At 54.5% G+C, this 114,494-nt stretch carries 107 protein-coding genes, 2 tRNA genes and 3 rRNA genes (1 of these 112 only partly in view); 48 read left to right on the forward strand and 64 right to left on the reverse strand.

Going from position 1 to position 114,494, the window contains the following annotated elements; translation table 11 throughout:
• The 13 genes from atpA to ravA form a co-directional block, all read right to left on the reverse strand.
• A protein-coding gene (gene atpA / locus K6R05_RS00255; RefSeq protein WP_003849532.1) for a F0F1 ATP synthase subunit alpha crosses the window boundary here: on the reverse strand, positions 1-831 show its 5' portion. The gene continues 711 nt to the left of window position 1, outside the view; only the first 831 of its 1,542 coding nucleotides appear in the window; its start codon is at positions 829-831; its stop codon lies beyond the left edge, outside the window.
• A gap of 14 nt (positions 832-845) precedes the next feature.
• Positions 846-1,379: a F0F1 ATP synthase subunit delta gene (atpH, locus tag K6R05_RS00260; RefSeq protein WP_003849530.1), complete on the reverse strand. Its 534-nt coding sequence runs from the start codon at positions 1,377-1,379 to the stop codon at positions 846-848.
• 14 nt (positions 1,380-1,393) lie between these two features.
• Complete coding sequence (gene atpF, locus K6R05_RS00265) at positions 1,394-1,864, reverse strand: F0F1 ATP synthase subunit B (protein WP_003849528.1); 471 nt, start codon at positions 1,862-1,864, stop codon at positions 1,394-1,396.
• Positions 1,865-1,971: 107 nt separating this feature from the next.
• On the reverse strand, positions 1,972-2,211 hold the full coding sequence (gene atpE / locus K6R05_RS00270; RefSeq protein ID WP_003849523.1) for a F0F1 ATP synthase subunit C: 240 nt from the start codon (positions 2,209-2,211) through the stop codon (positions 1,972-1,974).
• Between the two features lie 105 nt (positions 2,212-2,316).
• Entirely contained in the window at positions 2,317-3,135 is an 819-nt protein-coding gene (atpB, locus tag K6R05_RS00275; RefSeq protein ID WP_161733302.1) for a F0F1 ATP synthase subunit A, read from the reverse strand.
• An 8-nt stretch (positions 3,136-3,143) separates the two neighbouring features.
• A complete protein-coding gene (gene atpI, locus K6R05_RS00280) occupies positions 3,144-3,524 on the reverse strand; it encodes a F0F1 ATP synthase subunit I (RefSeq protein ID WP_013359561.1) in 381 nt (126 codons plus the stop codon).
• Between the two features lie 711 nt (positions 3,525-4,235).
• Complete coding sequence (rsmG, locus tag K6R05_RS00285; RefSeq protein ID WP_222924812.1) at positions 4,236-4,853, reverse strand: 16S rRNA (guanine(527)-N(7))-methyltransferase RsmG; 618 nt, start codon at positions 4,851-4,853, stop codon at positions 4,236-4,238.
• A gap of 47 nt (positions 4,854-4,900) precedes the next feature.
• Complete coding sequence (mnmG, locus tag K6R05_RS00290; RefSeq protein WP_161733306.1) at positions 4,901-6,790, reverse strand: tRNA uridine-5-carboxymethylaminomethyl(34) synthesis enzyme MnmG; 1,890 nt, start codon at positions 6,788-6,790, stop codon at positions 4,901-4,903.
• A gap of 432 nt (positions 6,791-7,222) precedes the next feature.
• On the reverse strand, positions 7,223-7,663 hold the full coding sequence (mioC, locus tag K6R05_RS00295) for an FMN-binding protein MioC (protein WP_161733308.1): 441 nt from the start codon (positions 7,661-7,663) through the stop codon (positions 7,223-7,225).
• Between the two features lie 155 nt (positions 7,664-7,818).
• The gene (gene asnC, locus K6R05_RS00300) at positions 7,819-8,280 is read right to left on the reverse strand and encodes a transcriptional regulator AsnC (protein WP_003849496.1); all 462 of its coding nucleotides are present in this window, start codon (positions 8,278-8,280) and stop codon (positions 7,819-7,821) included.
• 104 nt (positions 8,281-8,384) lie between these two features.
• Positions 8,385-10,523: a 5-histidylcysteine sulfoxide synthase gene (gene ovoA / locus K6R05_RS00305; protein WP_222924813.1), complete on the reverse strand. Its 2,139-nt coding sequence runs from the start codon at positions 10,521-10,523 to the stop codon at positions 8,385-8,387.
• Positions 10,524-10,594: 71 nt separating this feature from the next.
• The gene (gene viaA, locus K6R05_RS00310) at positions 10,595-12,055 is read right to left on the reverse strand and encodes an ATPase RavA stimulator ViaA (RefSeq protein ID WP_161733312.1); all 1,461 of its coding nucleotides are present in this window, start codon (positions 12,053-12,055) and stop codon (positions 10,595-10,597) included.
• The gene (gene ravA / locus K6R05_RS00315; RefSeq protein ID WP_161733314.1) at positions 12,052-13,548 is read right to left on the reverse strand and encodes an ATPase RavA; all 1,497 of its coding nucleotides are present in this window, start codon (positions 13,546-13,548) and stop codon (positions 12,052-12,054) included. The genes viaA and ravA overlap by 4 nt, the downstream gene beginning before the upstream one ends.
• A 292-nt stretch (positions 13,549-13,840) precedes the next feature.
• On the opposite strand from ravA, the gene kup reads away from it, so the two are divergent.
• Positions 13,841-15,709, forward strand: a complete 1,869-nt coding sequence (kup, locus tag K6R05_RS00320) for a low affinity potassium transporter Kup (protein ID WP_013359553.1) — start codon at positions 13,841-13,843, stop codon at positions 15,707-15,709.
• Positions 15,710-15,724: 15 nt separating this feature from the next.
• On the opposite strand, the gene qseC is transcribed toward kup, so the two are convergent.
• Positions 15,725-17,080 carry a quorum sensing histidine kinase QseC gene (gene qseC / locus K6R05_RS00325; protein ID WP_222924814.1) on the reverse strand — a complete coding sequence of 452 codons (1,356 nt, stop codon included), beginning with the start codon at positions 17,078-17,080 and terminating at the stop codon, positions 15,725-15,727.
• Entirely contained in the window at positions 17,068-17,739 is a 672-nt protein-coding gene (qseB, locus tag K6R05_RS00330; protein ID WP_222924815.1) for a quorum sensing response regulator transcription factor QseB, read from the reverse strand. The genes qseC and qseB overlap by 13 nt, the downstream gene beginning before the upstream one ends.
• Before the next feature lie 162 nt (positions 17,740-17,901).
• Between qseB and K6R05_RS00335 the strand changes: the two genes are divergently transcribed.
• The 7 genes from K6R05_RS00335 to rbsR all read left to right on the forward strand — a co-directional run bounded on the left by K6R05_RS00335 (position 17,902) and on the right by rbsR (position 24,285).
• Complete coding sequence (locus tag K6R05_RS00335; protein WP_161733330.1) at positions 17,902-18,309, forward strand: YgiW/YdeI family stress tolerance OB fold protein; 408 nt, start codon at positions 17,902-17,904, stop codon at positions 18,307-18,309.
• A gap of 182 nt (positions 18,310-18,491) precedes the next feature.
• The gene (gene rbsD, locus K6R05_RS00340; protein WP_161733332.1) at positions 18,492-18,911 is read left to right on the forward strand and encodes a D-ribose pyranase; all 420 of its coding nucleotides are present in this window, start codon (positions 18,492-18,494) and stop codon (positions 18,909-18,911) included.
• A gap of 7 nt (positions 18,912-18,918) precedes the next feature.
• Positions 18,919-20,427, forward strand: a complete 1,509-nt coding sequence (gene rbsA / locus K6R05_RS00345; protein ID WP_161733334.1) for a ribose ABC transporter ATP-binding protein RbsA — start codon at positions 18,919-18,921, stop codon at positions 20,425-20,427.
• On the forward strand, positions 20,424-21,395 hold the full coding sequence (rbsC, locus tag K6R05_RS00350; protein WP_161733336.1) for a ribose ABC transporter permease: 972 nt from the start codon (positions 20,424-20,426) through the stop codon (positions 21,393-21,395). Before rbsA ends, rbsC begins: the two co-directional genes overlap by 4 nt.
• Before the next feature lie 25 nt (positions 21,396-21,420).
• On the forward strand, positions 21,421-22,296 hold the full coding sequence (gene rbsB / locus K6R05_RS00355) for a ribose ABC transporter substrate-binding protein RbsB (protein WP_098051971.1): 876 nt from the start codon (positions 21,421-21,423) through the stop codon (positions 22,294-22,296).
• Positions 22,297-22,358: 62 nt separating this feature from the next.
• Positions 22,359-23,288 (forward strand): ribokinase, encoded by a 930-nt coding sequence (rbsK, locus tag K6R05_RS00360; protein ID WP_222924816.1) that lies wholly within the window; start codon positions 22,359-22,361, stop codon positions 23,286-23,288.
• A gap of 4 nt (positions 23,289-23,292) precedes the next feature.
• Positions 23,293-24,285, forward strand: a complete 993-nt coding sequence (gene rbsR / locus K6R05_RS00365) for a ribose operon transcriptional repressor RbsR (RefSeq protein ID WP_508618510.1) — start codon at positions 23,293-23,295, stop codon at positions 24,283-24,285.
• On the opposite strand, the gene mdtD is transcribed toward rbsR, so the two are convergent.
• Positions 24,282-25,682, reverse strand: a complete 1,401-nt coding sequence (gene mdtD / locus K6R05_RS00370) for a multidrug transporter subunit MdtD (protein WP_161733343.1) — start codon at positions 25,680-25,682, stop codon at positions 24,282-24,284. The two genes, rbsR and mdtD, sit on opposite strands and share 4 nt — an antisense overlap.
• Before the next feature lie 535 nt (positions 25,683-26,217).
• Between mdtD and K6R05_RS00375 the strand changes: the two genes are divergently transcribed.
• From K6R05_RS00375 to rrf, 5 genes are all read left to right on the forward strand, one after another.
• Positions 26,218-27,759, forward strand: a 16S ribosomal RNA gene (locus tag K6R05_RS00375).
• A gap of 73 nt (positions 27,760-27,832) precedes the next feature.
• A tRNA-Ile gene (locus K6R05_RS00380) sits at positions 27,833-27,909 on the forward strand.
• Positions 27,910-28,051: 142 nt separating this feature from the next.
• A tRNA-Ala gene (locus K6R05_RS00385) sits at positions 28,052-28,127 on the forward strand.
• 207 nt (positions 28,128-28,334) lie between these two features.
• Positions 28,335-31,242 (forward strand): 23S ribosomal RNA (locus K6R05_RS00390).
• A 197-nt stretch (positions 31,243-31,439) separates the two neighbouring features.
• Positions 31,440-31,555, forward strand: a 5S ribosomal RNA gene (gene rrf, locus K6R05_RS00395).
• Together the 16S, 23S and 5S rRNA genes with 2 tRNA genes alongside form the textbook arrangement of a ribosomal RNA operon.
• Before the next feature lie 84 nt (positions 31,556-31,639).
• Here the strand turns inward: rrf and mobB are convergent.
• Both mobB and mobA read right to left on the reverse strand, forming a co-directional pair.
• Complete coding sequence (gene mobB, locus K6R05_RS00400; protein ID WP_161732893.1) at positions 31,640-32,146, reverse strand: molybdopterin-guanine dinucleotide biosynthesis protein MobB; 507 nt, start codon at positions 32,144-32,146, stop codon at positions 31,640-31,642.
• 10 nt (positions 32,147-32,156) lie between these two features.
• Entirely contained in the window at positions 32,157-32,714 is a 558-nt protein-coding gene (gene mobA, locus K6R05_RS00405) for a molybdenum cofactor guanylyltransferase MobA (RefSeq protein WP_161732895.1), read from the reverse strand.
• Between the two features lie 47 nt (positions 32,715-32,761).
• On the opposite strand from mobA, the gene K6R05_RS00410 reads away from it, so the two are divergent.
• The 5 genes from K6R05_RS00410 to spfP all read left to right on the forward strand — a co-directional run bounded on the left by K6R05_RS00410 (position 32,762) and on the right by spfP (position 38,221).
• The gene (locus K6R05_RS00410) at positions 32,762-33,037 is read left to right on the forward strand and encodes a YihD family protein (protein WP_033734564.1); all 276 of its coding nucleotides are present in this window, start codon (positions 32,762-32,764) and stop codon (positions 33,035-33,037) included.
• Between the two features lie 45 nt (positions 33,038-33,082).
• A complete protein-coding gene (locus K6R05_RS00415) occupies positions 33,083-34,069 on the forward strand; it encodes a serine/threonine protein kinase (protein ID WP_161733042.1) in 987 nt (328 codons plus the stop codon).
• Between the two features lie 26 nt (positions 34,070-34,095).
• Positions 34,096-34,725: a thiol:disulfide interchange protein DsbA gene (dsbA, locus tag K6R05_RS00420; RefSeq protein WP_161732898.1), complete on the forward strand. Its 630-nt coding sequence runs from the start codon at positions 34,096-34,098 to the stop codon at positions 34,723-34,725.
• A 377-nt stretch (positions 34,726-35,102) separates the two neighbouring features.
• On the forward strand, positions 35,103-37,889 hold the full coding sequence (gene polA / locus K6R05_RS00425) for a DNA polymerase I (protein ID WP_222924817.1): 2,787 nt from the start codon (positions 35,103-35,105) through the stop codon (positions 37,887-37,889).
• Positions 37,890-38,173: 284 nt separating this feature from the next.
• Complete coding sequence (gene spfP, locus K6R05_RS22455; protein ID WP_071892919.1) at positions 38,174-38,221, forward strand: small protein SpfP; 48 nt, start codon at positions 38,174-38,176, stop codon at positions 38,219-38,221.
• 85 nt (positions 38,222-38,306) lie between these two features.
• Here the strand turns inward: spfP and yihA are convergent, their stop codons facing one another.
• On the reverse strand, positions 38,307-38,942 hold the full coding sequence (gene yihA, locus K6R05_RS00430; protein ID WP_161732902.1) for a ribosome biogenesis GTP-binding protein YihA/YsxC: 636 nt from the start codon (positions 38,940-38,942) through the stop codon (positions 38,307-38,309).
• A gap of 549 nt (positions 38,943-39,491) precedes the next feature.
• Between yihA and yihI the strand changes: the two genes are divergently transcribed.
• Complete coding sequence (gene yihI, locus K6R05_RS00435) at positions 39,492-40,016, forward strand: Der GTPase-activating protein YihI (protein WP_161732904.1); 525 nt, start codon at positions 39,492-39,494, stop codon at positions 40,014-40,016.
• Positions 40,017-40,249: 233 nt separating this feature from the next.
• Positions 40,250-41,623: an oxygen-independent coproporphyrinogen III oxidase gene (gene hemN / locus K6R05_RS00440; RefSeq protein WP_222924818.1), complete on the forward strand. Its 1,374-nt coding sequence runs from the start codon at positions 40,250-40,252 to the stop codon at positions 41,621-41,623.
• A 40-nt stretch (positions 41,624-41,663) separates the two neighbouring features.
• Here hemN and glnG read toward each other — a convergent pair whose 3' ends face one another.
• The 3 genes from glnG to glnA all read right to left on the reverse strand — a co-directional run bounded on the left by glnG (position 41,664) and on the right by glnA (position 45,678).
• A complete protein-coding gene (gene glnG, locus K6R05_RS00445) occupies positions 41,664-43,073 on the reverse strand; it encodes a nitrogen regulation protein NR(I) (protein ID WP_010258440.1) in 1,410 nt (469 codons plus the stop codon).
• Positions 43,074-43,080: 7 nt separating this feature from the next.
• Positions 43,081-44,130, reverse strand: a complete 1,050-nt coding sequence (gene glnL, locus K6R05_RS00450; RefSeq protein ID WP_013359534.1) for a nitrogen regulation protein NR(II) — start codon at positions 44,128-44,130, stop codon at positions 43,081-43,083.
• Between the two features lie 138 nt (positions 44,131-44,268).
• On the reverse strand, positions 44,269-45,678 hold the full coding sequence (glnA, locus tag K6R05_RS00455) for a glutamate--ammonia ligase (RefSeq protein WP_013359533.1): 1,410 nt from the start codon (positions 45,676-45,678) through the stop codon (positions 44,269-44,271).
• A 437-nt stretch (positions 45,679-46,115) separates the two neighbouring features.
• Between glnA and typA the strand changes: the two genes are divergently transcribed.
• From typA to fabY, 5 genes are all read left to right on the forward strand, one after another.
• Positions 46,116-47,939: a ribosome-dependent GTPase TypA gene (gene typA, locus K6R05_RS00460; protein WP_033734551.1), complete on the forward strand. Its 1,824-nt coding sequence runs from the start codon at positions 46,116-46,118 to the stop codon at positions 47,937-47,939.
• A gap of 198 nt (positions 47,940-48,137) precedes the next feature.
• Entirely contained in the window at positions 48,138-48,734 is a 597-nt protein-coding gene (gene yihX, locus K6R05_RS00465) for a glucose-1-phosphatase (RefSeq protein ID WP_161732907.1), read from the forward strand.
• 3 nt (positions 48,735-48,737) lie between these two features.
• Entirely contained in the window at positions 48,738-49,607 is an 870-nt protein-coding gene (locus tag K6R05_RS00470; RefSeq protein WP_161732909.1) for a virulence factor BrkB family protein, read from the forward strand.
• Positions 49,604-50,041 (forward strand): D-aminoacyl-tRNA deacylase, encoded by a 438-nt coding sequence (gene dtd, locus K6R05_RS00475; protein WP_222924819.1) that lies wholly within the window; start codon positions 49,604-49,606, stop codon positions 50,039-50,041. Before K6R05_RS00470 ends, dtd begins: the two co-directional genes overlap by 4 nt.
• 56 nt (positions 50,042-50,097) lie before the next feature.
• Complete coding sequence (gene fabY / locus K6R05_RS00480) at positions 50,098-51,045, forward strand: fatty acid biosynthesis protein FabY (protein ID WP_013359528.1); 948 nt, start codon at positions 50,098-50,100, stop codon at positions 51,043-51,045.
• A 32-nt stretch (positions 51,046-51,077) separates the two neighbouring features.
• Here the strand turns inward: fabY and K6R05_RS00485 are convergent, their stop codons facing one another.
• The 7 genes from K6R05_RS00485 to gmk form a co-directional block, all read right to left on the reverse strand.
• On the reverse strand, positions 51,078-52,757 hold the full coding sequence (locus K6R05_RS00485; RefSeq protein WP_222924820.1) for an AsmA family protein: 1,680 nt from the start codon (positions 52,755-52,757) through the stop codon (positions 51,078-51,080).
• Between the two features lie 118 nt (positions 52,758-52,875).
• Entirely contained in the window at positions 52,876-54,249 is a 1,374-nt protein-coding gene (locus tag K6R05_RS00490; RefSeq protein ID WP_161732915.1) for a nucleobase:cation symporter-2 family protein, read from the reverse strand.
• Between the two features lie 106 nt (positions 54,250-54,355).
• Entirely contained in the window at positions 54,356-56,434 is a 2,079-nt protein-coding gene (gene recG / locus K6R05_RS00495; RefSeq protein ID WP_161732917.1) for an ATP-dependent DNA helicase RecG, read from the reverse strand.
• Positions 56,431-57,129 (reverse strand): tRNA (guanosine(18)-2'-O)-methyltransferase TrmH, encoded by a 699-nt coding sequence (gene trmH, locus K6R05_RS00500; protein ID WP_222924821.1) that lies wholly within the window; start codon positions 57,127-57,129, stop codon positions 56,431-56,433. Before trmH ends, recG begins: the two co-directional genes overlap by 4 nt.
• 2 nt (positions 57,130-57,131) lie before the next feature.
• Positions 57,132-59,240 (reverse strand): bifunctional GTP diphosphokinase/guanosine-3',5'-bis pyrophosphate 3'-pyrophosphohydrolase, encoded by a 2,109-nt coding sequence (gene spoT / locus K6R05_RS00505; RefSeq protein ID WP_161732921.1) that lies wholly within the window; start codon positions 59,238-59,240, stop codon positions 57,132-57,134.
• Between the two features lie 20 nt (positions 59,241-59,260).
• Positions 59,261-59,536 (reverse strand): DNA-directed RNA polymerase subunit omega, encoded by a 276-nt coding sequence (rpoZ, locus tag K6R05_RS00510; RefSeq protein WP_003851346.1) that lies wholly within the window; start codon positions 59,534-59,536, stop codon positions 59,261-59,263.
• 54 nt (positions 59,537-59,590) lie between these two features.
• Positions 59,591-60,214: a guanylate kinase gene (gene gmk, locus K6R05_RS00515; protein ID WP_161732923.1), complete on the reverse strand. Its 624-nt coding sequence runs from the start codon at positions 60,212-60,214 to the stop codon at positions 59,591-59,593.
• A 239-nt stretch (positions 60,215-60,453) separates the two neighbouring features.
• Here gmk and ligB point away from each other — a divergent pair, with 239 nt between their 5' ends.
• Complete coding sequence (gene ligB, locus K6R05_RS00520) at positions 60,454-62,205, forward strand: NAD-dependent DNA ligase LigB (RefSeq protein WP_222924822.1); 1,752 nt, start codon at positions 60,454-60,456, stop codon at positions 62,203-62,205.
• Here the strand turns inward: ligB and K6R05_RS00525 are convergent.
• The 7 genes from K6R05_RS00525 to K6R05_RS00555 all read right to left on the reverse strand — a co-directional run bounded on the left by K6R05_RS00525 (position 62,143) and on the right by K6R05_RS00555 (position 68,728).
• Complete coding sequence (locus K6R05_RS00525) at positions 62,143-62,760, reverse strand: trimeric intracellular cation channel family protein (RefSeq protein WP_161732927.1); 618 nt, start codon at positions 62,758-62,760, stop codon at positions 62,143-62,145. The two genes, ligB and K6R05_RS00525, sit on opposite strands and share 63 nt — an antisense overlap.
• 435 nt (positions 62,761-63,195) lie before the next feature.
• Positions 63,196-63,840 (reverse strand): oligosaccharide flippase family protein, encoded by a 645-nt coding sequence (locus K6R05_RS00530; protein ID WP_222924823.1) that lies wholly within the window; start codon positions 63,838-63,840, stop codon positions 63,196-63,198.
• An 82-nt stretch (positions 63,841-63,922) separates the two neighbouring features.
• A complete protein-coding gene (locus tag K6R05_RS00535; RefSeq protein ID WP_222924824.1) occupies positions 63,923-64,189 on the reverse strand; it encodes a hypothetical protein in 267 nt (88 codons plus the stop codon).
• Between the two features lie 432 nt (positions 64,190-64,621).
• Entirely contained in the window at positions 64,622-65,017 is a 396-nt protein-coding gene (locus tag K6R05_RS00540; RefSeq protein WP_222924825.1) for a polyketide cyclase, read from the reverse strand.
• Positions 65,018-65,153: 136 nt separating this feature from the next.
• On the reverse strand, positions 65,154-66,296 hold the full coding sequence (locus tag K6R05_RS00545; protein WP_222924826.1) for an alanine racemase: 1,143 nt from the start codon (positions 66,294-66,296) through the stop codon (positions 65,154-65,156).
• Between the two features lie 220 nt (positions 66,297-66,516).
• Positions 66,517-67,440, reverse strand: a complete 924-nt coding sequence (lpxP, locus tag K6R05_RS00550) for a kdo(2)-lipid IV(A) palmitoleoyltransferase (protein WP_033734527.1) — start codon at positions 67,438-67,440, stop codon at positions 66,517-66,519.
• A 424-nt stretch (positions 67,441-67,864) separates the two neighbouring features.
• On the reverse strand, positions 67,865-68,728 hold the full coding sequence (locus tag K6R05_RS00555) for a YicC/YloC family endoribonuclease (protein WP_161732937.1): 864 nt from the start codon (positions 68,726-68,728) through the stop codon (positions 67,865-67,867).
• Between the two features lie 155 nt (positions 68,729-68,883).
• Between K6R05_RS00555 and K6R05_RS00560 the strand changes: the two genes are divergently transcribed.
• A complete protein-coding gene (locus K6R05_RS00560; protein WP_161732939.1) occupies positions 68,884-69,309 on the forward strand; it encodes a DUF3574 domain-containing protein in 426 nt (141 codons plus the stop codon).
• A 38-nt stretch (positions 69,310-69,347) separates the two neighbouring features.
• On the opposite strand, the gene K6R05_RS00565 is transcribed toward K6R05_RS00560, so the two are convergent.
• Entirely contained in the window at positions 69,348-70,532 is a 1,185-nt protein-coding gene (locus tag K6R05_RS00565; protein ID WP_150013916.1) for a NupC/NupG family nucleoside CNT transporter, read from the reverse strand.
• 151 nt (positions 70,533-70,683) lie between these two features.
• Between K6R05_RS00565 and rph the strand changes: the two genes are divergently transcribed.
• Positions 70,684-71,400: a ribonuclease PH gene (rph, locus tag K6R05_RS00570; protein WP_003851334.1), complete on the forward strand. Its 717-nt coding sequence runs from the start codon at positions 70,684-70,686 to the stop codon at positions 71,398-71,400.
• Positions 71,401-71,449: 49 nt separating this feature from the next.
• Positions 71,450-72,091: an orotate phosphoribosyltransferase gene (gene pyrE, locus K6R05_RS00575; RefSeq protein ID WP_003851333.1), complete on the forward strand. Its 642-nt coding sequence runs from the start codon at positions 71,450-71,452 to the stop codon at positions 72,089-72,091.
• Positions 72,092-72,126: 35 nt separating this feature from the next.
• Here the strand turns inward: pyrE and slmA are convergent, their stop codons facing one another.
• The 3 genes from slmA to coaBC all read right to left on the reverse strand — a co-directional run bounded on the left by slmA (position 72,127) and on the right by coaBC (position 74,498).
• Complete coding sequence (gene slmA, locus K6R05_RS00580) at positions 72,127-72,723, reverse strand: nucleoid occlusion factor SlmA (RefSeq protein WP_222924827.1); 597 nt, start codon at positions 72,721-72,723, stop codon at positions 72,127-72,129.
• A gap of 118 nt (positions 72,724-72,841) precedes the next feature.
• On the reverse strand, positions 72,842-73,300 hold the full coding sequence (dut, locus tag K6R05_RS00585; protein WP_161732941.1) for a dUTP diphosphatase: 459 nt from the start codon (positions 73,298-73,300) through the stop codon (positions 72,842-72,844).
• Positions 73,278-74,498, reverse strand: coding sequence for a bifunctional phosphopantothenoylcysteine decarboxylase/phosphopantothenate--cysteine ligase CoaBC (gene coaBC / locus K6R05_RS00590; RefSeq protein ID WP_222924828.1), 1,221 nt, complete (start codon positions 74,496-74,498; stop codon positions 73,278-73,280). The genes dut and coaBC overlap by 23 nt, the downstream gene beginning before the upstream one ends.
• Before the next feature lie 180 nt (positions 74,499-74,678).
• Between coaBC and radC the strand changes: the two genes are divergently transcribed.
• The 4 genes from radC to mutM all read left to right on the forward strand — a co-directional run bounded on the left by radC (position 74,679) and on the right by mutM (position 76,879).
• Positions 74,679-75,335, forward strand: coding sequence for a RadC family protein (radC, locus tag K6R05_RS00595; protein WP_161732945.1), 657 nt, complete (start codon positions 74,679-74,681; stop codon positions 75,333-75,335).
• 241 nt (positions 75,336-75,576) lie between these two features.
• Positions 75,577-75,813 (forward strand): 50S ribosomal protein L28, encoded by a 237-nt coding sequence (rpmB, locus tag K6R05_RS00600; RefSeq protein ID WP_013359508.1) that lies wholly within the window; start codon positions 75,577-75,579, stop codon positions 75,811-75,813.
• A 19-nt stretch (positions 75,814-75,832) separates the two neighbouring features.
• A complete protein-coding gene (rpmG, locus tag K6R05_RS00605) occupies positions 75,833-76,000 on the forward strand; it encodes a 50S ribosomal protein L33 (RefSeq protein WP_001051798.1) in 168 nt (55 codons plus the stop codon).
• Positions 76,001-76,069: 69 nt separating this feature from the next.
• Positions 76,070-76,879, forward strand: a complete 810-nt coding sequence (gene mutM, locus K6R05_RS00610; RefSeq protein ID WP_161732947.1) for a bifunctional DNA-formamidopyrimidine glycosylase/DNA-(apurinic or apyrimidinic site) lyase — start codon at positions 76,070-76,072, stop codon at positions 76,877-76,879.
• Here the strand turns inward: mutM and coaD are convergent.
• From coaD to rfaD, 11 genes are all read right to left on the reverse strand, one after another.
• The gene (coaD, locus tag K6R05_RS00615; RefSeq protein WP_161732949.1) at positions 76,876-77,355 is read right to left on the reverse strand and encodes a pantetheine-phosphate adenylyltransferase; all 480 of its coding nucleotides are present in this window, start codon (positions 77,353-77,355) and stop codon (positions 76,876-76,878) included. The genes mutM and coaD overlap by 4 nt on opposite strands.
• Positions 77,352-78,128, reverse strand: coding sequence for a glycosyltransferase family 2 protein (locus K6R05_RS00620; protein WP_222924829.1), 777 nt, complete (start codon positions 78,126-78,128; stop codon positions 77,352-77,354). The genes coaD and K6R05_RS00620 overlap by 4 nt, the downstream gene beginning before the upstream one ends.
• A complete protein-coding gene (gene waaA, locus K6R05_RS00625) occupies positions 78,128-79,402 on the reverse strand; it encodes a lipid IV(A) 3-deoxy-D-manno-octulosonic acid transferase (RefSeq protein ID WP_013359504.1) in 1,275 nt (424 codons plus the stop codon). Before waaA ends, K6R05_RS00620 begins: the two co-directional genes overlap by 1 nt.
• 92 nt (positions 79,403-79,494) lie before the next feature.
• Positions 79,495-80,628: a glycosyltransferase family 4 protein gene (locus K6R05_RS00630; RefSeq protein ID WP_222924830.1), complete on the reverse strand. Its 1,134-nt coding sequence runs from the start codon at positions 80,626-80,628 to the stop codon at positions 79,495-79,497.
• A complete protein-coding gene (rfaQ, locus tag K6R05_RS00635; RefSeq protein WP_161732955.1) occupies positions 80,621-81,697 on the reverse strand; it encodes a putative lipopolysaccharide heptosyltransferase III in 1,077 nt (358 codons plus the stop codon). The genes K6R05_RS00630 and rfaQ overlap by 8 nt, the downstream gene beginning before the upstream one ends.
• A gap of 73 nt (positions 81,698-81,770) precedes the next feature.
• Complete coding sequence (locus K6R05_RS00640) at positions 81,771-82,817, reverse strand: glycosyltransferase (protein WP_309568526.1); 1,047 nt, start codon at positions 82,815-82,817, stop codon at positions 81,771-81,773.
• Between the two features lie 267 nt (positions 82,818-83,084).
• Entirely contained in the window at positions 83,085-84,089 is a 1,005-nt protein-coding gene (locus K6R05_RS00645; protein WP_161732959.1) for a glycosyltransferase family 8 protein, read from the reverse strand.
• Between the two features lie 9 nt (positions 84,090-84,098).
• A complete protein-coding gene (locus K6R05_RS00650; RefSeq protein ID WP_222924831.1) occupies positions 84,099-85,175 on the reverse strand; it encodes a glycosyltransferase family 9 protein in 1,077 nt (358 codons plus the stop codon).
• Complete coding sequence (rfaC, locus tag K6R05_RS00655; RefSeq protein WP_161732963.1) at positions 85,172-86,149, reverse strand: lipopolysaccharide heptosyltransferase RfaC; 978 nt, start codon at positions 86,147-86,149, stop codon at positions 85,172-85,174. Before rfaC ends, K6R05_RS00650 begins: the two co-directional genes overlap by 4 nt.
• On the reverse strand, positions 86,137-87,192 hold the full coding sequence (gene rfaF / locus K6R05_RS00660; protein ID WP_222924832.1) for an ADP-heptose--LPS heptosyltransferase RfaF: 1,056 nt from the start codon (positions 87,190-87,192) through the stop codon (positions 86,137-86,139). Before rfaF ends, rfaC begins: the two co-directional genes overlap by 13 nt.
• Positions 87,193-87,209: 17 nt before the next feature.
• Complete coding sequence (gene rfaD, locus K6R05_RS00665; RefSeq protein WP_222924833.1) at positions 87,210-88,142, reverse strand: ADP-glyceromanno-heptose 6-epimerase; 933 nt, start codon at positions 88,140-88,142, stop codon at positions 87,210-87,212.
• Positions 88,143-88,372: 230 nt separating this feature from the next.
• Here rfaD and K6R05_RS00670 point away from each other — a divergent pair, with 230 nt between their 5' ends.
• Positions 88,373-89,569 carry a glycine C-acetyltransferase gene (locus K6R05_RS00670; RefSeq protein ID WP_161733044.1) on the forward strand — a complete coding sequence of 399 codons (1,197 nt, stop codon included), beginning with the start codon at positions 88,373-88,375 and terminating at the stop codon, positions 89,567-89,569.
• 10 nt (positions 89,570-89,579) lie between these two features.
• Entirely contained in the window at positions 89,580-90,608 is a 1,029-nt protein-coding gene (gene tdh, locus K6R05_RS00675; protein ID WP_161732969.1) for an L-threonine 3-dehydrogenase, read from the forward strand.
• 31 nt (positions 90,609-90,639) lie between these two features.
• Here the strand turns inward: tdh and K6R05_RS00680 are convergent, their stop codons facing one another.
• The 4 genes from K6R05_RS00680 to envC form a co-directional block, all read right to left on the reverse strand.
• Positions 90,640-91,551 carry a hypothetical protein gene (locus tag K6R05_RS00680; RefSeq protein WP_161732971.1) on the reverse strand — a complete coding sequence of 304 codons (912 nt, stop codon included), beginning with the start codon at positions 91,549-91,551 and terminating at the stop codon, positions 90,640-90,642.
• Complete coding sequence (locus tag K6R05_RS00685) at positions 91,544-92,773, reverse strand: glycosyltransferase (RefSeq protein WP_161732973.1); 1,230 nt, start codon at positions 92,771-92,773, stop codon at positions 91,544-91,546. Before K6R05_RS00685 ends, K6R05_RS00680 begins: the two co-directional genes overlap by 8 nt.
• A 103-nt stretch (positions 92,774-92,876) precedes the next feature.
• A complete protein-coding gene (locus tag K6R05_RS00690; RefSeq protein ID WP_161732975.1) occupies positions 92,877-93,779 on the reverse strand; it encodes a divergent polysaccharide deacetylase family protein in 903 nt (300 codons plus the stop codon).
• Between the two features lie 3 nt (positions 93,780-93,782).
• The gene (gene envC, locus K6R05_RS00695; protein WP_161732976.1) at positions 93,783-95,084 is read right to left on the reverse strand and encodes a murein hydrolase activator EnvC; all 1,302 of its coding nucleotides are present in this window, start codon (positions 95,082-95,084) and stop codon (positions 93,783-93,785) included.
• 252 nt (positions 95,085-95,336) lie between these two features.
• On the opposite strand from envC, the gene K6R05_RS00700 reads away from it, so the two are divergent.
• The 5 genes from K6R05_RS00700 (at position 95,337) to cysE (ending at position 98,457) form a co-directional block, all read left to right on the forward strand.
• Complete coding sequence (locus tag K6R05_RS00700) at positions 95,337-95,768, forward strand: rhodanese-like domain-containing protein (RefSeq protein ID WP_161732978.1); 432 nt, start codon at positions 95,337-95,339, stop codon at positions 95,766-95,768.
• Between the two features lie 19 nt (positions 95,769-95,787).
• Positions 95,788-96,042, forward strand: coding sequence for a glutaredoxin 3 (gene grxC, locus K6R05_RS00705; protein WP_008926942.1), 255 nt, complete (start codon positions 95,788-95,790; stop codon positions 96,040-96,042).
• A 38-nt stretch (positions 96,043-96,080) separates the two neighbouring features.
• Positions 96,081-96,551: a protein-export chaperone SecB gene (gene secB / locus K6R05_RS00710; protein ID WP_161732980.1), complete on the forward strand. Its 471-nt coding sequence runs from the start codon at positions 96,081-96,083 to the stop codon at positions 96,549-96,551.
• A complete protein-coding gene (gene gpsA / locus K6R05_RS00715) occupies positions 96,551-97,567 on the forward strand; it encodes an NAD(P)H-dependent glycerol-3-phosphate dehydrogenase (RefSeq protein WP_197061506.1) in 1,017 nt (338 codons plus the stop codon). The genes secB and gpsA overlap by 1 nt, the downstream gene beginning before the upstream one ends.
• Before the next feature lie 68 nt (positions 97,568-97,635).
• On the forward strand, positions 97,636-98,457 hold the full coding sequence (cysE, locus tag K6R05_RS00720) for a serine O-acetyltransferase (protein WP_090967199.1): 822 nt from the start codon (positions 97,636-97,638) through the stop codon (positions 98,455-98,457).
• On the opposite strand, the gene trmL is transcribed toward cysE, so the two are convergent.
• The 3 genes from trmL to cpxR are packed head-to-tail and all read right to left on the reverse strand — an operon-like array spanning position 98,454 to position 101,037.
• A complete protein-coding gene (gene trmL, locus K6R05_RS00725; protein WP_161732982.1) occupies positions 98,454-98,927 on the reverse strand; it encodes a tRNA (uridine(34)/cytosine(34)/5-carboxymethylaminomethyluridine(34)-2'-O)-methyltransferase TrmL in 474 nt (157 codons plus the stop codon). The two genes, cysE and trmL, sit on opposite strands and share 4 nt — an antisense overlap.
• A gap of 35 nt (positions 98,928-98,962) precedes the next feature.
• Positions 98,963-100,342, reverse strand: a complete 1,380-nt coding sequence (gene cpxA, locus K6R05_RS00730) for an envelope stress sensor histidine kinase CpxA (RefSeq protein WP_013359484.1) — start codon at positions 100,340-100,342, stop codon at positions 98,963-98,965.
• A complete protein-coding gene (gene cpxR / locus K6R05_RS00735; protein WP_009088062.1) occupies positions 100,339-101,037 on the reverse strand; it encodes an envelope stress response regulator transcription factor CpxR in 699 nt (232 codons plus the stop codon). Before cpxR ends, cpxA begins: the two co-directional genes overlap by 4 nt.
• A 148-nt stretch (positions 101,038-101,185) precedes the next feature.
• On the opposite strand from cpxR, the gene cpxP reads away from it, so the two are divergent.
• The 6 genes from cpxP to K6R05_RS00765 all read left to right on the forward strand — a co-directional run bounded on the left by cpxP (position 101,186) and on the right by K6R05_RS00765 (position 106,682).
• On the forward strand, positions 101,186-101,695 hold the full coding sequence (gene cpxP / locus K6R05_RS00740; RefSeq protein ID WP_161732983.1) for a cell-envelope stress modulator CpxP: 510 nt from the start codon (positions 101,186-101,188) through the stop codon (positions 101,693-101,695).
• Between the two features lie 455 nt (positions 101,696-102,150).
• Positions 102,151-102,306: a con-10 family general stress protein gene (locus K6R05_RS00745; protein WP_010258211.1), complete on the forward strand. Its 156-nt coding sequence runs from the start codon at positions 102,151-102,153 to the stop codon at positions 102,304-102,306.
• A gap of 237 nt (positions 102,307-102,543) precedes the next feature.
• Complete coding sequence (gene fieF, locus K6R05_RS00750; RefSeq protein WP_161732985.1) at positions 102,544-103,446, forward strand: CDF family cation-efflux transporter FieF; 903 nt, start codon at positions 102,544-102,546, stop codon at positions 103,444-103,446.
• 207 nt (positions 103,447-103,653) lie between these two features.
• Positions 103,654-104,616 (forward strand): 6-phosphofructokinase, encoded by a 963-nt coding sequence (pfkA, locus tag K6R05_RS00755; RefSeq protein ID WP_003851263.1) that lies wholly within the window; start codon positions 103,654-103,656, stop codon positions 104,614-104,616.
• A 142-nt stretch (positions 104,617-104,758) separates the two neighbouring features.
• Positions 104,759-105,748, forward strand: coding sequence for a sulfate ABC transporter substrate-binding protein (locus tag K6R05_RS00760; protein ID WP_222924834.1), 990 nt, complete (start codon positions 104,759-104,761; stop codon positions 105,746-105,748).
• Between the two features lie 160 nt (positions 105,749-105,908).
• The gene (locus K6R05_RS00765; protein WP_222924835.1) at positions 105,909-106,682 is read left to right on the forward strand and encodes a CDP-diacylglycerol diphosphatase; all 774 of its coding nucleotides are present in this window, start codon (positions 105,909-105,911) and stop codon (positions 106,680-106,682) included.
• 28 nt (positions 106,683-106,710) lie between these two features.
• Here the strand turns inward: K6R05_RS00765 and tpiA are convergent, their stop codons facing one another.
• Complete coding sequence (gene tpiA, locus K6R05_RS00770) at positions 106,711-107,478, reverse strand: triose-phosphate isomerase (RefSeq protein WP_222924836.1); 768 nt, start codon at positions 107,476-107,478, stop codon at positions 106,711-106,713.
• Positions 107,479-107,598: 120 nt separating this feature from the next.
• Positions 107,599-108,189 (reverse strand): DUF1454 family protein, encoded by a 591-nt coding sequence (locus K6R05_RS00775; RefSeq protein ID WP_161732993.1) that lies wholly within the window; start codon positions 108,187-108,189, stop codon positions 107,599-107,601.
• 98 nt (positions 108,190-108,287) lie between these two features.
• Between K6R05_RS00775 and K6R05_RS00780 the strand changes: the two genes are divergently transcribed.
• Complete coding sequence (locus K6R05_RS00780) at positions 108,288-108,722, forward strand: DUF805 domain-containing protein (RefSeq protein ID WP_222924837.1); 435 nt, start codon at positions 108,288-108,290, stop codon at positions 108,720-108,722.
• Here K6R05_RS00780 and fpr read toward each other — a convergent pair.
• Complete coding sequence (gene fpr / locus K6R05_RS00785) at positions 108,713-109,459, reverse strand: ferredoxin--NADP(+) reductase (RefSeq protein WP_222924838.1); 747 nt, start codon at positions 109,457-109,459, stop codon at positions 108,713-108,715. The two genes, K6R05_RS00780 and fpr, sit on opposite strands and share 10 nt — an antisense overlap.
• Positions 109,460-109,732: 273 nt before the next feature.
• On the opposite strand from fpr, the gene emrD reads away from it, so the two are divergent.
• Positions 109,733-110,926, forward strand: a complete 1,194-nt coding sequence (emrD, locus tag K6R05_RS00790; protein ID WP_013359474.1) for a multidrug efflux MFS transporter EmrD — start codon at positions 109,733-109,735, stop codon at positions 110,924-110,926.
• On the opposite strand, the gene glpX is transcribed toward emrD, so the two are convergent.
• The 3 genes from glpX to K6R05_RS00805 all read right to left on the reverse strand — a co-directional run bounded on the left by glpX (position 110,916) and on the right by K6R05_RS00805 (position 114,419).
• Positions 110,916-111,926 carry a class II fructose-bisphosphatase gene (gene glpX / locus K6R05_RS00795; RefSeq protein WP_222924839.1) on the reverse strand — a complete coding sequence of 337 codons (1,011 nt, stop codon included), beginning with the start codon at positions 111,924-111,926 and terminating at the stop codon, positions 110,916-110,918. The two genes, emrD and glpX, sit on opposite strands and share 11 nt — an antisense overlap.
• A 96-nt stretch (positions 111,927-112,022) precedes the next feature.
• Complete coding sequence (glpK, locus tag K6R05_RS00800) at positions 112,023-113,534, reverse strand: glycerol kinase GlpK (protein ID WP_033734465.1); 1,512 nt, start codon at positions 113,532-113,534, stop codon at positions 112,023-112,025.
• Positions 113,535-113,564: 30 nt separating this feature from the next.
• Positions 113,565-114,419, reverse strand: coding sequence for an MIP/aquaporin family protein (locus K6R05_RS00805; protein ID WP_010258182.1), 855 nt, complete (start codon positions 114,417-114,419; stop codon positions 113,565-113,567).
• Between the last annotated feature and the right edge of the window lie 75 nt (positions 114,420-114,494).

A 114,494-nucleotide genomic window follows, 5' to 3' on the forward strand; every position in this document is an offset into this window, starting at 1 on the left:
CAGCAGCAGAGAGATTTGACGGTAAGCGATAGCCTGTTTGGAGAGGTCATCGTATACGATCAGCGCATCTTCACCACGGTCACGGAAGTATTCGCCCATCGCACAACCTGCGTACGGAGAGAGATACTGCAGTGCAGCTGATTCAGAAGCAGACGCCACAACAACGATGGTGTTCTGCAGTGCGCCATGCTCTTCCAGCTTACGAACCACGTTAGAGATGGTTGAGGCTTTCTGACCAATCGCAACGTAGACACACTTGATGCCTGAATCGCGCTGGTTGATGATCGCATCGATCGCCATCGCGGTTTTACCGGTCTGACGGTCACCGATGATCAGCTCACGCTGGCCACGGCCGATTGGAATCATCGCATCGACCGACTTATAACCGGTCTGAACCGGCTGGTCGACTGACTGACGATCGATAACGCCAGGTGCAATCACTTCGACTGGTGAGAAACCGTCGTTGTCGATTGCGCCTTTACCGTCGATTGGCGCACCCAGGGTGTTCACAACGCGGCCCAGCAGGCCGCGGCCTACCGGTACTTCAAGAATGCGGCCAGTACACTTAACCTTCATGCCTTCGGCGAGGTCAGCGTAAGGACCCATCACCACTGCACCAACCGAGTCACGCTCGAGGTTCAGGGCGATAGCGTAACGGTTACCCGGCAGGGCAATCATCTCACCCTGCATGACATCGGCCAGGCCGTGTACGCGGATGATACCGTCACTTACAGAAACAATCGTACCTTCGTTGTGAGCTTCACTCACGACATTGAACTGAGCAATGCGCTGCTTGATCAGTTCGCTGATTTCGGTGGAATTCAGTTGCATATGCTCCAGTCCCCTTAAGACTGCAAGACGTCAGCCAGACGGTCAAGACGGCCGCGTACGCTGCCATCAATAACCAGATCACCCGAACGGATGATCACGCCTGCCATCACAGACTTATCAATTTTGCAATTCAGCTTAACTTTGCGTGACAGACGTTTTTCCATCGCGGCGCTGATTTTATTCAGCTGGTCGTCACTCAGCGTACTGGCGGAGATAACATCAACTTCAGCGGTGGCTTCATGAGCGTCACGCAGTTCGATGTATTGGGCCAGTACAGCCGGAAGCGCTGTCAAACGTCCGTTTTCCGCCATCACCTTAATCAGGTTCTGCGCGGGTTCATCCAGTTGATCACCACAGACTGCGTTAAACGACGCTGCCAGCGCTTCAGGTGCTAATGCACCGGAGAGAAGATCAGCCATCTGTTCATTGCGAGCCACTTCTGCGGCAAACGCCAGCATCTGTTGCCAGCGTTCTATACTTTGATGCTCAACAGCAAAGTCAAAAGCTGCTTTGGCGTAGGGGCGAGCTACAGTAATCAGATCAGACATCAGCCCCTCCCTCCTTACAGTTCAGCGACCAGTTTATCAACGATGTCGCTGTTAGCAGCTTCATCCACGGAGCGTTCGATGATCTTCTCGGCGCCAGCCATAGCCAGCAACGCAACCTGCTTACGCAGTTCTTCACGCGCACGTTTGCGTTCGGCGTCAATTTCAGCCTGCGCTTGTGTCACGATGCGATTACGTTCGTTTTCAGCTTCGGTTTTCGCTTCGTCCAGAATCTGCGCGCGACGCTTGTTCGCTTGCTCGATAATGACCTGAGCGTCTTCTTTGGCTTTTTTCAGCTGGTCGGTCGCATTAGCCTGCGCGAGATCCAAATCTTTCTTTGCACGTTCAGCAGAAGCAAGGCCTTCAGCAATTTCTTTCTGGCGCTTTTCGATAGCAGCCATGAGCGGCGGCCATACGTACTTCATGCAGAACGCGACAAACAGGATGAACGCGATAGCCTGGCCGAGGATTGTTGCATTAATGTTCACAGCACAATGCCTCTAGATTGAGTATTTAACTTTTCTGCCGTTATCGTTGTGATAAGCGGCAGAATCCGTTCACCCCTGCACATTGTGCGCTGAGTGAACACAGGGCTTTAGGCGACAGCAAACATCACGTACAGACCCAGACCAACAGCGATCATCGGGATTGCATCCACCAGACCCATTACAACAAAGAACTGCGTACGCAGCAGAGGAATCAGGTCAGGCTGTCGAGCAGCGCCTTCCAGGAATTTTCCTCCGAGGATGCCGATACCGATCGCAGCACCGATTGCCGCCAGGCCCATCATCACAGCGGCAGCCATGTACAGCAGATCCATATTCAGGTTTTCCATGACAGTCTCCAGTTTGTTTCAGTTAAATGCTCCCTTCATCTTCCAGGCTTCAGCGGAGTACGCTGCAACCCGGAATCAATAGGGAAAGTAGTGTTGAGAAAAAAATCAATGCTCTTCAGATGCCATCGACAGATAGACAATCGTGAGGACCATGAAAATGAAAGCCTGTAGCGAAATGATCAGGATGTGGAAAATGGCCCACGGCACATTCAGCACCCACTGCGACCACCACGGCAACAGACCGGCAATAAGGATAAAGATCAGTTCACCCGCATACATGTTACCGAACAGTCGTAAACCCAGTGACACAGGCTTAGACAGAAGGCTTACACCTTCCAGAATCAGGTTGATCGGGATGAAGATCGGGTGGTTAAAAGGCTGCAGCGTCAGCTCTTTCGTGAAGCCGCCAATGCCTTTCATTTTGATGCTGTAGAACAGAATCAAAATAAATACGCCCAACGCCATAGATAGCGTGATGTTCACGTCTGCAGATGGTACGACGCGCAGCGCCGGTAACCCCAATACGTGCTCACCAATATATGGCAGCAGGTCGATTGGCAGCAGATCCATGAAGTTCATCAGGAAGACCCAGACAAAAATTGTCAGAGCCAGCGGGGCGATAAGTTTGCTCTTACCGTGATACATGTCGCGCACGTTACTATCAACGAAACCGACAACCAGTTCGATAGCCGCCTGCATTTTCCCTGGTACACCGCTGGTAGCAGACTTCGCCACGCTACGGAACAACACCAGGAAGATGATTCCCAGCACCATAGAGAAAAACATGGAATCGATATTTAATACCCAGAACGTCGCGGGAACGTCGTGCGGATTCACTAACTCGAAGGTACGCAGGTCCAACTGAAGATGAGTCAGGTGGTGACCAATGTACTCTTGCGGAGTAGAGATTTCTCCTGCAGCCATGATGCCTCTTACCCTTTGTTGTTAATTACCGCCGGTGCCAGCATTTGAACCACCAGCACCGATAACCAGGTTATTCCGACCGGCCAGAAGACCGCCCCGAACAGACCCAACGCCACAATGAGCAAAATGATGGTCGCAAACACTTTAGCAATTTCACCTAAAGCGAAGCTCCACGCGACTCGTCCCGAAGCGGGGGGTTGCCCCTGCAGGCGCCAGGCTAAAAACAAAAACAATACGTTTGGCAGCCAGGCTGCCGCTCCGCCAGCAAGAGCAGAGACACCCCAGGTGACATCTTTAACAGCAAAGAGTCCGCCGATGATGACTATCGTCACCAGCTGAATCATCAGCACCGTTCGGGCGAATTTTACACTGTAAAGAGACACTGACATGACGCTGATACTCTCCTGCCCCGTTAGGGGGATGTCGCGTGTCGTATAAGACTGCCTTTGCGCAGTTGAGTCAAGCAGCAAAAGCCGTGCAAATTATACGGGCCGCACCTGCGATTTCAATCGGTAAGTAGCGAAAAGGTGAACAATTATTTAAATTTCTTTCCGAAGGGCTATTTTTCCAAAGATTACCCTGCAGAGATTCACCCGAATCTGACTGAAAATTCACTCGCATCTTGCTTTTAAAGCGTGCTTTAGATCACATAATAAGCACTCACACGACATTGAGTTTTATCTGTGGCCTATTTAAGAACAATCTGCAAAACAAATTAAACCTTTAAAATCATAAAATTAAAATTACAAAAATGGGCAGGCAGGACTATTTTCACAGAAAACACGCTATTGACATCGAACTGTGCATGAGAATCGTGAAATTGATATTACGTACGCAAAGTTATTACCACGATATATTTTCCGGCGTGACTACTTTTATTCCACGACCCGCCTATACAAGTGATATTTCTGATAACCGAATGTGAATTAAACGTTAAATGTAACAGAGCTTTTCGGATAATTTCCGTCTCCGTTTTTAACCTTCGCTCAGCCTGGGCTTAATCAAAATCTTTTATTGATAACGCATCATCTGCACTTTTTTCATCTACACCCTGATTAAAACCCTGGCAGAGAAACGTTAAATCCCTGCAAACCAGAGGGCTACTGATGACGAATAATGACCAGATGACGGTCACCTTCCAGCTGAGGCACCTGCAGCTTTATCACTGCATCGGAGACATAGCCGGCCGGTAACTCAGCTATTTCATCGTCCGGGCGGACACCTTTGAGCGCATAAAAGCGCCCTTCCCCGCCAGGCAGATGGTGACACCAGTTCACCATGTCGGTCAGCGAGGCAAATGCACGGCTGACGACACCATCAAACGGCGGCTCAGCCGGAAACGCCTCAACCCGGCTCTGGACCGGAGCAATGTTAGTGAGCCCTAACTCATGCTGAACCTGACGCAGGAAACGTACCCGCTTGCCCAGGCTGTCGAGCAGCGTAAAGTGCGCGTCGGGCATCACGATAGCCAGCGGAATGCCAGGCAGTCCTGGCCCGGTTCCCACATCAATGAAACGCGAGCCTTTCAGATGCGGCGCCACCACGATGCTGTCGAGGATATGGCGAACCAGCATCTGCTGCGGATCGCGCACGGATGTCAGATTGTAGGCTTTGTTCCACTTATCCAGCAGGCCGACATAGGCAACCAGCTGCTGTTTTTGTTGATCGGAGAGGGAAATACCGGCTGCCTTTAGCAGCGACGTGAGTGAGTTAATCACAGCATAAGTCCATTCAGCGGGGGCAAGTCACCTCGCCCCATTTCAGATCAGGCGCTTTTACGCAGCAGACCCTGTTTTTTCAGATAGATAAGCAGAATTGAGATGGCCGCCGGGGTGATGCCGGAGATACGCGTCGCCTGACCAATCGAACTCGGTTTGTGATCGTTCAGCTTGGCGATCACCTCATTTGAGAGGCCGTTCACCTGGCGATAATCAAGCTCCACCGGTAACAGAGTGTTCTCGTTACGCAGCTGGCGATCGATCTCTTCCTGCTGACGCGCGATATAACCTTCATATTTAACCTGAATCTCAACCTGCTCAGCGGCCTGCTCATCAGCCAGTGCCGGACCAAAGGCATCCAGCGTCATCAGCTTCAGATAGGTCAGCTCAGGACGGCGCAGCAAATCTTCGCCGCTCGCTTCTTTCGTCAGCGGTGCGCTGAGTACCGTGTTCACTTCCGTCACATGCTCTGACTTCGGATGAACCCAGATATCGCGCAGGCGCTGACGCTCCTGTTCAATCGCTTCCAGCTTCTGATTGAAACGCGCCCAGCGCGCATCATCCACCAGACCCAGTTCACGACCGGTTTCGGTCAGACGCAGGTCGGCATTGTCTTCGCGCAGCATCAGGCGGTATTCAGCACGGGAGGTAAACATCCGGTACGGCTCTTTGGTACCGAGTGTGCAGAGATCATCCACCAGCACGCCCAGATAAGCCTGGTCACGACGCGGTGCCCAGCCCTCTTTATCGGCAGACTGACGGGCGGCGTTCAGCCCTGCCAGCATCCCCTGCGCAGCCGCTTCTTCGTAGCCGGTTGTGCCGTTGATCTGGCCGGCAAAGAACAGGCCGTGAATAAATTTGCTCTCCAGCGTCGGTTTGAGATCGCGTGGATCGAAGAAATCATACTCGATGGCATAGCCCGGACGCACGATCTTCGCATTCTCCATGCCCTGCATGGAACGGACGATCTGAATCTGTACGTCAAATGGCAGACTGGTCGAGATACCGTTCGGGTAGATCTCATTACTGGTCAGCCCTTCCGGCTCCAGGAAGATCTGATGCGAGTTACGATCGGCAAAGCGCATCACTTTGTCTTCGATCGACGGGCAGTAGCGTGGACCGATCCCCTCGATGATCCCGGCATACATCGGGCTGCGATCCAGGTTATTACGGATCACCTCATGGGTTTTCTCGTTGGTATGCGTGATCCAGCACGGTACCTGCTGCGGATGCTGGGACGCATTACCCATAAACGAGAAAACCGGCATCGGGTGATCACCGTGCTGCGGGCTAAGCACTGAAAAATCGATGGTGCGCGCATCGATACGCGGTGGCGTACCGGTCTTGAGGCGGTTTACCCGCAGCGGCAGCGCACGCAGTCGTTTTGCCAGCGGAATGGACGGGGGATCGCCAGCGCGACCGCCACTGTAATTATCCAGACCGATATGAATTTTGCCGTCAAGGAAAGTGCCGACGGTAAGCACGACGGTTTTCGCGCGGAACTTCAGTCCCATCTGGGTGACGGCACCCACCACACGATCGTTTTCCACGATAAGATCGTCGACCGCCTGCTGGAAGATCATCAGATTAGGCTGATTCTCCAGTGCCGTACGCACCGCCTGCCGATAAAGCACGCGATCTGCCTGAGCACGGGTGGCCCGTACTGCCGGACCTTTGCTGGCGTTTAGTATCCTGAACTGGATACCCGCCTGGTCAATCGCACTGGCCATCAGACCACCCAGGGCATCCACTTCCTTCACCAAATGTCCTTTGCCAATCCCACCAATCGCCGGGTTACAGGACATTTGTCCAAGCGTATCAATGTTATGGGTGAGTAACAGGGTTTGCTGACCCATTCGGGCTGCCGCCATTGCGGCTTCGGTGCCCGCATGACCACCACCAATTACGATGACGTCAAAAGGATCCTGATAAAACATGAAGTGGTACCTCAGTTGATGAACTTGCAGGATCGTCGTCCTGGGGCGTGGATTCTACTCAAATTCCGTCTGGGGTGAAAGTCGCGGGATCGTCCGGTTTTAAAAGAAAGGATCTTAGATCTGTATATGATCTTTCTGTTAGATCTCTTATTAGGATCCCGCCTGCCTGTGGATATGTGCCAGAAGCAGAACAGAAACAACAGGATGACGAGGATCACTAGCTGTGAGTGATCGGTGATCCTGATCCGTATAAGCTGGGATCAAAATGGCACGTTATCCACAGCTCAAAAATCGTTCTACGGTTATTCTTTGGATAACTACCGGTTATACGCAGTAAAAGAGGGTAGTTATCCACAAAATAAACGAGCGGAAAAGGATAAAATCAGCATCTTCCACTGGGGATCATCACTATTTCGCGATCCCCAGCCCCCTTCAGATCGCCTTTTTCCAGCTTTCCAGCCAGGCTTCCGCCGGATCTTCAGGGATCTCATGCTCCAGCACGTCAATCTCCAGACGATCGCCGATCTGCTGGGCTCCCAGAGCAATCAGCTGTGCTTCAATCTGGCGGATCGCACCACAAAAGAGATCATATTCATGATTGCCGAGGCCTATTGCCCCAAAACGAACCTGAGAGAGATCGGGCTGGCTGTCACGGATGGCTTCGAACAGCGGCAGCAGGTTATCGGGAATATCGCCTGCACCATGAGTTGAACAGACCACCAGCCAGATACCCTCATGTGGCACTTCATCCAGCTCCGGGCCATGCAGCATCTGCGTTGAGAAACCCGCTTCCTGTAATTTTTCTTCCAGATGTTCAGCCACATACTCTGCGCTACCCAGAGTACTGCCACTGATTAAGGTGATATCGGCCATCTTGCTCTCCCGGACATTAAGGCGAGCATTGTACGCTGTGATCAAGCGGTGATCCACCTGTGGACAACAGGGTTAATAGATTAAGAGAAGCGAACGCAGCCGTTGCCAGCCGCCACATTCGTCAGGGATAAGATTATGCACAAGGCGGAGAAGGATCAGGGCTTGATAGTGCGCATGATGGGGTTTTGCAACGAGATCAGCGTTTCCGTCGACTGAATTTCATCGATGGTCTGGATCTTGTTGATCAGCACCTGTTGCAGGGCATCAATGGATCGGCACATCACCTTAATAAAGATGCTGTAGTGGCCGGTGGTGTACCAGGCTTCAACCACTTCATCCAGCGCATCCAGTTTGCTCAGCGCAGCCGGATAGTCACGCGCGCTTTTAAGGATAATGCCGATAAAACAGCAGACATCAAACCCCAGCTGGCGCGGATCGATATCAACCCGGGTGCCCAGGATAATGCCCGCCTGCTTCATCTTCTCCACGCGGACATGAATGGTGCCGGGGCTGACGTTAAACTGTTTTGCCAGCTCGGCGTAAGCAGTGCGCGCATTGTCGAGCAGGGCATTCAGAATGCCGCGATCCAGGTTATCGAGCTGCAGATGTTCGGCCATGGCCATCCTCGTTATTGGTCTGCTTTAAGTAAACAAGGGTGAATGTGCAGCAAAATAACGGTTCAGGCAACTACCGGCAGCGACGGACGCCGCTGCCGGTTCACTTAGCGTTTACGCCAGACGGTAACCTGCGCCAGTGTGTGCTGGAACTTGCGGGCCGTTTCGCGGATCACAAAGGGTTTATCCTGTGGATCATCGACCAGCTCGAAGTCGGCTGCCAGCAGACGTTGCAGTGCCTGCAGCGTCGTCAGTGCCTCACCATTCTCACGCACGCCGCCCAGCCAGTTCTCCTTCGGCGTGAAATCTTCAAGCCAGGTATAAGGCGATGAGAGCAGTAGGATGCCGCCCTGACGCAGCATCGGCGTGACATCCCGCAGGAAGCGCGCGGGCTGACGCAGGCGATCAATCAGGTTGGAGGCGAGCACCAGATCGTATCGGCCAGGCTGTGGCTTCAGGTTACAGGCGTCGCCCTGAACAAACTGAATCCGCTGCGCCAGTTCGCTCTCCAGCGCGAAATCTTTCAGGCGAACCTGGCGATACTCCACCAGATCGCCTTCCTGTGGCAGGAGATAACGGAAGTCTTCGCCGCTGGCCAGCTGAAGCGCTACATCAATGAAGCGCGCCGAGTAGTCCATGCCGGTGACACGTTCAAAGTGGCGAGCCAGTTCAAAACTGGCGCGTCCGGTGGCACAGCCAATATCCAGTGCCTCGCCGCGTGCCGTGGTGTAGTTCAGCGCGAGGTTTACCAGGCTTTCGGCATAGTTATCCACGCCGAAATAGCGCGGGCCATACTGGAAGTCGAGGTATTGCGACACCATGGCGTCAGATTCATACGGGTTCAGCGCCATGGTTTCCTGATGGCTGGAAACCACGTAGCGGAAACCGGCATGCTGGAAGAAGTGGCGGCGGAACGCATAGCGTGCCGATTTCAGCGCTTCGTTGCCGGTCGATATCCAGCTACCGCCTTTGATCAGCGAATGTTTGCCATCAAAGGTCGGGGTAGAGAAATCATCGTAAAGCGGGTGGACTTTAAAACCTTCAAAGCCGTTGGTCGGCGTGGTCGTCCACTGCCAGACGTTACCGACGATATCGAAGAAGTCGCCCTGGGCGAAGAGATCGACCGGTGAAGAGGACGCCCAGTACGCCAGGTTAATGTTGCCCGGTGCCCGCTCCCAGTCCGGCTGATCGCCCGCAACCTGCTCGCGCAGCTGAGCCCACTCCGCTTCACACGGGAGCTGAACGCTCATGCCGGTCTGTTCCGCTTTCCAGCGGCAGAAGGCCGCCGCTTCAAGCTGATTGACCTCGGCAGGCCAGTCCCAGGGCATCGCCACTTCTTCACACATCAGACGCAGTTTAAGCTGATCGGGCATCGCTGGCGTGCCGACCCAGAAGGTGGGCATCTCCGCTTTGGCAAACTGACACCAGCCCCAGCCTTCATCATCCCACCAGCGGGCATCCTGATAACCGCCCGCCTCAACGAACGCCAGAAATTCTGCGTTGCTGACCAGCATTTTGCTCGCCTTGAACGGCTGCAGCGCGATCTGCTGACGGCCATATTCATTATCCCAGCCGTAGGTATCGTCGGTTTTACCCAGCGTGACGGTGCCGCCTGGCATCGGCAGCAGGGCATTGGCCGGAACAGCTTCGCGCTGGTGGCGCGCCATCGGACAGACCGGCCATGCGGCCTGCGGTCTGACCCATTCAACCGGTAACTGGCGGATGAGCACGCTGGACGTTTCCAGATGAATACGCTCATGCTCAATGCCCATCAGGATCACCCAGGCCGGACTCTCCCAGGTGATCGGCAGAGTCAGCGGCAGGGTCTGGATCAGATCGCTGACCAGCGCTTTAACGCGCCCGCGGTATTCGCGGACTTCTTCAATAGTGGGCCAGTCATAGTGGCTGTCGTTGAGATCGTCCCAGCTCATCTCATCCACACCAATCGCCATCATCGCTTCGATACGATCGTCCAGACGCGCGTCGATAAGGCGTCCGGCCATCAGCTTATTGATGTAGAAGGTAGCGGTGTGGCCAAAATAGAAGATTAAAGGATGGCGCAGCGGAATGGCTTTGGTAAACCAGGCCTGGGGATCGGCCAGACAGGTAAACAGACTTTCATACTGTTCCCAGGTCTGCTGAAAATAGGCCAGCAATTCGGCACGTTTTTGTTCAATGTTATGGCCGGAGAGCAGTAGCGTTCGCGTCGGCGCAGGCAGATCGCGATGAGGTTGAGCAAGCGTCACAGGGAGCTCCAGATTGCTGAGTAAGTGAAACGGTAATTCACTATAGCAAATGTGCATTTCTGCCCGATGACTTAACGCCGCCAGTGACGCAGCAGACGGCTTTTCATGCCGGTATCGAAACGCCAGATATGGTCGAAGATGCGCAGAATGCCTGGTTTCCCGTGGGCCGACATCGCCACGGCGTGAAAACGTTGCTGATTATTTCGCTGACGCGTTTTGATGGTCCCGATCACCTCTTCCGGCAGACGCTGGGCAATAAAATCGGAAACGATCACCGCATCGGCTTCCTCCCACAGTGCGCCTTCCATTCGGGTCACAACGGAAGAGAGGCAGGCGGCCAGATCGGTGCCGCCACGGAAACGCTGGCTCAGAAAGCGAATCGCCTGTTCCAGTCCGTCGTCACCGGTCAGCTCATAGCCAATCACCTCATGCGCAAACAGCATGATGTAGCAGCGACGGCGATCGGCCAGTGCAACTTTCAGCAGTGCCAGACAGAATGCTTTGGCGCAGCGCTCGTTGAAGCCCCCCATCGAACCGGAGGTATCGACGCAGACGATAAACGGCCCGCGCGGCTGCTCTTCATGCTGCTGGTGGCTGGCCGGACGCATAGTGACCTTTTCATGCCAGGCATCGCCCTGCAGCTTGTAGGTCAGCAGCCGTTTCTCTACCAGCCGCCGGTAAAACTCCAGCTCCAGTTCACTGATACTCAGCGCAGCTAACTCCGGTGGCAGCAGACGCAGCACGTCATCGCTCTGATGAATGCCGCTGACCTCCTCCGGCACGGAGGCAGGCTCCTGCACCAGATGATGAAAAGCTTCCATAGGGGCATCCTTTGACGGCACCGATTTTGCTTCGCGACTGCGACCCAGTTGCTGGGCCAGCTTCAGTAGCTCCGGTTGCTGCGCCAGAAAGTCGCCATATTGCAGCATCAGCTGATAGTCACCAGGCTGCAGTGACGCTTTGCTCATGTCCCACAGCCGGCCCGCGGCGGCTTCATCATCGTCACCGAGGATGGGTGCCAACTGACCGCTCAGCGCCATGCGCTGCTGCAGTTCCGCCAGCAGGCGTTCGCGCTGCTGCTCCAGCAAATCCTGATTCAGCGTCAGCGTCTGTAAGGTCAGGCTGAGCCGCCAGCGTTGTAGAAAAAGCTGGTGCTGCGCGCTGCTGAGATGGCTGGTATCGGTGTGCAGCAGCAGCCGGTTGGCTTCATCCAGAAAAGGGGAAGGCAGGCTTTCAAGCGCCTGAAGCGTGGCATTCAGCTGGTGGCTGAATTCACGATCGCTGAGAAGTTGCACCCGCTGGAACAGCTGAAACTCTTCGGCCAGCGTGGCCGGAACCGGTGTGGTTTTGAGCTCAGCGTTGATCTCCGCTCGCCAGCGTGGCACCTCGCGCAACAGCGCTTTTTTCAGCCCGGGAAACTTTTCAAAAAACAGCGCCAGCTGTGGAGACGCCAGCAGGGCAATAATCAGCTCTTCAATCAGTTCGGTTTCACCCACGGAGAGCAGTGTGCTGAGCGTCTCCAGTGGGATCATTTACGCGCCTGTTTCAGCTGTTCCGCCACATCCTGCAGGCTGATTTCAATGCGCGCCAGCCAGTCATCACTGATAAACAGGCAACGCTGGTGCTGGCTGAACAGATGACGCTGTGACCGCAGTTCACTCTCCAGTGCATCCAGCGCATCGGTGATCTCACCGGGCAACGGCTCGCTGTTGCTGACGCCAGGCAGGGTCAGACGCGACGATTGCAGGCTGACATCACGGATAGCCAGGCAGTGCTGCGCATCCACCTGTAAATCCAGGCTTTGCGCAAAGCCAATCCCATTAAGCTTGCCGCGAACCTCGCCGCCTTTCTGTAGCCACTGATTCAGGGCATCACGCGCAATCACCAGGTGGGTCACCTGCATGTCGTGCAGCATCAGCGGCTTTTGCAGCATCAGCGTCAGTTGCTCATCGGTAAAGCTTTCCGGCAGATCGTAATGGGGTTTGCGGCTGAACATGCCGCTGTGTTTTTCCAGGGTGATCGCCTGCGCGATGCTCTGCTGTTGCTGCAGAGCCAGGCGACGCGCTTTGATCTGCTGCAGCTTCAGCAGCATCGGCTGCTGCTGCCAGGCATGCTGCGTCATCAGCTGATCGATTTCTCGCTCCAGCAGCTGCATGGACGCGACGTCGTGCCAGAGGCAATCTTTCAGCAGGATCAGATCTATCGGGGCAATGGTATTGCGACCGCTGTAGAAAGCGCTGGCCTGCAGCAGATGAATGGCTTTTTTCCAGCGACGATCGGAAATATAAGGTGCGGCAGGCTGGCTCTCCAGTTGCTGACGCAGCTGATAAATCAGCTCAAAGACGGCATCGGGCAGGCTGACCTGGCTGATGCCGAGCTGCCACTGCGCATACTCTTCATCACTGATGCGCAGGGATTCCGCGACGGGATTGGTATGTTCATCCTGCTGGTGGGTCAGCATGCTGCGAAAATTCTGCTTCTCATGCACGTTATCCAGCCACAGGCGGATCAGCATTCGATCATAAAGCGCTTCAAGGCCGCTATCCGCTTCCGGCAGTTCGTTGGAAGCGGTAACCAGCAGCCGCATCGGGATGGTCTCTTCGCTGTCACCATTGCGGAAACGGCGTTCATTGATAGCGGTCAGCAGGGTATTCAGAATCGCCGGACCGGCTTTCCAGATCTCATCCAGAAAAACAATCTCGGCGTCGGGCAGATACCCTTTAGTGAGGCGCTGGTAGCGTCCTTCATCTTTCAGTGCCTGAATGGAGAGCGGGCCAAACACCTCTTCCGGCGTGGAGAAACGGGTCATCAGATATTCAAAGGCGCGGGCGTGCTGAAAGGCATATTTAAGGCGGCGGGCAATCAGGCTCTTGGCGATGCCCGGCGGTCCCAGCAGGAACACGCTTTCACCGCTCAGCGCCGCCAGCAGGCAAAGGCGAATGGCATGGTGCCGTTCATATAATCCTTTTTCTAACGTATTGCTAAGGCGAGAAATTCTTTCTGCCAAAAGATGGGGTTGAGCCATAATCACATCAATGTCCTTACGATCGTCGGGCCGCCGCGCTTAAGCAAGCGCCTTACTCTATAGATCATCATGCGTGAAAGCGTTGATAGCTGTCAGCTTTTTTGTTTCAGAAGGTTTGCCTGTTTTAAAAGTGGTGCTGGATGACAATTTATCGTCTTGAAATGACCCCGTTACCCTGACCGCGAGGCGAAGCGGGTATAGGAATTTTCGTTAAACCGTGCATACTGTGCGCTTTTTGATGGCCTGAGCGAGGGGTTTTTGCACCTCTTAGACTCCAACAAAAGATAACTCTATGAGCTCGGATAATAAGCAGTCACTTCGCGGATTAACGCTGGCCGCTATTGGTGTTGTTTACGGGGATATCGGCACCAGTCCGCTGTATACCTTGCGTGAATGTCTCTCCGGACAGTTTGGTTTCGGCGTTGAGCGGGAAGCGGTATTTGGCTTTCTGTCGCTGATTTTCTGGCTGCTGGTGCTGGTGGTCTCACTGAAGTACATCAGTTATGTGATGCGCGCCGACAACGCCGGGGAAGGCGGAATACTGACCCTGATGTCGCTGGCTGGCCGCCATACCGGTGCACGCGCCACGGCGGTGCTGGTGATCATGGGCCTGATTGGCGGCAGCTTCTTCTATGGAGAGGTGGTGATCACGCCAGCCATTTCGGTGATGTCCGCCATTGAGGGCCTTGAGATTGCTGCGCCGTCGCTGGATCCCTTTATTGTGCCGATGTCGATTGCCGTACTGACGCTGCTGTTTGCCATTCAGAAGCATGGCACCGGTATGGTGGGTAAACTCTTCGCGCCGGTAATGCTGGTCTGGTTTCTGGTGCTGGCGATCCTGGGGGTTATGGGCATCATGCGAAACCCGGACGTGCTGCATGCGCTGAATCCTGCCTATGCGGTTGAATTCTTCCTGCACTATAAGTCTGTTTCGTTCTTCGCCCTCGGTGCAGTCGTGCTGGCGATTACCGGGGTTGAGGCGCTCTATGCCGATATGGGTCACTTTGGTAAAGTGCCGATTCGACTGGCCTGGTTCTCAGTGGTGCTGCCGTCGCTGGTGCTGAACTACTTTGGCCAGGGCGCGCTGTTACTCAGCGATCCTAAAGCAATTAAAAACCCCTTCTTCCTGCTGGCCCCGGACTGGGCGCTGATCCCGATGCTGATTCTGGCAACGCTGGCCACAGTTATCGCTTCACAGGCGGTCATCTCTGGCGTCTTCTCGCTGACGCGTCAGGCGGTGCGACTGGGCTATCTGCCGGGGATGCGTATCATCCACACTTCTGAGCGCGAATCGGGCCAGATCTATATTCCGGTGATCAACTGGGTGCTCTATTTCGCCGTGCTGATTGTGATTATCAGCTTTGAGCATTCAAGCAATCTGGCTGCGGCTTACGGTATTGCGGTGACCGGCACTATGGTGCTGACGGCGATGCTCTCCTGCACCGTGGCGGTTAAAAACTGGCACTGGAATAAGCTGGCGGTCGCCGTCATCCTGGTGCTGATGCTTTGCATTGACGTGCCGTTGTTTACCGCCAATTTGGTGAAAATTTTCTCTGGTGGCTGGCTGCCGCTCTGTCTCGGCCTGGTGATGTTTATCATTATGACGACGTGGAAAAGCGAACGTTTCCGTCTGCTGCGCCGCATGCACGAACATGGTAACTCCCTGGAGGCAATGATCGCGTCGCTGGAGAAATCGCCGCCGGTTCGCGTACCGGGCACAGCGGTCTATATGTCGCGTGCCCTGAATGTGATTCCGTTTGCCATGCTGCACAACCTTAAGCATAACAAAGTGTTGCATGAGCGGGTCGTGCTGTTGACGTTGCGCACTGAAGATGCGCCTTACGTGCACAACGTGCGTCGTGTCACTATTGAGCAGCTGTCGCCGACCTTCTGGCGGGTGGTGGCAAGCTACGGCTGGCGTGAAACGCCAAACGTTGAGGAGATCTTCCATCGTTGCGGGCTGGAAGGACTCAACTGTCGCATGATGGAGACCTCGTTCTTTATGTCGCATGAGTCGCTGATCATCGGCAAGCGGCCGTGGTATCTGCGCCTGCGCGGCAAACTCTTCCTGGCGCTGCAGCGCAATGCGCTCCGTGCGCCAGACCAGTTTGAGATCCCGCCAAACCGGGTTATTGAGTTGGGCACTCAGGTCGAGATTTGATCGGCAGCGCCCGCCTTACGGGGCGGGCGCTGCCCAGCGTAGCGTGACGCACAAGCCGCCACCGGGTCGCTGGCTGAACGTAATCTGCATCCCGTGCAGTTGGGCAATATTACGCACTATCGATAATCCCAGCCCGCTCCCACTCTTCTCCTGACCCGGCGGTCGCCAGAAACGCTCACCGAGCCGTTGCAGGTCGGCAGCACTCAGACCCTCGCCGTTATCCTCCACCGACAGGCTGTTTGCCTGTAGTCGCACATCGACTTCGCTGCCCGCAGGCGTATAGCGAATGGCGTTATCCAGCAGATTCCGCACCAGCAGCGACAGCAACAGCGGATGGCCCTGAATTTGTGGATCGGCCTCAGCGTGCAGCCGCAACGTGACACCGGTTTTATCCGCCAGCGGCAATTGTGCGGCGAGTGTCTCCTGCACCGTGCGTTTCAGCGCCACCGGTTCGAAGGCGCTGCGTGCATCATCAGCTTCAACCCGCGAGAGCGTCAGCAGTTGATCCACCAGCCGCGTGGCGCGGACAATGCCGGCATCCAGTTGTTGCAGCGCATGGGTTCGCATCACTTCGTCATCCGCAGTCAGCTGGATCACTTCGCTTTGCACCTGCAGCGCGGCCAGCGGACTGCGCAGCTCATGCGCGGCATCGGAGGTAAAGCGCCGTTCACGCTGCATCATGGCGCTGATACGGCTGAAAAGGCCATTAAGCGCAATCATCAGCGGCTGTACCTCTTTCGGCACGCGGTCTGCCTGCAGCGGCGTATCGTCATCGGGCGCGCGCTGCGCCAGCTGCTGTGCCAGCGTTTTCAATGGCCGCAGTTCAGACCAGACCAGGCCGATGAGCAACAGCAGCATAAACGGCAGTGCGATCAGCCAGGGCAGCATACTGGCTTTCATCAGATCCTGCGTCATGTCGTCGCGGTATTCCGACTCCTGACCGACGACTACCCGGAATTTCTGATCCGGCGTGGTCAGCCAGACAAACCGCCAGCGATCGTCATCATTGGTGAGCTGACCCTCATGAAATCCCTGATAGTCCGCCTCAAACGGCAGATAGCGGCCATTATCGCCATCATTCATCACCTGCCTGCCGTCACGGGTAAAAACAGCAAAGGCCAGGGCATCGTCATCCTGCTCCCCACGATGGTGGCGCAGCATCGCTTTGGTTCGGGGCAGCGTGGTGTTATCCAGCGAAGAGAAATCAAGCGTCAGCAGGCGCTTGGCCAGCAGCATCTGCTGGGTATCAAACAGCTCATCAAGGGTTTCACGGGTCTGATGCCAGGCACTCAGGCTGGCGCTGGCCCAGCAGAGCCCGAGCAGCAGCACAAAACCGATACCCAGCCGCAGAAACAGGCTCATTGATCGCATTCAGCGGCTCCCAGGGTATAGCCGACGCCGTGCAGCGTGCGGATAAACGCGCTGCCCAGTTTTTTACGCAGATGATGAATGTGGACCTCTACCGCATTGCTGGAGACATCGGCGTCCCAGTTGTAGAGCTTCTCTTCCAGCTGGCTGCGCGTCAGCACCCGTCCTGGGTTGCGCATAAAGAGTTCCAGCAGCGCCAGTTCACGGCTTTTTAACTCGATCGCTTCGCCATCGCGCATGACGCTATGGCTGCCGGGGATCAGCACCACGTTACCGTGACGGAGTTCGGGCTGCAGTTGACCATGACGGCGGCGAATCAGCGCCTGTAAGCGCGCGGCCACTTCGGTTAAGGCAAAGGGTTTACACAGATAATCATCGGCTCCCATCTGCAGGCCTTCAACCCGCTGATCGAGCGCATCGCGGGCAGTCAGTATCAGTACCGGTACATCTTTGCCCAGCTGCCGCCACTGCCGCAGGATATCGAGCCCATCCCGCTCAGGCAGAGAAAGGTCCAGAATCACCGCATCCCAGGGCGCGGCCTCCAGCGCGTTAAAGCCCGACTCACCAGAGGTAAACCAGTCAACGCTGAAGCCCAGTTTACTCAGTCCCGCTTTGATACCGTCGCCAATTAAGCGATCGTCTTCAATCAGTAAAATACGCATTACGTCTCCCTGTTCTGATAGCGCTTTATACGAAGCAACTTCCTCCCTGTACAGCTGATTTCGGCGAAAATGGCTTATTTTTCACGCTTAAGAAGCTGTTAAGAACTCTGTGGTCAACTGGGCGTATTCAAACCGAAAACACCACTGAGAAAGGGGTACACCATGAAAAAGCACGCTGCAATTCTGGCCGTCGTTATGCTGGCTTCCGCCCCGGTTTTCGCTGCACAGCAGGGCGGATTTGTTGATCCCAGTGCGCCGGCCGCACAGACGCCGTCAGCATCCGGTCAGGGCGGCTTCAGTGCCGATAACACCAGTGTGGTGACCGTGAAGCAGGCTGAAGAGATGAAAGATGACAGCTGGATCACCGTGCGCGGCAAGCTGGAAAAACAGATCGGCAAGGAAGATTATCTGTTCCGCGACCAGACCGGCACCATGAAGGTCGAAATTGACCACAAGCACTGGAACGGCCAGACGATCACGCCCAAAGATAACGTTGAGCTGACGGGTGAACTGGACAAAGATTTCAACAGCATTGAGATGGACGTTAAGCAGGTTAAGAAACTGCCTTAATCGTTTACTTCAGGGCCGCATTCGCGGCCCTTTTTTCGTCCCATTCCCCGCCTTAATGCAAATTTCTCCCCGCGTGAGCGAAACGTTTCGATAGCGATCACAGATTTCTTCTTTGCCGGTTGAGTTGATGGGGGCTTTTCATACACTTCAGACAGCGAAACGTTTCGCTATGGAGTGAAAAGATGAAAAAAGGTCGCCTTTTAAACGCAGAACTCTCTCATGTGATTGCCCGCCTGGGACACACGGATACGCTGACGATTGCCGATGCTGGCTTGCCCATTCCGGCCGGACCGCGACGCATCGACTTAGCGCTTACGCCGGGTACGCCCGATTTTATGCAGGTGGTGAATGCTGTCGCACTGGAGATGCAGGTAGAGAGTGCCCTGATCGCGGAGGAGATTAAGCAGCATAATCCGCACCTTCATAGCGCGCTCGTCGCCGTGCTCGAAGCCTTGCAACAGCACCAGGGGAATAGCATCACCATCAGCTACACCAGTCATGAAAAATTCAAACAACAAACGCAGCGTAGTCAGGCGGTCATTCGCAGCGGAGAGTGCTCTCCATTTGCGAATGTCATCCTCAGCGCCGGTGTGACCTTCTGAGGCCGCTATGCAACCTTTACTGCAACTCGACGGCATTGAAAAATCCTTTCCGGGCGTGAAAGCCCTGAAGGGTGCGTCGCTGAATGTCCGTGCAGGACGCGTGATGGCGCTGGTGGGCGAGAACGGCGCAGGCAAGTCCACCATGATGAAAGTGCTGACCGGGATCTATCAATATGATGCCGGTACGCTGCGCTGGCTCGGTAAAGAGACCCGTTTCAGTGGACCGAAAGCGTCTCAGGAAGCGGGTATTGGCATCATCCATCAGGAGCTGAACCTGATCCCTCAGTTAACCGTGGCGGAAAATATTTTTCTCGGTCGCGAATATGTGGGTCGTTTTGGCCGTATCCAGTGGCCGCGTATGTATGCCGAAGCCGATGCGCTGCTTAAAAGGCTCAATCTGCGCTTCAACAGCCACAAGCTGGTTGGCGATTTGTCGATTGGCGATCAGCAGATGGTCGAAATCGCCAAAGTGCTGAGCTTTGAGTCGCAGGTCATCATCATGGATGAGCCGACCGATGCGCTGACGGATACCGAAACGCTGTCGCTGTTCCGGGTGATCAACGAACTGAAAGCGCAGGGCTGCGGCATCGTCTATATCTCGCATCGCATGAAAGAGATCTTTGAGATCTGCGATGACGTCACCGTATTCCGCGACGGTCAGTTTATTGCTGAACGTCCGGTCAGCGAGCTGACCGAAGAGAGCCTGATCGAGATGATGGTCGGACGCAAGCTGGAAGATCAATATCCACATCTTAATCAGGCGCCCGGCGACGTGCGGCTCAAAGTGGAAAACGTCAGCGGGCCGGGCGTGGAGAACGTCAGCTTCAGTCTGCGCAAAGGTGAAATCCTTGGCATTTCGGGCCTGATGGGCGCGGGCCGTACTGAACTGATGAAGGTACTCTACGGCGCCCTGCCGCGTCGTGAAGGCGCAATGTGGCTCAATGGCCGGGAAGTGGTGACGCGTTCGCCACAGGATGGACTGGCTAACGGTATCGTCTATATCTCGGAAGATCGTAAGCGTGATGGTCTGGTGCTGGGCATGTCAGTGAAAGAGAACATGTCGCTGACGGCGTTAGGCTATTTCAGTCACGGCAGCGGCACGCTGAAACATGCAGCAGAGCAGCTGGCGGTAGGCGATTTTATCCGCCTGTTCAACGTGAAAACCCCTTCGATGGAGCAGCCGATTGGCCTGCTTTCAGGCGGCAACCAGCAGAAAGTGGCGATTGCCCGCGGTCTGATGACCCGCCCTAACGTGCTGATTCTGGACGAACCGACCCGCGGTGTGGATGTCGGTGCGAAGAAAGAGATCTACCAACTGATTAACCAGTTTAAAGCCGAAGGGCTGAGCATCATCCTGGTCTCCTCGGAAATGCCGGAAGTGCTGGGTATGAGCGACAGGATTCTGGTGATGCATGAAGGCCGTATCAGCGGCGAATTTACCCGAGAAGACGCCACTCAGGAGAGCCTGATGGCAGCCGCCGTAGGCAAGCAACACAGCGAGGATTTAGTGGTATGACGACCCAAACTTTACCGGCCAGCCGTCGCTGGTTTAGCAAAAGCTGGCTACTGGAACAGAAGTCGCTGATTGCGCTGGTGGTGCTGATTGCCGTAGTGGCCAGCCAGAGCCCGAACTTCTTTACCGTGGCGAACCTGTTCAACATTCTGCAGCAGACCTCGGTCAACGCCATTATGGCGGTCGGGATGACGCTGGTGATCCTGACTTCCGGTATTGACCTCTCTGTGGGATCGCTGCTGGCCCTGACCGGTGCGGTCGGTGCATCGCTGGTGGGCATGGAAGTCAATGCACTGGTCGCGGTAGCGGCTTCGCTGGCGCTGGGTGCGGCAATCGGTGCCCTGACCGGCACCATTGTGGCGCGCGGTAAGGTTCAGGCCTTTATCGCCACGCTAGTCATGATGCTGCTGCTGCGCGGTGTCACCATGGTCTACACCGACGGCAGCCCGATTAACACCGGCTTCAGTGCCAATGCCGATCTGCTGGGCTGGTTTGGTATTGGTCGCCCGCTGGGTATCCCTGCGCCGGTCTGGCTGATGGCGCTGGTCTTTGTCGCCGCTTGGTACATGCTGCAGCACACGCGTCTGGGTCGCTATATCTATGCGCTTGGCGGTAACGAAGCGGCAACGCGTCTCTCAGGCATCAATGTGAATCGCGTCAAAATCATCGTCTATTCACTGAGCGGCATGCTGGCGGCGCTGGCGGGCACCATTGAAGTGGCGCGTCTCTCATCAGCACAGCCGACGGCGGGTACCGGCTATGAGCTGGATGCGATTGCTGCGGTCGTGTTAGGCGGAACCAGTCTGGCTGGCGGTAAAGGCCGTATTTTCGGCACCCTGATTGGCGCGCTGATCCTCGGCTTCCTGAACAACGGCCTGAACCTGATGGGCGTCTCTTCGTACTACCAGATGATCGTTAAAGCGGTAGTCATCCTGCTGGCGGTGCTGGTGGATAATAAAAGCAGTAAATAACTCTGACCTTACACAGGATAATAAGATGAAAAAGTTAACCGCACTGGCCATGATCCTCGGCGCAACGCTCAGTACCAGCGCTATGGCAAAAGATACCATCGCGCTGGTGGTTTCAACCCTGAACAACCCGTTCTTTGTTTCTCTGAAAGAGGGTGCTCAGAAAGAAGCGGACAAACTGGGTTATAACCTGGTGGTGCTGGATTCACAGAACAACCCGGCTAAAGAGCTGGCGAACGTGCAGGATCTGACCGTTCGCGGTACTAAGCTACTGCTGATCAACCCGACTGACTCTGATGCCGTAGGTAACGCAGTCAAGATGGCTAACCAGGCGAACATTCCTGTCATCACGCTGGATCGTGTTGCGGCACAGGGCACCGTGGTCAGCCACGTCGCTTCCGATAACCGTTTCGGCGGTAAAATGGCCGGTGATTTTATCGCCAAAAAAGTCGGCGAAAATGCCAAAATTATTGAGCTGCAGGGCATTGCCGGCACCTCTGCTGCCCGCGAACGTGGCGAGGGCTTCAAACAGGCCGCTGATGCGCATAAATTCCAGATCCTCGCCAGCCAGCCTGCTGACTTTGACCGAACCAAAGGTCTGAACGTCATGCAGAACCTGCTGCAGGCGCATCCGGATGTTCAGGCAGTATTCGCTCAGAACGACGAAATGGCGCTGGGTGCACTGCGTGCGCTGCAGACCGCCGGAAAAACGGGTGTGATCGTGGTTGGTTTTGACGGCACTGCTGATGGCGTGAAAGCCGTAGAAGCTGGCAAACTGTCTGCGACCGTGGCACAGATGCCAGACAAAATTGGCATGATCGGCGTGGACACCGCTGATAAAGTGCTGAAGGGTGAAAAAGTGAAGGCGATCAATCCGGTCGACCTGAAGCTGGTCACTCAATAACTCAAAGAAAAGCAGGGCACCGCGCCACCCTCCCGGTGGCGCACTTATTCCGGACTCCCCTAATGAGCAAAAACGCAAAACTGGCCGTTCTTGGCAGCATTAACGCTGACCACATCCTTAATCTGGCGCACTTCCCTCGTCCCGGTGAAACGGTGATCGGGCAGAATTATCAGGTTGCGTTTGGCGGTAAAGGCGCGAATCAGGCGGTCGCCGCGGGTCGTGCGGGTGCCGATATCGCCTTTATAGGCTGTGTGGGCGCTGACGACATTGGCGAACGTATTCGTGAGCAGCTCACACAGGACAATATTGATACCACGCCTGTAGAAGTGGTTGAAGGCGAGTCGACCGGTGTGGCGATGATTTTCGTCAACGGTGACGGTGAGAACACTATCGGCATCTACTCCGGTGCAAACGCGGCGCTAACGCCTGATTGCGTGGCGCGTCATCAGCCGGTCATTGCCGGTGCCGATGCACTTTTAATGCAGCTGGAATCACCGCTGGAGAGCGTGCTGGCCGCCGCGACATTTGCCCGACAGCATCAGACGCAGGTTATTCTCAATCCGGCACCTGCCACCCCTCTCTCCGATGAGTTGCTGGCGCTGATCGATATTATTACTCCGAATGAAACGGAAGCGGAGAGTCTGACCGGCATTGCGGTTAACAATGATGAAGATGCGGCCCGCGCGGCGGCAGCACTGCATGCGAAAGGCATCGGCACGGTACTGATTACGCTGGGTCGCCGCGGTGTCTGGTTGAGCGAGCAGGGAGACGGTCAGCGTATTACAGGCTTCAGCGTTAAAGCTATTGATACCATTGCGGCAGGCGACACCTTTAACGGTGCCTTTATTACCGCAAGACTGGAACAGAAGCCGATGTATGACGCGGTGCGATTTGCCCATGCCGCCGCCGCGATTGCCGTTACGCGTTCAGGTGCACAGCCCTCCGTGCCGTGGCGCGCGGAGATCGATGAATTTTTGCAGCAGCAGGGTTAAGCGCTTGAGTACCATGAAAGATGTCGCTCGGCTCGCGGGCGTCTCTACCTCCACTGTCTCGCACGTCATTAATAACAATCGCTTTGTCAGTGAAGGCGTGCGGGAAAAAGTTGAGCAGGCTATACGTCATCTTAACTATGCTCCTTCTGCACTGGCACGCAGTCTGAAAATTAATCAGACGCACACTATCGGTATGCTGCTGACTACCAGCAGTAACCCTTTTTATGCCGAAGTGGTGCGGGGCGTGGAGGAGAGCTGCTATCAGCGTGGCTACAGCCTGATTCTCTGTAATACGGCGGGAGATGAGGAGCGGATGAATCGCAGCCTGGAAACGCTGATGCAGAAGCGTGTCGATGGTTTGCTGATCATGTGTACTGAAAGTCATCTGCCGTCGGCAGACATCCTGAATCGTTATCCCTCTATACCTGCGGTGATGATGGACTGGGCACCATTTGAGGGGCGCGGTGACATCATTCAGGATAATGCGCTGCTGGGCGGCGAGCTGGCCACTCAGCATCTTATCGACAGCGGTTATACCCGTATCGCCTGTATAGCCGGTCCTCAGGATAAAACCCCGGCCCGTATGCGGCTCGAAGGTTATCGCAACGCCATGACTAAGAGTGGGCTGGAGATTTTGCCTGGCTATATCGTGAATGGTGACTTTGAATTTCAGGGTGGCTACAACGGGATGATCGAGTTGCTGGCGCTGGAAACGCTGCCGGAAGCGGTATTCACCAGTAACGATGCGATGGCTGTCGGCGTTTATCATGCCCTCTATCAGGCTGGCATGCAGGTTCCGCAGCAAATGGCGGTCATGGGGTATGACGATATTGAACTGGCGCGCTATCTCACTCCGCCACTGAGTACTATTCATCAGCCCAAAGATGCACTGGGCGAACTGGCGATAGATACATTAATTCATCGTCTCAGCGATCCCGACGCCAGCCAGCAAACGCTGGTGCTGACGCCGGAACTGGTGGTGCGAGGTTCGGTTTAGCGCTTTTTCTTCTTGTCGCGATTACTGATCAGATTACGTCCATCGCCGTTTTTCAGCAGCATAAAAGTCAGTGCCGAAAGCACGGTAACAACACCCATGGTCAGAAACGTGGCATGGAACTGTGAAATGGTGCTGGTTTCAAACTCCTGATAGAAGCGCAGCACCGCCGCGCTGACGGCCACACCAAAACTGATCGCTAACTGCTGCGTCACTGCCAGCACGCTATTACCCCCGCTGGCGTTATCATCATCCAGATCGGCCAGAGTAATGGTGTTCATGGCGGTGAACTGCGTAGACATCGCCATACCGAGAACAAACAGTGGAAGCAAGAGTACAAAGATGCTTTCAGCGGGTGACTGCAGAGAGAAGCTGGCGATCAGGATGCCGATAATGGCGGTAATGCCGACCAGCAGACGGCGATAGCCCAGCCAGCGCAGCAGTTGTGTCACCGTTGACTTCGCCAGTATTGAACCAATGGCGGTTGGCGCCATCATGCAGCCTGCGATAATCGCAGAAAAGCCAAACCCGACCTGCAACATGAGCGGCATCAAAAAGGGCACACAGCCGGTGCCGAGACGAGAGGCAATATTGCCGACGATGCCGACTGAGAATGTCCGGGTTTTAAACATCGGCAGATTGATCAACGGTGAAGGGTGATTCCGGGCATGTACTATATAGAGGAGCAAAAGCACGATCCCGCTGAGTAATATCCCGCCCGCCAGCCAGGCAGAAACAATCCGCTCACCGAACAGCTCAATCCCAATTGAAATCATCACCAGTCCAGTCCCGAATAATATGAAGCCGAAAAAGTCGAAGCGGCGCTTGGGTGTAGTGAAGTCCGGCATATATTTGCGTGCGTAGATAATGCCGAGAATGCCTATCGGGATATTAATCAGGAAGATCCAGTGCCACGTCGCGTAGGTTACCAGCACACCGCCCAGCATGGGGCCCAGTATTGGGCCAACTAATCCTGGCATGGTGACGAAATTGAGTACTGGCAGCAATTCACTGCGCGGATAGGCGCGTAGCAGCGCAAGGCGTGCGACCGGCATCATCATTGCGCCACCCACGCCCTGTACGATTCGCGATATGACCAGCACCGAAAGCGTCGGTGAGAGCGCACAAGCCAGCGAGCCGAGGGTGAACAGCGAAACCGCAATGATAAATACCTTGCGCGTGCCGAAGCGATCGGCGAGCCAGCCGCTGACCGGAATCAGCATAGCGACAGTGAGGGTGTAACTGATGACGGCGGATTGCATGGCCAGGGGAGAACGGTCAAGGCTGGTGGCGATAGCGGGCAGGGCGGTATTCAGTATAGTGGCGTCGAGTGACTGCATGAAAAAGGCCATAGCCGCTATCCATGGCAAACCGGCCATGCTGCGCGAGGATTTTATCATTGAGTGTCCTTCCTGGGGTTATCCTGCGAGAAGAAGCAAAATAATAGCACCCGTAATCTGCAACGGCAGGTCTCTTTACAACGTTTGATCGCTGTTTTTGTGCGTTATTCGGCCATGAAACGTCTCTTTTTAAGCCGTTCGTTTAAAAAAGATGCGCTCAGTAAATTAATTCGAAGAAACACTTGTCAGCCTGCGGAAACTCCCTATAATGCGCCTCCATCGACACGGAACACCGGCAACGGGATGACGGGTTGAGAGGCACAGGAGAATGCGCCGCCGGAGAAAAACTTCTGAAATAGAGGTTGACTCTGCAGGAGGAAAGCGTAATATACGCCACCTCGCGACAGGACGCTAACGCACTGTTCGCACTGCTCTTTAACAATTTATCAGACAATCTGTGTGGGCACTCGCAGGATTGATATCAGCGTCTTTGGACGCACAAAAATATCAAAGCCTCACGAGTGAACACATAATGAAATTCATTATGACGTTTTACAGATGAGCACCGCTTAACTTGTTTAAGCAAATCAAACTTAAATTGAAGAGTTTGATCATGGCTCAGATTGAACGCTGGCGGCAGGCCTAACACATGCAAGTCGGACGGTAGCACAGAGGAGCTTGCTCCTTGGGTGACGAGTGGCGGACGGGTGAGTAATGTCTGGGGATCTGCCCGATAGAGGGGGATAACCACTGGAAACGGTGGCTAATACCGCATAACGTCGCAAGACCAAAGAGGGGGACCTTCGGGCCTCTCACTATCGGATGAACCCAGATGGGATTAGCTAGTAGGCGGGGTAATGGCCCACCTAGGCGACGATCCCTAGCTGGTCTGAGAGGATGACCAGCCACACTGGAACTGAGACACGGTCCAGACTCCTACGGGAGGCAGCAGTGGGGAATATTGCACAATGGGCGCAAGCCTGATGCAGCCATGCCGCGTGTATGAAGAAGGCCTTCGGGTTGTAAAGTACTTTCAGCGGGGAGGAAGGCGGTGCGGTTAATAACCGCGCCGATTGACGTTACCCGCAGAAGAAGCACCGGCTAACTCCGTGCCAGCAGCCGCGGTAATACGGAGGGTGCAAGCGTTAATCGGAATTACTGGGCGTAAAGCGCACGCAGGCGGTCTGTTAAGTCAGATGTGAAATCCCCGGGCTTAACCTGGGAACTGCATTTGAAACTGGCAGGCTTGAGTCTTGTAGAGGGGGGTAGAATTCCAGGTGTAGCGGTGAAATGCGTAGAGATCTGGAGGAATACCGGTGGCGAAGGCGGCCCCCTGGACAAAGACTGACGCTCAGGTGCGAAAGCGTGGGGAGCAAACAGGATTAGATACCCTGGTAGTCCACGCCGTAAACGATGTCGACTTGGAGGTTGTTCCCTTGAGGAGTGGCTTCCGGAGCTAACGCGTTAAGTCGACCGCCTGGGGAGTACGGCCGCAAGGTTAAAACTCAAATGAATTGACGGGGGCCCGCACAAGCGGTGGAGCATGTGGTTTAATTCGATGCAACGCGAAGAACCTTACCTACTCTTGACATCCACGGAATCTGGCAGAGATGCCTCAGTGCCTTCGGGAACCGTGAGACAGGTGCTGCATGGCTGTCGTCAGCTCGTGTTGTGAAATGTTGGGTTAAGTCCCGCAACGAGCGCAACCCTTATCCTTTGTTGCCAGCGATTCGGTCGGGAACTCAAAGGAGACTGCCGGTGATAAACCGGAGGAAGGTGGGGATGACGTCAAGTCATCATGGCCCTTACGAGTAGGGCTACACACGTGCTACAATGGCGCATACAAAGAGAAGCGACCTCGCGAGAGCAAGCGGACCTCACAAAGTGCGTCGTAGTCCGGATCGGAGTCTGCAACTCGACTCCGTGAAGTCGGAATCGCTAGTAATCGTGGATCAGAATGCCACGGTGAATACGTTCCCGGGCCTTGTACACACCGCCCGTCACACCATGGGAGTGGGTTGCAAAAGAAGTAGGTAGCTTAACCTTCGGGAGGGCGCTTACCACTTTGTGATTCATGACTGGGGTGAAGTCGTAACAAGGTAACCGTAGGGGAACCTGCGGTTGGATCACCTCCTTACCTGAAGATACCTTCCCGCGCAGTGCTCACACAGATTGTCTGATAAAAAGTAACGAGCAGAAAAAACCTCTACAGGCTTGTAGCTCAGGTGGTTAGAGCGCACCCCTGATAAGGGTGAGGTCGGTGGTTCAAGTCCACTCAGGCCTACCAAATTCGCACTCACGCTGCGTTATGTTCCCGGCTCGCATAGTTCACTATGCTGCGCGGAAACATGCCCTGCCTGAGCACGAATTGCATTTCTTACGAAGTGTACTCGGTTGAGTGGTAGTAGCGGTCTCTGCAGTAACTGTATGGGGCTATAGCTCAGCTGGGAGAGCGCCTGCCTTGCACGCAGGAGGTCAGCGGTTCGATCCCGCTTAGCTCCACCATACCGTTTATCTGTTTTTTCTGAATACTTCAGAGCGTACCGGCAACGGTGTGCTGCGAAGTATTATGCTCTTTAACAATCCGGAACAAGCTGAAAATTGAAACGACGTGTCGCTTTCATTCTCCGTAATAAGAATGAAAAATGCGGCACGTTCGAGTCTCTCAAATGCTTGCAGTCTGCAGCGTTGCAAAACGCCTGTGGGTTGTGAGGTTAAGCGACTAAGCGTACACGGTGGATGCCCAGGCAGTCAGAGGCGATGAAGGACGTGCTAATCTGCGTAAAGCGACGGTAAGGTGATATGAACCGCTACAGCCGTCGATGTCCGAATGGGGAAACCCGGTGCACTCTGTGCATCATTGCAGCATGAATACATAGTGCTGCAAGGCGAACCGGGGGAACTGAAACATCTAAGTACCCCGAGGAAAAGAAATCAACCGAGATTCCCCCAGTAGCGGCGAGCGAACGGGGAGCAGCCCAGAGCCTGAATCAGCATGTGTGTTAGTGGAAGCGTCTGGAAAGTCGCAGGGTACAGGGTGATACTCCCGTACACAAAAGCACACGCGCTGTGAGCTCGATGAGTAAGGCGGGACACGTGGTATCCTGTCTGAATATGGGGGGACCATCCTCCAAGGCTAAATACTCCTGACTGACCGATAGTGAACCAGTACCGTGAGGGAAAGGCGAAAAGAACCCCGGCGAGGGGAGTGAAACAGAACCTGAAACCGTGTACGTACAAGCAGTGGGAGCCCTCTTTACGGGGGTGACTGCGTACCTTTTGTATAATGGGTCAGCGACTTATATTCTGTAGCAAGGTTAACCGTATAGGGGAGCCGCAGGGAAACCGAGTCTTAACTGGGCGTTAAGTTGCAGGGTATAGACCCGAAACCCGGTGATCTAGCCATGGGCAGGTTGAAGGTTGGGTAACACTAACTGGAGGACCGAACCGACTAATGTTGAAAAATTAGCGGATGACCTGTGGCTGGGGGTGAAAGGCCAATCAAACCGGGAGATAGCTGGTTCTCCCCGAAAGCTATTTAGGTAGCGCCTCGTGAACTCATCTCCGGGGGTAGAGCACTGTTTCGGCTAGGGGGCCATCCCGGCTTACCAACCCGATGCAAACTGCGAATACCGGAGAATGTTATCACGGGAGACACACGGCGGGTGCTAACGTCCGTCGTGAAGAGGGAAACAACCCAGACCGCCAGCTAAGGTCCCAAAGTCATGGTTAAGTGGGAAACGATGTGGGAAGGCACAGACAGCCAGGATGTTGGCTTAGAAGCAGCCATCATTTAAAGAAAGCGTAATAGCTCACTGGTCGAGTCGGCCTGCGCGGAAGATGTAACGGGGCTAAACCATGCACCGAAGCTGCGGCAGCGACACTATGTGTTGTTGGGTAGGGGAGCGTTCTGTAAGCCGTCGAAGGTGTGCTGTGAGGCATGCTGGAGGTATCAGAAGTGCGAATGCTGACATAAGTAACGATAAAGCGGGTGAAAAGCCCGCTCGCCGGAAGACCAAGGGTTCCTGTTCAACGTTAATCGGAGCAGGGTGAGTCGACCCCTAAGGCGAGGCCGAAAGGCGTAGTCGATGGGAAACAGGTTAATATTCCTGTACTCGGTGTTACTGCGAAGGGGGGACGGAGAAGGCTATATCAGCCGGGCGACGGTTGTCCCGGTTTAAGCGTGTAGGCGGAGGGTCCAGGTAAATCCGGTCCCTTATTAACGCTGAGGCGTGACGACGAGGCACTACGGTGCTGAAGTGATAAATGCCCAGCTTCCAGGAAAAGCCTCTAAGCATCAGGTAACACAGAATCGTACCCCAAACCGACACAGGTGGTCAGGTAGAGAATACCAAGGCGCTTGAGAGAACTCGGGTGAAGGAACTAGGCAAAATGGTGCCGTAACTTCGGGAGAAGGCACGCTGGCGCGTAGGTGGAGGGATTTACTCCCCGAGCCGAAGCCAGTCGAAGATACCAGCTGGCTGCAACTGTTTATTAAAAACACAGCACTGTGCAAACACGAAAGTGGACGTATACGGTGTGACGCCTGCCCGGTGCCGGAAGGTTAATTGATGGGGTTATCCGCAAGGAGAAGCTCTTGATCGAAGCCCCGGTAAACGGCGGCCGTAACTATAACGGTCCTAAGGTAGCGAAATTCCTTGTCGGGTAAGTTCCGACCTGCACGAATGGCGTAATGATGGCCAGGCTGTCTCCACCCGAGACTCAGTGAAATTGAACTCGCTGTGAAGATGCAGTGTACCCGCGGCAAGACGGAAAGACCCCGTGAACCTTTACTACAGCTTGACACTGAACATTGAGCCTTGATGTGTAGGATAGGTGGGAGGCTTTGAAGCGCGGACGCCAGTCTGCGTGGAGCCAACCTTGAAATACCACCCTTTAATGTTTGATGTTCTAACGTAGGCCCGTTATCCGGGCTGCGGACAGTGTCTGGTGGGTAGTTTGACTGGGGCGGTCTCCTCCTAAAGAGTAACGGAGGAGCACGAAGGTCAGCTAATCACGGTCGGACATCGTGAGGTTAGTGCAATGGCATAAGCTGGCTTGACTGCGAGAGTGACGGCTCGAGCAGGTGCGAAAGCAGGTCATAGTGATCCGGTGGTTCTGAATGGAAGGGCCATCGCTCAACGGATAAAAGGTACTCCGGGGATAACAGGCTGATACCGCCCAAGAGTTCATATCGACGGCGGTGTTTGGCACCTCGATGTCGGCTCATCACATCCTGGGGCTGAAGTAGGTCCCAAGGGTACGGCTGTTCGCCGTTTAAAGTGGTACGCGAGCTGGGTTTAGAACGTCGTGAGACAGTTCGGTCCCTATCTGCCGTGGGCGCTGGAGAATTGAGGGGGGTTGCTCCTAGTACGAGAGGACCGGAGTGAACGCACCACTGGTGTTCGGGTTGTCATGCCAATGGCACTGCCCGGTAGCTAAGTGCGGAAAAGATAAGTGCTGAAAGCATCTAAGCACGAAACTTGCCCCGAGATGAGTTCTCCCTGACCCCTTGAGGGTCCTGAAGGGACGTTGAAGACTACGACGTTGATAGGCCGGGTGTGTAAGCGCAGCGATGCGTTGAGCTAACCGGTACTAATGACCCGTGAGGCTTAACCTTACAACGCCAGAGGCGTTTTTGAGAGACACGATTTTCAGCTTATTCCGGATAAAATTAGCGGAAACGAAAGATTTTGCGGCGTGACAAGGCGCAGAGCGAAGACATCAGCGGGAGCATACTGAGGTATGTGACCGGTGTGGCTGAGCGATGGCAACGCGGTCATGGCGTAAAAGATTCGTTTCGTGCACCAAGATTTGCCTGGCGGCTTTAGCGCGGTGGTCCCACCTGACCCCATGCCGAACTCAGAAGTGAAACGCCGTAGCGCCGATGGTAGTGTGGGGTCTCCCCATGCGAGAGTAGGGAACTGCCAGGCATTATATAAGTGAAGAAGCCCCGCACGCGAGTGCGGGGCTTTTTTACGTCTGCAGATCGTGAAAAACACGAAAACCTCTCTGCTTCAGCGCTTTTGCAGCCAGTCAGCAATAAAATCTGCAACGTTGTCCGGACTATTTATATCCAGAACCGGCACATTTAGCGCTAATTTCTGGTCGCTGGCGACAGCGATCACTTGCCCATCAAGCAGTTCCTCGATCTCACCCTTGATCCCGGCACGCCAGACAACAATTTTAGGCACCGATTCCTCTTTAAAGCCCTCAACCAGCACTATCTCCAGCACAGAGTGATCCATGCGGCTGAGCAGATAAGGCAGATCAATCGACGGCTTTTCCGGTGTCTCACACATCAATGCCCATCGCTCTCTGTTAGCTACAATCACCTGACTGGCTCCTGCTTTTCTGAGCAGATAGCTATCTTTGCCTGGTGTATCTACGTCCATCTCATGATGCGTGTGCTTAATCAGCCCGGCGCGAATCTCTTTATTAAGAAGAATCGGTATCACCTGCTGTAATAGTGTCGTTTTGCCGGTTCCACTCCAGCCGACAATCGCGAGTAAAGGTAATGACATATCAACCGCTCTACTTCAGGTCATCAGGTGTATTGATATTGCGGAAAGCAGATTCATCATCATCCAGCTGAACAGCATGGCCGCCGTGGTCGCGCAGGAAGTGCATCAGACGTCGTTCACCGGCGTGAAGATAGTCATGAAGAGGTGCTGCCATCTCCCGATGAATCAGCGCCAGCGTCGGGTGGTCGCGTGATTGTGAGCGAACCCAGACTGCAGGGGCGTTTCCCCGTTGTTCAGCCAGTTTTTCAACGAAGTTAAGAGGAACGGCAGGCGTATCACAGGAGCAAAACGCAGCCCATTCACCGTCGATGGTTATTAATGCACTGTAGATACCAGCCAGCGGACCCGGATAGCCATCAAAAACATCCTGCACAACCCGACACCCGCTTAACTGATAGCGATCAATATTACGATTGGCATTAATCATGACAATGTCGACTTGTGGCCTGAGCCGTTCAAGGACATGCTGATAAAGCGGCCTGCCATCCAGTTGCACTAATCCTTTGTCCTGACCACCCATACGGCGGCCCTGACCTCCGGCCAGAATGATGCCGGTCAATCTTGTCATGACTGTGCCCTCGCTGATGACGCACTGTGAATAACGGAGAAACCTCAATGAAATGCCATCGTTTAAACGAGTTGATCGAACTGCTGCAACCCGCCTGGCAAAAAGAGCCTGACCTGAATCTGGTCACATTTTTGCAGAAACTGGCGCAGGAATCTGGTTTCCGTGGCCCGTTAAGTGAATTAACTGACGATGTATTAATTTACCATCTCAAAATGCGTGACTCCGCCAGCGATGATGCGATCCCAGGCCTGAAAAAAGACTATGAAGTTGATTTCAAAACTGCACTGCTCCGCGCACGGGGTGTCATTAAACAGGACGAGTAATGTTATCCTTGGCAGCTAAATGTTAGGGCAACTACAGGTAATATGATGAGCGACGCTGCTTTCAACTTCCAGACATTAAATCCCGACGTATTGCTTGATGCGCTCTGGGATACAGGAATTCGCGTCGAATCAGGTCTGACAGCCCTGAACAGCTATGAGAACCGGGTTTACCAATTCAGCGATGATGAAAAACGTCGCTATGTTGCGAAGTTTTATCGCCCACAGCGCTGGCGTGCTGAACAGATTGATGAAGAGCATCAGTATGCGCTCGATCTGCTGGCTGACGAGGTGCCCATCGCAGCACCACTGCGGTTAAAGGGTGAGACCCTGCACAGTCACGCTGGCTTCTTCTTTGCCGTATTCCCCAGCCTGGGCGGACGACAATATGAGACAGACAACGAAGATCAGATGGAGTGGGTAGGCCGCTTCCTGGGCCGCATTCATCAGACCGGGCGTAAAGCGCTGTTCAGGCATCGGCCTGCCATCGGTCTGGATGAATATCTGCATGAACCCCGGCAGGTGCTGGAGCACTCTCTGTTAGTGCCTGCATCGCTTAAAGTCGCACTGCTACAGGCTATCGATAAGCTGGGAAACACGTTGCAACAACAGTGGCACACCACGTGGCAGCCGCTACGATTACATGGCGACTGCCATCCGGGTAATATCCTGTGGCGCGATGGACCGCTGTTTGTGGATCTGGATGATGCCCGTAATGGCCCGGCCGTGCAGGATCTCTGGATGCTGATCAGCGGCGATCGTCAGGAACAGCGTATTCAATGGGATATACTGCTGGAGGCGTACAGTGAGTTCAGTGATTTTGATATTAATGAATTGTCACTGATTGAACCTTTACGCGCCATGCGCATGGTTTATTATCTGGCCTGGGTTGTCCGACGCTGGCAGGATCCCGCTTTTCCGCGCGCTTTCCCCTGGATGACAGATGAAGATTTCTGGCGCAGGCAAATTTCACTCTTTACCGAGCAGGAGAAGCTGTTGCAGGAACCTCCTCTGCAGCTGACACCGCAATATTAACGACGTAGTCAGGAGAAGTTTTCACGATGAAAAAAATTTGGTTTGCACTGATGGGTTTAGTGCTGGCATTCAGCGCGTCTGCTGCCCAGTTCACTGAAGGTAAACAATATGTGAGTCTGCCAAAACCTGTGGCCAGTGAACCTCAGGTGTTGGAGTTCTTTTCCTTCTTCTGCCCGCACTGCTATCAGTTTGAGCGTATTTATCACGTCAATGACGCGGTGAAAAACAACCTGCCTGCTGACACCAAAATGGTGAAATACCACGTCGATTTCCTCGGTGGTGATATGGGGCCGGTTGTGACCCAGGCCTGGGCTGTTGCAATGGCGCTGGGTGTTGAAGATAAGGTGACAGCCCCGATCTTCGATGGCATTCAGAAAACGCAGACAATCACCGATCCTGCCAGTCTGAAAGAAACTTTTGTCAAAGCAGCCGGTATCTCCGCTGCTGAATACGATGCTGCGTGGAACAGCTTCGCCGTAAAAGCGCTGGTTGCGCAGCAGCAGAAAGCGGCTGCGGATGTTGACCTGCGTGGCGTGCCAGCGATGTTCGTGAATGGCAAATATATGGTGAACAACGGCGGTCTGGATCTCAGCTCTATGGATAATATGGTCGCAGACTATGCGAACGTCGTGAAATTCCTTTTAAGCCAGAAGTAATCTGCTTTACCACCCCATCTGACGCCAGCTCTGCTGGCGTTTTTTTATGCCATTGAACAGCGGCGCAAATTTTGTCCATCTCCAGGGCATAAATTTAATATCCACACAAGGGATCGCGTAATTAAAAATGGCGATCGGGTCACGGAAATTAAATAAGTCAATGAAAATTATAGATTTTATTAAAGGCTAAATCCTTTAAGATCCTGAATAACAGCGCGTTATAATTTTTACGCACAAAGTTATCCACAGAACGATCGTTGCGATCTTCCCTCCAGAACCGTCAAAAACGTGACATATCCTACGCCTTAGTTCACCATTTCCGCCAGCTTGTGGCATCCTTATAGACCAACCCATAGCAACGAAGACAACACAGACTTATGGCGCAAATAGCAGAAAATCCCCTCATTCTGGTCGATGGCTCATCCTATCTTTATCGCGCATATCATGCGTTTCCGCCGCTGACCAATAGTGCAGGTGAACCCACTGGCGCCATGTACGGCGTGCTCAACATGCTGAAAAGCCTGCTGGCGCAATATAATCCTAGTCACGTTGCTGTGGTGTTCGATGCCAAGGGCAAAACCTTCAGGGACGAGCTGTTCGAGCATTATAAATCTCATCGTCCGCCGATGCCTGACGAACTGCGTGCGCAAATCGAGCCGCTGCATGAGATGGTGCGGGCGATGGGTCTGCCGTTGCTGGCTGTGAGCGGCGTTGAAGCCGATGATGTCATCGGTACGCTGGCGCTGGAAGCGGAGAGAAAAGGCCTTTCAGTACTAATCAGCACAGGCGACAAAGATATGGCGCAGCTGGTCACGCCAGCCATCACGCTGATTAACACCATGAGCAATACCATTCTGGGACCGGAAGAGGTTGAGCAGAAATATGGTGTGCCGCCAGCTTTGATCATCGATTTTCTGGCCATGATGGGCGACAGCTCAGATAACATCCCTGGCGTTCCCGGCGTGGGTGAGAAAACGGCACAGGCTCTGCTGCAGGGCCTGGGCAGCATGCAGACCATTTATGACAATCTGGACAAGGTAGCCGATCTCGGCTTTCGTGGTGCCAAAACCATGGCGACTAAACTTGAGCAGAATCGTGATGTAGCCTTTCTCTCTTATCAGCTGGCGACAATTAAAACCGACGTTGAGCTGGCGCTGCCCTGTGAAGAGCTTACGGTCACTGAACCCGATGTCGAAGCATTGCAGGCACTGTTCAGCCGGTACGAATTCAAACGCTGGCTGAGCGACCTGCAGGATGGGAAATGGCTGCAGGGCAAGAAGAGCAATACTCAGGCGCAGAAATCGCTCTCCGATGAGCCGGTTCCTGTGGCTGAAACCAGCAGCGTATTACCGACCGAGAATTATGTCACCATTCTGGATCAGGATCTTTTCGACAGCTGGCTGGAGAAGCTGAAAAACAGCGAGGTTTTTGCCTTTGATCTGGAGACCGACGCGCTGGATACCCTGAGCGCTAACATCGTGGGCATCAGCTTTGCGGTTGCGCCCGGCGAAGCCGCCTATCTGCCGGTTGCACACGACTATCTCGATGCGCCTGATCAGCTGGATCGCGCGGCCGTTCTGGCACAGCTCAAGCCCCTGCTGGAAGATGACAGCGCCTGGAAAGTGGGCCAGAACCTGAAATACGATCGTGGCGTGCTGAAGAATTACGACATTGAACTGGCCGGTATCAAATTCGACACCATGCTTGAGTCCTATATTCTTAACAGCGTGGTGGGCAAACATGACATGGATAGCCTGGCTGCTCGCTGGCTTAACCACAAAACGGTCACCTTCCAGGAGATCGCCGGTAAAGGCAAAAATCAGCTGACGTTCAATCAAATCGCATTGGAGCAGGCATCCCATTATGCTGCCGAAGATGCCGATGTGACCCTGCAATTGCATCTGAAAATGTGGCCAGAGCTGGAGAAAGAAGCGGGCCCGAGAAAAGTCTTCGAGCAGATTGAGATGCCGTTACTGACGGTAATTTCCAGGATTGAGCGTAATGGCGTGTTAATCGATCAGGCTATTCTGGCGCAACACTCGAAAGAGCTGACTGCCCGACTCGCTGAGCTTGAATTAAAAGCGCATGAGCTGGCGGGAGAACCCTTTAACCTCTCATCCACCAAACAGCTTCAGGTGATTCTGTTTGAAAAACAGGGTATCAAGCCCACTAAGAAAACACCGGGTGGGGCACCGTCAACCAGCGAAGAAGTGTTAGCTGAGCTGGCACTCGACTATCCGCTGCCCAAAGTGATTCTGGAGCATCGCGGCTTATCCAAACTTAAGTCGACCTATACGGATAAATTACCGCTGATGATCAACCCGCTGAGCGGGCGCGTACATACCTCTTATCATCAGGCCGTTACCGCCACCGGTCGCTTGTCATCTGCCGACCCGAATCTTCAAAACATTCCGGTACGTAATGACGAAGGACGCCGAATCCGTCAGGCCTTTGTGGCGGCCAAAGGCTATCGCATTGTGGCGGCAGACTATTCGCAAATCGAACTGCGTATCATGGCGCATCTTTCTCAGGATAAAGGATTACTGGACGCTTTTGCCCAGGGCGAAGATATTCACCGTGCCACGGCATCCGAAGTGTTTGGTGTACCACTGGATAAGGTCAGCGCAGAACAGCGCCGTAGTGCGAAAGCGATCAACTTTGGTCTGATCTATGGCATGAGCGCATTTGGTCTGTCGCGCCAGCTGAACATTGGCGCAGGCGAAGCGAAAAAGTATATGGATCTCTACTTTGAACGCTATCCGGGCGTACTGCGCTATATGGAGAACACCCGCCAGCTGGCGGCAAGTAAAGGCTATGTCGAAACGATTGAAGGCCGTCGGCTGTGGCTGCCCGATATTAAATCCAGCAACGCGATTCGCCGGAAAGCTGCAGAACGTGCCGCGATCAATGCGCCAATGCAGGGAACGGCAGCGGATATTATCAAGCGGGCGATGATTGCTGTTGATGAGTGGCTGGAACAGCAAAACGACAATAGTGTCAGAATGATCATGCAGGTTCACGATGAACTGGTGTTCGAAGTGAAAGCGGAGGCCGTTGAAGCAGCCAGCCAGAAAATCCGTGCGTTGATGGAAGGTAGCGTGCAGCTCGACGTGCCTTTACTGGTTGAAGTCGGTGTGGGTGACAACTGGGATGAAGCCCACTGATTCACGGCTTCAGGTCGGTTCCACAGAGCGGAATCGACCCTTAATCAGGTATAAGTTAATCGTTTAATTCCCTGGTTTAGACCGGCCAGCGCTGGTACTGAGATTAAGCGTTTTTATAACTGCTTATCGGCTAAACACTTTTTTCGTTATTTAACTACATCGCAACGCTATTTTTGTGATGTGTATGGTAAAAAAAGTCCTGCCTGATGTAAGTAAGCAACAAAAAAGCCTTTGTCACGCACAGAAAATCAGGTAAAGTTCGTCGCGTAGGGTACAGAGGTAAGATGTTCTATCTTTCAGACCTTTTACTTCACGTAATCGGATTTGGCTGAATTTAGCCGCCCCAGTCATTCTGTGACTGGGGCGTTTTTTATTGGGCTTTTTGCACCGCCAGCTTCAGCGGCACCGGGTTGCCAGTTACTCTTCCCCGTCCGGATCCTCAACCGCCGGTTCAAGCGTATTAAACCAGCTGTCCAGCTTCTGACGAACCTTATCCACGCCGATTTTCTTCAGCGAGGAGAAGAGCTCTACCTGCACATCACCAGCGAATTCGAGTGCAGCTTCACGCACGACATTGAGCTGCGCTTTACGGGCACCTGAGGCCAGTTTGTCTGCTTTAGTCAGAAGTAACAGCACCGGAATACCGCTTTCCACTGACCACTGAATCATCTGTCGATCAAGGTCTTTCAGCGGGTGACGGATATCCATCAACACGACCAGTCCTTTCAATGCCTGACGTTTTTGCAGGTATTCCCCTAACGCACGTTGCCACTTGAGCTTCATCTCTTCCGGCACTTCGGCATAACCGTAACCGGGCAGGTCGACCAGACGCTTACCCTCTTTCACTTCGAAAAGGTTAATCAGCTGCGTACGTCCCGGCGTTTTACTGGTACGTGCCAGACCCTTCTGATTGGTTAACGTATTCAGCGCACTCGATTTTCCCGCGTTCGAACGGCCAGCAAAAGCCACTTCAATTCCGGTATCGGCAGGCAGATGACGGATATCCGGCGCGCTCATGACAAAGTGGGTAACGTGATAATTCAATTCAGACAAGGTAACACTCCAGAAAACGCATTAAGGCAATGGCGGCGATTATACGCGTTATGGCGCGAAAGTGCTCAATCACATCTCGATAACAAAGTGTGTAAGAGATTTGCCATTCAGGCTGCGGGTTATTTCGCTTTTTACTTTAATTACTAAAAATAAAAATCATTAAAATTCATGGCTTTGACTGTTATTGTTCTTTTTTTGAACTAACTATTTTTGCCATCGACTTGAGGCTTTTACCAGTTGGTCTACATTATTGTGCAGTGAACGGCAGCACACATCAGGATGATGCGCTCAGGGATGTCAGGAAGGCAACGAGCGGTGGAATGGAAACGGTCAGGGATACGGCCAGACAGGGATAAGGAAAAGCTCAGGAGTTGAGCAGGCGCGGGATTAACCGGGATGTTACGAGCCGAAAAGGACTTAAAACATGATTCCTTCTTACGAAGGTATGAAATAAGGCGACAGCTTGAGCTGTCGCCTTTTTTCTTTGCCTGGTTTCTGCTAGATTTCGCCGCAATTCTATACTGAATAAAAAAGCCGGGACTGAATACTATGAAGCAACCTGCACGAGCTGCTAACGGCAAACCTGCCGTCAAAGCCAAACGCAAATCGCGTGACGATATCAACCATGAAGCACGCGATCGCAAACGTGATAAAAAGCATCGCGGACACGCATCTGGCAGCCGTGCTAATCCGGCTGCGTCCGAAAGCAACGGCGGACGTCAGGAGAGCAGCGTAAAAGATCCGCGTATCGGAAGTAAAAAACCGGTAGCTCTGATTGCTGAGGGGAAAACCGCAGCCGTTAAACCAAAGAAAAGCGTGGCAAAACCGGCATCTGAGAAGAAAGTGCGTCTGACACCCGAAGAAGAGCTGGCGAAGCTGGAAAATGACGAGCGTCTGGATGCGCTGCTGGATCGTCTGGAAAATGGCGAAACGCTGTCGGCAGAAGATCAGGGCTGGCTGGATGCTTCGCTGGACCGTATCGACGAACTGATGGAGCAGTTAGGCATTGTGATGGATGATGCCGACGATGAGCAGGCTGAAGAAGATATGTACCGTCTGCTGAAGGGCAACTAAGCAGATTTGATCGGCATGCGGTTTCCGCATGCCGTACTTATCAGGTAAACAACAATGTTTTGGCCTGGATCAATTTTCGCGCTGCTGGCGACATGTTATCTGCTGTGGTTATTGTTTAAACTACGACGCCTGTCGCGGCTGAAGCAACGTTTACGTCGGGTCTCGACCCGCTCACCTTTCATCTCCTCTTCTTCGCGACCTTCTCTCAGACGACGTCACCGGAAGGAGTGAGCATGCCATCGCAGCAGATTGAGTGGGATCAGGCGTTAATTGAAAAGTACAATTATGCCGGCCCGCGTTACACCTCTTATCCCACCGCGCTGGAGTTCAGCGAGCACTATGCACAAGGCGATTTTCAGCGAGCCGTGACGCGCTACCCTGATCGTCCGCTCTCGCTCTACGTCCATATTCCCTTCTGCCATCGTCTCTGCTACTTCTGCGGCTGTAATAAGATTGTGACCCGTCAGCGCCACAAAGCGGACCGTTATCTGGATGTGCTTGAGCAGGAGATTATTCAGCGTGCGCCGCTATTTCGTCAGCGTCAGGTCACGCAGCTTCACTGGGGCGGCGGCACGCCAACCTTTCTCGATAATGCGCAGATTTCGCGGCTGGTGGGTTTGCTCAAGCAGCATTTCAGCGTGGCTGATGAGGCCGAAATGTCGATCGAAGTTGATCCCCGGGAAATAGAGCTGGATGTGATTGATCACCTGCGATCGCTGGGATTCAATCGTCTGAGCATGGGAGTACAGGACTTCAATAAATCGGTGCAGGAACGGGTTAACCGGGTGCAGGACGAAGAGGTAATTTTTGGCCTGATGGCGCGCGCCCGTGAACAGGGCTTCAGCTCTGTCAGCATCGACCTGATCTATGGCTTGCCCCTGCAGACGCCAGCCAGCTTTGCCTGGACGCTGGAGCGGGTACTGGCACTCAATCCCGATCGCCTTAGCGTGTTTAACTATGCGCATCTGCCAGCGATGTTCGCGGCACAGCGTAAAATCAAAGAGGACGAACTGCCATCTGCTCAGCAAAAGCTGGATATCTTACAGCAGACCATCGCGACGCTGACTCAGCAGGGCTACCAGTTTATCGGGATGGATCACTTTGCAAAGCCGCAGGATGAGCTGGCCATCGCGCAGCGAAAAGGGCAGCTGCATCGCAATTTCCAGGGATACACGACACAGGGCGACAGCGATTTGCTGGGGCTTGGCGTTTCAGCCATCAGCATGATTGGCGACAGTTATGCGCAGAACCAGAAAGACCTCAACACCTGGTACAAGAGTGTTGAACAGCAGGGGAATGGCCTGTGGCGCGGCATCGCCTTAACCGACGATGATTGCCTGCGTCGTGACGTGATTAAAACGCTGATCTGTAACTTCTCGCTGGATTTTGCCGCGACAGAAGCGCAATGGGGAATCTGCTTCAGCGACTATTTTGCTGAGGATCTGGCGTTGCTGAAACCGTTAATTGCCGACGGGCTGGTAGTACAAACGGCTGGCGGGCTGGAGGTGACGGGGATTGGCCGCTTACTGATTCGTAATATCTGCATGTGTTTTGATCGTTATCTGCGTCAGAAAGCGCGTCAGCAGCAGTTCTCACGCGTTATCTGAAGAAACGGGCTGGCAACCACTCCAGCCCGTACTGAACCGCTTATTCCATGCCAAGCTCTTTCAGCTTGCGCGTCAGCGTGTTTCGTCCCCAGCCCAGCAGACGTGCTGCTTCCTGCTTATGGCCTTGCGTATGACGCAGCGCAGTAGTGAGCAGCGTACGCTCCATCTCTGGCTGGGCTTCTGACAGCAGATTCTGATGACCGGAACGCAGGGCGCGGTCGGCCCACTGTGCCAGCAGGGTTGCCCAGCTGTCAGGCAGCGACTGCACCGGATTTTCCGGGGTACTGGATTCAAACAGTTCCCCGGGCAGATCCTGAATCAGTACTTCCTGGCCCGCCGCCATCACGGTCAGCCAGCGACAGGTGTTTTCCAGCTGACGGACGTTACCGGACCAGTGAAGCCGGGTTAAGGCGGTCTCGGTTTCCGGATGCAGAATCTTCGCTTCCACTCCCAGCTCTCGGGCCGCCACCTGCAGGAAGTAACGTGCCAGACGCGGGATGTCCTCACGACGCTCACGCAGCGGTGGCAGATGCACGCGAATCACATTCAGGCGGTGAAAAAGATCCTCACGGAACTTGCCTTCCTGTACGCGTAATTCCAGATTCTGGTGGGTCGCCGCGATAATACGCACATCCACTTTGACCGGTGCATAGCCACCAACGCGATAGAACTGACCATCGGCCAGCACGCGCAGCAGACGGGTCTGCACATCCAGCGGCATATCACCGATCTCATCCAGAAACAGCGTGCCGCCATCCGCCTGCTCAAAACGGCCCTGACGGATCTGGTTTGCGCCGGTAAAGGCACCTTTCTCGTGACCGAACAGTTCGGACTCAATCAAATCTTTGGGAATCGCCGCCATGTTCAGCGCAATAAAAGGCGCTTTGGTACGCGGACTGTGGCGATGCAGCGCATGAGCTACCAGCTCTTTACCGGTACCGGATTCGCCGTTGATCAGCACACTGATCGACGAGCGCGATAACCGGCCGATGATACGAAACACATCCTGCATCGCCGGCGCTTCACCAATGATATCGGTGGTGGGTCCGCTGACAGGCTGATTACGCGGCTGCTGCTGCTCCTGATAGTGACTGATAGCACGCTCGACCAGCGCAACGGCTTCATCGATATCAAACGGTTTAGGCAGGTAATCAAAGGCACCCTGCTGATAAGCGCTGACGGCTGCGTCCAGATCCGAATGCGCCGTCATTATGATGACCGGAAGCATCGGATGACGCTGTTTAATCTGTTTCAGCAGCGCCAGGCCATCCATACCGGGCATGCGAATATCTGACAGTAAAACGTCCGGGGTCTTGGTTGAGAGGGCATCCAGCACCTCGCTTGCGCTGTCAAACGTCGCGCAGCTCAAACCGGCTCCAGTGAGCGCGCGTTCAAGCACCCAGCGGATGGAGCTATCGTCATCGACGATCCAGACTATCCCTCGTTGCATAGAAACCTCACTGGCGAATAGGCAGGTAAACCGAAAATTCGGTGTGTCCCGGCCAACTGTTAAATTCTATTTTTCCTGAATGTTGATCAATCAGGCTACGGGCGATGGAGAGGCCTAAACCGGTTCCGCCTTCACGTCCGCTGACCATCGGATAAAACAGCGTATCCTGCAGCTGGGCCGGAATGCCGGGGCCATCATCTTCAATATCAATACGTGCCACCAGGCGATAACGCGTGCCGTGCAGCGTCAACTGAAAAGCGGTGCGGGTGCGGATAACAATGGTGCCACCGTCGTCGCCCAGCGCCTGAAGTGCGTTGCGAACCACGTTAAGCAGCACCTGTTCTATCTGGTCAGGGTCATGCGGCAGTTCCGGCAGGCTGGGGTCGTAATCCCGTACCAGCGAAACATTCTCCGGCAGCTCCATCGACACCAGATTGACCACCCGTTCGGCCACCTGATGAATGCTCTGCGTGATGTGCATGCCTGGCTGCTGCGGTCCTAACAGACGATCCACCAGATTTCGCAACCGGTCGGCCTGTTCAATGATCACTTTGGTGTATTCATTTAGTGACGGATCGGGCAGGGCGCGGGATAGAAGCTGTGCCGCGCCGCGTAATCCGCCCAGCGGATTTTTAATCTCATGGGCCAGACCGCGAACCAGGTCGCGAGCAGCCACCTGCTGCGCATGCTGTAACTGCTCCTGACTGAGGCGACGCTGATTATCCATCGGCGCCATTTCCATCAAAATTAAGCCATCGGGTAACCGCTGGGCGGTCAGCGACATAATATGTGCGCGACCATCTACCACCAGCGTGACCTCACTGTCAGTAAATCCCTGGCCAGCCTCAAGACTCTCGCGCATCACCTCAATATTCAGCGAAAAGTAGCCGGTTAATTCCGGTAATGGTGTGCCGAACAATTTGCGTGAGCTTTGCGCCAGTAATTGCTGCGCCGCCGGATTGGCGTAATGAATAACCAGATCGTTATCCACTAACAAAATACTGTTGATTAACGCGTTGAGAATCTGCCCTGCATCGGGCAGAGAGCCAGTTGCCATACAACGTTCCTCTGCACCAGTCAGGTGCATTGTAGTCTTTAAGCCGAATAGAGGGCGAATGAACGGTGAATTCGCGGAGAAAAAAGCCCATCCGAAGATGGGCTAAAAGTTTCCACGGCAACAAAAACGTCTGACCAGTTAAACGCTGTAGTAAAGCTCGAACTCAACCGGGTGTGGCGTCATGCGAACGCGATCCATCTCGGCTTTACGCAGTTCGATGTAAGCATCGATCGATTCGTCTGTGAATACACCGCCACGGGTCAGGAACTCGCGGTCTTCGTTCAGTGCATTCAGCGCTTCTTCCAGAGAGCCTGCAACTTTTGGAATCTCAGCTTCTTCTTCCGGTGGCAGGTCATACAGATTCTTATCCATCGCGTCACCAGGATGGATTTTGTTGATGATGCCATCCAGGCCAGCCATCAGCAGCGCGGTGAACGCCAGGTATGGGTTAGCTGCTGGATCCGGGAAACGCGCTTCAATACGACGGGCTTTCGGGCTGGCAACAACCGGGATACGGATTGAGGCAGAACGGTTACGGGCAGAGTAAGCCAGCATAACCGGTGCTTCGTAACCCGGAACCAGACGCTTGTAAGAGTTGGTTGTCGGGTTCGCCAGGGCGTTGATCGCTTTCGCGTGCTTGATGATACCGCCGATATAGAACAGCGCCATTTCAGACAGGCCGCCGTACTTATCGCCGGCAAACAGGTTCTGGCCGCCTTTAGAGAGTGACATGTGGCAGTGCATGCCTGAACCGTTGTCGCCAAACATTGGCTTCGGCATGAAGGTCGCCGTTTTGCCGTAAGCGTGCGCAACGTTGTGAACGACATATTTGTAGATCTGAATTTCGTCCGCTTTTTTGGTCATGGTATTGAAGCGGGTTGCCACTTCGTTCTGACCTGCGGTCGCCACTTCGTGGTGATGCGCTTCAACAACCAGGCCCATCTGCTCCATGGTCAGACACATGGCAGAACGGATGTCCTGGGATGAGTCAACCGGTGGAACCGGGAAGTAGCCGCCTTTCAGACCTGGACGGTGACCTTTGTTACCGCCTTCGTACTCTTTACCTGTGTTCCATGCCGCTTCGATATCGTCGATAGCCACATGTGAGCCGGACGTTGATGAACCGAAACGGATGTCATCGAACAGGAAGAATTCGGGTTCTGGTCCAAACAGCACGGTGTCCGCGATGCCGGAAGAGCGCAGGTAATCTTCAGCGCGCTTGGCGATAGAGCGTGGATCGCGATCGTAGCCCTGCATGGTGCCTGGCTCAAGAATGTCACAACGGATGATCAGCGTAGAATCTTCGAAGAAAGGATCCATGACTGCCGTGGTGGCGTCAGGCATCAGCACCATGTCTGATTCGTTAATGCCTTTCCAGCCGCCAATAGACGAACCATCGAACATTTTGCCTTCTTCGAAGAAGTCAGCGTTAACCTGGTGAGCAGGGATCGTAACGTGCTGTTCTTTACCTTTGGTATCGGTAAAACGCAGGTCAACAAACTTAACTTCATGCTCGTTCATCATCGAGAGAACGTGTTCAGCGGACATACTCAACTCTCCTGGAAATGGTCTTTCATTATCTACATGGCGAGGAAACGTCGTTTCCGGAATGCGTTTGGGAAAACCACTCCCTGACTCATCTCTTCCGGCACGCTCTTCAACCGACATCTGACTGGCGTTTACGCTTGTATCAGACAAAGCGAATTCTGTGCCAACTTTTTTGATGTTGCTTAAATCCCCTTGTGATGCACCTTTTTGTCATAAAGCGCCTGCACCACGATGGTCTTAGCGCACCATTATGGTGCTTAACAGTGATTTGATAGCACTATTTTGGTGCACAGGACCAACTTAGTGCATTTTCTGCACCGGGAACAGGGCAAATTTGCGTCGATGCAATAAACTTTCAGTGAAAAGTGTGATCCTGTTCAGTCTTCCGCTTAATCCGTGTACAATACCGCGCTATTTCTAATGCCTGAGGCAAAGCTGTGATCGAAAATTTGCGTAACATCGCCATCATCGCGCACGTTGACCATGGAAAGACCACCCTGGTTGACAAACTGCTGCAACAATCCGGTACTTTTGATGCCCGTACCGAAGCAACCGAGCGCGTGATGGACTCCAATGATTTGGAGAAAGAGCGTGGGATTACCATCCTCGCAAAAAACACCGCCATTAAGTGGAATGACTACCGTATCAACATCGTTGATACCCCAGGACACGCCGACTTCGGTGGTGAAGTTGAGCGCGTCATGTCCATGGTGGACTCGGTGCTGCTGGTTGTAGATGCGATGGATGGCCCTATGCCGCAAACCCGCTTCGTGACCAAAAAAGCGTTCGCGCATGGTCTGAAGCCGATTGTGGTTATCAACAAAGTAGACCGCCCGGGTGCGCGTCCGGATTGGGTTGTGGATCAGGTATTTGACCTGTTCGTAAACCTGGATGCCACTGACGAGCAGCTCGACTTCCCTATCATTTTCGCCTCTGCGCTGAATGGTATTGCGGGTCTTGAGCACACCGACATGGCTGACGATATGACCCCGCTGTATCAGGCGATCGTTGACCACGTTGCGCCTCCGCAGGTTGAGGCTGATGCCCCACTGCAGATGCAAATCTCTCAGCTGGACTACAACAACTACCTGGGCGTGATCGGCATCGGCCGTATCAAGCGCGGTAAAGTTAAGCCTAACCAGCAAGTCACTATCATCGATAGCGAAGGCAAAACCCGTAACGCTAAAGTCGGTAAAGTCCTGACTCATCTGGGTCTTGAGCGTATCGACAGCGACCTGGCAGAAGCGGGCGATATCATTGCTATCACCGGTCTGGGCGAGCTGAACATCTCTGACACTATCTGTGACACGCAGAATGTGGAAGCGCTGCCAGCCCTGAGCGTCGATGAACCAACCGTAACCATGTTCTTTAACGTCAACACCTCACCGTTCTGCGGTAAAGAAGGTAAATACGTGACTTCACGTCAGATCCTTGAGCGTCTGAACAAAGAACTGGTTCACAACGTGGCATTGCGTGTTGAAGAAACTGAAGATTCTGACGCCTTCCGCGTATCAGGTCGTGGTGAGCTGCACCTGTCAGTTCTGATCGAAAACATGCGTCGTGAAGGTTTCGAACTGGCGGTATCCCGTCCGAAAGTTATCTTCCGCGAATTCGAAGGCCGTAAACAGGAGCCATTTGAGAACGTCACGCTGGATATCGAAGAAACGCATCAGGGTTCCGTTATGCAAGCCATGGGTGAGCGTAAAGGCGATCTGAAAAACATGGATCCGGATGGCAAAGGCCGCGTACGTCTCGACTACGTGATCCCAAGCCGTGGCCTGATTGGCTTCCGTAACGAATTCATGACCATGACGTCCGGTACCGGTCTGCTCTACTCTACCTTCAGCCACTACGACGATATCCGTCCAGGCGAAGTGGGCCAGCGTCAGAACGGCGTACTGATCTCTAACGGTCAGGGTAAAGCCGTAGCGTTCGCTCTGTTCGGTCTGCAGGATCGCGGTAAGCTGTTCCTGGGTCACGGTGCAGAAGTCTATGAAGGCCAGATCATCGGTATTCACAGCCGTTCTAACGACCTGACCGTAAACTGTCTGACCGGTAAGAAGCTGACCAACATGCGTGCTTCCGGTACTGATGAAGCAACGACACTGGTTCCACCGCAGAAAATGACGCTGGAACAGGCGATCGAGTTCATCGATGATGACGAACTGGTTGAAGTAACACCGCTGTCAGTGCGTATCCGTAAACGTCACCTGACGGAAAACGACCGTAAACGTGCTTCACGTGGTCCTAAAGACGCATAAATGCGCCTTTAACTGATAAAAGCCCCGCATGCGGGGCTTTTTTTTGCCTGAAATTCCGGCTTCTTCAGTCGGGCCAGTAAATATTTGGGTGCGTTTTATCCATCTTCTGGCGTTTACGCTTTTCTCTCCACGCGTGCCTGTTCAGCCTGCACTTTTGCCGCTAGAGTGAATACTCCAGGGAACAGAAGGAGACACACCATGCTGTATATCTTTGATTTGGGCAATGTGATTATTGATATCGACTTTAACCGCGTGCTGGGTGTCTGGAGTGACCTTAGCCGTGTGCCACTGGCCTCGCTGCAAAGCCATTTCCAGATGGACGAAGCGTTTGAACAACACGAACGTGGTGAGCTCAGCGACGAAAACTTCGCGCTTGCACTGTGTGAAAAGCTGGAAATCGCGCTGAGTTATGAACAGTTTACTGCTGGCTGGCAGGCGGTCTTCGTGGACGTACGTCCTGAAACCCTGGCGCTGATGAACCGGCTGCGACTTGAAGGTCATCGGGTGGTGATCCTCTCTAACACGAATAAGCTGCATTGCGAATTCTGGCCGACGCAGTATCCCGACGTACAGCAGGCGGCAGACAAACTCTATCTCTCGCAGGAGCTGGGTATGCGTAAACCGGAAGCCCGGATTTATCAGCATGTGCTGGACGCGGAGGGTGTGACTGCCGATCAAACGGTGTTTTTCGACGATAACCCGGATAACATTGAGGCGGCGCGCGCCCTGGGCATTGAAAGTGTACTGGTTACTGACAGTAAAACGGTACCTGACTGGTTTGCAGGTCAATCTTAACCCATGATGTCAGGTAAATTTCGTCCCGGGCTGCATGCGTTCTGGTTGTGGCTCAGGCTGTTATGGAAACGCATTGATGAGGATGGCATGACGACTCAGGCCGGTAATCTGGCTTATGTCTCATTGCTGGCGCTGGTTCCGCTGATTGCGGTGGTGTTTGCCCTGTTTGCGGCGTTCCCGGTCTTCTCTGATATCAGCGTGCAGTTGAAACAGTTTGTCTTTAACAATCTGATGCCGGCTGCAGGCAACACGTTGCAACGCTATCTTGAGCAGTTTGTGGCTAACGTAAACCGGATGACGGCGGTCGGGGCTGTCGGCCTGATCGTGACGGCCTTGCTGCTGATGCATTCGGTTGATACCGCGTTAAATACCATCTGGCGCAGCAACAAGAAGCGGCCAATGGTTTACTCCTTTGCGGTCTACTGGATGATTCTGACGCTCGGCCCGCTGCTGGCAGGTGCCAGCCTGGCGATCAGCTCCTATCTGCTGTCACTGCGCTGGATTAATGCGACCGGCGTCACCAGCCTGGTCGATCAGATGCTGCGCATTTTCCCGCTTCTGCTGTCGTGGCTCGCCTTCTGGTTGCTCTACAGCATTGTGCCTACCCAGCGGGTACCGCCACGCGATGCGCTGATTGGCGCGCTGGTTGCAGGTGCGCTGTTTGAGCTGGGTAAAAAGGGCTTTGCGCTCTATGTTACTATGTTCCCCTCTTATCAGCTGATCTACGGCGTACTGGCCGTGATCCCGATTCTGTTTCTCTGGGTCTACTGGACCTGGTGTATTGTGTTGTTAGGCGCTGAAATTACCGTCGCGTTAGCCGACTATCGGCAGTTAAAACAGCAGCACAAAGAAGAACAACGCGAGGAAACATGATTGCATTGATCCAACGCGTGCAGCGCGCCAGCGTCAGCGTCGATCAGAACGTTATCGGCGAAATCGGTGCCGGTTTACTGGTTTTGCTGGGCGTGGAAAAGGGTGATGACAACGCGCGTGCGGAACGTCTCGCAGAACGCGTACTGGGCTATCGCATCTTTAGTGATGAACAGGGCAAAATGAACCTGAGTGTCCGCCAGGCGGGCGGAAGCGTGCTGGTGGTATCGCAGTTTACGCTGGCCGCAGATACGCAAAAAGGGATGCGCCCCTCCTTTTCAGGCGGTGCGGAGCCTGCTGAGGCCGAACGCCTGTATGAATACTTCAGCGACTGCTGTCGTCAGCAGGGCATGACCACGGCAAATGGCCGTTTTGCTGCGGATATGCAGGTCTCGCTGGTGAATGATGGTCCTGTGACGTTCTGGTTACAGGTTTGAGATCGCAAGCGGAGCGGCAGGGAACAGGCCACCTGGCCGAGCGGGAGAAACATTACATGTATCACCTTCGCGTGCCACAGACGGCGGAAGAGCTGGATATCTATTATCAGTTCCGCTGGGAGATGTTGCGTAAACCACTGCGTCAGCCGCAGGGGTCGGAACGTGACGCCTGGGATGCCCTGGCACATCATCAGATGGTGGTTGATGAGCAGGGAAATCCGGTCGCCATTGGCCGTCTCTACATCAACGCCGATAATGAGGCCGCTATCCGCTTCATGGCTGTTCATCCGTCTGTGCAGGGGAAAGGGCTGGGTACGCTGATGGCCATGACCCTGGAGTCGGTAGCGCGTCAGGAAGGCGCGAAGCGGGTAACCTGCAGTGCCCGTGAAGATGCGGTCGCTTTCTTCGCCAAGCTCGGCTACATCAATCAGGGTGAGATTACCGCGCCGCAGACGACGCCGGTACGCCACTTTCTGATGATCAAGCCGGTTGTTACGCTCGATGATATCCTGCATCGCGCCGACTGGTGCGGTCAGCTACAACAGGCCTGGTATGATCATATTCCGCTCAGCGAGAAGATGGGTGTGCGTATCCTGCAGTTTACCGGGCAGAAATTTATCACCACCATGCCTGAAGCGGGCAACCAGAATCCACATCACACCCTGTTCGCTGGCAGCCTTTTCTCGCTGGCCACGCTGACCGGCTGGGGATTGATCTGGCTGCTGCTGCGCGAACGCCATCTCGGCGGCACCATTATTCTGGCAGATGCGCACATCCGCTATAGCCGCCCTATCAGCGGACGACCTGGCGCGATTGCCGATCTCGGCTCACTTAGCGGCGACCTTGACCGTCTGGCTCGCGGACGTAAAGCACGCGTTCAGCTTGAAGTGGAGCTGTTTGGCGATGATGAATGTGGCGCGGTGTTTGAGGGAGTTTATATCGTCCTGCCCGCCGATCCGGATGGGCCGCTGGAAGAGGGCGGTTCCGGCGCACGTATCAACTAACCATAAGGGCCGCATCTGCGGCCCTTAAGTTATTAACGAACCTCGCCAGCCTGCATGGTCTGCTGCACCTGCTGACTATCCGTTGTCACCGACAGCGTGCCATTGACCGTTGGGCGTAATGGCTGGCCTGCGGCTAAAGCGCCACTCAATTGCAGCTGCATATTACTGTCACCGGTTAACGGCAAGGCGGGCCATCCCCAGTTCTGCAACACATTCACCGGCACTGCACGCCCCGTCAATTGCAGCGTCAGCGGGCGCGCTGGCTGCTGGCCGACGGTAGCCGTCCCTTCAAGCAGCCCCTTGTTACTGAACGCACTCAGCTCGGTCACCTGAATCTGCTGCGTGTCTGCATTCAGCGTAATGGATGGGTGACGCAGATCGGTACGGTTAAAAGTCGACTCTGCCGCATTCAGGCTAAGCTTACCCCACCAGATCCCCCACTGATGCTGCTGCGCCAGCAGCAGGTTCTCGCCGGATCCGTCCAGTGAGGTCAGCTGGAAGGGAAACGCCGGATTGATGTCGATAATCAGGTTACGATTAGAGGTGAAACGCGTCACCGCTACGCTATCCAGCCACGCGGGCAGTGCCGCCTGCCAGCGGTCACGCCAGTCCTGCGGCAGGGTATATTCCAGTCCGGCAATAGCCAGATTTTTCAGCGTCAGGCGTTTATCACTGCGTGACCAGTCACCGTCAGCCCGAATCACCCCGTTCGCCCAGCGTGAACTGAACTGCGTTAGCGCCAGACCCTGCGGCGAGAAATCCAGGTTAACGATAGGGTCATTAAGCTCGAATCCACCGTTGATAAAATTGCTGGCATTCAGCGCCAGCGAACCATCATTACTCTGCCAGTCATCGCCCTGCCAGTTAACGTTTCTCAGCGTCAGGTCAAGATCTGTCACCGCCCAGTCAGGCCCCTGCAGGCGGGCATCGGTCATGTCGAGGCGCGTAATGGCAATCGAGGGAACCACCTGCAGGCGATGCAGGAAATCTTTCAGGCTGCTGGCAGTCTGCAGACGAATATCATTCAGTCGTAGCTGATTGATTTTCCAGTTGCCCTGGGCATCGCGCTCACCGCTGCCGGTCATGGATCCACGCGCCAGGTCGGCACCAATATTATCAAAGCGCATCCGGTTCTGGGAAACACTGCCCTGAATCAGGACGTTTTCAGCGGGCACCTTATTCAGCGTCATGCTGCCTGCACTCATCTGGAAACGGGCATCGCGACCCAGCATATTGAGGGCTGTGGGTTTCCACGGCAGAATGCCGCCATTAACCTGCTGAGCAAACAGCGGTAACGTGCTGTTGGGGCTGTCGATACGCATGTTATTGAGCTGCAGGCGATCGGCCTGAATGGGTAGCGCACTGCCTGGCGTCAGATTGGCCAGATTCACTTCCCCGTCGCGCAATTCAAGGCTACTGAAATGCAGTGGATCGCTAAACTGAATCAGAGCCAGACCGAGATCGACCCGTTTCGCTACCAGAACCGCAGGCTGCCCATCATGACCAAAGCTGAAGTCATCCAGAATGATATGAGAGGAAGAAGAGAAATTGTGTTCAATTTTACTCAGGGAGAGATGCCATTCGGTTTTGTCGCTCACCCAACGGCTAAACCAGCCTGCACCCCACTGTGTCTGCAGCAATACATAGATCACCACAAGGGTGAAAAGCAGCAGCAAAAGTAAGGTGAGGAAAAACTTTCCAAGAAATTTCATAGCATCCTTCCCGAGTTAAATCCGGTGAGAGGTTGTTATGCCTGAATTACCGTTACAGCTCAACAGCCTGGATGTAAATCCGAATAATTAGCAGGCAGGCCGAAGCCTGCCTGTGGACTTACTTCTCTTGCGGGAAAATCAGGTTGAGCACAATGGCGGTAATGCCGCCCGCCGCAATGCCGGAAGAGAGCAGGGTTTTCAGCCAGTCAGGCGCAAACTGCAGGATCAGCGGCTGCTGGGAAACGCCAAGGCCCACCGCCAGCGATAGTGCGATGATCATGATGGCACGACGGTTAAGCGGCTCGCGTGACACGATGCGAACACCCGAGGCGGCGATGGTGCCGAACATCACAATGGTTGCACCGCCGAGCACCGGTTCAGGAATGAGCTGAACCAGACCACTGACCGCCGGGAACAACCCCAGCACAATCAGCATCAGCGCGACAACAAAGCCCACGTAGCGGCTGGCTACGCCGGTTAACTGAATGACGCCATTGTTCTGGCCGAAACAGGAGTTAGGGAAGGTATTAAACAGCGCGGAGACAAAGGAGTTAAGACCATTCGCCAGCACCCCACCTTTCAGACGTTTCATATAGAGTGGGCCGCTCACCGGCTGTTCTGAAACATCCGAGGTGGCGGTGATATCGCCGATGGTCTCCAGAGAGGTAACCATAAATACCAGCATCAGCGGGATAAGCAGATTCCAGTCGAAGCCCAGCCCATAGTAGAGCGGGGTGGGTACCATGATTAGCGGCTGATCAGCGGGAATACCTGCCGCAGGCAGCATACCCATCGTCCAGGCCAGCAGATAGCCTACCGCCATGGCAATCACCAGAGAGGCGACGCGCAGGTAGGGATTCTTCTGTCGGTTCAGCAGCACGATCACCAGCAGCACGGCTCCGGCCAGCATCAGATTTTTCGGCGCGCCAAAGGTATGGTCATTCATCGCACTGAAACCACCGCCAATGGAGGTTAGGCCGACCTGAATCAGCGACAGGCCAATAATCATCACCACGATACCGGAAACCAGCGGCGTAATGATCCGGCGCGCCAGATGCAATACGCGCGACAGCACCATTTCGGTACAGGAGGCTACCATCAGCGTGCCAAACAGTGCCGCCATCATGGTGGGCACGTCAGCGCCGCCATTTTTCAGCGCCATCCCGCCCATAATCAGAGGCGTCACGAAGTTGAAGCTGGTGCCCTGAATCGACAGCAGGCCCGAACCTACTGGTCCCCAGGTTTTGATTTGCAGCAGTGATGCCACGCCCGATGCAAACAGCGACATGCTGATCACGTGCCGGGTATCTTCTGCAGGCAGGCCCAGCGCCTGACAAATCAGAATCGCAGGCGTAATAACCGCGACAAACATGGCCAGCAGGTGCTGACCGGCGGCAAACAGCGTTTGCGGCAGGGGTGGACGATCTTCAAGGCGATAAATCAGTTCACTTTTCGTGGCGGAAGGCTGGTCTGGCTGAGGAGTGGTGGACATCTTCTGTTCTTCCCAAAAAATAGTGTGGCGATTGTAATCATCCGCAGGCTAAAAGCAATCGTTTGCCCGGTGAAGATAAAAAAGGCCGTACCAGAATGGAACGCACTCAGACATTGGTATAGCGGGTGGTCTCTGGCAGCCAGCGTTCAATCAGGGCGCTGGCCTGCTCGGGATAGTGCTGGTGGATGTGGCGCGCCACGCGCTGCACTTCCGGCACCATCGCGGCATCACGTAGCAGGTCGGCTACTTTGAATTCGGCGTTGCCGGTCTGACGCGTGCCCAGTAGTTCACCCGGCCCGCGAATCTCCAGATCGAACTGGGCAATGACAAAGCCATCATTGCTGTCGCGCAGCACCTGAAGACGCTTTTGCGCCGTCTTGCTCAGTGGCGCTTTATAGAGCAGCACACAGTGCGATGCTACAGCACCACGACCTACACGACCACGCAGCTGATGCAGCTGCGCCAGCCCTAACCGCTCCGGGTTTTCGATAATCATCAGGCTGGCATTCGGCACGTCAACGCCGACCTCGATGACTGTCGTCGCCACCAGCAGCTGCAGCTCATTCGCTTTAAAGGCCTGCATCACCGCCTGCTTTTCCGCGGGCTTCATCCGGCCATGTACCAGTCCGATGTTTAAGTCGGGAAGCGCCGTTTTCAGGGATTCCCAGCTGGCTTCTGCCGCCTGCGCTTCCAGCAATTCGGACTCTTCAATCAGGGTGCAGACCCAGTAGGCCTGACGGCCCTCGCGGCAGGCATGCTCAACCCGCGCCACAATCTCATCGCGTCGCGTATCGGGGATAGCGACGGTGGTCACCGGTGTTCGTCCCGGCGGCAGCTCATCGATAGTTGAGGTATCAAGATCGGCATAAGCCGTCATCGCCAGGGTGCGCGGAATGGGGGTGGCGGTCATGATCAGCTGATGCGGATGGAAACCCTGTTCCTCGCCTTTTTCCCATAAGGCCAGTCGCTGGTGGACGCCGAATCGGTGCTGCTCATCAATAATCACCAGCGCCAGACCATTAAACTGTACCTGCTCCTGAAACAGCGCGTGTGTGCCCACGACCATCGCCACCTGACCACTGGCTATCGCTTCCTGCTGGGCCTGGCGGGCTTTGCCTTTCTGTTTTCCGGCCAGCCAGCCCACTTCTATCCCCAGCGGCGCAAACCACTGACGGAAGTTACTGGCGTGCTGTTCAGCCAGCAGTTCGGTCGGCGCCATCAGCGCAACCTGCTTGCCATGGGCGATAACGTTCAGCGCAGAGAGCGCAGCAACCAGTGTCTTGCCCGAGCCGACATCGCCCTGCACCAGCCGCATCATCGGAAAATCATTGGCCAGATCTTTCTCTATCTCCGCCACCACGCGTTTCTGCGCATTGGTCGGTGAGAAGGGCAGCGCGGCCAGCAGCTGATCGCTAAGGTTGTGTCGCGGCGGCATCGGTAACGCGTAATAGCGCTGAGCACCGGCGCGTACCGCCAGCATGCTGAGGTTGTGCGCCAGCAGCTCTTCCAGAATCAACCTGCGCTGCGCCGGATGACGGCCACTTTCCAGCTCACTGAGCCGGAGATCGGGCGGCGGACGATGCAGTGTGCGCAGTGCATCAGGCAGGCTGATCAAGCCGCCGCTCAGTTCCTTCGGCAGCAACTCGGCAATCGGGCAGCTCTCCAGCAGCGTCAACGCCTGATCGGTAAGATTACGCAGTGTAGCCTGTCGGATGCCTTCAGTGGTGGGATAAACTGGTGTTAAGGTCTCTTCCAGCGCTACATTGCTCTGTTCGCCCTGGATGCGGTATTCGGGATGAATAATCTCGGCACCGCGCTGACCGCGTTTAATCTCGCCATAGGCGGTGACGCGTCGGCCCGGCGACAGGTTGTTCTTCATCCCGGCATTGAAGTTGAAGAAGCGCATCGTCAGGACACCACTACCATCGCTGATCTGGCACACCATCATCCGGCGGCGACCAAAGGTGATGTCGGTATGCAGCACTTCGCCTTCTACGGTGGCCCAGATACCGGGCAGCAGATCGTCAATGGCATAAAGCTGGGTGCGATCTTCGTAGCGTAGCGGGAGATGAAGCAGGAGATCCTGAATGGTGTGCAGGTCAATTTTGGCCAGTTTTGCTGCCTGGCTGGCACCGACGCCGGTCAGGGTACTGAGCGGGATGGCATCCAGCAGACGGCCCTTCATCTTTTTTTACCGGTCGACTGCATGGTTGCCCACCAGATGGGATCGGCGTCCACTTCGCCCTGAGCATTGATGCGCGGATAGGGTAAACCTTTCTGCTTTGCGACCCGCGCCAGCACCGGGTATCCGCCTTCGAACAGCAGGCGTTGCTGCTCATCATCATCCAGCAGGCTGTAATCGCGCAGGTAAAGACCGGCATTCTGCCGCTGCCGTTGTGCTTCATAGAGGATCAGCGCACAGGCAACCGAGACATTCAGCGACTGCACCATTCCCACCATAGGAATTACGATCTTCCGGTCAGCCAGCGCCAGTGCTTCTTCAGTGATGCCGGTTTTTTCCTGTCCCATCAGGATGCAGGTGGGAAGGGTATAATCGATCTCACGGAAATCTACGGCATCGTCAGAAAGATGGGTCGCCAGAACCTGCATCTTCTGCTGTTTAAGCCGTGTTACGGCATCGCCAATGGTGGGATGGGTGACCACTTTCACCCAGCTGTTGCTTCCGGCAGACGCGGAAGCCTGGGTGCGCATCCGCTGGCTGGGCCAGACAGCATGTACTTCGTGGATGCCGACAGCGTCGGCCGTGCGGATCACCGCCGACACATTGTGCGGCTTATGCACCTGCTCCATACAGACCGTAAGGTCGTGCTGGCGCAGTGCCAGCATCGCCTGAATCCGGGCAAAACGTTGATCGTTCATGCCTAATTACGGTTACGGTGGACTTTGATCACATCCGGCATCACGCGAATTTTACGCATGATATTCGCCAGATGGACACGGTCGCGTGCGGTCAGGCGGATAAAGGCGCTGTAGACGCGGCCATCACGCTCTTCGGTATTCAGGCTCTGAATATTGGAACCGGCCGTATTGATTGCTGCCGTCAGGTTCGCCAGTGCGCCCTGATGGTTAAACATGTCGACTTTGATTTCCGCCACGAACTCCTGCTCAGTGACTTTATCCCACTCGACCGGCATGAATTTTTCCGGCTCTTTCTGGTAGCCGCGAATATTTCGACAGGACTCATGATGCACCACCAGTCCTTTGCCAGGGCTGACATGAGCAACAATCGGGTCACCGGGAATTGGTCGGCAGCATTTGGCGAACGTAATCAACACGCCATCAGCGCCTTTGATCGGCAGCTTACCGCGCTTGCTGTTACTGCTGATGGTCTTGCTGTCCGCCTGCAGCAGGTTCTTCGCCACGACCACGCTCATCGCATTGCCCAGACCAATTTCCGCCAGCAGATCGTCAAGCGAGGTCAGCTTCATACGGTCCAGTTCCTGACGGATATTCTCAGCCGGGATCTCAGCCAGCTTACGACTGCCGCCCAGCGCATGGCTGAGCAGGCGGCGGCCCAGATTAACCGAGTCTTCACGCTTGAGGTTTTTCAGCAGCTGGCGAATTTTGGCGCGGGCTTTGGAGCTGACGACAAAGTTGAGCCAGGCGGCGTTGGGACGGGCGCCTGGCGCGGTGATGATCTCAATCGTCTGGCCGCTGGTCAGGGTTTGCGACAGCGGATAAGGCTGGCGGTCAACGCGTGCGCCGACGCAGGCATGGCCAATGTCGGTGTGAACCGCATAGGCGAAGTCCACCGGCGTCGCGCCGGTTGGCAGCTCAACAATGCGGCCTTCAGGCGTAAAGACGTAGATCTCATCGGGAAAGAGATCGGACTTCACGCTTTCGATAAACTCAAACGAACTGCCCGCACTCTGCTGCAGCTCCAGCAGGCTTTGCAGCCAGCGCTGAGCGCGAATCTGTGCGGTGGTGCCACTTTCGCCCGCCTGTTTATAGGCCCAGTGCGCAGCGACCCCCATTTCTGCCATCTGATCCATATCCTCGGTGCGAATCTGCACTTCAACCGGCACGCCGTGCGGACCGATCATGGAGGTATGGAGCGATTGATAGCCGTTGGCCTTGGGGATGGCGATGTAATCTTTCACGCGGCCCGGACGCGGCTTATACAAGCTGTGCATCTGGCCAAGAACGCGATAGCAGGTATCCAGATCTTTCACGATGACGCGAAAGGCATAGATATCCATGATGGAGTGAAAACGCTGCTCTTTCAGCGTCATTTTGCGGTAGATCGAGTAAAGATGCTTTTCACGACCGCTGACGCGGCAGGGAATGCCCGCTTCCTGTAAACGGCCATCAATCTCAGAAAGAATCTTCTGGATCATCTCTTTACGATTACCGCGCGCGGCTTTCACCACCTCTTTAATTACCCGATAACGGTTCGGGTAGAGAGCCTCAAAACCGAGCTCTTCCAGCTCCGTTTTAAGATGGTGAATACCCAGGCGATGCGCAAGCGGACTGTAAATCTCTAACGTTTCCAGCGCGATGCGGCGACGCTTGTCCGGGCGTAACGACCCGAGGGTGCGCATATTGTGGGTGCGGTCAGCCAGCTTGATGAGAATGACGCGGATATCCTGCACCATCGCCATAATCATCTTGCGGAAGTTCTCTGCCTGCGCTTCTTTCTTGTCGCGAAATTTCAGCTTATCCAGCTTGGAAACGCCTTCGACCAGCTCCGCCACGCTTTTACCAAACAGCTGTTCCATGTCCTGGTAAGTGGCAGGCGTATCTTCGATCACGTCATGCAGCAGCGCGGCCATGAGGGTTTCATGGTCGAGCTTCATTTCCGCCAGAATACAGGCCACGGCAACCGGATGGGTGATATAAGGCTCACCGCTGGAGCGTGTCTGTCCCTCGTGGGCATCACGTGCGACAAGGTAGGCTTGCTGGAGGCGCTTGATCTGCTCCTCTGGCAAGTATTTTTCAATCAGTTGATTGAGACTTTCAAACAGATACAAGGGTGACCTGCAGGTGGCTGTTAACGACGACCTTCAGCGATAGCGGTAACGGCCTGTAACTCAGCGGCTTCCTGCTCTTGCTGTTCCTGACGATCACGCACATCTAAAATCTGATTGGTGACCAGACCTTCTTCGATTTCGCGCAGAGCGATAACGGTAGGCTTATCGTTCTCTTCCGGAACCAGCGGATCTTTGCCGCCAACCTGCATCTGACGTGCACGACGTGCAGCGACCAACACCAGGTCAAAACGATTACCAACTTTTTCTACTGCGTCCTGAACGGTTACGCGTGCCATAGGTGTGCTACTCCACAGATGAAGAAATGACTGCGCATCATACTGAAACTGTATTCAGACTGCCAACAGTTTGCTGATTAAAGCATCGTGACGCGCCTTCTGGCGCGCCATACGCAGACGTTCGGCGCGAATAATGGTTTTCAGATCGGACAGCGCCAGATCGAAATCATCATTCACAATTAAATAGTCATACTCGGCGTAGTGGCTCATTTCCGCTACCGCCTGCGCCATGCGACGCGTGATGACCTCTTCGCTATCCTGACCACGACCGCGCAGACGGCGATCGAGCTCTTCTTTCGACGGCGGTAAAACGAAGATGCTGCGTGCGCCTGGCATTCTGGCGCGAATTTGCTGCGCACCCTGCCAGTCGATGTCGAGAAACACATCAACGCCGGTTGCCAGCACCTGCTCAATAGCATGGCGCGACGTACCGTAATAGTTGTCGAAAACTTTAGCGTGTTCGAGGAAGGCATCTTCCGCGATCATCTGCTCAAATTCATGTTTCTCAACGAAAAAGTAATGTTCGCCATGGGCTTCACCCGGACGCATGCCGCGTGTCGTGTGCGAAACAGAGACCTGCGTATCATACAACGGCTGGGTCTTTAACAGTGCCTGAATCAGGCTGGATTTACCTGCGCCGCTGGGTGCAGAAACAATATAGAGCGTGCCTTGAGCCATGGTTTTCTTGAATTGATTAAAAGCGGAGTCGATTTCCTGCACAGTATACACAGCTTCCCGCTGCCACGCAGCGTTTGCGCAGCGGCAACAGCCAACTTTTGCGTATCTTCGCGCAAATGTCTGTCAGGCCGCTGCAATTAATCCTTTATTGTTACGGCATCTCTTCCGCAACCGGACATCGTCTCTGGCTGACGCCAGGGCATTGATATTGAATACCGCAAAACGTCAGGGGAGAGAATATGAAAGGATTCGGCTGGCCGCTGTTGGCGGCTGTTTTGTGGATCGTCATATGGCCTGCGCATAGCGCCGTTTGTCCGGTCTGGACACCGATTCGGGCGACTGAAGAGATCCGCCGCCTGCAACAGCAACTACAACACTGGGATGACGCTTACTATCGTCAGGGGCAGAGTCCGGTGGTGGATGCGGATTATGACGCTCTTCAACAGCGACTGATTCAGTGGCAGCACTGCTTTAGCCCTTATCAGCCGGTTTACACCCCGCAACTGCCGGGTAATGGCAAGTCATTGCATCCGGTCGCCCACACAGGTGTAAAAAAGATGCGCGACAAGCTGGCGCTGGCTTACTGGATGCAGGGGCGTGGCGATCTCTGGGTGCAGCCCAAAGTTGATGGCATCGCCGTTTCACTGGTATATCGCCACGGCAGGCTGGTCTCCCTGTTAAGCCGTGGCGATGGATTACGTGGTGAGGATTGGCTGGCTAAAGCCGCCTGGATCCCGGCGATTCCGCTGAATATCGACACCCGTCTCGACGAGGTGGTGTTGCAGGGTGAGCTATTCCTGACGATGACCGGTCATCAACAGGCCGTTGATGGTGGTAAAAATGCGCGCTCACAGGTGGCCGGGGCCATGATGAGCAAGCAACGGATTCCTCTGCTGAATTCGCTTAATGTTTTCATCTGGGCCTGGCCAGATGGTCCCGCCAAAATGACAGAACGGCTTGAGCAACTCAGCCGCTGGGGACTGGGCGTTGCCGCAAAATGGAGTTACCGCGTCAAAGATGAAGAGGAGGTCGCCACCTGGCGGGAGCGCTGGTTCCATGCTGCGCTACCTTTTGTCACTGATGGCGTGGTGGTTCATCAGAGCCTTCGTCCTGCGGGAAAAAACTGGCTGCCGGGAGAGGGCACCTGGGCTGTTGCCTGGAAGTATCAGCCTCCTGAAGTCAGCGCTGAAGTGCTCTCCGTTGATTTTCCGGTTGGCCGAACCGGGAAAATAGCTGCCGTCCTTAATCTGCAGCCGGTGCAGCTGGATGACAAGACTGTCAGGCGGGTCAATGTCGGATCCCTGCGTCGCTGGCAGGAGAGCGATATTGTGGCGGGTGATGTGATTACGCTGAGTCTGGCGGGTCAGGGGATCCCCCGGCTGGAGCGGGTGATCTGGCGCGTGGCAGAGCGCGACTATCCTCAGCCTCCCGACGCGTCGCATTACACGCCGCTAAGCTGTTACACCTTCAGTGCGGAGTGCCAGAAGCAGTTACTGGCAAAATTACGCTGGCTCAGTCAGAAAACGGTGCTGAATATTCCGGGCGTTGAGCGCAGCACCTGGCTGCGCTTACTGGAAACCGGCAGTATGACGCATCTGTTCGGCTGGCTGACGTTAACACCGGAACAGATCACTGCCGCAACGGGCTTCTCTCCGGAACGGGCGGGTCAGCTCTGGCATCGTTTTAATCTCACCCGTCAGCAGCCGTTTCGTCGCTGGGTGGATGCCTTAGGTATTTCACTGCCGCGGAAGGCCCTGAAGTCACTGCCCGATCAGCAGTGGGAGAGCTTAATGCAGCGGGATATTGCGGGCTGGCAGGCGTTACCGGGTGTTGGGGCTGCGCTGGCAAAGCGCCTGGTTGCGCAGTTCCATGATGCCCGTGTGCAGAGGCTGATCGCGTTCCTGCAGCAGCAAGGCATACCTTCTTCCTTAATGCTCGGGATGGGGATAGTTGAAAATCGGCAAACCGAGGCGGAAGCGCAGCGCCAGTAAACGGGCAAAGAAGCCGAACAGCAGGGTAATGATTATCACCGCTTCATGTGCCAGCGTAGTTTTCAGCAGCAGGATATAGAGCCAGCCTGAGGCGAAGGCGATACCAGCGTAAAGTTCCTTCTGAAACACCAGCGGAATGCGATTACAGAACATGTCACGCAGCACGCCACCGAAGACGCCGGTAATGACCGCGCTTATGGCGGCAATAATCATGGCATGTCCGGAATCGAGCGCAACCTGCGCGCCGATAATGGAAAAAACCACCAGTCCCAATGCATCAAGCACCAGGAACACTTTGCGCAGGTGTGTCATCAGGGGTGCCAGGAACGTGGTGATGACCGCTGCTGCCGCCACAATCATGATGTATTCGGGATTTTTTACCCAGCCCAGCGGATAGTGACCCAGCAGGATGTCGCGCACCGAACCACCGCCGATGGCAGTCACTGAGGCGATAATAATAACACCGAACAGATCCATTTTGCGGCGGCCCGCCGCCAGCGCCCCCGTCATGGCTTCAGCAGTAATACCAATGATGTAGAGAACGGTCAGTAACATAGCAGACTCCGGTAAAACGGGGGCAAGGCGATATCCTTGCCTGAAAGACGGCGACAGAGATTTTCAGGCGATCGGCGTCCGGGATAAGCGCAGTGTATACCAGCCAGCCAAGGCGTCCGTATAGAAAGACTTTTCTGCGCAGAGCCTGCGGTGAGTGCCTGTGTAAATCTGAGAAGACACAGTCTGCAGAAGGTTTGTGCGTTGCGGCCCGCTGTTTTACGGTTCCGGACTAGCGGATATTAACCGACCATGAACGCCAGACAACGGCTGGAGGTAAGTCAGTTTATAAAGGAGGTAGAAAGGCTGGATGCGGCAGATAAAGGAAGAATTAGAGAAATAAAGCAACAGGCTAAATGAAAAGAAAAGGCGTGCTGGTTAACAGCACGCCAACGCATCGTTTCAGATGCTCAGAGCCCACCAAACAGACTTATTTTATTATTTTTTTCTTGCACGAATTTTAGAAAAGGCTTTCAGGCTAAAATGATATTCTGGCTGGAACCATGAACGACCATAGTAGCAGTAAATCAGCATGCGAATGGATGCCATCGCCAGGTAACCCCAGATCGCACACAGTACTGAAGGGGTCAGCCAGACGGTAAATAAAGTGACGGCAAGGCCGGCTAATACTGCTGAGGTTTCAGCAAAGGCGATACGGGTATATTGTTTTTCGCGCTGTAATATCGCACGGTAATGCTGACCCTGTGGGATGATAATAAACACCACTGAGACCATCTGCAGCATTAACGCCAGTTCAGGTTGACCAAACAGACTGTTCAGCAGGTGACTGCCCGTAAATAACAGACCAAACACTACGACACCCATCAACATATTACCCCAGTAAATCGTGGAGAGGTCGTTGATAGAGAGCATACAGCGGCGGATCAGCTTATTTGAGAAGCCGCGATCGGCCAGCGTATCGATAGCCAGTAAAGCTATCACGGCGATCGCCAGCAGGTTCAGTTCATTCGCCTGCAGGATTTGCGCCAGCAACGAGAGCTGCAGTACGCCGATGCCAATAATTTTGATTGAAGAGAGCAGAGACCATTTTGCGCTATTAAGACTGCTTTCACGTATTGCCATAATATACTCGTTAGAGTTCATTGACTCTGTGAGAATTAAATCGTTGTGTAACAGCAATGAGAAGTTGCTGTCACACCGTTAGTTAGTGCAATTTTTCTGGCCGGAGTCCTGAAATACCTTTCCAGGCTTGCCATGTTATTATGGATTCAATCAAATGGTGCTCGGATAAAAAATAGATATCCCTGGTAAATTCTCTGTTTCGTGTCATGGCGGAATCCCCTACAGCTAATAAGAATTCCGCCAGATCACGAATAAATCCTGTTGTAGTTTTATATTCTCCTGCCAGCATCCTTGCGGCAATCTCAACGAATTCTTTTTCTGATAACAAAGGATACGCAGAGCGGTCCATGACTTTTCCTGCTTTATCATTATGGGTATTGCTGTGTGTGGAATGATTTATACATTGTTTTATTTAATTTAACACCATAAGAAAAGTCTGATTACGCGACCGCAGAAATAAATGGTTTCACTCTATGCATGATAAATATTAAATCCCCAGCAGGGCAGTAATAAACGATTGTTGATGATTAATGTATACGTCAGAGAGAAAGTGTTCGTGCAGAAGATGAAGAGGCCTGTAATCAGGGAAGATCGCCAGCCTGTCGGGGGATGTTGCCAGGAATTTTCCTGGCAACAATGCTTAAGCAGGGTTGGTGATAAATGTGTAAAAGAGGCATGCAATCAGATAAACGCTTTATGCTTTATCATCGGAAGTTTTTCTGTTTTTTTTCATAAACAGCCAGTGATAAGTACAGAGAAAAAATCGAGCTAAGTCATTGATTTACTGTGTCAGAAGCTGGTTAAGCTTCTCAAGATCGTTGCTAACCCATTCAATATCCTGCTTAAATCTCTCATCTGAAGTAAATGGCTGGCGGTAAACCGTCACCATCACCTCGGCACCCTGCTCGTTGGCTATCACGCGCATCGGCACATAGATTTCCTTTCCTGACCCACTATCAAGCCAGTGATCCATTACGCCAAACGGATTATGTGGCGAGAACCGGAGCTTTACATTTCCCTGAGGGCCTTTAGCACGCCAGCGATTGCCATCAGGTTCTAATGCACTATTCGTCAGCCCGGACGCCCACTTTGGAAAAAATTCCGGCTTCCAGATGGTTTCATAAAGATCTAACCAGTGACGCGGAATTGTCAGGCTCAGCGTGCGCGAGGAGAGCATATAACCTCCGGAGGATAAGCTAAAAAAGCATTAAAGCATGGGGTCAGGCTCGTTAATACGTTGTAACAGCAGAAGTGTGGTGTTGAGAGGGTTTCGTACAAACGGCAGACAACGGATGAGGCTGTCTGCCGCTGACTCAGATAAAATTGCCGCGTGCAGAAACTGCGTGCTCTTCGCTATGCCCACTGGCGCGACGCAGAACAAAGCCATCCGACTGTGCCATCACTGCGCAGCTGTGATTCGGAAAGATACGAAGCAGCATGCCGACTTCAGGACGGCGATCCTGATAAAGCAGAAAACCATGCTCCTCAGATAACTTTGTCACCTCATACGTGTGGCCCGCTTCGTCGGCTGCAACACCAAAGCCGCTGGCATTGGTGCCGTGTGGCCCTTTATCTGAACTCAGCATTTTCGATCCGGCATCCACAATTGCGAAATGCTCGTTTACCGCTACCACACGTGTAATGACGCTCATTGCCAGCTGATCGACGTAACTTAGCCCGAGGCGACAGGCGGTAAGGTCCAGCAGTGCATAGTTGCCGGGCCGGATTTCACTGATGCAGGGCGCAACCTCGGCTGCCAGGGCCGTAGGCGTTGACCCCACAGAGAGCGGGCAGTCGGTAAATCCCGCAGCCTGCAGTTTTGCCTGAAGCTGCTGCATCAATACCGTTTCCTGCCTGGCAACATCAACAATAGCCGCAGCATTACCGGCACCATAAGCGTGGCCGGCATGCGACACTAATCCGGCAAAGCGTACGCCTCTGTCCCGCAGCGCCTGAGCAATCAGCACGGCGTCATCACTATCAGGACTAACACCAATCCGGTGTAATCCAACATCCACCTTAATCGCCACCGCCAGCTCGCAGTCTGGTTGTTGCTGCCACGCATCCGCAATCGCTGCCACACCCTGCAGCCTGTCCGCAATCAGGGTAAGTTTTGCCTGATGAAGCACGGCGAGACGCAGCAACTCAGCCACGCTTTGCGGTTGCACAACCGGATAGGCTAAAAGCAGATCGCGAACGCCCCCCTTAATAAAGCTGATACCTTCGCTGGGTTTAGAGACCGTGACACCCTGAGCACCATATTCAAGCTGACGCTGAGCAATCCAGACGCTTTTATGTGTTTTGATATGCGGACGCAATGCGACGCCTGCCGCACTGGCTTTGCGCTGCATATGCTGCAGATTCTGCTCCAGGCGCTCTGCATCCACTTCAATATAGGGCGTAAGGCGGTCATCGATCAGCGGCCTTTGCCACTGCTGTGTATCGTTGATATCCATAAGATTATCCGGCTTTAACGAGGTAAGAGGATTCATCATTCCTTAATTAACTTTCTGATACCAGCCTGGTGGCTGTGGAGGAGGCGCTGAACAGCAAAAATTAAAGTGGGTGTTAACCCGGGATAGAGCATGCTGTACACGGACAAACCGGAGAGGATACTAAGCAGGCGTGGATTAGCAGAATAAAAAAGCAGGCGCGGTGCCTGCTTTATCCGGTTACTCAGACGTAGAGTGACTGTTCACCCGGCGGTCGGGTTTTGAATCGGCGATGCAGCCAGAGGTATTGTTCCGGTGCGCGCAGAATCTGATTCTCGATCACTTTATTCATATAGGCTGCAGCAGCAGCCTCGTCCGTGTGAGGATAATTTTCCAGCATCGGCTCAATGATCAGATGATAGCCATCATTATCTGCATTACGAATCAGCATAATCGGCACCATCGCCGGCTTCGCCAGACGCGACAGCACAAAAGTGCCGTTGGTGGTGGCCGCTTTTTCTACCGCAAACAGCGGCGCAAAGGTGCTGCCTTTCGGGCCGTAATCCTGGTCTGGTGCAAACCAGACCGATTCACCCTGTTTCAGAGCATTAACCATGCCGCGCAGATCGCGGCGGTCGATCATCGCTTTGTTTGAGCGCATCCGGCCTTTGGTCTGCACATATTCCATTGCCTGATTGTTGTGCGGACGGTACATCGCCATCATCGGCTGACAGAGACCGCTGATGCGGCCGCCCAGCTCCAGTGACATGAAATGCACACCAATCAGCATCACACCGCGCTTTTCATTCTGCGCAGCGTGGAGATTATCCATACCTGACACTTTAAACAGACGTTTAACCGCACGGTCAGACCAGAACCAGGCAATACCGGTTTCAGCCAGCGCCATGCCTAACGACGCAAAATTACCGGCGATCATATGTTCTGTTTTTTCTTCACTGATGCCAGGAAAACAGAGCTCAATGTTACGACGGGTGATTCGCTCACGGCGCTGCAGAAAATGGCGGGAAATTTTGCCCGCACCGGCACCGAGACGCATAAGAACAGGATAGGGAAGCTGGACCAGAAGCCAGAGTACACCAAGACCAAACCAGGTAAACCAATAACGCGGATGCAGCAGCGAGCTGCTAAATTTTCCGGTGTTTTTCATTAAAACCTTCATGAGATAAATGGATGCATCGCATAAAGAACACTTCCATAAAGTCTCCAGGCGCTACAGCTGTACTGATTTCGACCAGCACTTTATCAAAAAGTGCCTTCAAAGAAAGGGAAACTACTGACTCTACAGGATTGACCTGTTTCATGGAGCCAGCGTTTCGGGTGCGAAAAAAGGGTTCGCAACAGAAAAAAGATATTAAATTCAGAAGATTAAAAAAGACAGGCCTGATAAGGAAAACGTGACAGACACGCATTACAGAAGAGTCCGGAAATAATTATTTATCCATCTTTACGTAATAATGAGGCCAGCCACACGCTTAGAACACCCTGCACGCTGATGCAGAAGAGAGGTCATTACTCAGAAAATGAACAAAGCGCCATCGCTGACGCTTCATCTCAGACCTGAGGAAAAGATCTTACTCAATATTCTGAATCTGCTCGCGCATCTGTTCAATCAGCACTTTCAGTTCGATAGCAGAAGTGGTGATGTCGGCGTTGATCGACTTCGATGCCAGCGTATTCGATTCACGATTGAACTCCTGCATCATGAAATCGAGCCGACGGCCAACCGCTTCTTTCTTTTTCAGGATGTTGTAGGTCTCTTTAACGTGCGCATCCAGGCGATCCAGCTCTTCGGAGACGTCAACACGCTGCGCCATCATCACCAGTTCCTGCTCCAGGCGATTGTTTTCCAGCTGGACTTCAGCATCTTCCAGTTTGGCGACCAGACGCTCACGCTGCCATTTGATGACTTCAGGCATCTGCGCCCGCACTTTGCTGACTTCCTGCGAAACCCCTTCCAGACGCTGCTCAATCATCGCTTTCAATGCGGTGCCTTCGCTTTCGCGTGCCGCAATAAAATCATCCAGCGCACTATCCAGCGCCTTCAACAACTGCGTGTTAATGGCATCCAGATCCTGCTCCTGTGCAGACATCACACCGGGCCAGCGCAGGATATCCAGCGGATTAATCGCGCCTTCATCGCTCTGCATTTTCACCCAGTTGGCCGCCTGCACCAGCTGTTTCGCCAGCGTTTCATTGAGCATCAGCTCGCCCTGCGCGCTGGGGTCGGCATCAAAACGCAGGTTGCACTCAATTTTACCGCGCGTCAGACGCTGGCGAATGCGTTCGCGGATAACCGGCTCCAGCCCACGAAACTGTTCCGGCAGACGGATGTAGGTTTCCAGATAACGCTGGTTAACAGAACGCAGCTCCCAGGCGGCGCTGCCCCATTCGCCTTTGGCTTCGCTGCGGGCATAAGCGGTCATACTGCGGATCATAAGCGGTACTCATTTGCGGAAAGATGGGTGAAGTATAGCGAGGCGAGCCACGGCATAACAGGCATAAGCGTCTCACCGGAAAATAACGAACCATTTCCGCTTTCCGCGAGAGCCACTTATGATGACCACTGACCCCTTGTGAGGATGACCGATCTATGTCACGCGTTATTGCCCTTCCTGTTGTGATGGCTCTGTTGCTGGCGGGTTGCCAGACGCGCCATGCGCCGCCCACGAAACCGCAACCCATCTGTGCGGGTGGCGACATGATGATGCAGACCACGCTGTGGTTTGGACTAAGCAAGCCAGATGGCGGCAGGGTGAGTTCACTCGACTGGATGAACTTTGTGGACAATGAGGTCACGCCACGCTTCAAAGCGGGACTGTCGATTTATGACGCTAAAGGGCAATGGCTGGGCGAGAACGGCAAACTGGCACGGGAGAACAGTAAAGCGCTGATGCTGATCCACGGTATCGATCCTGCCACCAATCAGGATATTGAGGCGCTACGCACACTCTATAAGAAACGCTTTGCTCAGGAGTCGGTGATGCGGGTAGATGCACCCGTCTGCGTCGGATTCTAGAATAAACGCGGGCGGCAGCGAGGCCGCCCGCGGAATAGTCAGATAAACAGACCGGCAAAAGCTGCAGAGAGCAGGCTCACCAGCGTGGAGCCATAGACCAGCTTCCAGCCAAACCGGGAAACCACATTCCCCTGTTTTTCGTTCAGGCCTTTTATGGCACCCGCCACAATGCCGATCGAGGCAAAGTTAGCAAAGGAGACCAGGAACACAGACAGAATACCCAGCCCGCGCGCACTCATGCCCGCCGCGACTTTCTGCAGCTCAATCATCGCCACAAACTCATTTGCCACCAGCTTGGTCGCCATGATGCTGGCCGCCTGCAGGGCATCCGCTTTGGGAATGCCGATCAGCCATGCCAGAGGATAGAACAGGTAGCCGAGCAGTTGCTGGAAGCTATAGCCAAAGACCGCCGCAAACACGGCATTCACGGCAGCAATCAGGGCAATAAAGCCAATCAGCATCGCCAGAATGATCATCGCCACTTTGAAACCAGCCAGGATGTACTCGCCCAGCATTTCAAAGAAGCTCTGCTCTTCATGCAGCTTTTCCAGCGCGATAGGCTGCTCATCCTGGCTTTTCATCGGGTTGATGATCGACAGGATAATAAAGGTGCTGAACATGTTAAGCAGCAGTGCGGCAACCACATACTTCGGTTCAATCATCGACATATAAGCACCGACAATCGACAGCGAAACGGTGGACATAGCGGTCGCTGCCATGGTGTAGAGCCGACGCGGCGGGATATCACCCAGAATCCCTTTATAGGCGATGAAGTTTTCCGACTGACCCAGAATCAGCGTGCTGACGGCGTTAAACGACTCCAGTTTGCCCATGCCATTAATTTTCGACAGCAGCGTCCCGAAAATACGGATCAGCAGCGGCAGGATGCGCCAGTGCTGCAATATGCCGATCAGTGCGGAAATAAAGACAATCGGGCAGAGTACGCCAAGGAAGATAAATGCCAGCCCCTGTTTGCTCATTCCGCCAAACACGAATTCTGTACCCTGTGCGGCAAAGCCCAGCAGCGTCTCAAAGAATCCCGCAAACGAGCCGACCAGCGCCAGCCCCCCGGCAGAGTGAAGGAAGAACCAACCCAGCGCGGCTTCTGCCACAATCAGTTGAACAATAAAGCGCAGGCGAATCTGTTTACGGTCATGACTGACCAGCAGCGCAAGGGCAAAAATCACCACCAGCGCCAGCAGGAAATGAAGAATGGCGGCCATATGTCTTTTTTTATCAGAGAGAAAGGAAAGCGCATTTAGCCACAGCTGGCAGGGAATTTCATCTGATGCCTGCGTCAGACCGGCGCAAGAGACAGCGGGCAAGGAAGTCCGTATAATGCGCAGCCAATCATTAGCAAGCCGGAGAATACCCATGCGTCCAGCAGGCCGTAGCGCACAACAGGTGCGTCCAGTCACATTGACCCGCAATTACACCAAACACGCAGAGGGTTCCGTTCTGGTGGAATTCGGCGAAACGAAAGTGCTTTGCACTGCCTCCGTAGACGAAGGGGTTCCGCGTTTCCTTAAAGGCCAGGGCCAGGGCTGGGTCACGGCTGAATATGGCATGCTGCCGCGTTCAACCCACAGCCGTATGGCGCGTGAAGCCGCAAAAGGCAAGCAGGGTGGACGTACGCTGGAAATTCAGCGTCTGATCGCCCGTTCACTGCGTGCCGCAGTTGATCTTAAAGCGCTGGGTGAATTTACCATTACGCTCGACTGTGACGTAATTCAGGCCGATGGCGGCACCCGTACCGCCTCAATCACCGGTGCCTGTGTGGCGCTGGCTGATGCGCTGAACAAGCTGGTAGCCAGCGGCAAGCTGAAAGCCAATCCGATGAAGGGCATGGTCGCGGCGATTTCAGTAGGTATCGTTAAAGGCGAAGCACTGTGCGATCTGGAGTACGTTGAGGACTCCGCGGCAGAAACCGACATGAACGTCGTGATGATGGAAGATGGTCGCATGATCGAGGTGCAGGGCACTGCCGAGGGCGAACCGTTTAGCCATGAAGAGCTGCTGACGTTACTGGCGCTGGCACGCGGCGGCATTGAGGAATTGATTCAGGCGCAGAAAGCAGCGCTGGAAAATTGATGTAACAGGCGACCTCAGGGTCGCCTTTTCTTTATTTGAGGAGTGAGAAATGAAAGCCTGGCAGCGTCAGTTTATTGAATTCGCCCTGAACAAGCAGGTGCTGAAGTTCGGTGAGTTCACTTTGAAGTCAGGGCGTAAAAGCCCCTATTTCTTTAATGCCGGTCTGTTCAACAGCGGACGGGATTTAGCGCTGCTGGGACGCTTCTACGCGCAGGCGCTGGTGGATGGCGCTGTCGACTTCGATCTGCTGTTCGGTCCGGCCTATAAAGGCATTCCGATTGCGACCACCACGGCGGTGGCGCTGGCGGATCATCATGACCGCGATGTGCCTTACTGCTTTAACCGTAAAGAAGCGAAAGATCACGGCGAAGGTGGCCTGCTGGTGGGCAGTCCGCTGCAGGGCAAAGTGATGCTGGTGGACGATGTGATCACCGCAGGCACCGCAATTCGTGAGTCGATGGATATTATCGGCGCGCACAACGCTACTCTGGCAGGCGTGCTGGTCTCGCTTGATCGTCAGGAGCGTGGACGCGGAGAAATGTCGGCGATTCAGGAAGTGGAACGTGATTACGGCTGCAAAGTGACCGCGATTATCACACTGGCCGATCTGATTAGCTGGCTGGAAGAGAAGCCGGAGATGGCCGATCATCTGGCTCAGGTTCGTGCCTATCAGAAAGCGTACGGGATTTAACAGAGGCGGGCGCAATGCCCGCCTTCTTTTACGCTTTACGCCAGCTGCGCGACAATCAGCGGCCAGCGAGCCTCAAAGTCTGCGGTAGGACTGAAACGAAACTCAGAACGGACATAGCGCGACAGTAAACCTTCACAGAATGCCAGCAGCTGGCTTGCCAGCAGCGCCTCATCAGCCTGAAAAGCTTCGCCCTCACGCATTTTCCGTTCCCGCATCACCTGTCGCAGCTGCACTTCAATCCGCTCAAACAGCTGATTGATGCGTCCCTGCAGTCGGTCCTGCTCAAACATCAATGCATGGCCGGTCAGGATGCGCGTCAGTCCCGGATTACGCTCACCAAATCCCAGAATCAGTTGCACGATCAGACGCAGACGCGTCATGGTCTCTTTTTCATCTTTGAGGATCAGATTGATGCGGGTAATCAGACTGTCTTCGATAAACTCAATCAGGCTATCGAACATGCGTGTCTTACTGGGGAAGTGACGATACAACGCCGCTTCGGAAACGCCTACCGTGGCTGCCAGTTTGGCGGTGGTAATGCGCTGACTGCCATCACCCGACTCCAGCATCTGTGCCAGCGCCTGCAAAATCTCTTCGCGACGGTTTCGCTTCGCGACTTTTTTTTCTGCCATGACCTTAAAGACCCCTGAAATTCACCTAAAAACAGGCAACACCTACGCATCTGCCACAGGAACGCGTCCCATGGCGATGAGGAAAATAACGGGCGTAAGTGAAAGTCGGTAATGCGGGTTACTGGCGACCTGAATGGCCGAAGCCGCCTTCGCCGCGCAGGCTGGCGTCGAAATCGTCGACCAGGTTAAATTCCGCCTGTACCACCGGTACAAAGACCAGTTGTGCCATGCGATCGCCGGGTTGCAGAGAGAAACTTTCCTGTCCGCGATTCCAGACCGAGACCATCAGCTGTCCCTGATAGTCGGAGTCAATCAGCCCGACCAGGTTGCCCAGCACGATGCCGTGTTTATGGCCAAGACCTGAGCGCGGCAGGATCACAGCGGCCAGATCGGGGTCGGCAATATGAATCGCCAGGCCGGTCGGGACCAGCGTTGTGGTGCCTGGTGCGATGTCGAGAACATCATCAATGCAGGCGCGTAAATCTAACCCAGCGGAACCTGAAGTCGCGTAGGTCGGCAGTGGAAACTCTTTGCCGACGCGCGGGTCCAGGATTTTAACGTCTATTTTTTTCATCATAACGGCTGACAATCTCGTCTATTAATTGTTGGCCAAGGAGAGACTTATCGCTGAGCGGTAAGCGTTTTTCTCCATCCTGCCAAAAAAGGTGAAGAGCATTGGTGTCGCTATTAAATCCCTGTCCGGCTTTAGCGACATCGTTAGCGCAGATCAGGTCCAGATTCTTGCGCACCCGTTTTTGCCGGGCGTATTCTTCCACATTCTGTGTTTCAGCAGCAAATCCAACCACAAATGGCCGGTTTTCCTGAAGTGCGGCGACCCCGGCAACAATATCGGGATTCTTTACCAGGTTCAGCGTGACGTTATCATCGCCGCCCTGTTTCTTGATTTTATCGGTCGCAATATCGGCTGCCCGGTAGTCTGCCACGGCTGCGCTTGCAATGAAAATATGTTGTTTAGCTATCTCGCTCATGACGGCGGCCTGCATCTCCAGCGCGCTGGTAACGTCAACGCGTTGCACACCCGCTGGTGCCGCCAGGCTGACCGGACCACTGACCAGCGTGACCTGTGCGCCGCGTCTGGCAGCGGCAGCGGCAATCGCAAAACCCATTTTGCCGGAGCTGTGATTCGTGATGTAGCGCACCGGATCCAGCGCCTCACGGGTCGGACCGGCGGTTATCATAATGTTGAGATGTTGCAGATCGTTGACGGGTGCAGCCCACTGCACCGCATGGTCAACAATCGCCAGCGGATCAAGCATCCGGCCCGGCCCGACGTCGCCGCAGGCCTGGCTGCCGCTGTCTGGCCCCCAGATCAGCACGCCACGCTCATGCAGCGTCTGCAGATTATGCCGGGTCACCGCCGCACGATACATCTGCTGATTCATAGCGGGCACCACCGCCACGGGTGAGGCCGTCGCTAATACAGCAGTGGTCACCAGATCGTTTGCCATACCGGCAGCTATACGGGCAATCAGGTCGGCAGTGGCCGGTGCCAGTACAATCAGGTCGGCCCACTTTGCCAGTTCAATATGACCCATTGCGGCTTCCGCTGCCGGATCAAGCAGATCGTCAAACACCGGATAGCCGGAGACGGCCTGCAGGCTGAGCGGAGTAATAAAGGCCTTTGCCCCCTCCGTCATCATTACGCGAACATCAGCGCCGCGATCGCGCAGGCGACGTACCAGCTCAGGTGCTTTATAAGCGGCAATACCGCCACTTACGCCAAGAAGAATTTTTTTGCCGGCTAATCCCATCATGATGTTGGCCTCACTAAGCTCTCTGCCGCTCGCGGCGGCGAATGCACGGACTTTATCACAAAAGCGTGGATGCGCCTTTTCACCAACTGCGTTTGCGAGCCGTCTCGAAGATTGATACGCCACTGATAGCGGCATGCTTCAGGATGGGCCACTCTGAGGTTCATCTCAGGGAGAGCAAAGATGAAAATCAAGGGACCACGGGAAAAACTGCAGAAACTGGGCGCGCATTCGCTCAGCGATACCGAACTGCTGGCCATCTTTCTCCGCACTGGCTCGCCGGGGCAGAACGTCCTTGAACTGGCCGGGCAGATGCTGGAGGGATTTGGCTCGCTTTATCAGCTCATGACGTCAGACAAAGCGGCATTTTGCAAAATTAAAGGTGTCGGCGATGCCAAGCTGGCGCAACTGCACGCGATTGCCGAACTGGCGAAGCGCTTTTTCGCCAGTAAGCTGGCGCGCGAAAGCGTGATGGAAAATCCACAAATCACGCGCCAGTATCTGCAAAGTCTGTTAGCCCATCAGGAGCGTGAGATCTTTATGGCACTGTTTCTGGATAATCAGCATCGGGTGCTGCGGGCACAAAATATGTTCTCGGGTTCCATTAACAGCGTGGAAGTTCACCCCCGCGAGATTGTCCGGGAAGCGCTGAAGCTCAATGCCGCCGCCCTGATACTGGCGCATAATCACCCGTCGGGCATGGCGGAGCCGAGCCGTGCAGACCGTGAAGTAACCCATAAAGTCAGCGAAGCCTGTCAGCTACTCGACATCCGTCTGCTCGATCATCTGGTGATTGGTCATGGCGAATATGTCTCCTTTGCGGAGCGGGGATGGCTCTGACAGCGGGAAATTTCACGCCAGGTGGCGGCTTTTTGCCCGATCATTCGGGATCTTTATCTGTTCGGGACTTGAGCACTTGGGCTGAGCGGCGTATACTACGCCACCTTTGAGAATCTCGGGTTTGGCGGTTAGGCCAGCTTAGCGGGTTCCATGGAACTCGCCTGGCGGGCTGCAAGCCTGACGAGGCGGCCAAAACCTAATTTTTAAAGCTCGAGCTGATTTGATTTTTGGAGATATAGACATGTCACGAGTCTGCCAGGTAACTGGAAAGCGTCCGGTAACGGGTAACAACCGTTCCCACGCAATGAACGCGACGAAACGCCGTTTCCTTCCGAACCTGCACTCACACCGTTTTTGGGTTGAGAGCGAGAAGCGCTTCGTTACTCTGCGTGTATCTGTTAAAGGTATGCGCATTATTGATAAAAAGGGCATTGATACGGTTTTATCCGACATGCGTGCCCGTGGTGAGAAGTACTAAGGTACTAAGGAACTGAATCATGGCTAAAGGTATTCGTGAGAAGATCAAGCTGGTTTCCTCTGCTGGTACAGGTCACTTCTATACCACCACGAAGAACAAACGTACTAAACCAGAGAAGCTGGAACTGAAAAAGTTCGATCCGGTTGTACGTCAGCATGTGATCTACAAAGAAGCTAAAATTAAGTAATTTTAGTGTTCTGCTAAAAACCCGGCTCCGGCCGGGTTTTTTGTTTGTGTAAAACGCTGAGGAGAGGGTATGCCAGAGTTGCCAGAGGTTGAGACCAGCCGCCGCGGTATCGAGCCGCATTTGGTTGGTGAAACCATTCTTCACGCCGTGGTGCGTAATTCACGTCTGCGCTGGCCTGTTTCGCAGGAGATCCTGGCGCTGAGCGATCAGCCGGTGCTCAGCGTGCAGCGTCGGGCAAAATATCTGCTGCTGGAACTGCCGCATGGCTGGATCATTATCCACCTTGGCATGTCGGGCAGCCTGCGCGTGCTGTCAGAAGAGCTGCCAGCAGCGAAGCATGACCATGTTGATTTAGTGATGAGCAACGGCAAAGTACTGCGCTACACCGACCCGCGTCGCTTTGGTGCCTGGCTCTGGAGCAGCGATCTGGCGGGCAGCAGCGTGCTGGCACATCTCGGGCCGGAGCCGCTCAGCGAGGCATTTGACGGGGCTTACCTGTTCGATAAGTCACGCGGCAAGCGGACGCTCATCAAGCAATGGCTGATGGATAACAAAGTGGTGGTGGGCGTGGGCAACATTTACGCCAGCGAGTCACTGTTTACCGCCGGGATCCTTCCCGATCGTGCCGCAGTAAGTCTGTCGCAGGCTGAAGCGGAGCTGCTGGTCAACACTATTAAAGCGGTGCTGTTACGTTCAATTGAGCAGGGCGGTACTACGCTGCGTGACTTCTTACAGACCGACGGCAAGCCTGGCTATTTTGCCCAGCAACTGCAGGTTTATGGCCGGGCAGGTGAACCCTGCCGGGCATGCGGTACGCCGATTGTCAGCGGCAGGCATGGGCAGCGCAGCACCTACTGGTGCCCGAGCTGCCAGCATTAAGCCAGTTTAGCCAGCAGTGCCTGATGCACCGGCGCGGGCAGAAAGGCGGAAACATCGCCGCCGTGACGCGCCACCTCTTTGACCAGCGAAGAGGAGATAAACGAGAAGCCTTCAGACGGCATCAGGAAGACACTCTCCAGCGTGGGCAGCAGGTGACGATTCATCTGCGCCAGCTGCATTTCATATTCAAAGTCTGACACCGCACGCAAGCCACGGACCAGCACATTCGCCTGCTGGTCACGGGCGAAATTCGCCATCAGGTCGCTGAAGCCGACCACCTCAACGTTCGGCAGATGGGCAACCACCTGACCGGCCAGCGCCACGCGTTCATCCAGGCTGAACATCGGTTTTTTACTGGGGCTGGCAGCAATGGCCAGAATCAGCTGATCAAACATCTGCGCTGCCCGCGTCACGATGTCGAGATGACCGAGCGTTACAGGATCAAACGTACCGGGATAGATGGCTTTAGTGGTCATACTCGCCCTTTTGCCGAAGCGTGATTCAGCGCCCAGAGGGCTGAATATTTATTGAAGGTATATTGCGCGTTGACTACCGCCAGAATCCAGCCCTGTGTGCCGTCGAGAAAACCGGCACGCAGCAGCAACGTTTTCACAAACGCGCCCAGCGTATGGCTGAACACAGAAAAGAGGCCGCAACGCTTACCGCGCCGATGACGTTCCGTGGCCCAGGCTTCTGCATAGGCCAGCTGCTTACGCTGAAAGGCGATTAAATCGCGGCAGGTCAGATGTTCCAGATCGCCAGGCAACGCCACCACCGGCGCACCGTCACTCTGCAGTGATTCATGCACCAGATTGTCATTGTAACGGAAGGTGCGTGGATAGAGGCGCATCACGCGGTCAGGATACCAGCCACTGTGGCGCATAAAGCGGCCGAGGAACAGATTACTGCGGCCCAGGCTGTAAATCGTGCGGCTGGGTGGGGCGACCAGAACCTGCTCAATCGCGGCGCGCAGTTCGGGTGAAACGCGCTCATCCGCATCGATCATCAGAATCATATCGCCGGTGGCATAGTGCTGCGCACGCTGGCGCTGAATGCCATAGCCTTGCCAGTCATCACTGCGATAGACCTGCGCCCCGGCCTGCGTGGCGATCTCAACAGTGTCGTCACTGCTGCCAGAATCCAGCACAATAATTTCGTCGGCCCAGCTGACTGAGGCCAGACAATCCGGTAACAGCTCCGCTTCATTTTTGGCGATCATTACCACGGAAAGACGCTGGCGTGCTGACATTAGTGGGCCCGTGGTGGCAGATGCGGTTCGAGTAACTGTAGCAGACGCTGAAGCGCACCCTGGTTCTGGTGCAGTACGTCTACCGCATGGCGTCCGTAATAACGGCGATAATCATCATCCTGTAACAGGTTGGTGACCTCTTTTTCCAGTGAAATTACGTCGGTGACGGTAATCAGACCCTGGCCTTCCTGCAACTTACTGCAGATATCTTTGAAGTTCCAGATGTGAGGCCCCATCAGCACCGGAAGCGCATGGGCAGCGGGTTCCAGCGGGTTATGTCCGCCCCGCTCAACCAGGCTGCCGCCGACAAACGCCAGATCGGCGATGCCGTAAAGCAGCATCAGTTCACCCATTGAGTCGCCGATGACCACCTGCGTGGAACCCGAAGGGATCTCACCGCTGCTGCGCAGGATAAAGCTGAAGCCGCGTTCCTGCGTCAGTTCGCGCGCATCGTTAAAGCGTTCAGGATGGCGGGGAACCAGAATCAGCAGCAGATCCGGAAACGTCTGCAGCAGGCGACGATGGGTATCCAGCACGATGGCCTCTTCGCCTTCGTGCGTGCTGGTGGCGATCCACACCGGGCGACGCGGCGCCCACTGGCGACGCAGCGTTACCGCTCTGGCGGCCAGCTCTGGCGTCACAGAAATATCAAACTTCAGGCTGCCGGTAATCGCCAGCTGTGAACGTTTCAGGCCCAGACTCAGGAAGCGGTCGCCATCTTCCGTATTCTGTGCCGCAATCAGCGTGATGCTCTGCAACAGCTGGCGCATGAATTTCCCCAGCTTGCGATAGCCTTTGGCGGAGCGGGCCGAGAGGCGGGCATTGGCGATCACCAACGGAATGTTACGCTGGTGCAGAATGCGGATAATATTTGGCCACAGCTCCGTTTCCATGATGATCACCAGCCGTGGATTAACCGTATCCAGAAAACGATTAATCGAACCTGGCAGATCATAAGGCAGATAGACGTGATGCACATCTTTGCCAAAAGCAGATTGCGCCCGCTCAGAGCCGGTCGGCGTCATGGTAGTGACGGTAATCGGCAGGGTGGGGTAACGATGACGCAGTGCGCGCACCAGCGGAATCGCGGCCAGCGTTTCACCCACAGAAACCGAGTGCAGCACAATGCCGTCGGGCTTCACTTTGCCGACACAATAGCCATAGCGTTCTGCCCAGCGTTTGCGATAGGCAGGCGCTTTACGACCGCGCAGCCACAGGCGCAGCCAGATCAGTGGCTGAATGAAGTAGAGCAATGCGGTGTAAATGGTCGTCATAGTTACCGTTACGGCAGGTTCGCGTCTAAAAACAGATTAAAATGAGATGGCGGCATGTTATCAGAAACCCCGCATGCACTCATCCCGGATTGTCAGTTGCTACTCAGTACCTGCTGATAAAGCGAAGTCAGCGCCTGCGCCAGCTGTTGTGGACCATAAGGTTCAATTTTGCGCCGCGCTGCGTCACCCATTCGTGAATCGACAGAAAGCGGCGGTATTGCATTAACCGCCTGATTCAATCCATCGATATCCAGGGCATCACAGACGAAGCCCTCCTGACCAGCGGTAATAAATTCCGCGCCACCGCAACCGGTGCTGGTAATTACCGGTAAACCGCAGGCCATCGCCTCCAGCACCACATTCGGAAAGGGATCATAGAGCGTGGGCAGCAGCAGGCCATCCGCCGCGTGATAGAACGGCTGCACATCCTGCTGTACGCCGACAAAGCGCAGGCGGTCCAGGCAGTGAAGCTGGTTTGCCAGCTGCTGGTAACGTTGTAATTGTTTATCCTGACCCACCACAATCAGATAACGATCGCTGGCAGCCAGCGCCTGTATCGCCGCTTTCAACCCCTTGCGTTCAAAGCCGGAGCCGACATAAATCAGTACGGTAGCGGCATCGGGCAGCGCCAGCTGCTGACGGGTGGCGCGACGTGCAGCTTCCGTGGCGGGCTGGAAACGGCTGGCGTCGATAGCATTATGAATAACGTGGATTTTTCCGGCGTCGAGCGAGAAACAGCGCAGGATATCGCGCTTAACCATCTCTGAATTACAGATCACCGCTTTCAGCGTTGGAGAGTTAAACATCTCCGCTTCCGCCTGCAGAACATAGCGATGGTAAGGACTAAGCACAGCACTCAGCCGTTGCCATGATGAGACGATGCGGGCGCGCTGTTCCAGCCACACGCGATGCACGCCATCACCCGCACGGAAAATGTCACAGCCGGCGATGCGCTCATGGCTTTGTACAATATCGAACTTTTCGCGCTCCCAGCAGGCGCGTGCTGCCCGGGCAAAACCGCGCTCACGTGAGACCCGGCCCAGCTTTGCCGGATTACAGATATGCAGATGCCAGTCTGGATTGGGCGTGCCCTGCCAGCTGCGGGTAATGATGTTGAGATCGAGTCTTTCGCTGCCCAGCGCTTCCAGCGCGCGTGAGATAAAACGTTCAGCACCGCCATCCGGACGATATTTCTGCCGGACAATCGCCAGCCGTAACTTACTCATTCAGGTAGCTCCTCGCTGCCGCGACCACATCCTTTACCGGAATGGCCGAGAGATAACGCTGGTCAGTTTTGGTGTCGATGGAATCAGGTGAGGGCAGCGGGCCATAATCACCCGCCCAGATAACATGATTGTTATCACCCCAGGGCCGCCAGTGCTGCAGCTTGGTCGGACCAAAAAGTGCGATACAGGGTGTTTCAAGCGCGGCAGCCATATGCATTGGCGCAGAGTCGACACCAATAAACAGCCGGGCATGATCGATCAATGCCGCCAGCTGCGGTAGCGTGAACTGACCCGCCAGCGAAACCACGTCAGGCGACGCACAGCGCGCGCGAATGCGGTTAATCATTGCCAGCTCCTGTTTGTCCGGCCCGGCGGTCAGAACCACTTTGCGGCCCGGTTGCGCCAGCTGCTCAAGTGTGGCCGCAACGCTCTCTTCTTCCCAGCATTTAAAGCCCCAGCGCGAAGTCGGCTGCACCACAATATAGGGCGCGGCAATATGATGTTCTGCCAGTCGGGCCAGCACGATTTGCCGATCAGCGTCGCTGTAGTGCATGGAGACACGTGCGCCATCGCTGCTGATGCCGAGGGGGGCCAGCGCCGACATGTTCTGTTCAACGGTATGCAGTTTGCTGTGATTGTGTGTGGGGACCAGCCGGTTGTGACACCAGCGCCACAGGGCGTTATCGCGTTTTTTGAACGCAAAACCGATACGGACGGGTGCCCCGGACAACCGCGTAATCAGGGCCGCGCGCCACTGATCGGCCAGGTTAATCACCAGATCATAATGCGCGTCACGTACGGCGCGAATCAATGCACGCTCATGGCCCAGCTTGCGCCAGGTTCCCTCCTGTTTCCATTTGCGATCGATGACGTGCAAATGGCGGATGGCCGGATGCGCTTCCAGCATCGGACGCGTTTCCTGATAGAGCAATACGTCGATGCTGGCCTGCGGGTAACGCTGACGAAGCGCATTAATGGCGGGCGTTGTGAGCAGCATGTCACCATGGTGGCGCAGCTTAATCAGTAATATATTTTTTGGAGAGATGTTTGCTGGAGTCAGGCTGGCCATAAACAAGAGTTCTCAGAATTCAGTGAACCGATTGTAGGGCAAACCCTTTTTAGGATAAAGCCAGCCTCAAAGGTTATTTATCACGCCAGCGATAGAGCCGTGCCAGCCATAACAGCAGCTGATACCACTGCTTAATTCCCCGGGCATTCCGTAGCATGCGCAGGTGCGTCCCGGTCGTGAACAGATCGGCAATGATCGCCTGACGTGCGCGGGCATCAGGCTCACGCCTCACACTGTGACAAACGCTCAGGGCTTCATGGGTTACCTGATAGTGAAACGACGGGTAGATTTTCACGCGGTCACGATAGCGGGTGTTGAGCTCTTCAAGCAGCCGCGCAATCTTCAGGTAGTGACGCTGATATTCAACGTTACGCTCGCCGGTACGTTTGCGGTTGCTGATTGAAGCATCGTGCATATAGTAGCGATAGAGCACTGCTTCAGTATACCGCACGCGTTTTGCCAGCAGCATAAACTCGGTGGTCCAGGGAATATCCTGATGATGCAGGCCCGGCTCAAACTGTAAATGATGCTGCTCAATCAGTTCCCGGCGATAGATGCCCAGCCAGACCACATGCATATAACGATGCGTTTTCAGCGCGGTATTGAGCCAGTCGGCACCGCTCAGTACCGGTGTGCTGCGCAGGCGATCCAGCGGAATCAGCGGTTTTACCCGCTGACTGTGTTTAAAGAACCACTCGGCGTTGCACTGGGCAGCATCCAGATTGTCCGCTTCTGCCATCGTCACCAGCGTCTGATACATATCGGGCTGCATGGTGTCATCTGCATCCGGAAAGGTGACATATTTCCCGTGGGCTATCGCCAGACCAGCGTTACGGGCGCGCGACACGCCGCCGTTTTCCTGATGAATCACACGAATATGAGAGTGCTGCTGTGCATACTGGTCAGCGCGCTCACCTGAGCCGTCGGTTGAACCGTCATCGACAATGATGATCTCCAGCGAGGTCAGCGTCTGCGCCAGCAGTGACTGCATGAACTCATCAAACATGCTGCCCGCATTGAACATCGGCGTAATGATACTCAGCAAAGGAGAAGTACTCATCACGCTATCTGCACCCGCGTTGAATCCATTGCGAAAGGGCGTTGCCTCGTCATAAATCATTTCCAAATCAGCAGAGTGGAATCAGGAAGTTCACGATTATAAGACGGTGTGGCTTTCCTGCTTTACTAAAAACCACGTCCGCCAGTAATAATGCGATATATGCGCTTTTTTTACGCAACGTGGTCGTGCAGGTAAACAGATTATTATGTCGGCCTGCTGTCAGCGTCGTTATTACAGAGGTCATGGCAAACAGCCAGCGGGATAAATGACGGGAAAGTCAGGCGCTGAAATAACAGCGCCCGCATCAATCTGATAAACCTGAGCGCGCTACTGCTCGCTCTTTTTAAAAAACTTGAGACTGACATACTTCATCATCCAGTTCAGGCTTTCGCCATACTGTTTCTGATGCCATTTTACGCGGGCGAATCGCTTCATCTCTTTATAATGTTTTGGCGTATCAAGCGGTTGTGAAGCCCAGGGTGAGCGCTGGTAATAGCTATAGTAGCGCTCGGAAAGATCGCTGCCAGCCCATGCATGCCAGGGTTTGCATTTACCGGTGTAGTGAATCATCACCGTCTCTTCAGGCACGCCCGAGTGATCCCAGACTTTATTGGCGATGATGTCGTAAATATGGTTATAGCGGTCCGGCAGGATCAGAATCTCACTCTCCAGCACAATATTCAGCGCATCCTGATCCGGGAAACCAAACGCTGCGCCTCGCGTCACCAGCACGTCGGTAATGCGCGCGGTGGTCTGCCTTTCGAGCCAGCGTGGAATATTGATCAGCATAAAGCCGGAGTTAAAATAGTGGTGATGCTTCAGTCCCAGCCTTGCGCACTGGTTCTGCCGCGCCCGTGGTGTGTCGTTACAGGCCGCCAGCGTATAATCCGTGATATCCAGGGCGAACAGAGGAGAGTAATCGCCCACCACCAGGGTATCCGCATCAATATAGATCACCCGATCGCTATAGCTTGCCACAGTTTCAGGGATCAGAAAGCGGTAGTGGATGCTTTTAGGATAGCGGCCCACAGCAGGCAACTGATCAACCCAGGCACGGTTAAATATATGCAGCGTGATCGCCAGACGATGGCCCGTGGCCAGCGATCGCAGTTTTTCCACATCCTCTTCGCAAAGCGAGTCTGAAAAAACATGAGCGTGGAAAGCGGTATCAGGATGATGGCTGAGAAGTGAAAACAACGTAATGCCCAGGCCACGCGCGTAGGCGTAGTTGATGCCAAACGCAACATGAACCGGATTATCATCCGTGTCAGCAAGCGTGTTAACCAGCAGCTGACTTTGCTGAACGGCCTCAGCAAGAGGGGTAATTGCCATTACGCTTCACTATTCCAGATTATGAGTAATAAACGTTTGTATTCTAGTCAGTTTATCGTGATCCAGCCCGAATAATTTTTCAGCAGGCTGATCAAACTGAAAACGGGTGGCAAAAACGAACGTCGACGCAGCAATATTATCCGGTCCGATAAACAAAACGTTATTGACCGGACGCTGTTCCCGGACTTCACACGGGCCATAAAGCATGATCACCGGTATCTGCTGCGCATCCGCAATATAAGCATTGCCAGAGTCAGAGGAGATGTAGAAATCCATCTGTGCAATGGCCCACGGAACCTCTTCCAGTTTTAGCTCACCAATCAGACTGACGATATTCTCTTTCGGGCCGGTCAGGCTCAGTAACTCATCCAGCCACGGCTGCTCAGCCGGTGGGCCAAACACATAAAAGGTGCAGGGCAGGTCAGCCAGCGACGCCATCAGCTGCTGCCAGATGCTGGCAGGAATGGTTTTAGCCCGATTACCGGCAGAAATACTGATGCCAATTTTAATGCCGCTGCGCGGATTAAGCAGCGCGGCGGGCGGCGCAGGCGGCTGCCAGAGCGGTGAGGTCGCATGCTTGGGGAAATCGGTGTAGCGGTAGTCACGATTAATCAGCTTCAGGTAGCTGTCGAGCGTTAAATCCGTTTTGGTGTGGTCGACAATACCGCTGGCGCTGCGATAGAAGGTCTTATGGTAGGACTTACGCAGATAGGTGCGCAGAAACTGCTTGTTCGGTGCGTTGCATAACGCGGCAAAGAACAGGTTTACGCTGTTTGGCTGCACCAGATAGACGTTGTCATAGCGATTCATCAGCGTGAACGCGAGCTTCAGTTTGGCAAAAAAGCTGCGCTTCGCCTCTTCAATCAGGAAATAGCGGCTGACCGTGTCATCGTGACGCGCCAGCGGCTCCACTGCTTTGCTGATCAGCAGCTCAGACTGACCCAGCGCACGCAGCATCGGGGTGATATTGATGAAATCACCAATCTTCGCTGTCTGAATGATCAGGCTGCGTCCCGTTGGCCGATAAAACAGCCGCATTATGGCCCGGAAAGGCAGCAACAGCAGGTAGATCAGCACATAGTTCATGGCATGTTTTCCGTAATAACGGCACGCAGTTTCTCTGCCACCGTGTCAGCAGTCAGCTCCGCCAGATTATGATTCGGGGCGCTCAGTGCCTGTTGGTTCTGCCCGTAACCGCCAATCAATCCGGGATCGGTCGGACCATACAGCGTGAGGTTGGGGCGATCCAGTGCCGCCGTCAGATGGCTTAATCCGGTATCCACTGAGACCACCGCCTGTGCGCCCGCCAGCTGTTGTGCTATCGCTTCCAGCGTCAGCTTAGGCAGTACATCGACATGCTCAAATCCTTCTGCAAGGCGCTGCGCACGCTGATGCTCATGTTCAGCCCCCCAGGGCAATTTCACCCGCAGCCCGCTGGGCTGCATCTGCTCAATCAGCTCTCGCCAGTGTGATTCCGGCCAGTGCTTGTTGTCACGCGTCGTGGCATGCAGAAAGACCAGGTAATGATGTGCGTCAGCGGGCAGATGATGCAGAAAGTGTCCGGCAATCGCGTAGTCACCCTGGTTTTGCGGTTTTTCATAGCCCAGGCTTTTAGCGAACAGTTCGCGTGTCCGCTCAACCGCATGTTGGTGCTTACTGATTTCATGGCGGACGTCATACCACCAGCTGGCAAACGGCTCACGCGCGCTGCGGCTGTCCTGCCCATGCTTCACCCCTTTCGATAAGCGGGTAACCAGTGCGGCACTTTTGATTAGCCCCTGCGCATCAATGACGACGTCGTACTCACGCGACTGTAACGCGCGCTTAAACAGCACACGCTCTTCACGCTGCTGACTGCCAAACCAGTGTTTGCGCCAGCGGCGGATTGCGACCGGTAGCACTTTATCGACCGCAGGATGCCAGCCAGGGATCTGCGCGAAGTTCTCTTCCACCACCCAGTCGAAACGGATGCCGGGGATAGCATGCATCGCATCGGTCAGTGCCGGCAGTGAATGCAGCACATCACCCATTGAAGAGGTTTTAACAATCAGGACGTGCATGGCACCTCCTGTGGCGCGAGCAGTTCGCTCAGCGTCTGATGTACGCGCTCAGGCTGAATATCGATCAGGCTCTGGTGATAGCCCTGTCCGGCATCGCCTTTTCGCACTTTGTGATAGCCGGTAATCAGGCGAATAATACGTGCCTGACGCGCCAGCGGCGGCGTAAAGTCAGGGCTGCTCGGCCCATAGAGTGCCACCAGCGGACGGTCCAGCGCCGCAGCGATATGCATCAGGCCGGAGTCGTTGCTGACCACGGCGCGGCATTGCGCCAGCAGAATCACTGCCTGTTCCAGCTGGGTTTCACCGGCCAGATTACGACAGTGGCCACGCGCCTCTTCGGGCAGCGTAGCAATAATCTCGTCGCCGGTCGGGCGATCTTTGGCGGAGCCAAACAGCACAATCTGGAAGCCGTCAGCAATCAGCTGACGGGCCAGCGTGGCGTAATGATAGTGCGGCCAGCGCTTGGCGGGGCCAAATTCAGCGCCCGGACAAAAACCGATGATCGGACGGGTCGCCGCGAGCTGAAACTGTGCGGCGGTCTCAATTTTTTCCTGCTCTTCAACCTGCAGTTTTGGCCACAACAGCGGCTGTGGCAGCTGCGCCGCCGAGGCAACAGGGGTGTCATAGCCCAGCGCAACGTAGCGCTCAACCATGAGTGGAAACGCGGCTTTATCCAGCACCCGCAAATCGTTCAGCAGGCCATAGCGCATTTCACCGCGCCAGCCGACGCGGCGTTTTATTCCGGCAAAGAAGGGGACCAGTGCCGACTTAAAGGAGTTAGGCAGCACATAAGCACGGTCGTAGTGACTGGCGCGCAGTACTTTTCCCAGCCGGCGACGCTCACCAATCTCCAGTGCGCCATGCCCGAGCGGCATCGCCAGCGCCTGATTTACCTCCGGCATGCGTGACAGTAATGGACGGCACCACGCGGGTGCCATCACATCAATCACTGCATCCGGATGTTCGGCCTTGAGTGTGCGATAGAGACTTTGCGACATCATCATATCGCCGACCCACGACGGGCCGATTACCAGAATTTTCATCGCCGGAGCAGCTTCCTTTATGCGTTGCGGTTCAGCCAGACCATATATTCAGCGACGCCCTGCGCCACCGTTTTAAATGGCTTGTCGTAACCGGCAGCACGCAATTTAGTGAGATCGGCCTGCGTATAGGCCTGATAGCGTCCTTTGAGTTTCTCCGGGAACGGGATGTACTCGATCTGACCTTTCTGATGGAATTTCAGAACCGCATCAGCCACTTCCTGGAAGGATTCGGCGCGGCCTGTACCACAGTTATAAATCCCGGAGACGCCATTTTCCCAGCACCACAGGTTCACTTCTGCCACGTCATCAACGTGGATGAAATCACGCTTAAAGCCATCGCTGCCTTCAAACAATTTTGGATTTTCATCGTTGCTGATCTGTGTGTTCAGATGGAAAGCAACGCTGGCCATGCTGCCTTTGTGGCCTTCGCGCGGTCCGTAGACGTTGAAATAGCGGAAGCCGCACACCGGCGAGTTCGCTTCCGGCAGCATCTGGCGGACGTAGTGGTCGAACAACATCTTGGAGTAGCCATAGACATTCAGCGGCTGCTCATACTGACGCTCTTCGATGAAACTCTCGTTGCGTCCGCCGTAGGTGGCTGCGGAAGAGGCGTAAAGGAACGGGATCTCGCGCTCAAGACAGAAATGCAGCAGCTCTTTGGAGTACTGATAGTTGTTCTCCATCAAGTACTTGCCATCCCACTCAGTGGTGGAGGAGCAGGCGCCCTGATGGAAGACCGCTTCGATCGGGCCTAAATCGTCGCCTGCGATCACGCTCATCAGGAACTCTTCTTTGTCCATGTAATCGACGATATCCAGGTCGACTAAATTGGCAAACTTGGTGCCATCCTTCAGATTATCCACCACCAGAATGTCGGTGTGACCGCGATCGTTCAGCGCTTTGACGATGTTGCTGCCAATCATTCCTGCGCCGCCAGTTACGATAATCATGTTGTTACCTTCAACGTTGTGGGGTGAAACAGGAGGTTTCACACACGAATACCTCACATCATAACATTTCATCAGAGTGCAGACAGCCAGATGACTCTGTAACGCGTTGTGCGTACATCGTCGCGGCGTGAACTATGCTGCAAAAATGACATTCTGTTGGGCGATTTATCGTGAAGAAGCGGCCTGTTCAGTAAGATATGCCAGATTTTTGCCATCTGAGGAGAGCAATGATGCCTGCGCAATTTTATCAACAACTTCGTCAGCAACTTGATGATGCACGTCAGGAAGGACTGTTTAAACAGGAGCGGATCATTACCTCTGCGCAGCAGACGGAGATCGCGGTTGGCAGCGAGCCGGCAGTGATTAACTTCTGCGCCAATAACTACTTAGGTTTAGCGAACCATCCGGCGCTGATTCAGGCGGCGAAAGAGGGGATGGATTCGCATGGTTTCGGCATGGCGTCAGTACGCTTTATCTGCGGCACGCAGGACAGCCATAAGCAGCTGGAAAAGCGGCTGGCAGAGTTTGTCGGCATGGAGGATGCCATTCTCTACTCCTCCTGTTTCGATGCAAACGGCGGCCTGTTTGAAACCCTGCTTGATGCGCAGGATGCCGTTATCTCGGATGCGCTGAATCATGCCTCAATTATCGACGGCGTCCGGCTGTGCAAAGCGCAGCGTTATCGCTACGGCAATAACGATATGGCGCAGTTGCGTGCCTGTTTGCAGGAAGCACGCGATAAAGGTGCCCGACATATTCTGATTGCCACCGATGGCGTCTTCTCAATGGATGGGGTGATTGCGAATCTGTCTGCCATTTGCGATCTGGCTGATGAATTCTCCGCGCTGGTGATGGTGGATGATTCCCATGCGGTGGGCTTTGTCGGGAACACCGGACGCGGTACCCATGAATATTGCGGCGTCATGGGCCGGGTCGACATCATTACCGGCACGCTGGGTAAAGCGCTGGGTGGCGCGTCCGGTGGCTATACCGCAGCAAAAGCCGAAGTCGTGGAGTGGTTACGCCAGCGTTCCCGTCCCTATCTATTCTCTAACTCGCTGGCGCCAGCCATCGTGGCTGCCTCGCTGCGGGTGCTGGATCTGCTCAGTGAAGGCGACGGACTGCGTCAGCGTTTGTGGGACAACGCCCGTTACTTCCGTGAGCAGATGACGGCGGCGGGCTTTACGCTGGCCGGTGCCGATCACGCCATTATCCCGGTGATGCTGGGTGAAGCCAGCGTCGCCCAGGAGTTTGCCCGCCTGCTGCAACAGGAAGGCATTTACGTGACCGGCTTCTTCTATCCGGTGGTGCCAAAAGGTCAGGCACGCATCCGCACCCAGATCTCTGCGGCGCACACCCAGCAGCAACTGGAACGTGCGGTGGCGGCCTTTACCCGCATCGGCAAACAACTGGGCGTCATCGCCTGAGGAGTCCGTCATGAAAGCACTCGCCAAACTGAAGAAGGAAGCGGGCATCTGGATGGTGACTGATGCCCCGGTTCCGGAGCCGGGTCACAACGATCTGCTGATTAAGATTCGTAAAACCGCCATCTGCGGCACCGATGTCCATATCTACAACTGGGATGACTGGTCGCGCAAAACCATTCCGGTGCCGATGATTGTCGGGCATGAGTATGTGGGTGAGGTGGTCGCGATTGGACAGGAAGTGAAAGGCTTTACGATTGGAGACCGGGTTTCGGGCGAAGGGCACATTACCTGTGGACACTGCCGCAACTGCCGCGCCGGACGCACTCATTTATGCCGCAACACGATGGGCGTGGGCGTTAACCGTCAGGGCTGCTTTGCGGAGTATCTGGTCATCCCCGCCTTTAATGCATTTAAAATTCCCGACAACATTTCCGATGAACTGGCGGCAATCTTTGATCCGTTCGGCAATGCAGTGCACACCGCACTCTCGTTCGATCTGGTCGGCGAGGATGTGCTGATCTCCGGCGCGGGTCCTATCGGCATCATGGCCGCCGCGGTCTGTCGGCATGTCGGCGCGCGCAACGTGGTAATTACTGACATCAATGAGTATCGCCTGGCACTGGCGCGGAAAATGGGCGTCACGCGCGCGGTCAATGTGGCGAATGAAGACCTGCGGGAAGTGATGCATGCGCTGGGTATGACGGAAGGATTTGATGTCGGGATGGAGATGTCGGGCGCACCTCCTGCTTTCCGTTCATTGCTGGAGGTGATGAATCACGGTGGGCGTATCGCGCTGCTGGGGATTCCGCCGGGTGAAATGGCAATTGACTGGAACCAGGTGATCTTTAAGGGGCTTTTCATCAAAGGCATCTATGGCCGTGAGATGTTTGAAACCTGGTACAAAATGGCGGCGCTGATTCAGTCCGGCCTCGATTTAACGCCGGTCATTACGCATCGCTACGGTATCGACGATTTCCAGCAGGGCTTCGATGAGATGCGTTCAGGACGCTCGGGGAAAGTGATACTGAGCTGGGATTAAAGCAACGGCCGCCGACGTGGCGGCCGCCTGATTAGCTTTGCTTCTTCTCTTCGTCGGTCAGGTAGCGCACTTTGCGCGTGTAATCCTGACCTTTAAAGTTCAGCGGCTGCTGCGGGTCGGCCAGGTATTTTTGCCATTCCGACAACGGGAATCCGCCATGCGCCCCAACCACATCCGGCGGGATGACTGCCGACTGACCGCCGATTTTTTTTGAGACCGGCCAGTTAGCCCATTCCCCCAGATTGACGGTTTTAATATCCAGCATGTCGAGCAACACTGCGAGCGGCAACTGGTCAGTAGGCGGCTGGCTGTCGTTCATTAAATTCCAGGTATCATTAAACAGCGTCAGCCACAGCGGCGAAATGCGCTGCCAGACTTCACGGGTGGCAGCCAGGTAAGCGCCATTCACATGGTCCACCAGATAAGGCCGGATACTGTGCGGATAGTAGGCGGGGATCGCTGCTTCCGGCGCACCGTCCAGCTTGGCAATCATTTTCCCCTGACGAAAGCTGGAATAGAGATGGCCTGGCTTCATCATGATCTGCGGCATCTTAAGCAGATTGAGGTCGGAATCGATCATCAGAATACCGTCGCCTTCTGCCTGTAAAGGCGCCTGCAACTTGATCAAACGACTGCGATAGATTTGCTTATAGCGATAATTTTCTTCCCGATTCGGAACATCCAGCGTCGCCACGCGGGTTTTAGCCGGCAGGCTGCCAAAGGCGTGCGCTGGCTGATCGCTGACAATCACGACCTCTTTTGTCCCCGTCGCGAAACGTGCCGCAAAATCGGCACTGAGCAGGGCTTCTTCAATATAGTCCGCGCCTGTGCAGGGGATCACGACAGACGTGACCGGTACAGTGCCCTGAACCTCTTTTTGCGAATAAGGCAGGTTATGGCGCGCCCTGATATGGCGGTAACGGGGATTTAAAAAATTAAGCATGAGGTTTCTTTTTGACGACGCTTTGCAGAATATTCTCGACGCCGCTGATATAAGTTTCAATGGCGTACTGTTCACGTACGCGTTTCGCTGCCGCATTGGTCAGGCGTTGACGCAATTCCGTATCCTGCCACAGTGCGGTCAGGTGCTGGGTCAGTTGTACCACGTTGCCGTAATCAAACAGCAGTCCGGTTACGTCATGACTGATCAATTCGGCAGTGCCGACCACACGGGATCCCACAACGGCGGTATTCACCAGCATCGCCTCCAGCACAACCCGGGGTAAACCTTCACTGCGTGAGGCCAGAATAAACGCATCAAAAGCCGTGAGGTAATCGAGTGCATTATTCTGAAAGCCCGTAAAAATCACGTGATGCTGGATGTTCTCTGCTGTAGCAAGTTGCAGCAGATGCTGAAGTTCCGGACCCGCGCCGACAATCACCATCCGCCAGTCTGCATCGGGATTGGCGCGTTTAAAACGGCCCAGCGCCTGCAGGATATGGTGATTAGATTTGCGCAATATCAGGGAGCCGATAGTGCCAAATACAAAGGTCGAAGGGGAGAGTTTAAAACGCTGGCGGACTTCAAGGCGATCGGGCAGAGTCTGGTGAACGTCGATAGCATTACTGACGGTAAAACAGCGTTCTGCATCGATACCATGACGACGCAGGGTATTCCTGACGCCCTGCGATACGGCAATCACAGCCTGGCAATCCTGATTCACCATGCTCACCAGCCGCGGTTCCAGAACCGGATCGATACGGCAGTGTTGAACCACCGCAACGTCAAGGCTGCGCGCGGCCAGATAACCTTCCACATTGGTGCTGGGCTGGTTATTCATGTAGAGCGTGTCGAAATTACCCAGCTGTAGCAGTGAATTGATTTTGCTGGCATTGGGCATAATTCGCCAGCGCGTATCAATCTCATCAATAGCGCGCTTCTTGAGCTTTTTATTGAAAAACAGCAGCGCGCGCACGGCTTCTTTAACAAATTTAGCCCAGCGTGGCTGTTTGATTTGCGGAATAAAAAAGACCGGAATGGCCAGCGCATTTAGCGTGGCCTCAATGGTTTCGTCGTTACCACGGCTGTAGTTGTGGTAGAAGCAACAGGTGATATCAAATTTTTGACGATCGATACGTTTCAGCAGCTCCAGCATACTGTTGGTGCCGCCGCCCCACTCTCTGCCGTTATCCAGCAGCAGGATTTTTTGTTTATTTATCGTCATCCCTATCACTGTTTCCGCACAGCCCGTTATTGTCCGACCCTGGATTATAGTAATTTCTGCGTATAAATGAACGCTAAGCCGGAGACTTAGCATTCATAGCAAATCAGAACAGATTTTTTAGCGTGGTAAACAGTGGGCTGTGATTCACACTTTCAGCGATTACGGCTAAGGCTCGGGTCGCCGGAACCGGTGCCAGTGGCTGTTTCACTTTACACAGGCTGGCAGGCTGGAAGCGTGGTGGTACCGGTTTTGGCGGAGCCACTGGCGTCGGTGAGCCGCTGCGGAGTGATTCGTTCAACAGCTGGCTGGGACGAACCAGCGTTATGTCGGCTGGCAGCGTGGGTAACATCTGTTGCAGCACCCGAACGGTAGTCGGATGGGGATGACCAATGGCAATCGCATAACCGTCGCGCTGCGCCAGCTTCACCGCCCGGTTGAACTGCTGGCGGATGGCGTTAATATCCTGGCTGTCATCAAGAAAGACCCGACGTTTTAACACCCTGACCTGAGTACCCTGCGCGGCAGGTATCGCCTGACTGTTAGCGATGGTCATGCTATCCAGGAAGTAAAGATTGTAGTGGTTCAGCGCCTGCATCACTTTCTGCATGCCGGGCAGGCTTGAGGTCATTCTGCTGCCCATATGGTTATTCAGACCGACGGCATAAGGCACGTTGTTAACCGCATTACGCATGATGCGGGTAACCTCTTCGCTGCTCATCTCTGGCGTTAAGGTGTCTTTTTCCAGCGGCTGTTTACTGAGCGGTGCCATTGGCAGATGGATCAGTACTTCATGACCACTCTGATGTGCTTTAGTCGCCATTTCATGCGCATGGGGTGCGTTGGGCAAGACCGCTACTGAAATAGCCTGCGGCATCTGCAGGACTTTGTTCTCTTCGGCAGGGCGATAGCCGACATCATCGATGACAATAGCCAGTTTGCCAGCCTGTGCAGCGTAGCTGAACAGTAAGGCGCTCAACAGAATGGAGATTTTTCGACGTTGCAGCAAAACTTATTTTCCTAACCACGGGAGTGGATTGACGGCCTGTCCCTGACGTCGGATTTCAAAATAGAGCGACGGGGTACCGCGGCCACCACTGGTGCCCACCAGTGCGATAGGCTGTCCTGCCTTCACCTGCGTACCCACGCTCACCAGCGCACTTTGGTTGTAGCCATACAGGCTCATATCACCTTTGCCGTGCTCCAGCACAACCACCAGTCCGTAGCCCTGCAACCAGTCGGCCATCAGCACACGACCATCGGCGATAGCTTTCACCTCGGTGCCTTCCCGCGCATCAATCACCAGTCCTTTCCAGCGCAGTTCACCCTGGAGCTGTTCACCAAAGCGATGTTCAATACGTCCGCGCACCGGCCACAACGCCTGTCCGCCTGCACGACCGAGTCCACCAGTGCGGGCGACCAGTTCACGTTCGCTCTGGGTTGGCTGATAGCTGGAGCCTTTGGCTTTCGCCTGCGCCTGACGCTGACGCACTTTTTCCGCCTCACGGGCTTCACGTGCTGCGCGCTCACGCGCCTCGCGCTCCGCGCGGGCGATCTTATCCTGCAGACGGCTTTCGTTCTGACGCATCTCGACCAGATCGGCCTGATCTTTTTCCAGCGCGCTTTCCAGTGACGTCAGGGTCTTTTTACGCGCGTCGCTCGCCTGTTGCAGCTTCTGCTGCTGGCCCTGCTGCTGTGCTAATAACTCTTTCTGCTGCTGTTGCTTCTGCTCCAGCGAGGCACGTTGCTGATCCAAATCCTGACGTGTCTTTTGCAGCGATTCGATACTTTTCTGACGGGCAGCGTTCAGATAGCCGAAATAGGCCAGAATACGCTCACTGCGCTGGCTCTCTTCACCGCCCATCAAAAGCTGTACGCCACTGTGCTGACCCTGACGAAATGCCGCATCAAGTTGCTCAGAAAGCAGGCTTTCCTGCTGAGTTTGCTGTTTCTCCAGGCGAGCGATGGAGGTAGCGAGCTGCCTGATCTCATCATTCAGCGCGGTGAGGCTGTTGCGGGTGTCACGCAGCTGACGGCTCGCCAGCGCGATGATTTTTTCCTGGCTCTGCAACTGATCCAGCAGTTTGCTGCGCTGCAGTTTCTGCGCTTTAACGCTTTTCTCTTTTGCAGCAATGTTTTGCTGAATGGATTGCAACTGAGATTTACTGTCCTCTGCGCTGTGAACAGCGGCAGGCAACAACAGTGCTCCCGCACAAAGCAGACTAAGGGAGAAGCTGGACAGGTGTGTGAACAACGGCAGGTTATCGCCGTTGGGACGGGTCCTTGTGTGCGAAACGGTTGTTTTTCCCTTCATAGGCCAATGATTATTCCACGATGAACCGCCGCTTACCAGTGCTGCCAGCGGGCATTTGCTTTTCCAGTTATGTCCACTTTCGCCATGACATGGATTAACCCTTACGCCATTTTTGCCTTTCAGCCACTTTTTTTGGAAAATGGAGCACAAATCGATACTCTGGCCGCATAGCATCTGTACATGCGAAGTGGCGCAGGTATACTCAGAACCCTTGTTTTAGCTTATTAGCCCGGTCTGGAGTCGTTACCCCTCATGCAAGAAATTATGCAGTTTGCAAGCAATCACCCCATCCTGAGTCTGGCATGGGTCGTTTTACTCGTTATGGTGATTGTGACTACCGTTAAAGGAATGTTCTCTAAGGTAAAAACGATCAGCCGCGGTGAAGCCACCCGCCTGATTAATAAAGAGGACGCGGTAGTAGTAGACGTGCGTTCGCGCGACGATTTCCGCAGGGGGCATATTTCAGGTGCGCTGAATGTGGCAGCCGCTGAGATTAAAAAAGGCAACATCGACGAACTGGCAAAGCATAAGGCGCAGCCCATAATTGTGGTGTGTGCAACCGGACAAAGCGCAGGCGATTCTGCTGCACATCTCAGCGCGGCAGGCTTTGAGCAGGTTTCAGTGCTGAAAGAGGGTATCAGTGGCTGGAGCGGCGAAAATCTGCCGTTAGTTCGCGGTAAATAATCTTACAGAGGTGCTGATCATGGCAAATGTTGAAATGTATACCAAGGCCACCTGTCCTTACTGCCATCGTGCGAAGGCGCTGTTAACGCAAAAGGGCGTTTCGTTTCAGGAAATTCCCATCGATGGTGATATGGCGAAGCGCGAAGAGATGATCAAGCGTAGCGGTCGTACCACCGTGCCTCAGATTTTTATTGATGCGCAGCACATTGGCGGCTGCGATGACTTATTCGCACTCGATAATCGCGAAGGTTTAGATCCCTTACTGCAGGCGTAATTTTACGCCGGACAACCTCATATATAGGATTTGGTCACATGTCAGAACACAACACCAACGAAATGCAGTTCCAGATTCAGCGCGTATTTACTAAAGATATCTCTTTTGAAGCGCCAAATGCCCCGCAGGTTTTCCAGAAAGAGTGGGAACCGGACGTTAAGCTGGACCTGGATACTGCATCTTCTCAGCTGGCTGACGACGTTTACGAAGTGGTACTTCGTGTGACTGTAACCGCAACTGTGGGTGAAGAGACCGCTTTCCTGTGTGAAGTTCAGCAGGCCGGTATTTTCACCATCAGCGGTATCGAAGGAACGCAGATGGCACATTGCCTGGGTGCATACTGCCCGAACATTCTGTTCCCATACGCACGCGAATGTATTACCAGCCTGGTATCACGTGGTACCTTCCCGCAGCTGAACCTGGCACCGGTTAACTTTGATGCGCTGTTCATGAACTACCTGCAGCAGCAACAAGGTGAAGAAGGTGCTGAACCACATCAGGATGCCTGATGACAACTCACGCTTCGATTAGCGTCATCGGTGCCGGTTCCTACGGCACCGCTTTGGCGATTACGCTGGCCCGTAACGGCCACCCGGTGCTGTTGTGGGGACATAACCCGGCGCATCTGGCGCAACTTCAGACTGACCGCTGCAACACTGCTTTCCTGCCCGATGTACCGTTCCCCGACAACCTCTCCCTTGAGCCTGATCTGACCAAAACCATTGCCGCCAGCCGTGATTTATTAATCGTGGTGCCGAGTCATGTGTTCGGCGATGTGCTGCAGCAGATTAAACCTCATCTGCGGCCAGACTCGCGTATTGTCTGGGCGACCAAAGGGCTGGAAAAAGAGACGGGCCGTCTGCTGCAGGACGTGGCACGTGAAATCGTAGGCGATGCCATTCCGCTGGCCGTGATCTCCGGGCCGACCTTTGCAAAAGAGCTGGCGGCAGGATTACCGACGGCCATCGCGCTGGCCGCAACGGATGCGCAGTTTGCTGACGACCTGCAGCAGAAGCTGCACTGCGGTAAAAGCTTCCGCGTTTATAACAATCCAGATTTCATCGGCGTACAGCTGGGCGGCGCGGTAAAAAACGTCATCGCTATTGGTGCCGGGATGTCTGACGGGATTGGTTTTGGCGCGAATGCGCGTACTGCACTGATCACCCGTGGTCTGGCTGAAATGAGTCGGCTGGGCGCAGCGCTGGGTGCCGATCCCACCACCTTTATGGGTATGGCAGGTCTGGGCGATCTGGTGCTGACCTGTACCGATAATCAGTCGCGAAATCGTCGGTTTGGCATGATGCTGGGCCAGGGCGAGGATGTAGATAGCGCGCAACGCATTATCGGACAAGTTGTAGAAGGGTACAGAAACACCAAAGAAGTCAAAGCTTTGGCTGCACGTTTTGGTGTGGAAATGCCGATCACCGAGCAGATTTATCAGGTGTTGTATTGCGAAAAACCGGCGAGAGATGCAGCATTGAGCCTGCTGGGACGAACAAGGAAGGACGAAAACAGCATCAGCTAACGCAGGACGCGTAGCATCATCACCTGTAGCGCCCATTCAGGCGCTTTTTTTATCGGGAGAAAACAGCAATGTCGTCTGATGAGTTAGAACTGGTCTGGAATAATATCAAAGCAGAAGCGCGCGCCCTGGCTGATTGTGAGCCGATGCTGGCCAGTTTCTTCCACGCGACATTGCTCAAGCATGAAAATCTTGGTAGCGCTTTGAGTTATATGCTGGCCAACAAGCTGGCTAACCCGATTATGCCCGCCATCGCCATTCGTGAAATCGTTGAAGAAGCCTACCGTGAAGATCCGTCGATGATTATGTCTGCGGCTTACGATATTCAGGCGGTGCGCCAGCGCGACCCGGCGGTCGATAAATACTCCACGCCGCTGCTCTATCTCAAAGGATTTCATGCACTTCAGGCCTACCGCATTGGTCACTGGCTGTGGAATGAAGGCCGGCGTGCGCTGGCGGTTTATCTGCAGAATGAAATCTCCGTCTCTTTTGCCGTTGATATTCATCCCGCCGCCAACATTGGTCACGGCATTATGCTCGACCATGCCACTGGCATTGTGATTGGCGAAACCGCCGTGGTTGAGAATGATGTCTCGATCCTGCAATCGGTGACGCTGGGCGGTACCGGCAAAACCAGCGGCGACCGCCATCCGAAAATCCGTGAAGGGGTAATGATTGGTGCCGGTGCGAAAGTGCTGGGGAATATTGAAGTCGGCAGGGGAGCAAAAATTGGCGCGGGTTCTGTGGTGTTACAGCCTGTGCCGCCACACACCACGGCAGCAGGCGTACCCGCGCGTATCGTCGGCAAGCCAGGCAGTGAAAAGCCGTCAATGGATATGGATCAGCACTTCAATGGCAGCCTGGCCGGTTTTCAGTTTGGCGACGGCATCTAATCTTTAATCAGTGCGCCCGCGTAATCCAGCTGGCGCCACGCTTCATAGACCACTACTGAAACGGCATTCGATAAATTCATGCTGCGGCTTTCCGCTCTCATTGGGATGCGGATTTTCTGCTGCGCCGGTAACGCCGCCAGAATTTCCGCTGGCAGTCCACGGCTCTCAGGTCCAAACAGCAGATAATCGCCAGCCTGATAGGCGACGGCACTGTGTGTGGGTGTACCTTTGGTCGTCAGCGCAAACAGACGTTCAGGCGACTCCGTGGCGATAAATGCCTGATAGTCAGCATGGAATTTTATGGCCGTGAATTCGTGGTAATCCAGTCCGGCGCGACGTAAACGCTTGTCATCCCAGGCGAAGCCGAGCGGCTGAATCAGATGAAGCTGGAAGCCCGTATTGGCGCACAGGCGAATGATATTGCCGGTATTTGGCGGAATTTCTGGTTCAAACAAGACAATGTTAAGCATAAGGCCCCCGATGACAGGGGCCGAAGCATAGCAAATTATTGACGACCGGAGGAGTAGAGCGGCAACCAGAGGGTCAGACGCAGGCCGCCCAGTGGACTGTCATCGGCTTTAACCCAGCCGCGATGCTGCTGCACTGCCGTTTCAACAATGGCCAGGCCAAGACCCGTGCCGCCTGATTCGCGATCGCGCGCTTCATCGGTACGGTAGAAGGGTCGGAAAATCTGTTCACGATCTTCCGGACTCACGCCAGGGCCGTCATCATCAACGTGTACCGTGATACCGGAAATATCGACGGAGAAGCTGACGCTGATATGGGTGTGTGAGTAGCGCAGCGCATTGCGCACGATGTTTTCCAGTGCACTCTCCAGCGCATGAGGGTTGCCGTAGAGCGGCCATGGGCCAGGCGGGTAGGGGATATCCATCTTCTTGCCCATCTGCTCAGCCTCAAAACGGGCATCTTCCAGCACCCCATTCCACAACTGATTCGCCTTCATCGCTTCGCTGACCAGTGCATTTTTATGCTGGGTGCGTGACAACACCAGCAGGTCGTTGATCATGCCATCCAGACGCTGTGCTTCCATCTCAATCCGCTCCAGCTCTTTCCCTTCGCCCTGACGCCGACGCAGCAGCGCGGTAGCCAGTTGCAGACGAGTAAGCGGGGTACGAAGCTCATGACTGATATCCGATAGCAGACGTTGCTGACCGGTCATCATTCGCTCCAGCGCACTCACCATCTGGTTAAAGCTGGAACCCGCCGCCAGAAACTCCTGTGGGCCTGACTCCAGTTCCGGATGCTGACGCAGATTCCCGCTTGCCACTTCATCGGCGGCATATTTCAGCTTACGCGCCGGACGTGCCAGACTCCACGCCAGCCACAGCAGCAGCGGTGAGCTGATGAGCATGGTGACAATAAGCAACAGCAACGGACGGTCAAACAGCAGATTGACGAAATCCAGCTGGGAACTGTTGGCGGGACGGATCATGTAAAGCTGGTAGTTATCTTCGCCATCCCGTACGGCGAAAGGCCCTACCAGCTCAACTCGACCATATTTCTTTTTCTGCGGATGATCGGCGTTATCAGACTGGCCGATAAAGTTGCGGATAACCTGCATTTCGTTATGTTGCGCGCCAATCACCCGACCTTCACTGGTCACTAACAGCAGCCGCTGACCCGGCGGTGCCCACTTTTCTACGGCGCGAAACAGACGACGCCACCACATCAGATCGTTAGGGGGATCCTGTGACAGCTCTGCTTCGACGTGTTGTTCAATCATGATGCCCTGCCGCTGTTCACTTTCCAGCAGCGAGGTCATCTGTCGTGAATCGAGCTTGGGCACCATCAGCACCAGCATCAACACCAGCGCCAGCGTTAACCAGAAGATGGCGAAGATACGGGTGGTCAGACTTCCAATCATGATGCCGAAACCATCAGGTAGCCGCGGCCACGTAAGGTTTTAAACCAGGGATGACCGTCACGGCGTTCAGGCAGCTTGCGGCGCAGATTCGAGATATGCATATCGATGGCGCGGTCAAAAGGTGTCAGGCGCTTGCCCAGCACTTCCTGACTCAGATGTTCACGCGAAACGACCTGGCCCAGATGCTGCGCCAGCAGATAAAGCAGGGTGAACTCCGTGCCGGTGAGATCCAGCGTGACATCATCAAAACTCGCTTCCTGACGGCCAGGATTGAGCCGCAGGCAGTCCACTTCCAGTGTGGGCGAGCTATTGTCGTGTTGCTGCTGCTGTTCACTCCAGTTTGAGCGGCGCAGAATAGCGCGGATACGCGCCACCAGTTCGCGATCGTTAAACGGTTTAGGCAGATAGTCATCTGCACCGAGTTCGAGGCCCAGTACGCGATCCAGCTCGCTGCCGCGCGCCGTGAGCATGATGACGGGGGTTTGATGTTGCTGACGCAGTTCTTTCAGGGTGTCGATACCGTTTTTCTTCGGCATCATGACATCCAGTAAAAGCAAATCAATAGAGTTATCGAGCAGGTTCAGTGCTTGTTCACCATCGCTGGCCACCACCACTTCAAACCCTTCCATTTCTAACAGTTCTTTTAAAAGCGAAGTTAATTCGCGGTCGTCATCTACCAACAGGATTTTATTCATTTTTGTAGCCCTCCGCAGGCAAAATACCGTGTTCCTGGCGCACCTATCTATCGCTTTACGTAGTTTTACACCCCCTGACGGATGTTTGCAGCTGTCGCCGTACACTGGCTCTCGTTGAATCGCAAAACGGAACGAACTGGAGTACACGATGCGCAAATTAACCGCCGTCGTCCTTGCCTCAGCGATGGCTCTGAGTGTCGCCAGCGCAGGTGCTAAAGATGCGACGACGATTGACGAGATGCATCATGGCGGATTGCCGACAGGCAGTATGACGCAAAATCCGCAAAGCCACATGTTCGATGGTATCGAGCTGACTGAAGTGCAGCGTCAGCAGATGCGAGACCTGATGCAACAGGCCCGACATGAGCGCCCGGTCGTTCATATTGACGATATCGCAGCATTACACGACCTGGTGACTGCAGACCAGTTTAACGAAGCGGCCATCCGCGCAAAGGCGGAAGTCATCGCCAGAGTTCAGGTTGAACAGCAGGTTGAGATGGCGCGCGTACAGAATCAAATGTTTCAACTGCTAACGCCGGACCAGCAGGCCACGTTGCAGAAGAATTACCAGCGGCGACTTAATGAGCTGCGACAGTTTTCGAATCTGCAGTCAGCGTCATCGCTGCAGGCAGTGAGTAGTACCAGCAGTAACCAGTAACATAGTATCCCTGTTTTCCTTGCCATAGACACATCCCTGTCTTCCCCCGCCATGATGGTGGGGGTTTTTTTTATCTTTTTTTCACTTTTTTTAATTTGACCGGAATCATCACCACGCAACAAAACCCCCATTTTATTAGCGCTTGTTTAACGTTAGTTTGTCAGGCTCGATGATTATTGACTATTCAGGCCATCACGTAAATTTAAGCGTACCGGTAAGCATCTTAAGGCTGTCAAAATAATTTAAGCCACTGAAACTAATAGATTTACGGCCTTCTCATATAAGCTTTTATCTTAACTTTCAACGTGTTGCTTTTCCCGCGTTACGCTTGCCGGTTCAGGCGCACCCTCTACACTTAATCCTGTCACTGCAGGGAAGTTAAGTGTCTTTGCGAAGTCTCAGGGAGCAACAACCACATTATGTAGTCCTGAATGAATCTATTAACGGAGTAAGTTATGGCAGAGCATCGTGGTGGTTCAGGTAATTTCGCAGATAATCCGCAAAAAGCGTCTGAAGCCGGTAAGAAAGGCGGCCAGAGCAGCGGCGGCGGAAACTTCAAAAACGATCGTGAAAAAGCATCAGAAGCAGGGAAAAAGGGCGGCAAAAAGTAAGCGCCGCGTCTTTCTCAGCCCAGACCAGCACATGACTGTGGTCTGACACTGATGTGTATGACACTTTGCCCCGTCCTCCCCGAGGTCGGGGCTTGTTTTTTTATGCCTGCCACGCTTTTGCAAAAGAGACTAAGTCGTTGAATGACCCGCTAAGCACTGCCCGCCTCCTGGTGTTAAACTTTAGCCATTCTTTTATTTGAGTACGCATCATTGCTGATGCTGCAAAGGGAATCTGGCATGCGATCCTCTTATGGCCGACTGGTAAAGCGTGCTGCGCTGGCCGCCACCATTCTTGCTTCTGTGCTGTTAATCGTGAAAATTTTTGCCTGGTGGTACACTGGTTCGGTGAGTTTGCTGGCTTCACTGGTAGACTCGCTGGTGGATATCGCCGCATCCCTGACCAATCTGCTGGTGGTGAGATATGCGCTGCAACCGGCTGACGAAGATCATACTTTCGGGCACGGCAAAGCGGAATCGCTGGCGGCGCTGGCGCAAAGTATGTTTATCTCCGGCTCGGCGCTGTTTCTGTTTCTGACTGGCCTGCAGCATCTTGCCTCGCCCAGTGAGATGCGCGCGCCCGGCGTTGGCGTTGTGGTGACCGTTTTGGCACTGAGCTCAACGCTGGTGCTGGTCGCCTTTCAGCGCTGGGTGGTGCGTAAAACCCGCAGTCAGGCCATCAGGGCTGACATGCTGCACTATCAGTCGGACGTCATCATGAATGGTGCCATTCTGATCGCGCTGGTCCTGAGCAGCTATGGCTTTGTCCGGGCTGATGCCCTGTTCGCGTTGGGGATTGGCATTTTCATTCTCTACAGTGCGTTGCGTATGGGCTATGAGGCGGTGCAGTCATTACTGGATCGCGCGCTACCTGAAGAGGAGCGGCAGCAGATTCTGACACTGGCGACAAACTGGCCACAGGTGCAGGGCGTCCACGATCTGCGAACCCGCCAGTCCGGCCCCACTAAATTTATTCAGCTACATCTGGAACTGGAAGACCAGTTGCCACTGGTGCAGGCGCACCGGGTAGCCGATCAGGTTGAGAAGGCATTACGCAAAGAATTTCCTGGGTCAGACGTAATTATCCATCAGGATCCCTGTTCTGTGGTACCGTTCGAGAGAGAAGATTCTTTAGGTTTTTAACGTAAATGAATCAAATCGATACGAAAGGAATGACGTAACGCTAACATTGCTGCAAAAAATAGTGAAAAGTTGTCTGACCTGAATCAATTCAGCAGCAAGCCTTTGATATACTATCTGCCATCACATGTCGCGCTAATCGTAAAATGATCTTCAGCAGCGATCGACAGGCAGGATTAACCCTTAGTTTTGAACAATCCAGAGGTTGTCATGATCAAAAAAATTGGTGTATTGACCAGTGGCGGTGACGCCCCAGGCATGAACGCAGCTATTCGTGGAGTGGTACGTTCCGCGCTGAGTGAAGGACTGGAAGTTTTTGGGATCTATGACGGTTATCTGGGATTGTACGAAGATCGCATGATTAATCTTGATCGCTACAGCGTCTCCGACATGATTAACCGTGGTGGCACGTTCCTGGGCTCAGCGCGTTTCCCTGAGTTCCGTAATGAAGATGTGCGCCAGGTTGCCATTGAGAACATGAAAAAGCGCGGTATTGATGCGCTGGTTGTGATTGGTGGTGACGGCTCCTACATGGGTGCTAAGCGCCTGACTGAAATGGGCTTCCCATGCATCGGTCTGCCAGGCACCATTGATAACGACGTGGCCGGAACGGATTACACCATCGGTTATTTCACTGCGCTGGAAACCGTGGTTGAAGCGATTGACCGCCTGCGTGACACCTCTTCTTCGCATCAGCGTATTTCGATTGTTGAAGTGATGGGCCGCTACTGTGGCGATCTGACCCTGGCGGCGGCGATTGCCGGTGGCTGCGAGTTCATCGTCCTGCCAGAGTTCCCGTATACCCGCGAAGAGCTGGTTGCGGAAATCAAAGCGGGCATCGCCAAAGGTAAAAAGCACGCTATCGTGGCGATCACCGAACACATCTGCGATATCGACGATCTGGCCCGTTTCATTGAAACAGAAACCAAACGTGAAACCCGTTCGACCGTTCTGGGCCATATTCAGCGTGGCGGTGCACCTTGTGCGTATGACCGTATCCTGGCCTCACGCATGGGCGCTTACTCCATTGAACTGCTGATGCAAGGTTACGGCGGCCGTTGTGTGGGTATTCAGAACGAGAAGATGGTGCATCACGACATCGTCGACGCAATTGAAAACATGAAACGTCCCTTCAAGCGTGACTGGCTCGACACGGCGAAAAAACTCTATTAATTACAGGCGGGGTGTGCTGCACGGCATGCCCCAGCATTCTCCTTGCATATTCCCCTCGGTTATAACAGCTTATTTTTAATTCTTTTAGCTCTGTAATGGTTTATGTCACGCTTAGCCCATAACGACATTGGGAGAGTGCGTAATGAACAAGTGGAGTATTGGCGTTACCCTGTTGCTGGCCTCAACCAGCGTTCTGGCGAAAGACATTCAGCTGTTAAACGTATCCTACGATCCAACGCGTGAACTGTACGAACAGTACAACAAAGCGTTCAGTGCGCACTACAAACAGGAAACCGGCGACAATGTCGTGGTCCGCCAGTCGCATGGCGGTTCCGGAAAGCAGGCGACCTCCGTGATTAACGGCATCCGGGCGGATGTGGTCACACTGGCGTTGCAATCCGATGTTGATGCCATTGCCGAACGCGGTCGTATTGATAAGGACTGGATCAAACGTCTGCCGGACAACTCTGCGCCTTACACCTCGACCATCGTCTTCCTGGTTCGTAAAGATAACCCCAAGGGTATCCATGACTGGAGCGACCTGACGAAGCCAGACGTATCTGTGATTACGCCTAACCCGAAAACGTCCGGCGGCGCCCGCTGGAACTATCTGGCGGCCTGGGGCTGGGCACTGGATCATAACAACGGTGATCAGGCTAAAGCGCTGGCTTACGTCAGAGCGCTGTTCAAAAACGTTGAAGTGCAGGATTCGGGTGCACGCGGCGCCACCAACACCTTCGTTGAGCGCGGGATTGGCGATGTGCTGATCGCCTGGGAAAACGAAGCTTATCTGGCGGTTAACAAACTGGGTAAAGACAAGTTCGAGATTGTTACCCCGAGCGAATCGATTCTGGCTGAACCGACCGTGTCGGTGGTCGATAAAGTGGTGGATGAAAAGGGCACGCGTAAAGTCGCTGACGCTTATCTGAAATATCTCTACTCGCCAGAAGGCCAGACCATCGCTGCACAGAACTACTATCGCCCGCGTGATGCTGAAATCGCGAAGAAATTTGCCAGCACCTTTGCACCCGTGAAGCTGTTCACCATTCAGGACAAGTTTGGTGGCTGGGCGCAGGCTCAGAAAGCCCACTTCGCCGATGGCGGCAGCTATGACCAGGTCATGAAACCATAACGTATTGCGGTCAGCGCGCTCTGCGCTGACCGCTTATCCGCCACCCTCACGTCTTTTCTCTTCTCTGCCCAGCCGCTGGGTTATCTGCCCGAATTCCCCGTGACATTTTTTTCCCGCCAGGCGAGGATGCAGGCTGCTAAACCATTCGGGAAGCGTTGTTATGCCGACAAATCGTCGTGCAACCAGCCTGGTTGCGGTTCTGCTGGTGCTGCTCATTGCGGGAATACTGCTTGCCGCACTGCATTTCAAAAAGAACAGTGATGCACTCTGGCAGATTGTCAGCCAGAAATGTGTGCCTCATCAGCAGAGCAGCAGAGACCCTGCGCCCTGCCAGCGTGTTGACCAGCCGCATCGCTATGCCATGCTGAAAGATATGAACGGGCCGTTGCAGTATCTGCTGATTCCGCTCGACAAAATCACCGGTATCGAAAGCCCGCAGTTACTGCAACCCGCGACGCCTGACTACTTTGCCCTTGCGTGGCATGAACGAACCCTGCTTGCACAGCGACGCGGCTCACCCATTGATGATCGGGTCCTGTCACTGGCGATCAATTCACAATATGGCCGCACGCAGAATCAGCTCCATATTCATCTCTCCTGTCTGCGGGCCGATGTGCGTCAAAAGCTCGACGAGCTGACGCCGCAGCTTAGCGGTCAGTGGCAGGACATCATGCTGCGTAAGCACCGCTACTGGCTGCGTGCATTGACCCCGGACGAGCTGACTCAGCAGAGTGCATTTATCCGACTGGCCGATGAACGGCCAGAGGCACGCACAGAGATGGGGAAATATGGGCTGGCACTGGCTGAATTAAGCGATGGGCGACTGGTCTTGATGGCGATTCAGCGAAACTGGCTGCTGCTGAACAGTGGGTCGGCGGAGGAGTTGCAGGATCACGCCTGTGAGCTGATCGCGCCCATAAAAAAGGCGGCTTAAGCGCCGCCTCTGCCCGGAATGCTAATGCTTAAGCGTTTTTTGCAGCCGCCGCAGCTTTAACGATTACCGCGAAAGCATCTGCTTTCAGTGACGCACCGCCAACCAGCGCACCATCGATGTCAGGCTGGGTGAACAGCTCAGCAGCATTCTTGTCGTTAACAGAGCCGCCGTACTGAATGATGACCTGTTCAGCGATAGCTGCATCTTTCTTCGCGATATGATCACGGATGAATTTGTGCACGGCCTGAGCCTGAGCAGGGGTCGCAGATTTGCCGGTACCGATGGCCCAGACGGGCTCATACGCGATAACCGCATCTTTGAACGCTTCAGCGCCCTGGGTTTCCAGAACGGCATTCAGCTGACGCGCACAGACTTCTTCGGTTTTACCCGCTTCGTTTTCTGCTTCGGTTTCACCAATGCACAGCACCGGAACCAGGCCCACTGACTTCAGTACCGCGTATTTCTTCGCGATAAACTCGTCGCTCTCTTTGTGGTAAGTGCGGCGTTCTGAATGACCGATAATGATATATTTCGCGCCGATATCTTTCAGCATCTCTGCGGAAACTTCACCGGTAAATGCGCCAGACAGGTTAACGTCCACGTTCTGCGCACCCAGTGCGATGTGGCTACCGGAGATGGCGTGTTTTGCCTGCTCGAGATAGAGCGCTGGCGGTGCAATGGCAACGCCACAACCCTCAACGCCAGAGAGTTCCTTACGCAGACCCGCGATCAGTTCAGCTGTGATCTGCTTGCTGCCATTCAACTTCCAGTTACCCATAACCAGTGGATGTCGCATTCTATCCTCCGCATAACGCGATACATGAAAAATCGCTGCCAGCCGGCAGCGTTGTCTGCCAGACAGTATAGAGATCAAATGTAGTGATGGCTTTGCTTTTCGTCATTTTCAGCCACATCATCAGGGGCTCGCGAGCGCCAGTTTGACCGGTTCAATCGCGAAGGTCAGTCCTTTGTCGCCGTTGTCAGCGACCACAAAACGCAGCGCGCCGTCGACCTGCGCAAAGTAGGGTAAATCCTTACCTTCCTTCAGCAGGCTCTCCAGCTTTTTACGCCCTTCCTCGGCGCTTAATCCTGGTACAAAAAAGCGCAGCATGGCGGTCATATAAGCCAGCGCTTTTTGCTGTGAGGCGCTCTGGTCCGGGCCAGGCAGTGGCAGCCAGGTGATCTGCAGCGTCTTGATTTTACCGGTGCCGGGTTCCAGCGCGGTAGAGGCATAGAGCGTTTCATTGATTTTGCTGGCGGCGCGCGTCAGGTTGCTTTTATCACCCCGGTTATCAATAGCGCGATACTCCGGCAGCATCAATGCTGCATTGGCCAGATTATATTTTTCGCGAAACTGGCCGATAGTCATATCAAAGGTGGGAGCGCCCGCCAGCAGATAAGGCGCGGTGGGCAACGCATCGGGCCGTTCTGGCGGTGGCGGATCGGCGGCAAAGACCGGAACCGTCAGCGCAAACGATAACAGCAGTGCGCCAGGCAAATTCTTCATTTTGTCGATCCTAACCCGTAAACTCAGGCGCAAATTAAAACGGTTTTTATCCGCGAGGTCAAAAGTGCGGCGGTTCTCTTCTCTCTGGATGATAATGCATGACGTTACAACAATGGTGTTTTTCCTGGCGCGGCCGACTGGGACGACGTGATTTCTGGATCTGGCAGGCCGTCTGGTTGCTGACCACGACACTGTTATTCGTCTTAGCAGCAAACGACTGGATTGATAGCCAGATGGCGGCCTTTGGCGTGGTCTGCCTGCTATGGCCCGCCAGCGCGGTTATGGTTAAACGGCTGCACGATCGCAATCGACGCGGCTACTGGGGATTTCTGGTGATTGTTGCCTGGCTGCTGGTGGCGGGAAACTGGACCATGCTGGGTGGGGTTCTGCCCTGGCTGCTGGGCCGCGCCATTCCGCTTGCATTAATCGCTGGTCTGCTGCTGGATCTCGGCGTCTTTCGCGGTACCCCCGGCGCTAACCGGTTTGGTACCGCGACGCAGCCGGTGCGATACCGGCAAACGACTCACCAGTAATGTTCACTGGTGATATGGCCCGGCTTACGCTTCAGGTGTTTGCGCATCTCGCGCGTCTCTTTCAGTAACTGCTGGGTATCGCGCACCATCTGCGGGTTGCCGCACAGCATCACGTGGCTGCTGTCGGCATCCAGGCTTAACCCGGTGGCGCGCTCCAGCTCACCGTTTTCGATCAGCGCCGGGACCCGGCCCGTCAGCGAACCGGCGATCGCTTCGCGACTCACCACCGTCTGGATGTGCAGCTTACCTTGATAATGTTGTTGCAGCTGCTGCATCAGTGGCAAAAAGCTCAGGTCGGCCGCATAGCGTGCGGCATGCACCAGCACGATGTTTTCAAAGCGATCCAGCCCTTCGCCCTGCTGGAGCATCGACAGGTAGGGACCAATCGCGGTGCCGGTTGCCAGCATCCATAAGGTTTTGCATTCCGGGACTTCATCCAGCACAAAGAATCCCGCGGCTTCTTTGGTAACCATCACCTGATCGCCCGGCTGAAGTGCCTGCAGATGCGGACTCAGCTTGCCCTCTGGCACCGTGACCAGGTAAAACTCCAGCAGGTCATCTTTTGGCGCATTGACGTAGGAGTAAGCGCGCTGCACCCGCTCACCGTCGATTTCCAGCGCCAGCTTGGCAAATTGCCCGGCGATAAAAGGAGCGATGGGCGCTTTTACCCGGAGACTGAACAATGCATCCGTCCAGTTTTTGACTTCCTTTACTTCACCATTGACCCACTCAGCCATAATCACTCCCGGGTTGTTGATTATTCAGGCAGGTCACTATTTTCGCGACTAGCCAGCGAGATTGCCAGCCTGCGCCCTGGCAAAGGCTCTAATCGACAAACTGTTGCTTTGTCTTTACAGGCTGGAGCATAAACTTGACAGGCGCAAGCCCGGACCTTTTCGCTTACCTCTCGCTTTGTCATCCAATCCTGATATTTTGCCCGCCATAACAAGATGACTGGCGGGTGAACCGCTGTTTTAACCTCCTTTCACAGAAAGAAATTTTGCATAATCATGATTAGTAAACTGGAAAATCGCCCACTGCTGGTGATGCTCATTGTGCTGGTGGCTGTCGGGCAGATGGCACAGACTATCTACGTCCCGGCGATGTCGGTGATGGCGGACGCCCTGAATGTGCGGGATGGCGCGCTGCAGCGGGTGATGGCGGCCTATCTGATGACCTATGGCGGATCCCAGCTGATCTACGGTCCGCTGTCAGACAGTGTGGGCCGTCGTCCGGTGATCCTGGCGGGCATGATGATCTTTATGATCGGCGCAATCACGGCTCTGATGGCGACCTCTCTCGATATGCTGGTGCTGGGTAGCGCAATCCAGGGACTGGGAACCGGCGTGGCAGGCGTGATGGCCCGTACCATGCCACGTGATCTCTACGAGGGGCACGCGCTGCGTCGCGCTAACAGCCTGCTTAATATGGGCATTCTGGTCAGCCCGCTGCTGGCACCGGTGATTGGCGCACTGCTGACCCAGCTCTTTGGCTGGCACGCCTGTTTCGCCTTTCTGCTGCTGCTCTGTCTTGCGGTGACCGGTTCCATGGCGCGCTGGTTGCCGGAGACCCGGCCGCAGAGTGCGGAAGTGACCCCTTTCTTTAAACGTTACGCCCGCCTGCTCAGCGACGCGAATTTCGTCCGCTATATTGTGCTGCTGATTGGCGCGCTGGCCGGGATTGCGGTCTTTGAGTCGAGCTGTGGCGTTCTGCTGGGCGGCGTGCTCGGCCTGCACAGCCTGACCGTCAGCATCCTTTTCATCCTGCCGATTCCGGCAGCGTTCTTTGGTGCGTGGTTTGCCGGGCGCGAGCAGGGTTCATGGCACAGCCTGATGTGGTGGGGCGTGAATAGCTGTCTGCTGGCGGGCATCCTGATGTGGATCCCGGCATGGTTCGGCGTAATGAATATCTGGACGCTGCTGGTGCCCGCCGCGCTGTTCTTCTTTGGTGCCGGTATGCTGTTTCCGCTGGCGACCTCAGGCGCGATGGAGCCGTATGCGTGGCTGGCGGGAAGCGCGGGCGCACTGATTGGCGGCATGCAGAATCTGGGATCGGGCCTGGTGGCGTGGCTCTCAGCCATGATGCCGCAGCGCGATCAGTTCAGCCTTGGCATGCTGATGTTTTTTACCGCGCTGGTGATGCTGCTCTGCTGGTTGCCGCTCTCACGTCAGCCGGAGCGCGGCAATCAGCCGGTTACAGGATAAACGGATGGAGCGCCGGATCTTTACGGTCGAGATAGTGAATCGACTGGATGCGGCGAATGGTGCGTGATTTACCGCGAATCAGCAGCGTTTCGCTCGTAGCAATATTGCCCTGACGCGTAATGCCTTTCAGGAGTTCGCCACTGGTAATGCCGGTGGCGGCAAATACCACGTTGTCGTTACGGGCCATCTCGCCCAGCGTCAGCTTTTTACCCGCTTCAATTCCCATCTCTGCACAGCGCTGCAGCTCCTGCTCGCCAAGCCGACGGTTTTCAGCGCTGTCGCCTTTCACATGATGACGTGCCAGCAAGCGGCCCTGCATATCGCCGTCCAGTGCACGGATCACCGCCGCAGAGACCACGCCTTCCGGTGCGCCGCCAATGCCGTACATCACATCCACTTCGCTGTCCGGCATGCAGGTCAGAATCGAGGCGGCGACATCGCCATCCGGGAAGGTAAAGACCCGTACGCCCAGCTGCTGCAACTGGCCGATCACCGCATCGTGACGTGGCTTTGCCAGAATCGATACGGTCAGCTGCGACAGCGGCTTGTTCATCGCTATCGCGATATTACGCAGGTTGGTTTCCAGCGGCAGGTCGAGATCGATAGCGCCATGCGCTGCCGGACCGACAATCAGTTTCTTCATGTACATGTCAGGGGCGTGCAGAAAGCTGCCTTTATCGCCGACGGCCATCACGGCCAGCGCGTTAGCCTGGCCAAGTGCCGTCATGCGGGTGCCTTCAATCGGATCGACGGCAATATCGACCGCATCACCGCGACCGGTACCAACTTTTTCACCGATATAGAGCATCGGCGCTTCATCGATTTCGCCTTCACCGATCACAATCTGACCGTCAATTTCAATGGAGTTCAGGACATGACGCATGGCATGGACAGCCGCGCCGTCAGCTGCATTTTTGTCGCCGCGTCCTAACCAGTGATAGCCTGCCAGGGCGGCAGCTTCGGTTACGCGGGAAAATTCAATGGCAAGTTCTCGTTTCATGGCATCTACCTGACAAAAAACCGGCAGGCAGTGTAACACAGCGGGGCAGCAGGGCGGGGAAAAGGCCCGCGACGGCCAGCGTCGCGGGCACAGAGATTACTCCTGGTCTTCCCACGCCTGTGCGCGGGCAACCGCTTTTTTCCAGCCGGCATAGCGGAAGTTACGCTCGGTCGTTTCCAGGCTTGGACGGAACTCACGCTCAATAACCGCTTTAGCGCGCACTTCATCCAGATCCTGCCAGAAGCCGACAGCCAGACCCGCCAGATAGGCAGAACCCAGCGCCGTTACTTCACGCACTTCCGGACGCTCAACACGGGTGCCGAGGATGTCAGCCTGGAACTGCATCAGGAAGTTGTTGGATACCGCACCACCATCCACACGCAGCGCCTGCAGGCGGGTGTTGGCATCATTCTGCATCGCTTCCAGCACGTCACGCGTCTGATAAGCGATCGACTCCAGCGTCGCACGGATGATGTGGTTAGCGTTCGCGCCGCGCGTCAGACCGAAGATTGCGCCACGGGCATACGGGTCCCAGTAAGGTGCGCCCAGGCCGGTGAAAGCAGGCACCATGTAAACGCCATTGGTATCTTTCACTTTCATCGCGAAGTATTCAGAGTCAGCCGCTTCACTGATCAGCTTCATCTCATCGCGCAGCCACTGAATAGAGGCACCCCCGATAAATACGGCACCTTCCAGCGCATAGTTCACTTCACCGCGCGGGCCACAGGCGATAGTGGTCAGCAGGCCATGGGTCGAGGTCACCGCTTCAGTACCGGTGTTCATCAGCATAAAGCAGCCGGTGCCGTAGGTGTTTTTCGCCATGCCAGGCTGTACACACAGCTGGCCATACAGCGCGGCCTGCTGGTCACCGGCAATACCGGCGATAGGAATACGTGTACCGCCTTTACCACCGATGTTGGTCTGACCGTAGACTTCAGACGAGGACTTCACTTCCGGCAGCATTTCACGTGGGATATCCAGGATATCCAGCATGCGCTGATCCCACTCGAGCTTGTGAATGTTAAACATCATGGTACGTGAGGCGTTGGTATAGTCAGTAATGTGAACGCGGCCCTGAGTCATTTTCCAGACCAGCCAGGTATCAACGGTACCGAACAGCAGCTCGCCACGTTTCGCACGCTCACGTGAGCCTTCAACATGGTCCAGGATCCACTTCACTTTCGTTCCGGAGAAGTAGGGGTTAATTACCAGCCCGGTGGTGTGCTGGATGTACTCTTCCAGACCCTCTTTCTTCAGTTTGTTACAGTAGTCGGCGGTGCGGGGATCCTGCCAGACGATGGCGTTATAGATAGGTTTACCGGTCTCTTTTTCCCACACGATGGCGGTTTCGCGCTGGTTAGTGATACCAATTGCCGCAATCTCATCAGAACGGATATCGGCATGGGCCAGCACTTCAACCAGCGTAGAGCTTTGTGAAGCCCAGATATCCATTGGATCATGCTCAACCCAGCCCGCTTTCGGGTAGATCTGAGTAAATTCGCGCTGCGATACCGCAACGATATTAGAGTCGTGGTCGAGAACGACGGCGCGTGAGCTGGTTGTTCCCTGATCGAGCGCGACAATATATTTTTTATCTGTGGTAGTCATAAATTCAGTCCTGATGATAAAAGGTGAAACTTACGCTTTACGCTGCTGAGCGCGTGCAACTGGTTTGTCTGCTGGAACGCTTGCAGGTTCCTGGGCGGTACCTGGCAGGTAGCGACCAATCAGTGTGCGATAACCTACTGCACCCAGGCAGGCACCGACCAGCGGGCCAAAAATCGGCACGAGGAAGTAAGGGATGTCACGACCACCGGTAAAGGCAACGTTACCCCAGCCTGCCAGCCATGCGAAGATCTTCGGTCCGAAATCACGTGCCGGGTTAAGGGCGAAGCCGGTCAGAGGACCCATGGAGCCACCGATAACCGCAACCAGCAGGCCAATCAGCAGTGGAGCCAGTGGGCCACGCGGAATGCCGTTGCCGTCATCCGTCAGACCCATAATCACCGCCATTAATACTGCAGTGATGACCATCTCAACCAGGAAGGCCTGGCCGACACCGATATGTGGATTAGGGTAGGTTGAGAAGATGCCTGCCAGGTCGAGACTTTCAACCGTGCCGCGCACCATCTGATGGCTCTGCTCATAATCAAAAAACAGGCTGTAGTAGAGACCGTATACCAGCGCCGCGGCACAAAAGGCACCGGCAATCTGCGATACGATATAAGGCAGAACTTTACGTCCTTCAAAATTAGCAAACAGGCAGAGTGCAACGGTAATTGCCGGATTCAGGTGCGCGCCCGAAATGCCTGCGGTGAGGTAGGCGGCCATGGAAACGCCAAGACCCCAGATGATGCAGATCTCCCACTGACCGAAGGCGGCACCGGCGAGTTTCAGAGCAGCCACACAGCCTGCGCCGAAGAAAATAATCAAGCCTGTCCCCAGAAATTCGGCAATACACTGACCTTTGAGCGTGTTAGTTGTCTGACTCATAATAGTGGTTCCTGAAGCGAGGTTAAATTTTATCAGTTTTTGTTCTCAGTCCATGAGGCACCCAGCTTTTATGTA

The sequence above is a fragment of the Pantoea alfalfae genome (genome assembly GCF_019880205.1).
GTDB classification, from domain to species: Bacteria; Pseudomonadota; Gammaproteobacteria; order Enterobacterales; family Enterobacteriaceae; genus Pantoea; species Pantoea alfalfae.

What these genes read in the sequence shown, in the direction of transcription:
- atpH (WP_003849530.1), bottom strand. Translation starts at nt 1,379, where the DNA reads ATGTCTGATCTGATTACTGTAGCTCGCCCCTACGCCAAAGCAGCTTTT.
- atpE (WP_003849523.1), bottom strand. Translation starts at nt 2,211, where the DNA reads ATGGAAAACCTGAATATGGATCTGCTGTACATGGCTGCCGCTGTGATG.
- atpB (WP_161733302.1), bottom strand. Translation starts at nt 3,135, where the DNA reads ATGGCTGCAGGAGAAATCTCTACTCCGCAAGAGTACATTGGTCACCAC.
- atpI (WP_013359561.1), bottom strand. Translation starts at nt 3,524, where the DNA reads ATGTCAGTGTCTCTTTACAGTGTAAAATTCGCCCGAACGGTGCTGATG.
- mnmG (WP_161733306.1), bottom strand. Translation starts at nt 6,790, where the DNA reads ATGTTTTATCAGGATCCTTTTGACGTCATCGTAATTGGTGGTGGTCAT.
- mioC (WP_161733308.1), bottom strand. Translation starts at nt 7,663, where the DNA reads ATGGCCGATATCACCTTAATCAGTGGCAGTACTCTGGGTAGCGCAGAG.
- asnC (WP_003849496.1), bottom strand. Translation starts at nt 8,280, where the DNA reads ATGGCCGAACATCTGCAGCTCGATAACCTGGATCGCGGCATTCTGAAT.
- viaA (WP_161733312.1), bottom strand. Translation starts at nt 12,055, where the DNA reads ATGATCCCACTGGAGACGCTCAGCACACTGCTCTCCGTGGGTGAAACC.
- ravA (WP_161733314.1), bottom strand. Translation starts at nt 13,548, where the DNA reads ATGGCTCAACCCCATCTTTTGGCAGAAAGAATTTCTCGCCTTAGCAAT.
- kup (WP_013359553.1), top strand. Translation starts at nt 13,841, where the DNA reads ATGAGCTCGGATAATAAGCAGTCACTTCGCGGATTAACGCTGGCCGCT.
- qseC (WP_222924814.1), bottom strand. Translation starts at nt 17,080, where the DNA reads ATGCGATCAATGAGCCTGTTTCTGCGGCTGGGTATCGGTTTTGTGCTG.
- qseB (WP_222924815.1), bottom strand. Translation starts at nt 17,739, where the DNA reads ATGCGTATTTTACTGATTGAAGACGATCGCTTAATTGGCGACGGTATC.
- K6R05_RS00335 (WP_161733330.1), top strand. Translation starts at nt 17,902, where the DNA reads ATGAAAAAGCACGCTGCAATTCTGGCCGTCGTTATGCTGGCTTCCGCC.
- rbsD (WP_161733332.1), top strand. Translation starts at nt 18,492, where the DNA reads ATGAAAAAAGGTCGCCTTTTAAACGCAGAACTCTCTCATGTGATTGCC.
- rbsA (WP_161733334.1), top strand. Translation starts at nt 18,919, where the DNA reads ATGCAACCTTTACTGCAACTCGACGGCATTGAAAAATCCTTTCCGGGC.
- rbsC (WP_161733336.1), top strand. Translation starts at nt 20,424, where the DNA reads ATGACGACCCAAACTTTACCGGCCAGCCGTCGCTGGTTTAGCAAAAGC.
- rbsB (WP_098051971.1), top strand. Translation starts at nt 21,421, where the DNA reads ATGAAAAAGTTAACCGCACTGGCCATGATCCTCGGCGCAACGCTCAGT.
- rbsK (WP_222924816.1), top strand. Translation starts at nt 22,359, where the DNA reads ATGAGCAAAAACGCAAAACTGGCCGTTCTTGGCAGCATTAACGCTGAC.
- mdtD (WP_161733343.1), bottom strand. Translation starts at nt 25,682, where the DNA reads ATGATAAAATCCTCGCGCAGCATGGCCGGTTTGCCATGGATAGCGGCT.
- mobB (WP_161732893.1), bottom strand. Translation starts at nt 32,146, where the DNA reads ATGTCATTACCTTTACTCGCGATTGTCGGCTGGAGTGGAACCGGCAAA.
- mobA (WP_161732895.1), bottom strand. Translation starts at nt 32,714, where the DNA reads ATGACAAGATTGACCGGCATCATTCTGGCCGGAGGTCAGGGCCGCCGT.
- K6R05_RS00410 (WP_033734564.1), top strand. Translation starts at nt 32,762, where the DNA reads ATGAAATGCCATCGTTTAAACGAGTTGATCGAACTGCTGCAACCCGCC.
- K6R05_RS00415 (WP_161733042.1), top strand. Translation starts at nt 33,083, where the DNA reads ATGAGCGACGCTGCTTTCAACTTCCAGACATTAAATCCCGACGTATTG.
- dsbA (WP_161732898.1), top strand. Translation starts at nt 34,096, where the DNA reads ATGAAAAAAATTTGGTTTGCACTGATGGGTTTAGTGCTGGCATTCAGC.
- polA (WP_222924817.1), top strand. Translation starts at nt 35,103, where the DNA reads ATGGCGCAAATAGCAGAAAATCCCCTCATTCTGGTCGATGGCTCATCC.
- yihI (WP_161732904.1), top strand. Translation starts at nt 39,492, where the DNA reads ATGAAGCAACCTGCACGAGCTGCTAACGGCAAACCTGCCGTCAAAGCC.
- hemN (WP_222924818.1), top strand. Translation starts at nt 40,250, where the DNA reads ATGCCATCGCAGCAGATTGAGTGGGATCAGGCGTTAATTGAAAAGTAC.
- glnG (WP_010258440.1), bottom strand. Translation starts at nt 43,073, where the DNA reads ATGCAACGAGGGATAGTCTGGATCGTCGATGACGATAGCTCCATCCGC.
- glnL (WP_013359534.1), bottom strand. Translation starts at nt 44,130, where the DNA reads ATGGCAACTGGCTCTCTGCCCGATGCAGGGCAGATTCTCAACGCGTTA.
- glnA (WP_013359533.1), bottom strand. Translation starts at nt 45,678, where the DNA reads ATGTCCGCTGAACACGTTCTCTCGATGATGAACGAGCATGAAGTTAAG.
- yihX (WP_161732907.1), top strand. Translation starts at nt 48,138, where the DNA reads ATGCTGTATATCTTTGATTTGGGCAATGTGATTATTGATATCGACTTT.
- K6R05_RS00470 (WP_161732909.1), top strand. Translation starts at nt 48,738, where the DNA reads ATGATGTCAGGTAAATTTCGTCCCGGGCTGCATGCGTTCTGGTTGTGG.
- dtd (WP_222924819.1), top strand. Translation starts at nt 49,604, where the DNA reads ATGATTGCATTGATCCAACGCGTGCAGCGCGCCAGCGTCAGCGTCGAT.
- fabY (WP_013359528.1), top strand. Translation starts at nt 50,098, where the DNA reads ATGTATCACCTTCGCGTGCCACAGACGGCGGAAGAGCTGGATATCTAT.
- K6R05_RS00485 (WP_222924820.1), bottom strand. Translation starts at nt 52,757, where the DNA reads ATGAAATTTCTTGGAAAGTTTTTCCTCACCTTACTTTTGCTGCTGCTT.
- K6R05_RS00490 (WP_161732915.1), bottom strand. Translation starts at nt 54,249, where the DNA reads ATGTCCACCACTCCTCAGCCAGACCAGCCTTCCGCCACGAAAAGTGAA.
- recG (WP_161732917.1), bottom strand. Translation starts at nt 56,434, where the DNA reads ATGAAGGGCCGTCTGCTGGATGCCATCCCGCTCAGTACCCTGACCGGC.
- trmH (WP_222924821.1), bottom strand. Translation starts at nt 57,129, where the DNA reads ATGAACGATCAACGTTTTGCCCGGATTCAGGCGATGCTGGCACTGCGC.
- rpoZ (WP_003851346.1), bottom strand. Translation starts at nt 59,536, where the DNA reads ATGGCACGCGTAACCGTTCAGGACGCAGTAGAAAAAGTTGGTAATCGT.
- gmk (WP_161732923.1), bottom strand. Translation starts at nt 60,214, where the DNA reads ATGGCTCAAGGCACGCTCTATATTGTTTCTGCACCCAGCGGCGCAGGT.
- ligB (WP_222924822.1), top strand. Translation starts at nt 60,454, where the DNA reads ATGAAAGGATTCGGCTGGCCGCTGTTGGCGGCTGTTTTGTGGATCGTC.
- K6R05_RS00525 (WP_161732927.1), bottom strand. Translation starts at nt 62,760, where the DNA reads ATGTTACTGACCGTTCTCTACATCATTGGTATTACTGCTGAAGCCATG.
- K6R05_RS00530 (WP_222924823.1), bottom strand. Translation starts at nt 63,840, where the DNA reads ATGGCAATACGTGAAAGCAGTCTTAATAGCGCAAAATGGTCTCTGCTC.
- K6R05_RS00535 (WP_222924824.1), bottom strand. Translation starts at nt 64,189, where the DNA reads ATGGACCGCTCTGCGTATCCTTTGTTATCAGAAAAAGAATTCGTTGAG.
- K6R05_RS00540 (WP_222924825.1), bottom strand. Translation starts at nt 65,017, where the DNA reads ATGCTCTCCTCGCGCACGCTGAGCCTGACAATTCCGCGTCACTGGTTA.
- K6R05_RS00545 (WP_222924826.1), bottom strand. Translation starts at nt 66,296, where the DNA reads ATGGATATCAACGATACACAGCAGTGGCAAAGGCCGCTGATCGATGAC.
- lpxP (WP_033734527.1), bottom strand. Translation starts at nt 67,440, where the DNA reads ATGAAAAACACCGGAAAATTTAGCAGCTCGCTGCTGCATCCGCGTTAT.
- K6R05_RS00555 (WP_161732937.1), bottom strand. Translation starts at nt 68,728, where the DNA reads ATGATCCGCAGTATGACCGCTTATGCCCGCAGCGAAGCCAAAGGCGAA.
- K6R05_RS00560 (WP_161732939.1), top strand. Translation starts at nt 68,884, where the DNA reads ATGTCACGCGTTATTGCCCTTCCTGTTGTGATGGCTCTGTTGCTGGCG.
- K6R05_RS00565 (WP_150013916.1), bottom strand. Translation starts at nt 70,532, where the DNA reads ATGGCCGCCATTCTTCATTTCCTGCTGGCGCTGGTGGTGATTTTTGCC.
- rph (WP_003851334.1), top strand. Translation starts at nt 70,684, where the DNA reads ATGCGTCCAGCAGGCCGTAGCGCACAACAGGTGCGTCCAGTCACATTG.
- pyrE (WP_003851333.1), top strand. Translation starts at nt 71,450, where the DNA reads ATGAAAGCCTGGCAGCGTCAGTTTATTGAATTCGCCCTGAACAAGCAG.
- slmA (WP_222924827.1), bottom strand. Translation starts at nt 72,723, where the DNA reads ATGGCAGAAAAAAAAGTCGCGAAGCGAAACCGTCGCGAAGAGATTTTG.
- dut (WP_161732941.1), bottom strand. Translation starts at nt 73,300, where the DNA reads ATGATGAAAAAAATAGACGTTAAAATCCTGGACCCGCGCGTCGGCAAA.
- coaBC (WP_222924828.1), bottom strand. Translation starts at nt 74,498, where the DNA reads ATGATGGGATTAGCCGGCAAAAAAATTCTTCTTGGCGTAAGTGGCGGT.
- radC (WP_161732945.1), top strand. Translation starts at nt 74,679, where the DNA reads ATGAAAATCAAGGGACCACGGGAAAAACTGCAGAAACTGGGCGCGCAT.
- rpmB (WP_013359508.1), top strand. Translation starts at nt 75,577, where the DNA reads ATGTCACGAGTCTGCCAGGTAACTGGAAAGCGTCCGGTAACGGGTAAC.
- rpmG (WP_001051798.1), top strand. Translation starts at nt 75,833, where the DNA reads ATGGCTAAAGGTATTCGTGAGAAGATCAAGCTGGTTTCCTCTGCTGGT.
- mutM (WP_161732947.1), top strand. Translation starts at nt 76,070, where the DNA reads ATGCCAGAGTTGCCAGAGGTTGAGACCAGCCGCCGCGGTATCGAGCCG.
- coaD (WP_161732949.1), bottom strand. Translation starts at nt 77,355, where the DNA reads ATGACCACTAAAGCCATCTATCCCGGTACGTTTGATCCTGTAACGCTC.
- K6R05_RS00620 (WP_222924829.1), bottom strand. Translation starts at nt 78,128, where the DNA reads ATGTCAGCACGCCAGCGTCTTTCCGTGGTAATGATCGCCAAAAATGAA.
- waaA (WP_013359504.1), bottom strand. Translation starts at nt 79,402, where the DNA reads ATGACGACCATTTACACCGCATTGCTCTACTTCATTCAGCCACTGATC.
- K6R05_RS00630 (WP_222924830.1), bottom strand. Translation starts at nt 80,628, where the DNA reads ATGAGTAAGTTACGGCTGGCGATTGTCCGGCAGAAATATCGTCCGGAT.
- rfaQ (WP_161732955.1), bottom strand. Translation starts at nt 81,697, where the DNA reads ATGGCCAGCCTGACTCCAGCAAACATCTCTCCAAAAAATATATTACTG.
- K6R05_RS00640 (WP_309568526.1), bottom strand. Translation starts at nt 82,817, where the DNA reads ATGATTTATGACGAGGCAACGCCCTTTCGCAATGGATTCAACGCGGGT.
- K6R05_RS00645 (WP_161732959.1), bottom strand. Translation starts at nt 84,089, where the DNA reads ATGGCAATTACCCCTCTTGCTGAGGCCGTTCAGCAAAGTCAGCTGCTG.
- K6R05_RS00650 (WP_222924831.1), bottom strand. Translation starts at nt 85,175, where the DNA reads ATGAACTATGTGCTGATCTACCTGCTGTTGCTGCCTTTCCGGGCCATA.
- rfaC (WP_161732963.1), bottom strand. Translation starts at nt 86,149, where the DNA reads ATGCACGTCCTGATTGTTAAAACCTCTTCAATGGGTGATGTGCTGCAT.
- rfaF (WP_222924832.1), bottom strand. Translation starts at nt 87,192, where the DNA reads ATGAAAATTCTGGTAATCGGCCCGTCGTGGGTCGGCGATATGATGATG.
- rfaD (WP_222924833.1), bottom strand. Translation starts at nt 88,142, where the DNA reads ATGATTATCGTAACTGGCGGCGCAGGAATGATTGGCAGCAACATCGTC.
- K6R05_RS00670 (WP_161733044.1), top strand. Translation starts at nt 88,373, where the DNA reads ATGCCTGCGCAATTTTATCAACAACTTCGTCAGCAACTTGATGATGCA.
- tdh (WP_161732969.1), top strand. Translation starts at nt 89,580, where the DNA reads ATGAAAGCACTCGCCAAACTGAAGAAGGAAGCGGGCATCTGGATGGTG.
- K6R05_RS00680 (WP_161732971.1), bottom strand. Translation starts at nt 91,551, where the DNA reads ATGCTTAATTTTTTAAATCCCCGTTACCGCCATATCAGGGCGCGCCAT.
- K6R05_RS00685 (WP_161732973.1), bottom strand. Translation starts at nt 92,773, where the DNA reads ATGACGATAAATAAACAAAAAATCCTGCTGCTGGATAACGGCAGAGAG.
- envC (WP_161732976.1), bottom strand. Translation starts at nt 95,084, where the DNA reads ATGAAGGGAAAAACAACCGTTTCGCACACAAGGACCCGTCCCAACGGC.
- K6R05_RS00700 (WP_161732978.1), top strand. Translation starts at nt 95,337, where the DNA reads ATGCAAGAAATTATGCAGTTTGCAAGCAATCACCCCATCCTGAGTCTG.
- grxC (WP_008926942.1), top strand. Translation starts at nt 95,788, where the DNA reads ATGGCAAATGTTGAAATGTATACCAAGGCCACCTGTCCTTACTGCCAT.
- secB (WP_161732980.1), top strand. Translation starts at nt 96,081, where the DNA reads ATGTCAGAACACAACACCAACGAAATGCAGTTCCAGATTCAGCGCGTA.
- gpsA (WP_197061506.1), top strand. Translation starts at nt 96,551, where the DNA reads ATGACAACTCACGCTTCGATTAGCGTCATCGGTGCCGGTTCCTACGGC.
- cysE (WP_090967199.1), top strand. Translation starts at nt 97,636, where the DNA reads ATGTCGTCTGATGAGTTAGAACTGGTCTGGAATAATATCAAAGCAGAA.
- trmL (WP_161732982.1), bottom strand. Translation starts at nt 98,927, where the DNA reads ATGCTTAACATTGTCTTGTTTGAACCAGAAATTCCGCCAAATACCGGC.
- cpxA (WP_013359484.1), bottom strand. Translation starts at nt 100,342, where the DNA reads ATGATTGGAAGTCTGACCACCCGTATCTTCGCCATCTTCTGGTTAACG.
- cpxR (WP_009088062.1), bottom strand. Translation starts at nt 101,037, where the DNA reads ATGAATAAAATCCTGTTGGTAGATGACGACCGCGAATTAACTTCGCTT.
- cpxP (WP_161732983.1), top strand. Translation starts at nt 101,186, where the DNA reads ATGCGCAAATTAACCGCCGTCGTCCTTGCCTCAGCGATGGCTCTGAGT.
- K6R05_RS00745 (WP_010258211.1), top strand. Translation starts at nt 102,151, where the DNA reads ATGGCAGAGCATCGTGGTGGTTCAGGTAATTTCGCAGATAATCCGCAA.
- fieF (WP_161732985.1), top strand. Translation starts at nt 102,544, where the DNA reads ATGCGATCCTCTTATGGCCGACTGGTAAAGCGTGCTGCGCTGGCCGCC.
- pfkA (WP_003851263.1), top strand. Translation starts at nt 103,654, where the DNA reads ATGATCAAAAAAATTGGTGTATTGACCAGTGGCGGTGACGCCCCAGGC.
- K6R05_RS00760 (WP_222924834.1), top strand. Translation starts at nt 104,759, where the DNA reads ATGAACAAGTGGAGTATTGGCGTTACCCTGTTGCTGGCCTCAACCAGC.
- K6R05_RS00765 (WP_222924835.1), top strand. Translation starts at nt 105,909, where the DNA reads ATGCCGACAAATCGTCGTGCAACCAGCCTGGTTGCGGTTCTGCTGGTG.
- tpiA (WP_222924836.1), bottom strand. Translation starts at nt 107,478, where the DNA reads ATGCGACATCCACTGGTTATGGGTAACTGGAAGTTGAATGGCAGCAAG.
- K6R05_RS00775 (WP_161732993.1), bottom strand. Translation starts at nt 108,189, where the DNA reads ATGAAGAATTTGCCTGGCGCACTGCTGTTATCGTTTGCGCTGACGGTT.
- K6R05_RS00780 (WP_222924837.1), top strand. Translation starts at nt 108,288, where the DNA reads ATGACGTTACAACAATGGTGTTTTTCCTGGCGCGGCCGACTGGGACGA.
- fpr (WP_222924838.1), bottom strand. Translation starts at nt 109,459, where the DNA reads ATGGCTGAGTGGGTCAATGGTGAAGTAAAGGAAGTCAAAAACTGGACG.
- emrD (WP_013359474.1), top strand. Translation starts at nt 109,733, where the DNA reads ATGATTAGTAAACTGGAAAATCGCCCACTGCTGGTGATGCTCATTGTG.
- glpX (WP_222924839.1), bottom strand. Translation starts at nt 111,926, where the DNA reads ATGAAACGAGAACTTGCCATTGAATTTTCCCGCGTAACCGAAGCTGCC.
- glpK (WP_033734465.1), bottom strand. Translation starts at nt 113,534, where the DNA reads ATGACTACCACAGATAAAAAATATATTGTCGCGCTCGATCAGGGAACA.
- K6R05_RS00805 (WP_010258182.1), bottom strand. Translation starts at nt 114,419, where the DNA reads ATGAGTCAGACAACTAACACGCTCAAAGGTCAGTGTATTGCCGAATTT.